Origin of the sequence: Rhodoferax sp., assembly GCF_018780565.1 — a bacterium.
Classification (GTDB): domain Bacteria; phylum Pseudomonadota; class Gammaproteobacteria; order Burkholderiales; family Burkholderiaceae_C; genus Rhodoferax.
Genome location: NZ_JADMJN010000003.1, coordinates 57672 through 173014 on the forward strand (window position 1 = coordinate 57672; position 115343 = coordinate 173014).

Consider the following 115343-nt stretch of genomic DNA (forward strand, 5'->3'; position numbering starts at 1 on the left):
GTGCTCGAACATCAACTGGTCGTTGGTGGAGTCGCCCACGTAAACCCAGCGCGTCAATTCGGTATCCAGATCGCGAGCAAACAGCTCGCGCACGATCCAGCGGGCACCTTCAAATTTGTTGTGGGCGCCGTACCAGCCGTTGATGTGAATGCTGCTGACCGTGGCGCTCATGCCCGCACGCTGCATCAGTGCCACCACCTGGGCAATCCGGGCCGGTGGCAGATGTGTGAATTCGCTGTGGTCGATGGCAATGTCAGTTTCGCGTCCGGATGAGTCTCTTGAGAGCCGGGCGCCCGGCACTTCGCGCAGCACCTGCGTTGCCACCTCCTGCATTCGCGCGAAGTTGGCCGCACGCGTGGCAGTATCCTGTTGATATAGTTTTGATAGCTCCCCAGGCATATTCCACGAAGGCTGAGGACTGTTTTTATTCAAGGAAAAGGCGACTGCACCGTTTTCCGCCACGATCGCATCGACCGGCCAGGGCGCAATGCCACGCGCCGCATCACCGCGTGCAAAGGGCTCGCTCCAGCCAATCGGGCGGCCGGTGATTGGGATCACATGCAGGCCCGAGCTCTTGAGTTGCCCCAGTGCCTGCAACGCATCCGGGGTGATGGCGCCCTCGGTGGTCAGCGTATCGTCGATGTCGGTGAACACGCCCACGATGTTGCGGCGGTCAGCGGCAGGCCACGAGGTCAGGGGCAGCATCTAGCCCGCTGACTGCAGCGCCAAGCCCGCATGCTCGCGCAGCGGATGGAAATGAATTTTGGGAAAGCGCTCCTGCGCCAGTCGCACGTCGTAGGGGCTGGTGCACAGATAGGCCAGTGTGTCGGCCGCATCGCGTGCCATGCGCATGGGGTAGGCGTCGCAGAAGGCTTTTAATTCCTGCGGCGTGTCGGCGGTAATCCAGCGCGCGCCGGTGTACTGGCTGCCCTCCAAACGGATGTCGGCGTCGTATTCGCCTTTGAGGCGGTGCTGCACCACTTCAAACTGCAACTGGCCGACGGCGCCCAGCAGCATGTTGCCGCCCACCTCGGGGCGAAATACCTGGATGGCACCTTCTTCACCCAGTTGCGCCAGGCCTTGCTGCAGTTGCTTGGTACGCAAGGGGTTCTTCAGTACCACCGTCATGAACAGCTCGGGCGCAAAGAAAGGCAGGCCGGTGTACATCAGGTTCACGCTGCCGTCCGTGATGGTGTCGCCCAACTGCACTCCGCCGTGGGTGGTGAAGCCCACGATGTCGCCGGCATAGGCTTCTTCCACCGCTTCGCGGCGTTGGCTCATGAAGGTCACCACGCTGGTGGGACGCAGTTCTTTGCTGGTGCGCATGACTTTGAGCTTCATGCCCGGCGTGTACTTGCCCGAGGCCATGCGCACAAAGGCAATGCGGTCGCGGTGGTTGGCGTCCATATTGGCCTGCACCTTGAACACCACGCCGGAGAAAGCATCGTCTTCCGGCTGGATGACCTTGACCACGGGCTGGCGGTTGACGATGGCCGTGCTGGTGCGGGGCTGAGGGCTGGGGGCCAGATCCACCAGCGCGTCCAGTACCTCCATCACGCCAAAGTTGTTCACGCCCGAACCAAAAAACACCGGTGTCTGCTTGCCGGCCAGAAAAGCGGCATGGTCCCAGGTGGGGGAGGCGCCGGTGGCCAGTTCCATGCTTTCCATGGCCGTGGTCCATTCGTGGCCAAAGCGCTTTTCCAGCGCTTGCGGGTCGCTCAGCGGCATGGACTCGAAATCCTGCGGGCGACGGTCCTTGCCGCCATCAAACACCGTCATCATCTGCGTACGCAGGTTCACGATACCGCCGAAAGTCTTGCCCTGGCCCACGGGCCAGGTCATGGGCACGCAGGGCATGCCCAGCTCACGTTCGATCTCGTCCAGAATGTCCAGCGGCTCGCGCACCTCGCGGTCCATCTTGTTGACAAAGGTGATGATGGGCGTATCGCGTTGGCGGCACACCTCGATCAGACGGCGGGTCTGCGCCTCCACGCCGTTGGCCGCGTCAATCACCATCAGCGCTGAGTCCACGGCAGTCAGGACGCGGTAGGTGTCCTCCGAGAAGTCCTTGTGTCCGGGCGTGTCCAGCAGGTTGATCACATGGTCGCGGTAAACCATCTGCATCACGGAGGACGCCACCGAAATGCCGCGCTGCTTCTCGATCTCCATCCAGTCGCTGGTGGCATGGCGCGTGGCCTTGCGTGCCTTGACCGAGCCGGCAATCTGGATCGCGCCCGAAAACAGCAACAGCTTTTCGGTCAAGGTGGTCTTGCCTGCGTCAGGGTGGGAGATGATGGCAAAGGTGCGACGGCGCCTTGTTTCGGCTTGATAAGACATGAGTTTGAGCTGGATGCGACGGTTTAGCGCGTCTTCGGGGCGACGCTGGCGCGGGCCCATAGACAAGGAAAGTCTGGAAAAGGTAGAATTATCGCCTTCCGAGGAGCGTTGCAGTTCACACAGGGTGAACGAGGCTCGGACCGCGTGGTCAGGACCAGTACCTGCCACCGCATCAACCGCGCTCACCCACTGCTCTGTGAGGTGAGTCTTTCCCCAAAGTTACTCCCGCACAGACAGTGGTTTTCAAAAATACTTTTTGGAGTTACCCATGAGCGTGCTGAAACCCGTCAAAGATCAAGATTACGTCATTGCCGACCTGGCCCTGGCCCCCTGGGGTCGCAAAGAACTCAACATTGCCCAGACTGAAATGCCCGGTTTGATGGCGATTCGTGAAGAATTCGCCAAAGCGCAGCCGCTCAAGGGCGCGCGTATCACCGGCTCCCTGCACATGACCATTCAGACCGGCGTGCTGGTCGAGACCCTGCAGGCCTTGGGTGCGCAGGTGCGCTGGGCTTCGTGCAACATTTTTTCCACCCAGGACCACGCCGCCGCCGCCCTGGTGGCGGCCGGTACGCCTGTGTTTGCCTACAAAGGCGAAAACCTGGTGGACTATTGGGACTACACCCACCGCATCTTCGAATTCGGCCCCAAAGGCTCCAAGACCGAAGGCCCGAACATGATTCTGGACGATGGCGGCGATGCCACTTTGCTGATGCACCTGGGTGCCAAGGCCGAGAAAGACATCAAAGTCCTGTCCAAGCCTGGCAGCGAAGAAGAAATCTGCCTGTTCAACAGCATCAAGGCCAAGCTCAAGGTCGACCCCACCTGGTACAGCCGCCGCCTGAAGAACATCATCGGCGTCACCGAAGAAACCACCACCGGCGTGATGCGTCTGGAAGAAATGTCGGCCAAGGGTACGCTGGCCTTCCGCGCCATCAACGTGAACGACTCGGTGACCAAGAGCAAGTTCGACAACCTGTACGGTTGCCGCGAGTCTTTGGTCGATGCCATCAAGCGCGCTACCGACGTGATGATCGCGGGCAAGGTTGCCGTGGTCGCCGGTTATGGCGACGTGGGCAAGGGTTCCGCGCAGGCCCTGCGCGCCTTGAGCGCCCAGGTCTGGGTCACCGAAATTGATCCTATCAACGCCCTGCAAGCGGCCATGGAAGGCTACAAGGTTGTCACCATGGAATACGCAGCCGACAAGGCCGACATTTTCGTGACCGCCACCGGCAACAAGAACGTCATCAATTACAAGCACATGGAGGCCATGAAAGACCAGGCCATCGTTTGCAACATTGGTCACTTTGACAATGAAATCGACGTCGCCTCGCTGGAAAAACTGAAGTGGGAAGAGATCAAGCCTCAGGTGGATCACGTGATTTTCCCAGCCAAGGGCAAGAAGCCCGCGAAGCGCATCATTCTGCTGGCCAAGGGCCGTTTGGTGAACCTGGGTTGCGGTACTGGCCACCCCAGCTTTGTCATGTCGTCCAGCTTTGCGAACCAGACGATCGCCCAGATCGAGCTGTTCACCAAGCCCAAGGAATACAAAAATGGCAAGGTTTATGTGCTGCCCAAGCACCTGGACGAGAAGGTGGCGCGCTTGCACCTGAACAAGGTGGGCGCCATGTTGTCCGAATTGACCGCGGAGCAAGCTGCCTACCTTGGCGTGAACAAAGCTGGCCCGTACAAAAAGGACACCTACCGCTACTAAGCGGTAACAACCGATGCGTATAGACCAACTGCTGGTAGCCCGCGGCTTGGCGAGCACTCGCTCACAAGCGCAGCGGCTGATTGCCGACGGTGTGCAGTGGCATAAATTCAGCAGCGGCGGCGAGGAATGGAAAACCGTCACCAAAAACGGTGACGAAGTACCCGATGACGCCCCCGTGCGCTTGCTGAACGACGCCGAGGCACGTTACGTGTCCCGGGGTGGCCTGAAACTGGAGGCCGCCTTGAAACACGTCGGCTTGCCGGTGGCGGGCTTGGCCTGTCTGGATGTGGGGCAATCCACGGGTGGTTTCACCGATTGCCTGCTGAAGCACGGTGCCAGGTCCGTGGTTGGCGTGGATGTGGGCAGTGCCCAATTGCACCCCAGTTTGCGCGCTGATCCGCGCGTGCTGTGTGTCGAAAAGGTCAATGCGCGCGCACTGACAGCTTCTGATTTGATAGCGGCTTACGAAGACAGTACCGGGGCTGATGGGCAATTCAGCCTCGAAGAAGGCGAGCCTGACGACGAAGGTGAAGGTGCTCAAACGTCCGAGTTTGCGCCCGAGTTCGACCTCATCGTGGCTGACCTGTCCTTCATCTCGCAAACCCTGGTGCTGCCGGCTCTGGTGCCTTTGCTCAAGATGGGCGGCACCTTGCTCACTCTGGTTAAGCCGCAGTTTGAACTGCAGCCGGGCCAGGTGGGCAAAGGCGGCATCGTCAAAGACGCCGCTTACTTCCCGCTGATCGAGCAACGCCTGCGTGAAGCCTGTACCGACCTCGCACTGACGGTGACCGACTGGTTCGATTCGCCCATCGAAGGCGGCGACGGCAACCGCGAATTTTTCATCTGCGCCCGCAGACTGGACCCAACATGACCGTGACTTCTCACACCCCTGTCAGCATTGAATTCTTTCCGCCCAAGACCCCGGAAGGTGTAGAAAAGCTGCGCGCTGTGCGCCAGCAGTTGTACGCTCTCCAGCCCGAGTTTTGCTCGGTCACCTTTGGTGCCGGTGGTTCCACGCAGGAAGGCACGTTCTCCACCGTGCGTGAAATCCTGGCCGAAGGCGTGCCGGCTGCGTCCCACTTTTCATGCGTGGGGGCCACCAAAGCCACGGTGCGGGAGCAATTGACCGAACTCAAGGCCATGGGTGTGAAACGCCTGGTCGCCTTGCGAGGCGATCTCCCCAGCGGCTACGGCGCTGGCGGCGAGTTCCAATACGCCAGCGATCTGGTAGCCTTTATCCGGACGGAGACCGGAGATGACTTCCAGATCGAAGTGGCCGCTTACCCCGAGATTCATCCGCAAGCCAAATCCCCTGCCGCAGACCTGCAGGCCTTCGCTGCCAAAGTCAGGGCTGGCGCCAATTCCGCCATCACCCAGTACTTTTACAACGCCGACGCCTACTTTCGCTTTGTGGAGGAAGTCGATGCGATGGGGCTGGCTATTCCGGTCGTGCCTGGCATCATGCCCATCACCAGTTCCACCCAGCTCATGCGTTTCAGTGACGCCTGCGGTGCCGAAATTCCCCGCTGGATTCGCCTGCGCCTGCAGAGTTTGGGGGACGACATCGCCTCCATCAAAGCCTTCGGTCTGGATGTGGTCACTGATTTGTGCGAACAGCTTCGCGCCGGTGGCGCTCCCGGTCTGCATTTCTATGCCATGAACCAGAGCGTGGCGACGCTGGCAATCTGCAAACGACTCGGTTTGCCCGGCTCAGCGCGTTAAAACTTGGGGGCGGTTCAACCGCTCTTGCGCTGGGGAATTGAGTGTTGGTAAATACTCTTTCTACGAAGCTCAACGTACCCAGACGTAAAAAAGCCCGCCGAAGCGGGCTTTTTTGAGTGTAAAAAGAACCGACAGTTCTAATTAGACCGATTTGCGGCGACGTGCTGCAGCCAGACCCAAGAGGCCCAAGCCAACCAGGGCGAGGGATTCTGGTTCAGGGATCGAGTTGCCATCAAAGGTAGCCACGCCTGTCGCGTTCAGTGGCGAGCCACCGGGGAAGCGAGTGAACGAGCTGGAGAACAGCAAGTCAGCACCGTCCAACATCGCATTCGTATTGATGTTGCCAGCTGCCAATCCACCTGTCACATCCAGCAATCCACCGCCTTGGAGCAATGCTGGGAAGAAGTTGGTGCCGGTCAGGGTAATCAGGCTGTTACCGATAGAGTGACCCACCAAAGACAACCACAGCACGCCGTCGCCCGTATTGGCGGCTGTCATGTTCAGCCCACCATTTGTCTCAGGTGTAGAGTCAACAAAAATTTGAACCACACCACCGGTGTACTGAATCTGGGTGCCGCCACCAGCAATGCCGGGAACTGCATTGCCGCCAATAGGGGTGTAACCGGAATACTTGATGGTCAACTCGCAACCCGCACAAAAAGATGCCTGGTTAGTGTTGTTCAGAATGGTGATAGCACCATAACCGCTCAACTCGCCAGTTCCTGGGTTGATGTTTTGAACTGTAGTGGCACTGGTACCAGAAAAGTCAAAGGAAGAATCTGGATCCCATGTCACGCCACCAACATTGATCATGCTGGCTTGTGCTGAAGTTGCCAAAGCTGCTGCTACTGCAACACCTGCAAGTACTTTTTTAAACAATTTCATAATAACTCCTTGAGATTAGTGATCTGTAGAGGGAGTATTTCGCCCTGCACGCATCAATATATGCACAGACTGTGCCAGATTTGATGGAAATTCATAAGTGCTTGAATTTACTAGGATTTTTTTGCCGGATCTGCGAAATTGCAAAATATGGGTTACCCCGGTGTAAAGGAGGTCGACAGTTATTTGGGGGGCTAGCGGTACCGCCCCGGTGACAGGATGTCATGCGGGTCCAGGTCCTTGCGCAGTCGGGACTGGAACACTTTGGAGTCAGATTGCAGGTCCATCAGCGTTTGCATGGTGTCTACGCCTACCCGGTAGGGAAACCAGCCATGAGTCCGCCCCGTTTCAAACAATTCCTTGTAGCAGGCGGCCGCTGCGGCAACCGCTTCAGGCCGACTGCGTTCGAATATCAAAGGCACCGTGCTATCAAATAGGCGATCGCTAAGGGATGTGAAGGTGATTAAAGGCTCGATCCCGTGCTTCGGCGCAATTTTCTTGACCATGTTGACATAGGCGCGAACCCCAGCAGGGCGCATGGGCACCAGCGGGGCGTACCACGTCAGTCCACAGCCGTCGCGTGCCGGGTTCTTCGGTTCGTCTGGCTGGGCGGGTGCGAAATCGGGGTTGCGCCAATAGGCCAGTGGCAGCGCGGTTTCATTGGGGCGGCCGGCGACCAGTTGGAGTGACTTGGCCAAGGTGCTGGTCATGCTGGTCAATCGCTTGCCCATTTGCCCAGGAATCCATTTGGCCAGATTCGCCAGAGTCCGGGCTCTTTCAGGGGTCAGGAACATCATTCGGCTGGCCACGCCCGCCAGTGCCGTTTTCATTTCTTCCTGCGCGGCGGCCACCACCCGTCGGGTGCCATACAGGGTGGCAAATCCTGTCCAGGGCATGGCCTGGTATTCGCGCCCCAGTGCGTCAATCGTTGCTTGGGGAATCAGGCCATCGGGCCCCACCCTGTCGACCGGGTAAGGGGCAGACATGCTCAATACCCGATGCTGGTTCATCAGGTTGATGGCGCCTACCGTGCCGGGCAGTTTGATCAGGATGGCCCGGATCGCCTCTACGGCGGGTTCCAGCAAGGCGTCGTCGCGCAGACCGAAAAAACACACCTTGACGCACTCGGGTCGGCGCGACAGGACGATGGACATGCGGGTGACGATGCCGAACCCGCTTTGCGTGAACAGTCCGGTGAAATAGGGACCCACACCATATTTAAACAGCCGTGCCAATTCTTCGCCGCCTGCCTCTCGCAGGGCTGTACGGTACAGCGTGCCATCGGCCAATACCGCTTCAATGTCCGTTACCGCGCCAAAGTGGTCTACATGGGGCGTCACGCCGTAGCCGCGCTCCAGTGCGTTGCTGAGCAGGCTGCAGCTAGGACCCGCACCCGTCACCGGCACAAGATAAGGGTGATTCCCGGCCTCCAGAAAATCTGCGAGCATGCCCTGCGTCACCCCTGGCTCTACCGTGATCACGCCCAGCTCTGCATCAAAATGGATGATTTTTGTCAGACGCCCCAAATCTAGGATGACGCAGCCATTCTGCGCCGGGAGCGAACTGCCGTAACCCCAGTTCTTTCCGGTGCTGATGGGATATACCGGAACATGATGCTCGCTGGCGATGCGCATGACGGCCGGCAAACTGGCGTGATCAGTGATCTGCAGAGCCGCAGGTATGTGGCGCACGCCCCCGCTGGTGTCGCTTCCGTAGGTGGCAGTCACTGCTTCACCAAGCAGAACCTGTCGCTCGCCAAGAAGTGCTTGCCATTGATTGATCGCCAACGATAGGTTCATTGCTTGCTCCTGGGGTGTCTTTTTCAGTTTACATGCCTATTCAATGCCCAGGCCTTGTCGGTTTAATTTACAGCCCGACAACGCTAGCGGCTTAATCAGAGCGGGAAGACACCGAAAAAGTAGGTAAGTCGTTGATTTTTCACGGCTTAGCCGGCTTTGATTTTTCGTCGGCACAGTTTATGCTGAGGGTTTGTACAAAACGCAGGGTCTGGCAGCTGATGTCGTTGTTGAAGCATGGAACACAAGAAAACACAAAACCAACCCCCGGGCGTCAAGCACGATCGGGGCGCAGACCGATTTGACACCGCCTTGGCTGTTGAGATGGGGGGTGTGCAGGGCTTGACTCGCAACATCAGCGCAACCGGAATTTACTTTGAAACTGAAACCACTCAGGAGCCGGGCTCGCGTGTGCAATTTACCGTCGAGGTGAATGTGCGGGGCGAGAAATTGAAGTTGGTTTGCGAGGGTGAGGTCACGAGGGTTGACCGCAAGGATGGCACGCTGGGTATTGCTGCCAAGCTGGTGAGTTCGTTTTTTGCCGATGTCAGCAAAGGTTAAGATCAGCGCGAATTAACTGCTGGTTGAACATCGGGCTATGAAAATACTATTGACGGGAGCGGCTGGCTTCATCGGCATGACCACGACCTTGCGCTTGTTGGCGCGTGGCGACGAAGTGGTCGGCTTGGATAATCTCAATGATTACTATGACGTTACCTTGAAAGAAAGCCGGCTGAATCGCCTGACTTCGCACCCAGGTTTCCGCTTTGTGAAGATGGATGTGGCTGATCGGACGGGTATGGCCCAGCTGTTCGAGGTCGAGAAATTTGATCGCGTCATTCATCTTGCGGCCCAGGCGGGTGTGCGTTATTCCCTGCAAAACCCGCATGCCTATATAGACAGCAATGTGGTTGGTTTCACCAACATTCTCGAAGGCTGTCGCCACAACAAGGTGCAGCATCTGGTGTATGCGTCAAGCTCCAGTGTGTATGGTGGCAACACGAAAATGCCGTTTTCCGAGCATGACAGTGTCGATCACCCCATCAGCCTGTACGCGGCCACCAAAAAGGCCAATGAATTGATGGCGCACACCTACAGTCATTTGTTTGGCCTGCCTACCACGGGGCTGCGTTTTTTCACGGTGTATGGCCCTTGGGGTCGGCCGGACATGGCACTATTTTTGTTTACCAAAGCCATCTTGGATGGTCGCCCCATTGACGTCTTCAACTACGGCAAGATGCAGCGAGACTTCACTTTTGTCGACGACATTGTTGAAGGCGTGATTCGTGTGCTTGACCGTGTCGCGGCTCCCAATCCCGCTTACGACGCTGCGCTTGCCGACCCTGCTACCAGCAATGCCCCTTACCGCGTGTTCAATATTGGCAACAACAACCCCGTGCCCCTGCTGGATTTCATTGCTTGTATCGAGGATGCAGTGGGAAAGAAGGCTGAAAAAAACCTGCTGCCCCTGCAAGACGGTGATGTGCCCGCAACTTACGCGAACACGGACGCCTTGAATGATTGGGTTGGATTTGTACCTGGTACCAGCATTCAAGAGGGTGTTGGCCGCTTTGTGGCCTGGTATCGCGAATACTACAAAGTGTAGTTAGGAGAGCCCCAGCGCTTGACCAGCCCGCCGGCGCCGGCCTCGCACAAGTCCAGAACGCGATCAAATCCTGCCAGGTTGCCGTAGTAGGGGTCTGGCACCTCAGTTTCAGTGATTCCGTCGGCAAAGTCGAGAAAGAGGCGAACCTTGTTGAGGTGCGGCGGGGGGCAGATTCGCCGTAAATCGGTCAGGTTGCTGGAGTCCATCGCCAAAATCAGGTCGAAACGCTCAAAATCCTGTAACACAATTTTGCGTGAACGAATGCGTTTCGCATCGTAGCCCCTGCTCGATAAAGTTGTTTCGGCCCTGGGGTCCGGCCGCTCGCCAGCGTGATGTGCGTGAGTCCCCGCTGAATCGAAATGCAACTGTTTGGCGAGTCCCGCCTCAACGGCCATTTTCTGGGCGACCGCTTGTGCCATCGGAGAGCGGCAGATATTTCCCATGCAGACCATTAACAGCTTCGTCATAGTGTTTGATTTTATGGCGGGCGCAGTTTCAATGCTCTTCTCCCTCGCCGCCCTGCATTAGTGTGAAATAGTTACGTCTTTCAGCCAGGCTGCTTGATAACGTGAGAATTGTTGGTGTTTTCCTAGGCAAATGCGCTATATTCTGCGATTCGAGGATCGACCTTCGCCTCCAACTCGCACAGGGGATACGCTTTGAAAAGTTTACACACCACCATGACAGCCGCGTTCCGTTGGGTTGCGCTGGGTTTGATTGCCGGTTTGCTTACCGCATGCGCCGGATATTCATCGTATCCGGCCGCGCCGCCAGTTGCAGCAACACCCGGCTATAACTACATCGTTGGCGCTGGTGATACGCTCAATATCATCGTCTGGCGCAATCCGGAGTTGTCCATGTCGGTCCCGGTGCGACCCGATGGCAAGGTCTCCACACCATTGGTAGATGAGCTGGTGGCGCAAGGCAAAACCTCTGTCGAAATTGCCCGTGACGTCGAAAAAGCGTTGAGCAAGTTGGTGCGTGACCCTGTCGTGACGATCATCGTTACCAGTTTTGTTGGCCCCTACAGCGAGCAAATTCGCGTGGTGGGGGAGGCCGCAAAGCCTCAGGCGCTTCCCTACAAGCAAAAAATGACCGTGCTGGATGTGATGATCGCCGTGGGTGGTCTGACTGATTTTGCAGATGGCAATGGCGCATCCATTACGCGTGCCTCTGAGGGAGATAAACGTTACTCTGTGAGACTCAAGGATCTGATCAAGCGCGGCGACATTTCTGCGAACGTGGAAATGAAGCCGGGCGATATCCTCATCATCCCGCAAGGCTGGTTCTAAGGCCCTTTCACCCTGCTTGCTGCATCGCCTGATAAGGCGGCTGCAGCGTTTGAACCCTGATCACAAAGACGCGACCTGATGGATGAGCTGATTGGCCAAATAACTACCGTTGTCCGTGGCATGTGGAAGCATCGCTGGGTGGGCCTGATGGTGGCGTGGGTGGTTACCGTCATCGGTGCGGTAGTGGTGCTTGCAGTGCCTGACAAGTACGAGGCCACTGCCCGTATTTTTGTTGACACCCAGTCGATCTTGAAGCCCTTGATGTCTGGCTTGGCCGTGCAGCCCAACGTTGAGCAGCAAGTCGTAATGCTGAGTCGCACCCTTATCAGTCGCCCCAATGTTGAGAAGCTGATCCGTATGGCTGATCTGGATTTGGGCAGCAAATCCAAGGAAGCGCAAGAGGCGCTGATTGAGCGACTTACCAAGACGCTTGAAATCAAGAATGTCGGCCGCGACAATTTGTACGTATTGTCATTTCGTGATCCAAGCCCTGAGAAAGCGAAAAAGGTAATCCAGTCACTGGTCTCCATCTTTGTTGAATCCAGCTTGGGTGACTCGCGCAAGGATTCCGACACAGCCAAAAAATTCATTGATGAACAGATCAAGACCTATGTGGCCAAGCTTGAAGAAGCCGAAACGCGTTTGAAAGAATTCAAGGTTCGCAACATCGAGCTTCAAACAGCCGATGGCAAGGACATGGCCGGGCAGCTTGGCGCCGTGAGTGCGCAGCTCAGTCAGGCCCGGCTGGAGTTGCGCGAAGCGGAGAACGCGCGCGATGCAGCCAAGCGGCAACTGGATGCGGAGAAATCACAAAATGCCAATGTGACGTCACGCAGTCTTTTGCAGGAGTCGGCATTGTCGATTTCCACGCCTGAAATCGATAGCCGGATTGACGCGCAAAAACGCAATCTCGACAGCTTGCTGCAGCGGTTTACCGAGCAGCATCCTGATGTTGCCAGTGCCCGACGTCTGATCAAGGAGTTGGAGGATCTCAAACGCAAAGAAGTGGCCGAGTTGCGCAAGACTGCAATGGCCAATCCGGCCGCTGCGTCATCCAATAGTTTGGCGTATCAGGAGCTCAATCGCATGTTGGCCACTTCGGAAGTGCAGGTGGCATCACTTCGCGCCCGGGTGGGTGAATACGAGGCACGTTTCAATCGAGCGCGTGAGCTAATGAAAGTCGCACCCCAGATCGAAGCCGAATTTGCCCAGTTGAATCGTGACTACGACATCAACAAGAAGAACTACAACGATCTCGTTGCACGTCGAGAGTCGGCATCATTGTCTGGCGATCTGGAAAGCGCTGCGGGCGTCGCAGATTTTCGTTTGATCGACCCACCAAGGGCTTCTGCTAATCCTGTGGCGCCTAACCGCCTGTTGCTCATGCCTTTGGCTTTGATTGTTGCCCTGGGTGCCGGGTTGATGGTCACCTTCATCCTCAGCCAGGTGCGCGCCGTTTTCTACGATGCCCGCGCCATGAGCGAGGGACTTGGCTTGCCTCTGCTTGGTGTAGTCACTTTGGTCATGGGTGATGGTGCAACGCTGCGTAGAAAGACTGAATTGAAAAAGTTCCTGGGTGCTACAGCGGGTTTGCTGCTTGTATTCGTTGCGGGGATGATCGCTTTGTCCCTGCTCTCAGGGCGCGCAGGATGAATCAAATATGAGTAGCCTGATCGAACAAGCCGCCAAACGCCTGGAGCAGCTTCGCCAGGCCGGTGCCGATGTGCCTGTCGCATCACCGGTTGCGCCCCCTCCTATTGCCAAGCAGCTGCCTGTGCCAGATGTACAGATAGCCTCGCCTGCATCCTTGTCCCGTCGGATTGAGATCGATCTGGATGCCCTGTCACAGGCCGGTATTGTCAGTCCCAATGCGCCGCGATCCCAAATTGCAGATCAGTTCAAGGTGATCAAGCGACCATTGATCAAAAATGCCATGGGCAAAGGTGCATCGGTCATTCCGAATGGCAACTTGATCATGGTGACCAGTGCTTTGCCAGGCGAAGGCAAAAGTTTCACTGCCATTAATTTGGCCTTGAGCATCGCCATGGAGTTGGACAATACAGTCATGTTGGTAGACGCCGATGTTGCACGACCATCGGTCATGAATGTACTGGGTCTTGAGACGGGGCCGGGGCTGATGGACCTGGTGGTTGATGAGTCTGTCGAATTGTCAAGCGTGCTGCTAAAGACCAATATTGACAAGTTGACTATTCTGCCAAGCGGTACGCCACATGCGCGGGCCACCGAGCTATTGGCAAGCGATGCCATGATTCGACTGCTGGACGATATGGCCAAGCGCTATCCAGATCGAATTATTGTTTTTGATTCTCCCCCGCTACTTCTTACTACCGAGGCCCGGGTGCTCGCATCCCACATGGGGCAAATTGTGGTGGTCGTGCGAGCGGGCCAAACCTTGCAGTCTGATGTGAAACTTGCGTTGTCCACCATTGAGGCGTGCCCAATCAAGTTGATGCTGCTGAATCAGGTTACCAGTTTGTTCAAAGGCCGTGCCGGATACGGTTATGGATATGGTTATGGGCACGGGTATGAGCAGCAAGAATAGCCTGCTGTTCGCCATGTCGGTCGCTGTGGCGGCTGGCGCGCATGCGCAGGAATCTGGCGCAGGGGCGGGGGTAAAACGTACGGTGACGCTGGTGCCGCGGGTTTCTGTTTCTGAAACCCTGACCGACAACGTGCGATTGAGCAGCACTGGCAAGCAGTCGGAGCAAATCACTGAAATCAGCCCCGGCATTCGGCTCAGCATTGAGAGTGCTCGGCTCAAAACTTTTTTTGACTATTCGCTGAGTGAGGTTGTTTACGCCCAGAACTCGTCACCTGGACGCTCCCAAAATGCGTTGAATACTTTTGGTACTTTTGAGGCTGTCGATAATTGGGCATTCCTTGATTTCAGCGGTTCGATTTCGCAGCAGGCGATCTCGGCATTTGGTACGCAGTCCATCGGCAGCACATCGATTAATTCGAACAAAACCGAGGTCTCCAACTACCGGCTGTCGCCCTATCTGCGAGGCCGTGTTGGCAGTCTGGCTAATTACGAGGCGCGTCTCAGTCGTACTTTGACGCAGAGTGATTCGGCGGCCGGTTCGGGTGTTGCGACGACCGATGGTTCCGTCAAGTTCAGTGGCGGTAGCGGCTTCAGGAGTCTTGGTTGGTCGGCAGACCTGAGTCAGCAGCGTGTGGACTACAGCGCAGGGCGGCCCACGGAGGTGGATCAGGTAAATCTTGGTTTGTCTTACGCTTTGACGTCTCAATTGAATGTCTTCGCAAGTGCTGGACGCGAGTCGAACAACTACACCAGCATTGACAAGAAAGCCTATGACACGAGTAGCGTGGGTTTGACTTGGACACCTTCGGAAATGACCAAGTTGTCTGCGTCCCAGAGTCACCGGTCCTTTGGGGATGGGTTTGCGCTGAGCCTTGAACATCGGACGGCGCGCACTGTTTGGCGATTCTCGGATTCGAAAGATGCTTCTGCAACGCCAAGCCAAGCGGGTATCGCCAGTTTGGGGACTGTCTACGACCTGCTGTACAGCCAGTTTGCATCGCTGCAGCCCAATCCCGTTTTGCGGGCGCAGTTGGTGAATACCTATTTGCAGGCCAACAATATCAGTCCTACTGCGACCGTGGTAACCAGTTCGCTGACTTCGGCTGTGTCTTTGCAACGTCGGCAGGATTTGTCATTTGTATTGCTGGGTGTGCGTGACACGGTCACGTTCATTGCGACGCGTAACGAGAGCACCCGGCTCGACACCGTGTCGGTGGGTATTGATGACTTTTCGAGTTCATCTGTCGTGCGTCAAAATGGTTTCAATGTCAATTACGCGCATCGGCTGACCCCTGACTACTCTTTAGGTGTTCTTTTGTCCCGCCAGAATACCTCCGGGGTTTTGAGCACACAGGACTCCCGCCTTCAGTCTCTCAATGTCAGCGTCTCGGGCAAGGTCGGCAAGCAATCCTCCGCGACCTTGAGCGCGCGACGGGTTGTTTCTTCGGGGATTACTTCGTCCTATGGCGAAACCGCCGTCACCGGCAATTTGAATGTGCAGTTCTGATCCATGTACGAAGCTTTTTACGGCTTAAGCAGCAAGCCTTTCCAGCTCAACCCCGATCCCAGTTTTTATTTCGGTAGCAAGCAGCACCGTCGGGCCAAAGCTTATCTTGAGTACGGCGTGCAAAGGAATGAGGGCTTTATCGTCATCACGGGTGAGGTTGGCGCGGGCAAGACCACTATTGTGCGTGGTTTGCTTGCCAGTCTCGACCCCGATAAGGTCGTTGCCGCCAATCTGGTCACCACGCAACTCGACGCAGAAGACACCTTGCGCATGGTTGGTGCAGCCTTTGGTGTTCGGGTTAAAGATATCTCAAAAGCAGATGTGTTGATGGCCCTGGAGGCCTTTCTGGTCAATCAGACCAGCCAGGGCAAGCGGTGCCTGCTGGTGGTTGACGAAGCCCAAAACCTCACTCCGCGGGCAGTGGAAGAGCTTCGCATGTTGTCGAATTTTCAGTTTGGTCAGCAAGCCCTGTTGCAGACCTTTTTGGTGGGGCAGCCCGAGTTTCGCACCATCCTGCAAAGTCCCTCCATGCAGCAACTCAGGCAGCGAGTCACTGCAACCTGCCACATTGGGCCACTGGATCTGGGCGAAACCCAAGGTTATATTGAGCATCGATTGAAGTGTGCCGGTGCAGCGGGTCGCCCCACCTTTGACGCCGCCGCCTTTGAGGCCATCTTCAAGGCCTCTGGCGGAATTCCGCGCCGGGTCAACCTTATCTGCGATCGTTTGTTGCTGCTGGGTTTTCTGGGAAGCAAAGATGCCTTTGGTCTGGAAGATGTCAATGAAGTCGTGAGTGAAATACACGAAGAATCTGCGGTCCCCGCCAGCAAAGCACAGGCTGATCGGTCTGACTGGGACGACTCCGGAATACAGGACTTGCGAGCCACGACTGCGCTCGACATTGACCTGGCCAAATTGCATATCAAACCCGGTCTTGCTGGCGCCATTTCGAGTCAAATTGACGGCTTGGAGGCTGAGCAATACGATGGGCGCCTGCGGCGTCTTGAACGAAGCGTGTTGCGGCTGGAGCGCATCAATCTGGAGATTCTTGTCATGCTCCAAAAACTGGTTACGGCTGTCTCCAAGCCTGCCCCGGAGAACAATCAATGAGTACGTTGGGTCCGGTGATTTGTGTCGTAGGCGCTCGTCCCAATTTCATGAAAATGGCCCCCATTTTGCGGGCGATGGCGGCACACAGCCCGCCTATTCCCGTGCTGCTGGTACATACGGGCCAGCACTATGACAAGGACATGAGCGATCGCCTGTTTGAGGATCTTCGCTTGCCTCGGCCGGATGTCAACCTCGAAGTCGGCTCCGGCACGCATGCTATTCAAACCGCTGAGGTGATGCGCAGATTTGAGCCCATCGTGGATGCGCACAAACCATCCTGCGTGGCCGTGGTCGGTGATGTCAATTCCACGCTTGCCTGCTCTTTGGTGGCGGTCAAAAAAGGGATTCCGGTTGTGCACATTGAGGCCGGTCTTCGCAGTTACGACCGTGCAATGCCCGAAGAAATCAACCGCATTCTCACGGATCAGATTTCGGATCGGCTTTACACCACCGAGCGCACGGCTGAAGAGAATTTGCGTTTGGAGGGGATCCCGTCCGACCGGGTTTGTTTCGCGGGAAACGTGATGATCGACTCCGTGGTTTTTGGTCGCGCCAATGCCCGTAGCGCCAAAGAGACCTTGGCAGCCTGCAACGCGAATCCTGCAGTGTTGAATCATCCTTTGGGATATGGCGTTGTGACCTTGCACCGGCCTTCCAATGTGGACCATGCTGAAACCCTGCGCGATCTGCTAGGGGGCCTTGGCGACGTTGCTTCCAGTTTGCCTTTGATCTTTGCGCTCCATCCACGAACCCGTGGCAATATCGAGCGTTTTGGTTTGATGGGCATGATCAATCCTGATTGCATGGTTTTTTTGCCACCGCAGGGCTATCTTGAAATGTTGGGGCTCATGGCCGGTGCGACCGTGGTTTTGACCGATTCTGGTGGCCTGCAAGAAGAGACCACTGCGCTAGGGGTCCCGTGTTTGACGCTGAGAGAAAACACAGAGCGGCCCATCACGGTGGAGCAGGGCACCAACATTCTGGTGGGGCGCGATCGCACTGCCATTTTGACCGGGGTGCAAGAAATTCTGGCTGGACGGGGCAAGCGTGGTCGAGTCCCTGAGTATTGGGACGGCCACGCCGCCGAACGTATCGCTTCAGATTTGTACCAATGGCTGATGGGTAAGCAAGCCAGTCAGGCTTTGCCGTTGGAAGTCAAATAGCGCGTGGTATGTTGACCCCTATTACCAATGCGCTGACGATTGATGTTGAAGACTATTTTCAAGTCTCCGCATTTGCGCCCCACATTGCCCGTTCCGAATGGAATAGTCGCGAATGCCGCGTTGAGCGGAACATCAACCGCATTCTGGAAATCCTGGCCAACCATGACACCAAAGCAACCTTCTTTACGCTTGGTTGGATTGCAGAACGCTACCCGCAATTGATTCGCCAAATTGTCCAGCAAGGACATGAGCTGGCCAGCCACGGCTATGGCCATGAGCGTGCCAGCGACCAGACGGAAGATGCGTTCTATTCCGACATTCATCTGGCCAAGGTTCTGCTGGAGGATTTGTCAGACACGGAGGTCAAAGGCTACCGCGCACCCAGTTTTTCCATTGGTTCCGACAACCTTTGGGCGTTTGATTGCCTGGCGAGAGCCGGTTACCGTTACAGCTCAAGCATTTACCCCATTCAGCATGACCACTATGGCATGCCGGATTCCCCTCGGTTTGCCTACGAAGTGCGGCCAACCCTGATGGAAGTGCCGATCACCACACTGCGCATGTTCGGTCGAAATTTTCCTTCCAGTGGTGGGGGCTATTTCAGATTGTTGCCTTATGCACTTTCGCGGTGGATGCTCAATCGGGTGAACGCGCAGGACAGAGAGTCCGGTGTGTTTTATTTCCACCCATGGGAGATCGACACTGAGCAGCCGCGCATCGAAGGCATTGGCGCAAAAACCCGTTTTCGGCATTACGTGAACATCTCCCGCATGGACGGTCGTTTGAACCAACTGCTGAGCGATTTCAACTGGGGCCGTATGGACCAGATTTTTCTGGACCGTTTTACCAAACATGTTGCAGTCGTCTGAGAACTTATCGCTGACTGTCAAACGACTGCAAGTCCAAGACCTCGCAACCGCTACGCGATGGGATGAGTTCGTACTGGCCTGCCCGGAAGCTACTTTTTTTCACCGCGCAGGCTGGCAAAACATTGTTCGCGATGTGTTTCGCCACGACACCTATTTCTTGTATGCCGAATCAAACGGGCAAATTCAGGGTGTGTTGCCGCTGGGTCACGTCAACAGCTGGCTCTTCGGCAATGCGCTGACTGGTTTGCCTTTTGCAGTGTACGGCGGCGTTGCGGCGACAAGTGCTGAGGCTGCCGATGCTCTGGAGCATGAAGCCCAGCAACTTGCTCGCGAGCTCGGCGTGGCACATCTTGAGCTGCGCAATGTCAACCGGCGTCATGCCGACTGGCCGACTCAGGATCTGTACGTAACTTTCCGAAAGGAAATTCTGGCGGACGAAGAGGCCAATATGCTTGCCATTCCGCGCAAGCAGCGCGCCATGGTTCGCAAAGGTATCAAGAATGGGCTGGTCAGCGAAATTGACACCACGGTTGACCGATTCTTCGCCCTGTTTGCCGACAATGTTCACCGTCACGGAACACCGGCCATGCCCAAGAAATATTTCAAAGCATTGCAACGCGAGTTCGGTGCGGACTGTGAAGTGCTCACCGTCACTTCATCCGATGGCCGTCCGCTGAGCAGTGTGCTCAGTTTTTATTTTCGTGACGAAGTCTTGCCCTATTACGCCGGGGATGACGAACGCGCACGCGATCTTGCTGCCAATGACTTCAAATACTGGGAGCTCATGCGCCGTGCATGTGCCCGCGGTCTGAAGGTGTTTGACTATGGTCGCAGCAAGCAGGGCACGGGTCCCTATGCGTTCAAGAAAAACTGGGGCTTTGAGCCCACGCCGCTGCACTATGAGTATTGCCTTTACAAGCGTGACGCCATTCCGCAAAACAACCCGAACAATGCCAAGTACAAACTCATGATCAGCACATGGCGCCGGATGCCCCTTGGCCTGGCTAACTGGCTGGGTCCTTTTGTTGTACGCAACCTCGGCTAAGCGGCTATATGGGCAACCTGCTTTACCTGGTGCATCGCCTGCCCTATCCACCCAACAAGGGCGATAAGGTGCGCTCGTACCATTTGCTGAAACATTTGGTCCAACGGCATCGGGTGTTTCTGGGCACGTTCGTCGATGATCCCGCCGATGAGGCCTTCGTGGATACGGTGCGAGAAATATGCCCTGATGTTCATGTTGCCCGACTTCATCCGCGCATGGCCAAAGTGCGCAGCTTGGTTGGCCTGCTGACCCATGAGGCCCTCGGTCTGCGCTACTACAAGAATGCAGGCTTGCAGGCTTGGGTCAACGAGACGCTGCTCAATCATCAGATCGACGGCGTGGTCATTTTTTCCTCTGTGATGGCGCAGTATCTCGACAAGACACCTGGCAATAACACGCATCCTGTGCTGGTCGACTTTGTGGATGTCGATTCGGCCAAATGGGCGCAATACGCTTCAAATCACAAATGGCCCCTATCATGGCTTTATGGACGTGAGGGTGAGCGATTGTTGGCCTATGAGCGTGCTGTGGCCGCGCGTGCGAAGCACTCGTTTTTCGTCACTGAGAATGAGGCCAACTTGTTCCTTGGCAAGGCGCCTGAATGTGCTGGCAAGGTTGATGCGCTAAGCAACGGTGTTGACTCGGATTATTTTTCTCCAGATCCAACACGGGCATCGCCATTTGCAGGCGATGATGCCGTGCCCGGCCAAATCTCGTTGGTCTTTACGGGGGCAATGGATTACTGGCCCAATATCGATGCTGCCATTTGGTTTGCGAATGACATCCTGCCCGCGTTACGCATTGAATGGCCGCAACTACGGTTTTATATTGTGGGGCGCAGTCCTCCGCCCTCTGTTGCGGCCCTGGCTTGCGATGCTGTGGTCGTCACCGGCACGGTGCCGGATGTCCGTCCCTACTTGCAGCATGCGGCAGTGGTCGTGGCGCCCTTGCGTATCGCACGTGGCATTCAGAACAAAATTCTGGAGGCCATGGCCATGTCGCGGCCCGTGGTGGCGTCAAAGTCATGTGTGGAAGCGATCAATGCCCGCGATGGCGAAGACCTTGTGGCTGCGACCGATGAAAAAGATTTTGTTCGTGAGATTGATGCTTTGCTTAAGTCATCTGCGCGGGCGAGCGCCATTGGGCAAGCTGGCAGGGTGCAAGTCGTCAAGAGCTACAGTTGGGCCGCCCACTTGGCCGGTATTGATCGCTATCTGGCGCCTTAACTGCTCGTACGGGACAACGCATGAATCTTAAAATCAGTCAGCCAATGCCGTCGATCAGCCCCTCCATGGATAAAGTTTGGCGCCAAGCTCTCGCAATCCTGAGCTTGTTGTTGGCCTGGACCTTGTTTCTGTACCGCGATACCGGCCTTGCCATGGCCACTATCTGGGCCAGATCGGAAACCTTCACCCATGGCTTCCTCGTGCCCCCGATTGTGTTGTGGCTTATTTGGCGACAGCGCCAGGCTATTGCGGCACAACGACCGCAGCCGTCTATCGTGGCAATTTTCGCGGTCCTGGTTGGTGCTTTTGTCTGGTTGCTGGGTGATCTGGCGGCAGTCAATGCGGTTACCCAACTCGCATTCACTGCGCTGCTTGTTCTACTGGTGCCCGCAGTGCTGGGATGGTCGGTCACGCGTCTGATCGTCTTTCCCTTGGTCTTCCTGTTTTTTGCTGTGCCAATTGGCGAGTTCCTCATGCCTCAACTCATGGAATGGACTGCAGATTTCACGGTGCTTGCTTTGCGACTCACCGGGATTCCCGTGTATCGCGAGGGCTTGCAGTTTGTCATTCCTTCTGGCAACTGGTCCGTGGTCGAGGCGTGTAGTGGTGTGAGGTACTTGATTGCCTCGCTCACCGTGGGCACCCTTTTTGCCTACCTCAACTACCAGTCAACAACGCGTCGCGTCCTCTTCGTCATTGTTTCGATTCTTGTGCCAGTCCTTGCCAACTGGATGCGCGCCTACATCATTGTGATGTTGGGGCACCTGTCTGGAAACAAATTGGCGGCTGGCGTGGATCATCTGATTTATGGATGGCTCTTTTTTGGCGTTGTCATCATGCTGATGTTCATCATCGGCGCTCGGTGGGCGGAGCCAGACAAAGTGGTGGCCTTAGACGAATCTGCGGCCACTATGCGATTGCCCATGCCCACGATGGCCGGGCTTAGCTGGGTCAGCGCCTGCGTTGCCGGATTGCTGATGCTGCCCCAAGTCACCTTGTGGGCAATTGATGGCGGTGAGGGTAACGGTTCTGCTGTCCTTGTGGCGCCTGCCGTCCTGGGTGAAGGTTGGCAAAAGCAGCCAGTGAATACAGTCACCTTCAAACCAGCGTTTCAAAGCCCCACCGCCGAAATCAACACCAGTTACGCCAGGCAGGATCGCATGGTGGGGATCTACTTGGGCTACTACGGGAGTCAGAGCTACGAGCGCAAGTTGGTCAGCTCCAACAATGTGCTGGTGGTCAGCAATGACGCCCAATGGTCTCAGGTGGCCAGTGCCAAACGCTCAGTGACTTTGGGGGAAAACAAGCCGGTGGATGTACGCACTGCAGAACTTCGTGCGTCCGCTTTGGCTCGGCATGCCAATGCCGAGCGACTCGTTGTATGGCAGATATATTGGATAAACGGCACTTTGACCGCCAATGACTACCTTGCCAAAGTTTATAGTGCGTTCTATCGTTTGACGGGGCGGGGTAATGCGTCTGCGGTCATCATTGTCTACACTTCCAAAGATCAAGTGGGTGGCGCTGACGCGACGCTGGAATCATTTTTAGCAGCCAATTACCAAGCTATCAATCAGCTTTTGCGCAATAGGCAGCAAAGCAAGTGATGGCTTCATATTGGGGTGCATGTATTCTTTTAATTTTTTTGAACGCTGTGGAGATTTCGAAATGACGGTAGTTGCTGTGATTGGTTTGGGTTATGTGGGACTTCCCTTGGTGGTTGAGTTTGGCAAGCATCTGCGTACCATCGGGTTTGACATTGCCGTATCCAAGGTCGAGTCATGTCTCAAGGGGGTTGATCCTTCGCGTGAACTGTCCGATGAAGAGATGAGTGCGTCTCCTCATGCGGTTTACACGGCTGACCCGAGCTTGCTGGCCGAGGCCGACATCATCGTCGTGGCGGTCCCTACGCCGGTCGATAACGCACATATCCCCGATTTTCGTCCGCTGATCGGTTCCAGCACCAGCGTGGGGCGCCACATGAAAAAGGGCGCCATCGTCGTGTATGAGTCAACGGTTTACCCCGGTGCCACTGAGGAGGTATGCATTCCCGTGTTGGAACGCGAGTCGGGCCTCAAGTGGAAACAAGACTTTTTTGTGGGTTACTCACCTGAGCGGATCAATCCCGGTGACAAAGAACATACGCTTACCAAAATTCTGAAAATTGTGTCGGGAGACACGCCAGAGACCCTGGATAAGGTTGCCAAGCTTTACGAAACCATCATTGTGCCGGGCGTGCATCGTGCGTCCAGCATCAAGGCGGCAGAGGCCGCCAAAGTGATTGAGAACACCCAGCGTGACCTGAATATCTCGTTGATGAACGAGCTGGCCATCATTTTTGACAAGCTCGGCATCGACACCACTGAGGTCCTTGAGGCTGCTGGCACCAAGTGGAATTTTCTTAAATTCAAACCGGGTCTGGTGGGCGGCCACTGCATCGGTGTGGACCCTTATTATCTGACGCACAAGGCGGAGATGCTGGGCTACAACCCGCAAGTTATTCTCGCTGGCCGTCGAATCAATGACGGCATGGGCAAATTCATTGCGGAGCAAACCATCAAGCACATGATTGCCGGCGGCAGTTACGTCAAGGGGGCCAAGGTCAACGTGCTGGGACTGACCTTCAAAGAAAACTGCGGCGATTTGCGCAACTCCAAAGTCATCGACATCATCAATGAACTCCGAACCTACGGCGTAGAAGTTTTTGTGACTGATCCACAGGCCGAGTCGGAAGAGGCCATGCATGAATACGGTGTGCCTTTGTTGCCTTGGGCTGACCTGCCCCGTGCAGATGCCATTGTTGCCGCTGTTGCACACAAGGAATTTGCCGCATTGTCGATGGACGATTTCTCCAAGAAGTTGGTCAAGGGTGGCGCGTTTATTGACGTCAAAGCATCTTTCGATCGCGGTGCTATCGAAGGTGCTGGTTATAAACTCTGGCGTCTCTAAGCAGGCGATGCTTTCCGGGTCTTGGCATGCAAGGTGATGACCGTCCGCTCGTGCTTCATGTGATGTATCGTTTCGATACAGGGGGGCTGGAGAACGGCATTGTCAACCTGATCAATCACATGCCGGCGCATGCCTATCGCCACGCTGTATTGGCCCTGACGGAGGTGACTGACTTTCGGCAACGCATCAAACGAGACGATGTTGAATTCATCTCCCTGCATAAGCCCCCTGGTCACGGTGTGTGGCAGTTCCCCAAGCTGTTCAAGGCATTTCGTCGGCTAAGGCCTGCGATTGTCCACAGCCGAAATCTCGCAGCGCTGGAGGTTCAAATACCCGCTTTGGCGGCGCGTGTGCCCGTTCGCATTCATGGTGAGCATGGCCGCGATGTAGGGGATCTGGACGGAAGCAATAAGACCTACCAACGCGTGCGGCGTTTCTATCAGCCCTTTGTGCACCATTACATGGCCTTGTCGCGAGACCTGTCTGACTACCTGGTTGACAAAATCCATGTTCCGGTGGGAAAAATCACCCAAGCCTACAACGGTGTTGATACCGAGCACTTCTCGCCTGCGCCGGCAGGGCCACAAGCCATAGCCGGTTGCCCCTTCAATCCTGAGACACATTGGGTGGTCGGTACCGTGGGGCGCATGCAAGCCGTCAAAGACCAAGTCATGTTGGCTCATGCGTTTGTGCAGGCTCTTGCGCAAGCACCCGAGCTCAAAACCCGTATGCGGCTGGTCGTGGTGGGGGACGGACCGTTGCGCGCGCAAGTCATAGGTGTGCTTGAGGCTGCGGGTGTGGCGGATCTGGCCTGGTTGCCCGGTGAGCGTAGCGATGTCGCGGACATCATGCGCGGCCTGCATGCATTTGTCTTGCCTTCATTGGCAGAGGGAATCTCCAATACCATTCTGGAAGCGATGGCCAGCGGACTGCCGGTGATTGCCACAGCCGTCGGCGGCAATGCTGACCTGGTTATCCACGGACAGACCGGTTATATTGTTCCATCGGCAGATCCGCTGAGCCTGGCGCATCAGTTGCTAGCGCTGGCCGCCAACGCTGATCTGATTCGCAGTATGGGTCAGGCTGGCCGTCAGCGCGTACAGTCGCATTTCAGCATGCAGGCGATGGTTGCTACTTACCAACGTGTGTACGATCAACAATTGCGTCGCGTACGCACCCTTTCATAAGATCAAAAAACATCATGTGCGGCATTACCGGTATTTTTGACACTCGTGGCGGCCGCGACATCAGCCGCGCCGTGCTTCAGCGCATGAACGACTCGCAATTGCACCGCGGACCAGACGAAGGTAGCCTGCATATTGAACCGGGAGTCGGTCTGGGGCATCGTCGTCTGTCGATCATTGATATTGCCACGGGTCAGCAGCCACTGTTCAATGAAGACGGCTCTGTGGTGGTCGTCTTCAATGGCGAGATCTACAACTATCAAGAGCTGATCCCTGAGTTGCAGGCCCTTGGTCATGTGTTTCACACCAAAAGTGACACCGAGGTTATCGTCCACGCCTGGGAGTCCTGGGGCAGTGAGTGCGTCAAGCGCTTTCGTGGCATGTTTGCCTTTGCCTTGTGGGATCGGAACCAGCAAACTTTCTTCATGGCACGCGACCGCATGGGGGTCAAGCCCATGTACTACGCGCTGCTGGATGACGGAACTCTGCTTTTTGGTTCTGAGCTGAAATCCATCCTGGCCCATGGTGGGCTGCGGCGTGATATTGATCCGCTTGCGGTGGAAGAGTACTTTGCCTTGGGCTACGTGGCAGAGCCTCGTTCCATTTTCAAGCAGGCAAAAAAACTGCCCCCAGCGCATACGCTGCTTTTGCGTCGCGGTGAGAGTGTTGGCGAGCCTCGCTGCTATTGGGATGTGCGGTTTACGTTAGACGCCAAAATCAGTGACCTTGAGGCCTGTGAGCAGTTGACGGCTAAACTCAAGGAATCCATTCGTTTGCGAATGATTTCCGAGGTGCCACTTGGCGCATTCTTGTCCGGCGGGGTGGATTCCAGTGCGGTGGTAGCCATGATGGCAGGCGTATCAACTGAGCCCGTCAACACCTGCTCGATAGCGTTTGAAGATCCCGCCTTTAACGAAGCAGCCTTTGCGCAGACCGTAGCTGACCGTTACCATACCAATCACCGCGTCGAGACTGTACAGAGCGATGATTTTGATCTGATTGACACCTTGGCTCGACTCTACGACGAGCCGTATGCCGACAGTTCGGCCATTCCTACCTACAGGGTTTGTCAGTTGGCGCGTAAACATGTGACGGTTGCCTTGTCTGGAGATGGGGGCGATGAGACCTTTGGTGGTTACCGTCGCTATAAGCTGCATTTGATGGAAGAGCATATGCGCTCAGCCTTGCCCTTAGGCCTGCGTCGTCCATTGTTTGGTGCATTGGGTCGTCTCTATCCCAAGGCAGACTGGGCGCCTCGCGTGTTTCGTGCCAAGACGACTTTTGAGGCCTTGGCGCGCAACTCAGTGGAGGCATATTTCCATAGTATGTCTTTGATGCGAGATGCTGATCGCAGCCGTCTTTACAGCAGCGCATTCAAGAAAGAGCTTGGTGGATACAACGCCAGAGAGGTGTTCACACGCCATGCGGCAAAAGCCGATACAGAGGATCCGCTGGCATTGATTCAGTATATTGACACGCACACGTACCTGGTTGGCGATATCAATACCAAAGTTGATCGTGCCAGCATGGCGCATTCGCTGGAAGTGCGCGAGCCGCTGATGGATCATGAGATCGTTGAATGGCTGGCAACCCTGCCATCGTCCCTGAAGATGCGGGGTGGTGAAAGCAAGTTTTTGTTGAAGAAGGCGATGGAGCCGCATCTGCCCCATGAAATCATGTATCGACCCAAGATGGGATTTGCTGTGCCGCTGGCGCGTTGGTTCAAGGGACCATTGCGGCAGCGCGTACGAAGTGCTTTATTGAGTGGGCCACTGGCCGAGTCAGGGTGGTTCGATCAGGCCACGATACGGCAGATGGTTGAACAAAATGAAAGTGGCGTGCGTGACCACAGTACGCCCTTGTGGTCCTTGTTGATGTATGACGCTTTCTTGCGCAATGTGGTGAGTCAAGATGTCACCACACCTTTCAGTGCTTCAATTACATGAAGGTTCTTTATCACCATCGCACAGCCTCGCGAGATGGGCAATCTACGCATATTGATGAGATGATTCGAGGCCTGCGGGCAGAAGGCCATTCGGTGGTTGAAAGTTCGCCTCAGATATCCGGTGACAACGCGTCCGGCGGCAGCCCTGGCTGGGTCGGTCGACTCAAGGCCCTGTTGCCACGGCAAATTTACGAACTGGCGGAGTTGGCGTATTCCTGGGTTGCGTACCGGCGACTCTCCGATGCGATCAAAAAAGATCGACCAGACGGGATTTACGAGCGGTACAACCTTTACCTCCTGGCGGGTATGTGGGCCAAAAAGCGGTTTCGCTTGCCCTTGATTCTGGAGGTTAATGCACCCATGGCGGTTGAGCGTCGACAGTACGGCGGTCTGTCTTGGCCGCAATTGGCTGACTGGGCTGAACTTTACGTGTGGAAGCGGGCGGATGTGATTTTGCCGGTGACACAAGTTTTGGCCGATTACATGGTGGGCAAGGGCATAGATCCTGCCCGTATTCGAGTCATACCGAATGCCATCAACGAAGATCACTACAAGAATTTGCCGACTGTGATCGAAGCCAAAGACAAACTTGGTCTTCGTGGACGGTTGGTGGTGGGGTTTACTGGTTTTGTGCGCGAATGGGATCGGTTGGACCGTATCATGGTTTGGGTTGCACAGCGTGCAGTCCAGCATAATGTGCACTTGTTAGTGATTGGTGACGGGCCTGCACGAGCAGATATTGAAGCCTGCGCAACTCGGCTTGGTGTGGCCGACCGTCTCAGCTTTACCGGGGCTGTGCCTCGCGAGCAGGTGCCCGCTATCTCGATGGCCTTCGACATTGCCTTGCAGACAGCCTTGGTACCCTATGCATCGCCACTGTGTTTATTTGAATACTTGGCTCTCGGCAAAGCCATTGTGGCGCCTGATCAGCCCAACCATCACGAAATTTTGACATCGGGTGTCGACGCTCTGCTTTACGACCCTGATGACTCCTCTGGTATTGAGAAAGCGCTTGATGTCTTGTGCCAGAACGAGGAATTGCGTGAGCGTATTGCAAGGTCTGCATCGGAGTTGATTGTCCGTAAGCAACTGACTTGGCGGCAACACGCTCGCAAAGTGGCGGCGCTCTTTGGCGGTGTCGCCTGATTCTTTGGAGTGAGATCGCTGTGGTCCCCAGGAAAATTCGCTTGCTCACCTTCTCAACGCTTTATCCGAGCAGTGTTCGACCGGGGCACGGTATTTTTGTAGAAACCCGACTGCGAGAACTTCTGGTCAGCGATGAAATTGAGGTGCGGGTCGTGGCGCCTGTCCCCTGGTTTTTTTCTGCTGATCCGCGCTATGGGGAATACGCCCGCATGGCGCGTATTCCCAAGCGCGAAACGCATCGAGGGATAGACATACTGCATCCGCGTTATTTTTTACCGCCCAAGGTCGGAATGAACATCGCGCCCTTCACATTGGCAATGGGGGCCATACCCGCTGTGCAGCGCCTGTTGGCCGAAGGATATGACTTCGACGTGATTGACGCTCACTACTATTATCCGGATGGCGTGGCCGCGGCGTTACTGGCGCGTCACTTTAACAAGCCGTTTGTCGTGACTGCACGAGGTTCCGATATCAATCTCATTGCAACTCATGCGATCCCGCGTAGGCTTATGCGGTGGACTTCAAGCCGCGCCGCGGCTTCCATTGGAGTGTCTCAGGCCCTGGTTCAGGCGATGGAGAAGATCGGAATGCCGACGTCTCGACTCATGATGATGCCAAATGGTGTGGATTTGGAGCAATTTCATATCCAGTCCAGCGATGTTATGCGTACGGAGTTGGGTTGGACTGCGATACCGACTTTACTCAGCGTGGGCAATTTGGTGGAAAACAAAGGGCATCACCTCGCCATTGAGGCGTTGGCCAGCTTGCCGGGGTTTCAGTTGGTCATTGCCGGTGAGGGCCCTGAACGCAGCACCCTGGAGCGTTTGGCTAGCCAGCTGGACGTGACGTCTCGTCTCAGGTTTCTAGGTCGCGTGGATCAAAATCAGCTTGCCAAGTGCTATAGCGCGGCTGACATATTGGTTCTGCCGTCCAGTCGTGAGGGGTGGCCGAATGTGCTGTTGGAGTCCATGGCTTGTGGTACGCCAGTTGTGGCTACCCGTGTCGGTGGGGTGCCAGAAATTGTGACTTCGCCTAACGCCGGGCGTTTGATGCCTGAGCGAACGGTTGCTGATGTTGTGGCGGCAGTGTCTGATTTGTGGGCAAACCTGCCAAGTCGTGAGATGGTGCGTTCACAGGCAAAGGGGTCAAGCTGGAAAAGTACGACCGACTCCCAGCTGGACTTGTTTAGTCGTATCGTGTCAGGAGCCCTGGAGTCGACCCATGCGTGACTTAGTTCTCGGCCCGATCATTTTGGCCATTGCGGCATATGGCTTGCTGCACCCATGGCTTGGAATCATGGGGTGGACATGGCTGAGCATCATGAACCCTCATGCGTACAGCTGGCGTCTAAGCAGCATGCCGGTGGCTGCAACCATAGCCATCGCCGTTTTGCTGGGTGTGCTGTTTACCCGAGATCGACGTCAGTTTTTTGTGACCCGAGAAACGGCAGTCCTTATGATTTTCATGCTTTGGATGTGCATCACGCTGCCGTTTTCCTTTTATTTTGATCAAAGTTTTCCGCTGTGGAATCGCGTGATGAAGATCGATTTGATGGTGCTTGTTGCGATGGTGGTGTTGTATTCAAAAAAACATATCACCATGCTGGCGTGGATATTGGCCGGGTCCCTCGGGTTTTACGGCGTCAAAGGTGGGCTGTTCACGGTTGCCACTGGCGGGAGCTATAAAGTTTGGGGACCGGATGGGAGTTTCATCGAAGGTAATAACGAGGTCGCGTTGGCCTTGGTGATGATCATCCCGCTCATGCGGTTCTTGCAGCTGACAACCGATTTGGTATGGATCAAGCGCGGACTTGTAGTCTCCATGTTGCTTTGTGCAGCTGCTGCACTTGGTAGCTATTCGCGGGGAGCTTTTCTTGCTATTGGTGCCATGGTGGGTGTTATGTGGTGGCGCAGTGACAAGAAAGCTGCGGGTGCATTGATCATGGTCGTAGCCGGCGTGGCCTTGTTGTCCTTTATGCCAGAGCAATGGTGGGCGCGCATGGGAACCATCAATACATACAAGGACGACACCTCAGCAGGCGGCCGCATCAACGCATGGTGGATGGCTTGGAACTTGGCGAAAGCCAATTTCTTTGGTGGCGGATTTATGGTCTCTAAAGGCGAGTTGTTTGCTTTGTATGCCCCCGATCCGCTCGCAGTGCATGCGGCCCACAGTATTTACTTCATGGTGCTGGGTGAGCATGGCTTCATAGGCTTGTTTCTGTTTTTGCTGCTGTGGTTCTTTGTTTGGCGTTCTGCGGGGCGCTTGCGTGTTCAAGGTAAAAAGCTACCGCAAACTCAATGGTTGTCTCATTTGGGTGCCATGTGCCAGGTTAGTCTGGCAGGGTATGCGGTGGGCGGCGCGTTTCTTAGCCTCTCCTATTACGATCTGCCGTACAACATCCTGATTCTTGTGGTGCTCGGTTGCCGCTGGATGGACAACAAGGAGTGGGTTAAGGAAGATGCGGAGCTTGCGTTGAAGGAGGCCGAATTGTCGGCCAAGAGCGTCAAAAAATCTATCTCACCATTGTTATGACACTGCTTAAACCAGCCCTGCAATGGATGTCGCCCAGTGGCCCTCGCGCGAAGCTGTCGGTGCTTATCTTTCATCGGGTGTTGCCTGAGCCCGACAAGCTGTTTCCTGATGAAATGCACGCCCGTCGCTTTGATGCGTTGTGTGGCTGGTTGGCGTCGTGGTTCAATGTGCTACCGCTGGATCAGGCGGTCGCGCATCTTCAGACTGGCACTCTGCCAGCGCGGGCCGCCTGCATCACCTTCGATGATGGCTATGCCGACAACTACCATGTGGCCATGCCCATTTTGAAGCGTCACGGGCTCACAGCGACTTTTTTCATTGCCACGGGGTTTTTGGACGGCGGGCGAATGTGGAACGACACCATTGTGGAGTCTGTTCGTGCCTGTCAGCGGGAGATGCTGGATTTGTCACCTCTTGATTTAGGGCAACACGAACTTGACACAATTGACGCCCGGCGAGCTACGATCGCCTCCCTTATTGATCAAATCAAGTATCGATCTGTTGAGGAGCGGATTAGCGCGACAGAACAAATTGCGCGTCTAGCCGCAGTGCAGTTACCTTGCGATTTGATGATGACCTCAAATGAAGTTAAAGCCATGCGTCAAGCGGGCATGCAGATTGGCGCGCACACGATGTCTCACCCTATTCTCGCTCGGCTCACTGAGGAGCAAGCTCGCATGGAAATTAGGGGAAGCAAGGCTTTTCTTGAGCAGTTATTGGGCGAGCGTATAGGTCTGTTTGCTTACCCCAACGGCAAACCACATGAAGACTACACGCCGCAGACAGTAGATATAGTTCGCAAAATCGGTTTTGATGCAGCAGTTAGCACGCAGTGGGGTGCTTCGGCCATGGACGAGGACTTGTTTCAGATCCGCCGTTTTACGCCGTGGGATACGACCAAGATGCGCTTTGGCGCCCGTTTGGTGGCTAATTTACGCAACTAATTGACCTTGAATTTGACGAAGCCGCGTACCTATCCGGGCATCGTGAACTCTGGCGCCTTGGCCGCCAGCCATTGCTCCAGCATCATCAGGATCCATACCATTTCGCCGTAATAGCCGGGGTGCTCGGGTAGGCGCTGCGTTAGCAGAGTCTGTACAAAATCTGCGCGCACCACCCCGCGACGGGCCAGGCTATTCAGAGATTCGGTGGCCAAAGCCTTCAGGGCTGGATGACCGTTGGCCCAGACGCCAAACGGCAGGCCAAACCCTTGTTTTTTCTTGGTCAAAATCTCATCCGGCAGAAAGCCACGCAGTGCCTCCTTGAAGAACCAGCGCAGCTTGAACCCTTTCAGCTTGTAAGCCGTAGGCAGCTTCAAAGAGAAGGCCAGCAACTGGTCATCCAGCATCGGAAAGCCAACCCCCACACCTGCCAACGCAGTGGTGCCCACCACCTTGGGCAGATCGCAGTCCGCCAGTGTGTAGCGCCAATCAAAGGCCAGCATCCGGTTTACCAGGCTGTCAGCGTGCGCTTCATTCCAAACGCCGCGTTGTTGGTGTGCGGGGTCTTGCTGGTCAACTTGTGCCAGCAATTGGGGTGTCAGCATATCTTCAACACCCAGTCGGAACAGCAGGTTGTAGGTCATCAGGCGGTCTGGCATGGGTACCTTTGCCTGGTTCACATAGCTGGCGGCCTTTTTTACCAATGGAATCTTGTCCATGATCGACAAGCTTGAAACGGGTTCCATCAGCCCGCTGCGCAAGGCGCCTGGAACGCTTTCATACCAGCCAAAGACCTTTTGCTTGGCATAGCGGGTGTTGCCGCCAAACAGTTCATCCCCCCCGTCGCCAGCCAATATTTTGCTGACGCCGTCCTCTCGAGCCATCTTTGCGCAGTAATAGGCGGGCAGAGCAGATGAATTGCCAAAAGGCTGGTCATAAGATGCGGCCACGTCAGCAATGCTTTTGACCAAGTCGTCGGGCGTTACGTAGTACTCGTGATGCTCGGTCTTGAAGTGCCTGGCTGCGAGACGGGCATATTCCATCTCGTCATAGCCTTGTGCATCAAAGCCAATCGAATAGGTTGCTGCCGTCTTGCCACTGGCAAGGCCCAGCATGCCTGCTACGGTGGAGCTATCCGTGCCGCCGCTCAAAAAGCAGGCTGGTTTGCTGCCATCCAGCTGCGTGGCCACTGCATTTTTCAGAAGCTGTCTGAACTCATCCTTCAGTGTCGCAAACGACGGATCGCGCTGCTCTTCAAAAGTGGGTACCCAGTAGGGCTCCACAGTAAGTGTGCCGTTTTCGAACACTGCGCAGTGCCCTGGCGGCAGGCGGTAAATACCCTTGTAGATGGTGCGCGGTGACGGGATGACGTGAAAGTACAGGTAATCGAAAATCGCCTGTGGGTCGATCGCTGTGCCCGTGTCAGCCAATTCATCGGCCCGAGCAGCGAACCGCAACTTGCCCTGATCCACGCGATAGCACAGTGTACGGATGGCAAAACGATCTACAGCCAGAAACGTGCGACCGTTACCGTCGCGCAATCCCACCGCAAAGTCGCCAGATACGCCGCTTGCCGCTCGCATTCCATGGGCAATCCATGCCTCGCGCCAGGCTGCCGGTGCACCTTTTTCAGTCGCCATGCCGGATAGACGAGTATCGGAAAACCGGGGTGATCCCAGTGCCAGCGAAGAATCCTGATCAGACATGTGGATGGTCAATCGAAAGAAGAGTGTGAATTGAACTACTTGAGGCTTTGAAGCGCACCAGGGTGGCGGGCTGGGCTACTCAGTCTCGTAACCTTGCGGGGATGAATGTACTCGCTGTCGGGGGTTAAAACCTGTCCATTGGCAAGGCCTGAATCCTGGATTTTCCCCAGTAGCCTGGAATTGCGTTTGAGCCGGTAATCTTCACGTGCAGCCAGTTCGAACTCATCCCAGTCTGCGTTGAAGTTGTTTCTGTATTCACCGGGTCCTGCAGCGTCAAGCTGCCCCTTGCCCACCAGCAGATTATTCACCGCCTTAACAAGCACGCTGCCAGGTTTGATGCGCAGAAAAACGCCGCCATGAGGTCGGTTGTCCACCAATGTGTTGTTGATCAGGTAGAGCTCATTCTTGGGCCATTTGTAGCCCTCAGCCCCATAAGCCACAAGGTGCGGATTCTCGGTTTGTGAGCTCTGCTGGATGATGTTGCCCACAACGTAGGCGATGCCGCCCGTTGGAAATTCCATCTCGTAGCTTGCACGTCCCCCAGTCTCGTCGGTCAGCCTGTTGTACTGGATAAGGTTTACTGCCGCCCGGCTTTTGAGCAGGTGCCCGACCTTGGCGTGGTGAAAGTAACTGCCCGTTACTGTCAACCGGGCGATTTCGCCTACATACAAGTTGTGGCTTTGGCCGTCTCCATGGCCGTTATAGCCAAATTCGCTATTGATGATTTCCAGTTCTGCCTGTGAGTTGCCGCCAGTCAGGATGCCATTTTGATTGTCGGTAAAGGTGCAGTCACGAACGGTCAGGATGCCTTTTTCAAGCCGGATTCCCGCACCGTTTTTGTCCGCCACCCGTGTGCCGGAAAAGTCAAAGCCCTCTACCGTCATGCGCCCACCCCGGAGGACCCAAATGCCTTTGCCCTCGGCCGCCATGCCGCTGGCTATCAGTCGTACCCGGCCTCCGATGGCGCGCAATGTAATGTTGTCCTTGGTCCAAACTGCAATGTCACCCCGATAGTCGCCTGCATCGACTTCAAAAGTATCCCCGTCCTTCGCCATGGCTGCTGCTACTGCTATTGATTTAATAGCGTGACTGGGGCCCACGCGAATGGCGGTCTGGGCCTGACTCGTTCCAACAAGACTGGTCAATGCAATGGCCATTAAGCAATTGACCAATTGCCGACGATTGCTCAAGGCATGCAATCGCCATGGCTTGAGAAGGGCTCTGGGAAAAAACAGCATGATAGGCCAATGGATGGTCAATATGCGTCGAATTGTATCGGCCGCTCAAGTACGCGGGCTCTGCAATAGAATACTCTAGGCTTACCCCGCCTGCCTGGGCGCCAAACACTTTGGCGTATTTCGTTACACGCATTATTCGTAAGAGCACACAAAAAAATAAAGACAAGAGGCACGCGTGAAACGAGTTCTGATGATCGCCTATCATTTTCCGCCGTTGTCTGGCAGCAGCGGCATACAGCGTACCCTGCGTTTTGTTCAGCATTTGCCATCCCTCGGCTGGCAGCCGTTGGTGTTAAGTGCCAGTCTGTTGGCGTATGAAAAAACCAGTGGTGATTTGCTCGCAGATGTGCCGACCGGTACCGTCGTTCGGCGGGCTTTTGCGTTGGATACTGCGCGCCATCTGCAGATTGGCGGGCGCTATATGGCCTGGATGGCCCGGCCTGACCGCTGGATCAGTTGGAAGTTTGATGCTATTCGCCAGGGTCTCAAGCTGATTGGGGAGTTCAAGCCAGATGCAATCTGGTCCACCTACCCGATAGCCACGGCGCATGTGATTGCTTCTGCATTGCATGGCAAGACGGGTATTCCATGGATTGCGGATTTTCGCGATCCCATGGCGCAAGAAGGTTATCCGACTGATCCGAAAACCTGGAAAATTTTCCAGCAAATTGAAGCTGATGCGACGGAGCGCGCGCGGTACTGTGTATTTACGGCACCCGGTGCAGCACGTGATTATCAGCACCGTTATCCAGATGCAGCCGACCGAATGGTGGTGATGGAAAACGGTTATGACGAGGAAAGTTTCACCTTTGCAGCGCCACCACGAGATGCTGATGGCAATCAAGCCAAAGGCCCGCGCCCGTTGGTTATGCTACATAGTGGCATCGTGTACCCTTCAGAACGAGACCCAACTCAATTTTTTGAGGCGCTGGGGCGATTAAAGAGCGCTGGCATGTTGGCCCCCGATGATTTGCGTATTCGCTTTCGCGCGTCAGTGCATGATGATATTTTGCTGAAATTGGCGCAAGACCACGGAGCGCTTGATTTCATCGAAGTGTGTCCGGCCATTCCTTATCGTGAGGCCCTGGCGGAAATGATGGACGTTGACGCTTTGCTGGTCATGCAGGCGGACAATTGCAATGCTCAGATTCCGGCCAAAATTTATGAGTACCTGCGTGCTGGCAAGCCTATTCTTGGATTGACTGACCCAGACGGGGATACCGCTGGCGCCTTGCACAGGGCTGGATTGCATGACATCGCGCGTCTTGACTCTGCCGATGAGATCGCTCGCTTGTTGCCTGAGTTTGTGGGGAGCTGCCGTCGGGGCAGGGCGGCACTTCCGCATTGGCCGGCTGTTAAGCAGGCGTCAAGACGCGAACGTTCAATGGCCTTGGCGGCATTGCTTGAACAGGCAAGCTTGTCCCGTAGCGTTGCAGCCAACCCGAACTGAACTCAATGTCCACCCGTAACTCACTTTTTTATTCCTTTTTGGATCGTTATGCGAGTCTGGTGATCACGGTAGTCTCCTCCATGGTGATCGCACGCCTGCTGACCCCCGCCGAGATTGGCGTGTTTTCGGTCACCATGGTGTTGTTGATGTTTGTCAACACGGTCCGCGATATGGGTGCCGGTCAGTACCTGGTGCAGGAGCGGGAACTCACTACGGAACGCATCCGGGCCGTGTGGGCTGTTCAGCTGGGTCTGGGGGTAGGGCTTGCCTGTGTGGTATTGCTGGCCAGCTACCCCGTAGCGGTGTTTTACAAAGAGCCGCGCATGCAGGGCATCATGGTAGTGGTTGCCTTGAACTACGCCGTGAATCCCTTTGGGTCACTCACCAATGCCTGGCTGGCGCGGGAGATGCGCTTTCAGAGTCTTGCGCTGATGCGATTTGCATCTGTACTGAGTGGTGCACTGGTAGCCGCGTGGCTGGCCTGGAAGGATTTTGGCCCCATCAGTCTGGCTTTTGGTTCACTGACTTCAACGGTGGTCAATGCGCTGGTAGCCATCTACTTTCGGCCAAAGTTCTTTCCATGGTTGCCGGGGGTGGGTGAAATCAAGCGAGTTTTGACATTTGGTTCCAAGCTCACCGGTAGCACATTTGTATCGGTTATGTCGAATAGCGCCCCGGAATTGTTGCTTGGAAAGCTGCAGAACCTTACCGCGGTTGGCCTGTACTCGCGTTCTACCGGCCTCGTGAACATGTTTTACCGGCTTTTTGTGGATGCCGTTAGCAGTGTGTGCCTGCCCTGGTTTGCCAGGCAGTCTCGTGCAGGGGAAAGTATTGTCGACCCCTTTCTCAAGGCCACAGCTTATGTCACTGCATTTGGATGGTCCTTTTGTCTCGTGGTGATTTGTCTTGCGCACCCAATTGTGCGGACCATGTACGGTCATCAATGGGACCAGTCCGTTGATTTGGCTCGCTTGCTGGCAGTAGCCATTGCGCTCAATGTGCCCGCAGCACTTTGTGGTCCTGCCCTTTTGTCGTCTGGCGCAGTGACCGTTATAGCCCGTGCGACCATTGTGAGTGCGATCCTGAACGTGGGTTTTGTTGCCTTGGGAGCCTCACAAGGCCTTATTGCATTGTGTATTGCCGTGATTGTGTCTGCAACACTGACTGCTTTTATCTGGCTGCGCGCATTGTCCAAGCACATCGACATGCCGATGTCAGGGCTGTTGCGTAACCTGCGCAAAAGTGCTGCGGTTGCCTTGTTGGCAGGAATTGGCCCAGTGCTGGCTCTATGGATTTACGGACCTTACCCGGACGTCTTGGTGATGCCCTTGGTTATAGGGGGGGCAGGTGGATTGACTGGATTTTTGGTTGGTATCATGATTTTTCACCATCCGCTGGAAGAAGAAATCGTGGCCGTCTGGGCAAAGATAAAGCAGTCGACCCTGTAAGCAGGTCAAGAGGTACGCACTTTCAAGTGACGCCTTTGCGCCCGCCCTAAAAATCGTTCATTGGGAGAAACTATTTGGCTATCATGCAAGTCACCCGACTCCGGATTGGCTGATGGGCACCGGCAAAACATTGGTGCCGCGCGTTCGTTGGGTCGTTCCCATCGTTAACCCGCGTCGTGCTAGCCTGCGGTATCGTTGTTTGTACCCGATGCAGGAGCTTCTGCGCCGCGGTCGGGGCGTTGGCATCTGGCAGGACGGTGAAGGAGTCGATGCCGCTTTGACCCTTGTATTTGATGCGTGGACGCTCTTTTCTACAACTAACTCCTCCGCCACTGCCGAGGCCCTTATTGAATTGGCCGAGGTCGCAAGGGCAAAAGGTGCCCGCATTGTCCTGGACAATTGCGACAACCAGTTTGCGAATGTCAGTGAGTCGTCCGAGTGGCGCCATGGCCTTGACCTTCTACGTCGGCTGGGTACTGCCGCGGACGTGATCGTCAGCTGCTCGCAGGCATTGTCTGACGCCATGCAAGCGAACATCGGTAGCCGAGCCCTGCATGTTGTGATCGACGACCCCATTGAGGAAAAGATTGCGTACCCTGGCGATACGTTTCTCAAGTCGCTGCTGAGCCCACGACAAAAGCAGGCCTGGCTTCTTTTGATGCAGCATCGCCTGTCCCTGGCTGGCGATCATCTTGCTGGCCGCACGCCGCTGATCTGGTTTGGCAGTCATGGCAATGGGTTCTCACCTGGCGGCATGAGTGACATCTTGCCTCTGCGTCCGGTACTTGAACGGGTGGCCGAGTCACACCCCTTGTCGCTCACCATCATCAGCAATCAGCGTAAAAAGTTCGATGCCCATTTTCAAGGTTGGCGCATCCCGACGCACTACCTTGAATGGGATCGCGTTACATTTTTGAGGGCGTTGAAGATGCATGCAATCTCCATCATCCCCTCGGTCGACAATGCTTTTACTCGCTGCAAGAGCAGCAATCGCCTGACGTTGTCTATCCATCACGGATTGTCAGTGGTTGCCGATCCCATCCCCAGTTACCAAGCCTACGCCGATGTTGCCCGAATCGGAGACTGGGAAAATAGCCTGCGCTCTTTGCTGGCCGATGCAAATAGTCGAAAGTTGGATCTTGCCCGGTGTCAGCGCATCGTTCGCGAAAGAAACAGTCTTGGCCGTATTGCTGACTGTTGGGATGGTCTGCTTTTCCCAGCCTTGTCGGCGCAAACTGTGGGTGCTGTCCCTTGAACAAACTTACTTCGGTGTATCTGGATCTGGTGCGATTTTCGGCTGCGGTGATCGTGCTGCTTGTTCATGCCCGCTACGAACGCTTCACCAGCGGTTGGCTTTCGCCGCTGAAGAATTATGGCAATGACGCCGTGATAGTGTTTTTCGTGCTGTCCGGATTCGTGATCGCCTACTGTGTCGATCAGAAGGAGAAGAACTTCGCAGACTATGCGGTCAGCCGCCTGTCACGTTTGTATTCCGTGGTGCTCCCGGCACTGCTGCTGACGCTTGTACTCGACATATGGGGTTATGCCGTCGATCCATCGATCTACGTCGCATCATGGTTCGATCAGCCGGTGCTGCGGTTTGCCACCAATCTCGTGTTTGTCAATCAACTGTGGTTCGCGGATATCGGCGCATTTTCGAATGCGCCTTTCTGGTCGTTGGGCTATGAGTTCTGGTATTACGTCATTTTCGGTGTTGTAGCCTTCTCGACGGGACGCAAGAGAGCTTTTCTGCTGGCGATCGTTTGCGCAATCATGGGCCCAAAAATATTGCTTTTGCTGCCCGTATGGTGGATGGGTGCGTGGGCCTATTCCGTAACCAAAGAGCGCACCTTCTCACTGACGGCAAGCTGGGTTCTTTTTGGCGGCAGCATTTTGATGTACGTCGTCTTGAGGGCTGTCGATCTTCCGCTGCGTTTGAGCTGGAGAACTGCCGAGTTCCTGGGGCCTGATTTTTATGAGCATGCGCTTGCGGAATCCCGAAACTTTCTATTCGCATACATAGCTGGCGCGCTGGTAACCATCAACTTTATTGGTTTCAGTTCCCTCAGCAATTACATTGGGTGGAAGAAAATTCCGCTGGAACGCGTGATCCGTTTCCTTGCCAGCTACACATTTACTTTGTACCTTTTGCACCAGCCGCTGCTCAATTTTTTTGCAGCGCTTTTGCATAACAATCCCAACACGCTGCGCGACCAGGTGCTGTTGATGGCGCTCACCCTGGTCGCGGTGCTTGTGATCGGTGAATTCACAGAACACAAAAAAGCGTGGTGGAAGGGTGTGTTCGATAAACTTGTCAAACGCGAAATTTCATTCGTGCCGAATGCCTCAAGATAGCCTTTGTGCGTATGTCCCAACTCGGTTATTTACGCTTTGGCACCTGGCTTGCGAAAGAGAAAGAACGCCAAGTCACCGTCGTCCACCGCGTTGATTTCCCGCGCCCGTTGGCGGAAGAATTCCAATTCACTCTCAGGGAAAGGCTGATCAGCCGTGATCGTATCCTGTCCGTCAGGACGGACAGCCGGAATGCCGCGTTTGTAGAGTTCACTGCCCCAGAAACAGACTGACTCCGAATCGCAGATGCTGCTTTCAAGCACAAGACCACAGTGCACGCCGAGATCTGCCATGCTCTTTTTTGTTGGTATTGCCAGATGCCGGGGTGCATCAAGAGCAAACCAATATTCGCCAAACTCTCTCCAGCCGTACCCATCCGCAACAGGAATGCGAACGATCACTGCGCCGCCCGGGGCGCAAACTTCAGCGGCAGCGGCGAGGTATCGCGCGGGTTCGGCTACATGCTCCAGTGAGTGATGAAACATGATCAGGTCGTAGGTGCCTTTCAGGTCAAATATCTCACCTTTCGTGATCTTGAGGTTGGGTTCGCTAATTGATTCAGCTATGAAAGGATCAACGCCGGACAGATTGGTGAAGCCCTGGTCGCGCAAAGCGCGAAGTAGCGCACCGCCTCCACAGCCGTTGTCCAAAATCGCCGAGGTAGGCGTGACGCCAGCGACTTGAAACCAGCGCCAGGGATAGCGAAAGTAGTCCGTGCCCAAGCGCTGGACCAAGGCGCCAAGCAAGCCCGTTCCATACATGTTGAATGTCGCTCGCTGTGCGCGGAGTTTTCGCCGAATCCACCCAATGTCCTGTGGATGCTGGCCGTCGTTACGTGCAAAAGAATAATAGTGGGATGGGTAGTATTTCGACAGCTGCGTCGGAATACTGTTGATGCAAAGGCTGCCGCAATCGCCACACTCGAAATAAGTGAACTCATCTCCCATGCCGAATTGACGCTCGCTGGCGGTGAAGAAACGACGTTTCCCGACGCTGCGACAAAATCGGCATGGAGTATGTTCCGAGTTGCCGGCATGCACAACGTTGGCAAAATCTTTGGAATCCAGATTCATCGTTTGCGTCATTTGTTTTATTTCTCAGTTAACTGTTCAATTGTTGCGAGCATATGTTCAATGGCGGCAGACCCATCGAACGTGGATTGACACAGTGCTCTAGCATGCTCCAGCCTTTGGTGTCGACGTGAGGGATTGGACAGTAACTCGGCAGCTACCTGAGTCCAGGCTCCACCGGTAGCCAATGCGATAGCATCATGCTCGCGTCCAATATGCGCATAGGGCTCTACATCTTCCGCAAGTGTTGGAATGCCGCATGCGGTGTATTCGACGAATTTGGTGGCTGTTTTCGCCCGGTTGAAATCGTCTTGAACCAAGGGTGCAAGCCCCAGATCCCAGTTCAGCTCGTAAAGCATTGTCAGGAACCCAGCGTAGTTGCGGGAGTACCCGTACTGCCGCACCCTGTCTCCGAACTCATTTTGGAGTGCATCAGGGGCTGGTAAGCCAAGGGTCTCGAATTTCAGGTTAGGGCGTTGCCGCATGAGTTCGGCGATTTGCGGCGTAGCGGTCGCCAGGTCGCGGATGTGCGAGGACGAACCCATATAGCCAAGGGTCTGCGTACCGATTGTGGTCAGCCGCCGCTTGAGCCGGGCAAGCCGCGACCTTACTCCCGGCACGGTCCAGCTGGGGACAGGCGCATAGCAGACCCCCAAAATGGCTTTAACGTGGTGGTGCGGATACCGTGCTTGCAGATCTGCGGCAAGGACGGGAGTTGAGGCGAGAACGCCGTCTGACACCAGAATGCATTGGTGCAACTCGGCCATATACGCTTCAGAATACGTTGCGGCATATTTTGGCCCGATGTCGGCAGGCAGTTGTTGCAGCAGATCGTCCAAATGGAAAAAGGTTGCGATGCCCAGGGATTGGCACAGTGCCATCAAGGCTTGCCCATGAGGCCGCACGAACCGGCTGAAGATGGCTGCCTCAGGCAGCGCTCCATTGGCCTTGCTGCGAAGTACAGCCGTCATTGCCTCCAAGCCAATATTACTGACCTCTTCGCTCGACCAGCTTTCGAGATGAAGGTCCAACTCCAAGGCTGCGGCCTGCTGCGGCAGCATGAAGTTGATGATGAAGGTTGCATTGCGATGTTCAGTAAACACCCACAGCTGCTTAGGTCGATGAATTTTGAGCATGGTCAACGTTGACTTTAACCGGTTTGGACAAGGTTCCGTGATGGGGAGATGGCAGTCGATTGAATCGATTCCCTTGCGTTTTATCAACGCTAGTCACTGCCCTATCCAGATACTGGCGTACTTTCCTGGCTAATCTACGCTTGGTAAAACTGCACAACAATCCATGCCGGAATGCTCAACGGAAGAGGCATCTATGAATGCGACACTTCAAGCCCTTTCTCGAAAATTCCTGCGTGTGCAGCACGGTAGTGGCACGTCAAATGCCTTGCTGCGTAAAGCGATGCCACAAATTTGTTGTGGAAAGGGCTGCTGAGTGGCTGGCGCACACCAGCCTCAGGCGGACTTGCTCGATGGTTCGCACGCCATTCTGGTGGTTGATCTCGATGGCACCCTCACGCCCACGGACACGCTAATTGAGTCCTTGTTGCAAATGGCCAAGCAGCACCCTGGTGAGCTCTGGCGTTTGCCCATATCGCTGCTGGCGGGGCGGGCGGCTTTCAAGCACCGTGTGTCGCAGTCAGGGGTGCTTGACGTCAGCCTTTTGCCATGGAACGTTGAGTTGCTTGACTACCTTCGCCTTGAGCATGCGCGTGGCCGTCGCATCGTGCTGGCGACTGCCGCGCATCAGCGCATCGCCGAAGCTGTTTTTCGGCATTTGGGATTTTTTGATGAGTTGCTGTGTACCGACGCCATAGTCAATTTGAAGGGGCGTAACAAGCTGCAGGCAATTCGCGAGCGTGTGGGGAGCAACTTCATTTATGTCGGCGACAGTGCTGCTGACCTGGAGGTTTGGCGTGGCGCAGTTGGGGCCGTCATCGTAGGCGCTTCAGCGGCAACGACCGCAGCGGCAAGAACGTTAACCACGATTGAGCGTGAATTTTTCAGGCCCATGATCGGGGCGCTGGATTGGTTGCGCCTGCTGCGCTTGCATCAGTGGCTGAAAAACATATTGATCTTCATACCTCTACTCACTGCGTTTTCATTCCTTGATCCTGGCAAGTGGCTTGCGGCAATTTTGGCTTTCCTGGCGTTTTCGATAGCCGCTTCGGCGAGCTACATTCTGAATGACCTTTGGGATTTGCAAAGTGACCGGGCACATCCTCGGAAAAAGCTGCGCCCGCTGGCAAGCGCCCGTATAGCGATACCACAGGCAGTGGCGCTGTCGGTGGCGCTCTTGGGCCTTGCTGTCTGGTTGGCATCCTTGGTTTCCATGGGGTTTCTCGGGGTATTGTTGGTTTATCTGGCTCTGACGACGTCGTACAGCTGGGTGCTCAAGAACTATGTGCTGCTGGATGTGCTGATGCTTGCAACGCTTTACACCCTGCGAATCATCGCGGGCTCCTGGGCTATCCATGTCGAAACGAGTTCGTGGTTGCTGGCGTTTTCGATGTTCATTTTTTTGAGCCTGGCACTGGTCAAACGGTGTGCCGAACTGGTGGTGCACGAAAACATGGGACAAGGTGCAACAAACGGTAGGGATTACCGTGTCGGTGATCTGGTCGTGCTTTGGCCACTTGGCATTGGGGCATTCCTGGCCTCGGTGGTTGTGTTTGGTCTTTTCATCAGTGCGCCGGATACGACGCAGCGGTACGCTGCCCCGCAGTTGCTGTGGCTGGTCGCCGTTGCGCTGATTTACTGGCTGGCACGCCTGTGGATCAAGACCGCCCGTGGAGAAATGCACGATGATCCTTTGGTGTATGCCATCAAGGACTTTGGCAGCCGCGCGACGATCACGGTGATGCTGTCAACCGTATTGCTTGCTCGATTCCTGCCATTGTGAGGTGATCAATGAAAACACTTTTGATTGCGCTGATCAGCATCCTTCTGTCGGTCGGCGCGCAGTTCATGTTAAAGGAGGGCATGTCTGGCGAAGGCAGCCGGCTGGCGATGGCGCAAGCCCCGCGCGCCTATGGTTTGATGGCTCTATTGGGAAATAAATATGTATTGGGCGGGTTTTTTCTTTATGGCTTGGGTGCGTTGGTCTGGCTCAAAGTGCTGACAGAGTGGGATGTCAGCAAGGCCTACCCCCTGGTCGGTGCGGGCTTTATCATGGCCGTTGCCGTTGGACAGATGCGCGGTGAAATCGTGTCGCCCATGCGTTTCGCCGGTGTGCTGTTGATATGCGCTGGCGTGGCAATCGTTAGCCGGACCTAGTGAAGAGAACCATATCTATGAGCCGTCGTGACGGGCAGACGCATTCTGCACGACCGGTCAGGGCCATCGGCGCAGCGGCTCTGCTGGCGTTGATCGTGTTTTTTCTGTATGTTGGGCTGGCGCACATCTGGGACAGTCGCGGCGCGTTCGGACAACACGATGTGTTGTTTGATGCGGACGTCAAGACTCGGCTGGCTTGCTTTGCCGATGGCTGGGACCGGGACGGCCGCAACACCAAGCATCCCAATTTATGCAACCTGGTCAATCCACCCATCCGGGTTTTTGCAGCGCTTTTTTCTGGTGCAGAAGATCAGGCTCAGTTTCGTCGATCACTCGCATTGTGGGTCGCACCTCTGGCGGCTGCGCTGAATGTTGCATTGTGTTTTTTGGCTGCACTGAGAATGGGAACGTCGACAGTCCGGGCCATGGCCCTTGCGCTGATTCTTGCTGGCAGCTTCAGTCTGGTTCTATTTGGCAGTGTGCCGGATCATCTGGCTTTGGGTGGCGTGACGATAGCGCTGGCCGCTGCCGCCTATGTCAATGCCTTGGCCGGCAGGCCGTGCGCTGCGTGGCTTTGGCATCTGTTGGGCTGGTTGGCGGCCAGCATCACCGTAACCAATGCGATGCCAGTTGCGATGTTCTATGGGGCGTCGCTGATTGCTGTGCGCGAGCCATGGTCACGAGCCGTGGGCAAAGCCAGCCTGCTTTTGTTGCTGGCCTTGGCGACCGCTTTCGGTAGTGCGTTGTTGCTCAATGCAGGTTATGGCATTCATGGCATGGATGTGTTCATGCCACGAGCTGGCGTTGGCCCGCTCAAGGAATTTCCCCTCCAGAATTTGATGGATTTTCCGTGGCGTGTCCTGCAATCGTTTGCGCCATCGGAGTACCGCATCATCCCTAATGGAATGTCGTCGAATGAGCCTCACCAGTACATCATTCAATTCTCGATGGAAAACTTCTCCATAGGTCAGGGCGGACAAGCGCTTGCTTGGGTACTACTGTTGCTAATTGCGATGGCAATTTTCCAGACTTGGAGAAATGGGTCTAAGCCTCGGCAATTCATGGTGACGATGTGTCTGGCGGTTGCGTTCCATGGTGTATTGCATGCGCGTTTTGGTTCGGACATTTTTTTGTATTCCGCCCATTGGCTTTTCCCCACGGTGCTGTTGTTGGCGGATGGTTGGGGCGGCGAAGATGTCGAGGCTGATAAACGCTGGCAGCGGCTCTATACCGTGGTGCTGTGGATTTTTGCGCTGTTGCTTGCAATCAACTCTGCACACCTGGTGCGAAGTATGGTGTCGGATCTCGACATCAATCGCCTCATGCTTGCCCCGGCTTGAAAATGCGGGGTTACAGGAATTGCGCCAGTCGCCAGCCCAATGGCATAGTTTCCAGCGCCTTCTTGGCTGCCAGTCGTGCTGGGAGCTTCATGTCAAAAAGATCAAAACGGACATCGCAGCAAAAATTGATGTGCCGCCGTGGCACGTCAGTGGGTGTACGGGGACTCACTGCATGGATTGAATGGGCCGAGTTCAGGAACATGACCAGAGTGTTGGCCGCATAGGTCGCGGTCTTGACCGTTCGCACCTTGGAGTCGTCGATTTCGGCTGGCAGCGTTGATATCTTGACTGCATGTGGGTTGGGATACAGGTCGGTGGCTGCTTCGCATATTTCCAGATCTGCACCGGATGACTCGTCATCTGCACGCCTGAAGTACAGCAGCATGGCAAACAACTCAGAAGGCCGGTCAACATGTGGGCCACGCACGACGCGCGGCTTGCGTGTGTAGTTCAGGTAGAACTGACATTCCATTGAGGCATCGGCACCATCGGCCAGTGGGTCGCCCCGGCCTCCCGGACGCATGCCGACGACGAAGTCCTCCAGGCGGCGACCTGTTCGTTGTTCCAGGTCAGGTCGCAGCTGACGCATTTGCGGGCCCGCCAAGGCAACCAGTTCGTCAAAAAATGCTTTCGACGTGTGGTACTTGAAAAAATCACGCCATAAGGGTGAAACACGCTCGTCCTCCACCACCTTGCACGCCGGATAGTCGAACCAGGTGTCTTTTGCTGTCCTTCCATTGAGGATGATGTCGTCCTTAGGGAACTGACTCGAGAGTTGTTCAAATATCCATGGGTCCAGGGCTTCGGTGATTACCAGGTGTGGATAGGGGTAGGTCACCAGATCCGCTTTGGCGGTCCTGGATAGAACGCTGAGTGGGTTTTTTAGGGTTTGCATATTGATTCTCCGGTTTGATAGTGAGGTGTTGGCGATATCGCAGAGCGTTAAAAACGCAAGATGTGAAACACTTCCACTTGCCCCATGTTGATGGTCCACGGCAATTTCCAATAGGTGGAGGAGTAGAGGCCGGCCCCTGGCGTAGCCAAGCGTGAGATAAAACTTTCTGGACGGATCACGACATCGCGCAGGTGTGTAGGTGACAGGTCAGCGGTTAGCTTTTGCTTGGCCACGGAATCCGGATAGACCAGGTAGTCCCCCGGCTTGACCTGCCGCGACGTTGGGTCGAAGGGCAACATTCCCACTTGCGTGGCGTACCACTGCCACCCCCAATGTCCGGCGAACCAAATGGTTGCATTTGACGGAAGTGATTTCCGAATTTCAGTGGCTTGGGTTCGATAGAGATTGGCGTACCAGCGATCAGCCGCCGCGACTCCGGTCGCGACCAGGCTCGACACGGCGATAACGCCTGCTAACCATGTTTTGGATGCATCCGCTGGCAGCCATCTGGATGTCAAGAGCAATATTGGCGGCAGTGCTAACAAAACGTGGCGTGTTGCCATGAACGGCGCCAGGCCGACAATGAAGCTGAACGCGCCAATTGCCCAAAGAGCCAGGAGTGCAAGGCCAGGATCCATCTTCAAGGTATGGGCCTGCGCGGACAGACGTTCCCGTACAAGCCTGCCTGCCGCCGACACCAGCAGGACCGCGCCGCTGACAATGAAGAACAGCTTTAGCATGCGGTAGATGCTTTCTTCGCTGTCTGCCGTTCCCGACATGGCCGTCGCTGCGTTGACCGTGATCATTGCGCCCACAGCGAGTAAGCCAACGCTAAATCGCCAGAACGTGTTGCTGCGCGAAACATACGGCGCAACGACCAGACCGATTGCACCTGGCACGATGGCGCCCAAGGCCAACAGCCATGCCAACGCCTGATTGAGAAACCACTCCATTTGCCCCGATGCAGTCATGCCGCCTGGTTTGCGTTGCGCGATATGAATGCCCCCATAATCCCAATAGTTAAACGCAGACCAGGCGAGCAATGCGAGCAGCGGCGTCAACAGTACGCTGGCAAAGCGCCATTGCTGCCTGCGCAATACCTCGTAGAACAGCATGAGGTAGAGCACCAAACTGGTGTACTTTGTCAGGATCGCAGCGGAACACCACGCAGCAGCCCTATGCAGACGTCGTGTTGATTGAACGCGACCACAGAGGGCGACGAAGAAACCTAGCCAGAGAGCCAGCAACGGAATATCGACCATCGAGTTCTGATTGGCGGCGAAGGCCGGACTGAAAGCAAGCAATGTCGTCGGGACAAGTGGCCAATGCGGGGTGAATCGCACTGCCAGTTTGTGCATGCCGATCAGTGCGAGCAAACAAAAAATCGACTGCAGTGCATGCATGGATATCTCGGACCAGCCAAAAACCGAACCCCATACCGCCATTGCATAGAAAAACAGGTGGGGCTGGTTGGTGATGTGGATCGACTCCGGTGTGTCGCCCCAAAACAATAGCCCGCTCATGGGTCGGAGTGGGTTTTGGGCGATCCACTGCGCAATCACCATGTGGCCGGCGTCATCGATATGGAAAGCCTTATCGAAATTCCAGAGTGTGCAAAACACCCATAGAGCCGCCAGAACGCAGCGGTCTCGCCGGACCATTTGCCAATTTGCTGCCACGATTTCGCGGCGTACCGTCGTGCTACATGTCAGCTGTGTATCAAGGGGCGGTGCAAATGGCATGCCCTATTCGACAGCAGGGACTTTAAATTTACTTGAGAAAACGCAAGATACGGATAACTGAGGATCTCCTGTGCACCGCGACCGGCGTCAAGTGATCACGCAATATGAAGCGGTGCAAAGGATTTCACGAGATCGTCAAGGGCCTTGAGTTGAGTCAGAAATGGTTCCAGCTGATCCAGGGGCAGGGCACTTGGCCCGTCGCATTTTGCCGAGTCCGGGTCAGGATGCGCTTCCAGAAAAATGCCTGCCAGGCCAACGGCCAAACCGGCGCGAGCCAACTCTGCCACCTGCTGACGTCGCCCGCCCGAAGCTGCGCCGCCCGGATCGCGTTGCTGCAACGCATGCGTTACGTCAAAAATGATGGGGATATCTTTGCAGACTTTTTTCATGACCCCAAAGCCGAGCATATCCACCACAAGATTGTCGTAGCCGAAGCAAGTGCCACGATCACAGAGTATGAGTTGGTCGTTGCCGGCCTCCTCAAATTTTTCGACGATATTGAGCACTTGCGTGGGGCTTAGGAACTGAGGTTTTTTGATGTTGATGACCCGCCCCGTCTTGGCCAGTGCGACAACCAGATCGGTTTGCCGTGCCAGGAAAGCCGGTAACTGCAGTACGTCTGCAACCTCTGATACTGGCTGGGCTTGCCAGGGCTCATGCACATCGGTAATTACCGGCACGCCGAACTCTGCCTTGACGGCCTCAAAAATTCTCAGACCTTCTTCCAGGCCTGGGCCGCGGTAGGAATGAATAGAGGAGCGGTTGGCCTTGTCAAAGCTGGCTTTGAAGACATAAGGAATGCTGAGCTTTTGGGTGACCCGTACGTATTCTGCGCAAGAGCGTAGCGCGAGATCACGCGATTCGAGCACGTTGATGCCGCCGAACAGGACAAATCCACCTGTATTGGAAACACGAATTTTGTTGTTGATGTCAATCATTCAGTCCTCCGGAATTTTAAAAATATTGGCGCCTCCTCTAAGTTGAGGGCGTATGGCAAACGTTGCTGATCGGCTGGTTTAATTGGAACCGTCACAGGCGCAGTATCTGCATATTCAGGTCAGCATGGGCTCAAGTTGTGCGAGGTGTCTTGCCACGGCACCTCGAAGATCATTTAGTGTTTTGGTTGTCGCGATCATGCGCTCTTGATAGCGGTCAGGTTGATCAAGAAGTTGGAGCCAGTGCGCGGATAACCGTCCGGCATCATTAGCTTCCAGCAATGCGGCACTGTTCATCAACGCCCGATAAACAGGGTAGGAGGGATAGGTCGTATTCCACCCCTGCCCGACTGTGACGGGCTTTCCAAATCCAAGTGGTTCCAGCACGTTGTGGTCAACGCCAACATGGGTTACGGTGGCCGCAGCATAGAAATCGCGCAGCTCTCCCATGGTGTCCAGAACCAGGCAAGCAATGGGGCCTGGAATGGGTACATCGGTGAGTGTTGACTTGAAAACCGCTGGCAGCTTTCGTTGTTCCAGGAACTTGCGAAGCATCTGCATCCGTTCAACGACTTCGGGATGGCGGGGTGCGAGGATAAGCAATGCATCAGGATGATGCTCTCGCATGGTGACGAACGCGTCAAGCACCATTTCCTGCTCGGCATAGTTTGTGATGCAGCCGGTGACGATAACCGGGCGTACGGATGCGATGAGCGCACTTAGCATGGCCGGGCTTCGTGCGTTGGCGGGAGACCAGTCGTTTCGATGCATGGCATCAAACTTGATATTGCCTGTGACGTGAACCCGCTTCGGATCAGCTCCAGCCGCAAGCAGTTGTTGAAGTGTTTCCTTGGTTTGGACTCCGATGGCATCAAAGGCGCGGAGAAAGTCGCGTTGGAAGAGCTTGCGTTCAATAACGTCCATGCGACTGGGCGGTTGATAGTGATAGAGCCAACTGTTGACCAGCCAAGTGGTGGCGCCCGCCTGCTTGGCTTCCAGCAGAAATGCAAACGAGAACCGGCAGGGCGCATCGGTTGGCCAGCAGGGAATTTCGGCGACGACAAGTAATTTGGGAGGATAGTGCTTCGCCAGTGTCGCTGCATCAGTGCCGTGACCGCGTGTGACACATACCTCTGCCGCCGGGTAGCGGGCAAGGTAGCTGTCCCGGTAGTGCGGGTGGTCGGTAATCAGTACAAGCTTGAGTTGCGGCAGGCGGGTGATGATCTCGTGCAGAAGTGGATCAATCGCATTCAGTTCTCCGATGGTCGAAACGAAGACCCAGAGGGATTGCAGAGGTTGTTCCGGCGGCTTGAGTTCAAGATGGCCGGCGGTACTATTGCCCCTGAGGTCACTGAGACGCTCCAGGAATCGAAATAATCCCCATTTAATGCGGGTAATGGGGCGAATCTGACTTGCGTTGAAGGGCATAGGAGTTGACCCAGTTCAAAGAACGCCAGCACGAAGCAAGTCATGCATATTGAAGACGCCTACAAGCTGCCCCGCGTTGTTGGCAACCAGCATGCCATTGATTCGCAGGGTCTCCATTTGCTGCACAGCTTCTGCCGCCAGCCTATCGGCATTGATGGTTCGTGGATTGCGTTTCATCAGGTCCGCAATCCGGGCGTCCCGCAAGTCGGCTCCTGCGCCAAGAACGCGGCGCAGATCACCGTCGGTGAAGATGCCCAGTATGTGGTTGTCGGCATCAACAATCGCTGTCATGCCGAGGCCTTTTTCGCTCATTTCGAGCAGGGCATCCGCAAGACTGCTGTCGATGCCCACCTTGGGCAGGTCGTTCCCCGTGTGCATGATGTCGCTGATCAGTACAAGCAGGCGGCGTCCGAGTTTGCCGCCGGGATGGGATCGGGCGAAGTCCTGAGCGCTGAATCCGCGCGCTTTGAGCAAGGCGACGGCAATGGCATCACCCATGGCGAGTGCCGCTGTGGTGCTGGAGGTGGGGGCAAGGCCCAATGGGCAGGCTTCCTTTTCGACTGCAGCATCAAGATGCACATTGGCCAATGTGGCCAAGGTTGACGTGTGGACTCCGGTAATGGCGATAAGACTGGCTCCATGACGCTTGAGTAGCGGCACAATGGCGACCAGCTCGGCGCTCTCTCCGGAGTTTGACAACGCGATCACCACATCATCGGGTGTAATCATGCCAAGATCACCGTGGCTTGCTTCAGCCGGATGGACGAAGAATGCTGGTGTCCCGGTGCTTGCCAAGGTGGCAGCAATTTTCCGACCAACATGACCAGACTTGCCGATGCCGCTGACCACGACTCGACCCCGGCAATCGAGAATCAGGCGCACCGCTTGGACGAAACCTGGTCCCAGCCTGTCGACGAGGCTGAGTACTGCATCGGCTTCAATTCGTAAAACTTCACGCCCGAGTTCGAGCAGTTCATCATCAGTGAAAACTATCGGACTTTTCAAGGAGGCCGATTGTGGGCTGTGGAGCGTTTCGGACATGATTTTTTCAATCCGCAATTTTGGACTGTTTTTCTGACTGTTTGATGCCCGAGCGCAGTTGAATCAGTCGCAAAATGAGGGCATGCCGGTAGACGTTGGCGTGGTACAGCGTGCGCGTTTTTTCTGTCCAGCGGGTGTGCCATTCCATGACCTTGCCATAGAACTCGATGCGTTCGAACTCATGCTCGTCGAAAAGCTGTTGGAATTCTGCTTGACGCATCAAGGTGGACGGCGAGACTGCTTTATAGGATTCGTCGTAAGTTGTTTTCAGAATGACGATGACCTTTTCGTCATGGACGCATAAATCCATGGCAACTACCTTGTCACCAAACCAGTAGCGGTAAATGCGGGCTTGTCCGAGGCGGCAAAAGTTTTCAAGCATTCGCCGATAAAACTTTCCCTGGGCATTGTCGGGATGAATGGCGGTGCCGTCGGCTGTTTTCCAACCCGCACTCTCCAAATTTCCATAATCTGCGATGGCGTCTTGCATATCCTCCGGGTTCTTTAGGCACTCGATTCTGGTTTCGGTTCCTTCTGCCTGCAACTTGTTGCGTTGTTTACGGGTGTTTTGTTTGAGGTTTTTACCCCGTGCTTCCCAGTAAGCCTCAAAACCGTCCTCGACGTCAACCCAGGCAGTCTGGATGTAATCCTGGGTGCGAACTTTAGGCGTGTTGTCTGGTCGAGTTTGTATCTGTGGGTCCAGTTGTGTGACACCTATCCCTAGCGTTAGGCCAGGAAGCAGTGGCATTAGTTCATTGCATGCGGAGGCCAGGTCGACACTGCTATCGGAAATCCATGCGCCTAGTGGAAGTTGCGATGGTTGAAAGGTCTGCCACATACCTTTTCGTGCGCGATGGATGATGGCTGCAGCGCGAAGTTGATCGTTGGCATAGTACAAGCACAATTGTTCTTCACCACTGGCGAAGTTATCAATAAGGGGTTGTAAAAATGCAGTTTCCAGAAACGGGGTACCCGGGCGAGACCTGACAAGCCCATCCCACTGACTTGCGAAATTGGCGAATTGCGCGATGGGGCGTATGGTCCAGGTCATTGCTTGGTTGGTCTCATTGGGCTAGATGGGTTGAGCGAAAATGAAAACCGAGGCCTCGCTCAGAAGACCCACGGATTCAATTGCTCTTGACGGTCACGCAAAGGATTCTACGGCTTTGGGTACATACATTCTTTTTAACGTGGAGATCATCTCTTCCAGTTCGGCAGGTGTCAGGTCTTGGTGGCAGGCCAGTTGCAATATGTGATGTGACCACTGGATTCCAGAATCGTTGGGAAGTTTGGAGACCGTTGGCCACAGCCAGTCCCAGCGCGACACAGGAAACGCCATACGTCGCAATTCGCCATAGCCAGGGTCGGGATGATCGACCCACAGCGGGAAGACGTAAGGTGCACACTTGGCTGGCAGGTCAGGGCGCAATGGATGCATTCCACGCAGACCGGACAAAGCTTGCGCCAAGACCAGATAGTTTGCTCTGCGGCGCAACACGATGCGCTCCCGCGGTGCATGATTGGCAATCCAGCGACTGGGATACGTCAATCCTTGATGCGACTGCGCTACATCTATGGTGAAGCCGGCAGGCGAGCTTGACTCTGTGGGGGGGGGCTGATGGAGGGGTTTTTTCTTGAACAGGCTCAAAACGCCGAACAGGCTGCGCATCAAGGTTCCCAAACCGTTCAACCGGCCATGATTGATGCCTGCATGCAGGATGTCAAAGCCGGCTTTGACCTGGCTCTTGGGTTTGGGCTGATGTAACTCTGGGAAGGGTGCGAGGAGTGTATTGTTTAACAGGCAACCGCCCTCTGGCACAGGTAAAAATTTGGTGAGACTGGCAATTGCCAGATCACCCCAGTACCCTACAGCCCGATCATCACTGGTGCCAAAGAGGGCGTGCGCACAATCCTCGATCAGTCGCACGCCTTGTTGATCACACCATTGGCGGACAGCGGTCAAGGGTTGGGGTAATCCGAAAAAATGGGCCACTAGAATGGCCCGGACACCTTGCGTTTTGTCTTGATTGATCCACTCCAGATTGGGAGCGCCGGTGCTATCCAGAGGATAAAAAACAGGTTGTGCACCACGGGAAACAATGGGTGCAATCATGGTTGGACAGTGGTAGGTGGGTACCAGTACGGTGTCCCCAGGTCCTATTTCAAGCATCTCAAGTGCCAACAGAATTGAGGCACGACCGCTTTGGGTGAACTGCGTTGACGGATGTGTCAGCACACATGGTGTTGCCGAAACACGGGGACCCGAAAACGTTCCCCAATCAAGAACGGGGAGCCGAGGCGTCGGGTGATGCATAGGTGATGTGGAAACTATTCTTGGGGTTTGGGTGCGATGGATGGCTCCTGCCATTGGCCAGCGCCTTGAAGGAGGTCACGCAACTCAACTCTTTCAAAGCCAAGTTCCAAAGCTCGATGGGCGCGGGCAAGGGCTTTGTCATAGATCTTCATATCAAAGTAGGTCAAGCCGATGTTGTAGTGGGTGAAGGCGTTCTCGCCGGCAATGGTGGTTGCCTGCTCCAATTGCGCAACGGCTTCGGGTACGCGTTTGTTTTTGGTCAGGAAGGTCGAATACAGTATGCGTGCGATCGCATCGTCTGGCTTGAATCGAATGGCGCGTTCCAGGTAGCATTCAACAACGTAGCGAAGTCCTGACGGTTGTTGGCTTCCGGTTTTTTCGCCATACCGCATGACCGACAACAACGCGCGGTGGTGGTTGGGAAATGCCCGGAGTGTGTAATCCAGGTCGCTCCCGGGCGGACCAATCTGCCCGCCTGACTGTGCACCAATTAAAGATTCCACGCGGGGCGTGAAGTGGGCTCCCTCAACCAGCCCGCGTTTGTGCCTGTGAGATTCCTGGTCTGATGGCGCTGCTACGTATTTGTCTGCCCGGTAATCAAAAGGACCAAACCCGTTCTCCAATGAGCCGCAGAAATTTGCATTGACTTGAGCAAATGCGGGAGAGACTAAAAAAATTGAAAGAATAAATTGAAGTGCTGGTGCAATGTTCATTTGCATGTCTCCCCTGCGTTATGGCTGGCCAACTGGTTGAGTAAGTTAAGCGTCCATTGCTCGACAATGGAATTAAACCGTATTTCGGAGAATGTATGGTCAGCCTCCGGTTCGAGGTGTTGGGTTAAGTTGATTTTATTCAACGCCCCCGCCCAAGTCGGCGCGGCGTTGACGTGGTCTACAAACTCTTTGGCGGTGAAGTCATTTCCGCTGAGAAGCAGCAGAATCGGGCCGTTGAAAGCCGTCCAAGCCATTGCCATCCGGTCCTGAAATGAAAGTTGCGTAGCCACGGAGGATGCCTTCCCTGACAATGCAACTTGGACATTGCGTGCCAATCCACTCAAAGCGCCCCAAGCCACTTTGCCACTGCAAAGTTTGATCCAGAATTCTTTTTCACGCAGCCGCTGTGTGTAGTAGTGTTTAACTTGGGTTTTGGCCAGGCTTTCTGCAGAGCGGACCCATGGGTTGAGCAGGCACAGGCCACCGATTCGGGGGTCTTGCATGGCATGGCAGTACAACAATGCCGCCGAGGCGCCATCGCAAAGTCCCCACAGAACCACTCTGCGTATGCCGGGCGCTGCGGCTTCCAGCGCGCCAATCGCCATGGCTATATCCGCATTGACGTTTTCAAAGGTGTGAAGACTGCCTGCGCTGTCGCCCATTCCCCTGTAGTCAAACCGAAGTACTGTATGGCCAGCGGTGGCGAGAGCGCGGGACAAAAGCACAAATTGCCGGTGACTACCCACACGGTACTGAGGGCCACCCACAATCACGACAACGCCAATATCGGTAGGCGTTTCCGGGCGCGTCAAAATGCCTTGGAGGGTGTCGCCCTCGCAGGCGAACGACAGTGTCTCTTCTGCGTATCTCATGTGGCGGACGCGGTGAGCGCGTCAACTGTGGCGGCAATCAGTTCGGGGGCATCCTCAATTTCGCTGGTTTGCCAAAAAGCCGGGCCACGCACGATATGGCTGCGAGTCGCAAAGCCGGTTTGTTGCCACTGGGCGACGGTTTTTGTGGAGACCGGACTTAAGCTTGCGCCCTCTCGCGTCGAAAGTTCAAACCATTCCATGCGTTGTACTTTTCCGGCCGTGGTCGGTGCCAGTAGGCTGGCTTGTTCAAGGCCCTCCGCCAGTTCGGGTGACAGTGAATAGCCAGCAATCTCCAGTGCCGACCCACTCGCCAGTTGGTGGCGCATGGACTCCATAACGCCCTTGGATTGCCCGCTTAGCATGTCGCCGGCGACCTTAAGGCGTAAAAATTGTTGCAGCAATGGTTTACCTGCCGATGGTGCTTGCCAGAAGAGGAAGTTGCATGCCTCGTTCAGCCGCGTTGCAGCTTCTGCCGCAAGAAGGCACCCTGCGCGCAGGCCCCAAAGCCAAAGCGGTGCCTGGTGTGGGCTGATGCCTTGTCTGTTGCTGTGTTCACGCAGCCACTGGCTTCCCATCACCACATCGTTGACCCAGCCTTGCCAAGTGGCATCGCCAAAGTCTCCAGAACTGTCGCCGCAACCCAGCAGGTCTATTTGAAGGACTGAGTAGCCTGCTTGGGCCAAAGTGCGTGCTTGAAGTGCAGCCATACGGCGGGCTTTGTTCATTTCCTCAGCCATTGGATGGATGTAGACCACCAAGCCGCGGGTCATGCAGCCTTTTACCGTTGGATGAAGCAGGCAATACCGTTGGCCGTCCTCGGCAGAGCCGAAAGGCAGGAAAAAAGCCTCTGGCTGCATGGGCATTGAAGGCTAGCTCGTCAACTTGCTACTGACAAAATCAGCCAGCGATCCGACGGTGGCAAAGGTTGAACCATCAATATCATCGTCGTCCACTGTCAGACCAAACTGTTCCTCAAGGGTTGTAATCAATGTCACGACCGCCATGGAGTCAAGTTCGGGAATTGCGCCCAACAAGGGTGTGTCGCGTGTGAACTGGGCTGAGCGCCCACTTAAACTAAGTACCTCGTCAAGAATACGACGCACTTCCTGTGTTACATCCAATTCAAACTCCTGTACGGGCGACTTGCCCCACTTTAAGCATTTTAGGGGCCAACGGTGTGACAAGTGTCCTGGGCCACGGTTTCGACGCGTGACTATTCTTGTTGGTTGCATGGCGCTCAATGCTGTGGCGAATTATGGCGCTGACGCCAACTTGAGAATTGTTTGAGCCCAATGTTGCGCGGCCTTATCCAGCCCGGCTTCTGAAAAATGGCAGCCATCGTGGCGCAGGTCTTGACCAATCAGGGTGTCGGTGTCTGGACCCTGCTTGAAGCGAGCGCTATTAGCGACCTTGGCTGAAATTGCGGCACGGATTTGAGCATTTGGGGCTGATCGACAAACCGTGGATTGGGCCACGACAATGGGCGCATGAATGCCGGTGAGTTCAAGGATCGCGGCCAATTGGTCCAATCCTGCTCCGTAGGCGGCTTCAGTCGTCCCTGTCCGTGCTTCGGCCTCTCCTTGTTGCCACAAGATCAATTGTGGCGTGAGCCCCATCGCTGTCATTGTGGTGAGATGGTGTTCCAATCGTTTTCGTAGCGGGCTGTTGTCGCCGGTCCAGTCCTCGATCGATGTCCCATCAACGCTTAGTACCGATAACACCAGATTTTGTTGGGGCTTAAGTATCGACAACTGATGTGGCAATCGTGACCAGATGCTGCCGCCCTGTCCGGTACCTCCAGGCAAAGGGTCAGCGGCCATGAGGCATTTGCCCTCTGCGAACAGGCTAACCGGTGCAGCAACCACCGGCACTTTTTCACCGGAATTGGCGGCATTGGATTGCCCGAGTGCAAGAATGACCTGCGGACGTTGTTTTAATACCTGCGAGCAGGGTATGGCTCGTTCATTGCGAATTTTGACAACCTGGTCAAGTTTGGCGTGAAGTGCCTTATAAGGCTCAGGAATTAACTTGAGAATCAGCCAGTACGCGGGCGCCAGCAACAGCAGGCACAAGAGTATCAGGCTGGCTTTTCGGTTCATTGCTCAGTGGGTCTTGTGCGATTTTTGTAGCGCGTCCGTATCCATAGCATTGCGGGCTTCTCTACCCAGCGCACTAGCGCGTTTGCCAATAGCAGATTGGCCATCAGTGCAATGAAAATCGTCAAATCAATCGGGATGCCAATGGCTTGAAGCTGCAATTGAATAGCCCACCCTATGTTTTCGTGCAACAGGTACAGCGGGTAAGAAATCGCGCCCAGCCAGACAAGCGGCGGGGTTTTGAGCATCGGTACTCGACCGCTGGCGGCCAGAAATACCACAGTGGCAAGCGCCAAAGCCAGAGTGAAAACGAAAAGGGAATCGCAAACCCAAAGTGTCAGAAGTGCCATGACTGCGGTTTGGGCGGGTTGCATCCATCCGCTTGAGTCTTGCCGACTGATTGCCAAGTATATGGAAATGCCAAGCGCAAACCATGGGATGTACCCCAAGATCAACAGTCTGAAAATGATCCAGGGCAGGTTGATGCCGAATTGTCGTTCCAGCAGGTAATAGGTCAGCTTCAACACCAGAAGCCCGAATAAGACATGATGTATCAGATTCAGACGGCGCAACCGATATAGCAAAAACACGCCACAATAAAAAAGCAATTCCACTTCAAGCGTCCAATAGACGCCATCCACATGTGCGACGTGGAAAAAACCATGAATCATCAGCATATTGCCAAAAGCGGTGCCTAAGCCCACCAACTTCCCCGGGAGCCCTAACAGGTGGCATATGGAAAAAGTCAGAAAAATGGCAACCCAATAGGCGGGAAACAGGCGGCTGAACCTTGACACTACAAAATCCATGGGACGAATCGTTTTTTCAAGCGTCATGAAAATGACAAAGCCGCTGATGATGAAAAACAAATTGACGCCGTAATAGCCGAGTGGAAACGACACGGTTGGCATTTCAACAGCTTTGAAAAGCTCTGTGAATCGGGTTGTGTAATGAAAGAGCACCACAGCCATTGCTGCTAAACCACGCAGGGCATCAACTTCAAGCAGGCGGTGAGATGGGGGGCTGGCCATGTTCGGATCATAGAGAATAATCTGCTTGGAGCCACGATCGGAAGGACGGTCGCCTATATCCGGCATTGATCCCTGTGAGATACTTTTCCCTCCACAGCTTTTTCCCATCATGGCAGCGCTATTCGCATTTTTATGACCGAATCCACACTTTTGCATGAATTGATCGCTGTAGCGGCCCATCGCACGCCGCAGGCCATCGCCTTGACCATTGGCCCTGCCCATGTGAGCTATGCGGATTTGAGCGCCAGCGTCACCCAGTTTGCTTCGGGCTTGATGGGCTTGGGCCTGGCGCGCAGTGAGAGGGTGGCCATTTACCTAGAGAAGCGCTTCGAAACGGTCATTGCCAGTTTTGGGGCACCTGCGGCGGGTGCGGTTTTTGTGCCGGTCAACCCACTTCTGAAACCTGAGCAGGTCGCCTTCATTCTGCGCGACTGCAATGTACGCGTTCTGGTGACCTCGCCGGAGCGCCTGGCCTTGATGAAGGATGCGCTGGCGGAGTGCCATGACCTGCGCCATGTCATCGTGACTGACGCGGTGGCGGGTTCGGCCTCGGCTGGGGCGATGGTTTTCGCTCCTTTGGCTTTGGTCAATTGGAGTGACTTGTTGGCGAGCCCCCCGCAGCCCGGTCACCGCGTGATCGATACCGATATGGTCGCCATTCTGTACACCTCTGGCAGCACCGGCAAGCCCAAAGGGGTGGTGCTGTCGCATCGCAACATGGTGGCGGGCGCCAAAAGCGTGGCGTCCTATCTGGAGAACGGCGCGCAAGACACCTTGCTGGCTGCCCTGCCTTTGTCCTTCGATGCGGGCTTCAGTCAGCTCACCACTGCGTTCCATGCTGGTGCGCGGGTGGTGTTGCTGAACTATCTGATGCCACGCGATGTGCTCAAGGCCATGGAGCGCGAAGGTGTGACGGGTTTGACGGCAGTTCCGCCCCTGTACATCCAATTGGCGCAATTGGAGTGGCCAGCAGCGATCAATGACAAGTTGCGCTATTTTGCCAACACGGGCGGGCGTATGCCGCGTGAGACGCTGACCGCTTTGCGTCAGCGCGTGCCCACAGCCAGGCCGTACTTGATGTACGGCCTGACCGAGGCTTTTCGCTCCACCTACTTACCTCCGCAGGAGGTGGATCGACGTCCGGATTCGATTGGCAAGGCGATTCCCAATGCGGAAATCCTGGTGCTGCGCGAAGATGGCTCGCCCTGCAGTCCGGAAGAGCCGGGGGAGCTGGTTCACCGTGGCGCACTGGTTGGCATGGGTTACTGGAATGATGCGGAGAAGACGGCCGAGCGCTACAAACTGTTGGCCGCAGACGCGCCCGGTCGACAGGCTGGTCTGCAATTGCCCGAGTACGCTGTGTTTTCCGGGGATACCGTGCGCATGGACGCCGAGGGTTTCCTGTATTTCATCGGTCGGCGCGATGAAATGATGAAGACATCGGGCTACCGTGTCAGCCCCACGGAGGTGGAAGAAATTTTGTACGCCACCCAGATGGTGGGCGAGTGCGTGGCCTTCGGCGTGGATCATCCCACCCTGGGTCATGCTATACATGTGATAGCTACCAAGGTAGTATCGACGGGGGCTATTGACCAAAATGCTTTGATGGCCGAGTGCAAGGCGCGTATGCCTGCCTACATGGTTCCAACGGGTATTGAGTTTGTTGAAGGGCCGCTGCCACGCAATCCAAACGGCAAGATTGACCGAAAACTGTTGTCAGCCGAGTGGGCACAGCGCCGCGCTGCGTGAATTCGGCACCATGACCTGAAATTTAACCGCGATTCAAACTTATGTCCTTGCCAGAACGTCAGCTCCCCGTGCATGCCCCCATGAACCAGTTTCCCGTCAAAGATGGGGAGCTGGTGGTTGGTGGTGAGCGCTTGTCACACCTGGCAGCCCGTGTTGGGCAAACGCCGTTTTACGCCTATGACCGCGCCTTATTGCGGTCCCGAGTGGATGAGTTGCGCAAGGTTTTACCTGCGACGGTGAAGCTGCACTACGCAATGAAGGCCAACCCCATGCCGGCCGTCGTGGGCTTCATGGCCGGCTTGGTGGATGGGATTGATGTGGCCTCAGCGGGGGAGTTGAAAGTGGCGCTGGATGCCGGTGCCAACCCTAAAGAAGTCAGCTTTGCGGGGCCGGGCAAGCGCGATGCGGAGTTGCGGCAGGCAGTGGCGTCTCGTGTGTTGATCAACCTCGAATCGTTTCGTGAGGTTGTCGCACTGGAGGTGATCTCAAATGAACTGGGTTTGCCAGCCCGGGTGGCGGTGCGCGTCAACCCGGACTTCGAACTCAAAGGCTCGGGCATGAAGATGGGGGGTGGTCCCAAGCAGTTTGGCGTGGATGTGGAGCAGATGCCGGCGCTGTTGGCCAACATTGGCCGTGCGGGACTCGCTTTTGAAGGTTTTCATCTGTTTGCCGGGTCACAGAACCTTCGGCCTGACTCCATTTGTGAAGCTCAGCAAAAGTCCTACGAATTGGCTGTGCGTCTTGCACAGGATGCGCCACAGCCCGTGCGGTTTTTGAATCTGGGTGGTGGCTTTGGCATTCCTTATTTTCCGGGCGAGCAACGGCTTGATTTGACGTCGATTGGCGACAATCTGGCCCAGTTGACGCAGCGCGCCAAGACAGAGTTGCCGCAGGCGGAGTTTGTGATCGAACTGGGCCGATACCTGGTGGGAGAGGCCGGCATCTACGTGACGCGGATTGTGGATCGCAAGGTTTCTCGCGGGCAGGTGTACCTGGTGGCGGATGGTGGCTTGCATCATCATCTGTCTGCCTCGGGTAACTTTGGGCAAGTCGTGCGGAAAAACTATCCTGTCACGATCGGCAACAAGGCCGACTTAACGCAAAAAGAAACATCGTCTGTTGTTGGGCCCTTGTGCACGCCATTGGACTTGTTGGCCGACCGCATGAGTTTGCCGGTGGCAGATGTGGGAGACTTGGCTGTGATTTATCAGTCGGGCGCCTATGGCGCCAGTGCCAGTCCGCAAAGTTTTTTGGGACATCCGGCTTGTATTGAGGTGCTAGTTTGAAAGTTGAAAAATGACCATTCTCGTAACAGGTGGAGCCGGCTTCATCGGCAGTAACTTCGTGCTCGATTGTTTGAGTGAATCCGACGAGACAATCATCAACCTCGACCAGCTCACCTACGCCGGCAACCTGCAGAACCTTGCCTCGCTTGAGGGTGATGTGCGGCATATCTTTGTGCGGGGGGATATTGGCGATTCAGCACTGGTGGCCGGTTTGTTGATGAAATACCAGCCGCGGGCGATTGTCAATTTTGCCGCCGAATCGCATGTGGACCGCTCCATTCACGGACCGGGCGAATTCATCCAGACGAATATCGTCGGGACCTTCAATCTTCTGGAGGCGGTGCGTGCCTATTGGGGTGCATTGGACACCACTGCCAAGACTGGTTTTCGATTTTTGCATGTGTCGACGGACGAGGTTTATGGTTCATTGGGCAAGACGGACCCTGCCTTTACGGAAACCCATCGCTATGAGCCGAATAGCCCCTACTCGGCTTCCAAAGCCGCCAGCGACCATCTGGTGCGGGCCTACCATCACACCTATGGTTTGCCAGTTCTCACCACCAATTGCTCCAACAACTACGGGCCGTATCATTTTCCTGAGAAGCTCATTCCCTTGATGATCGTGAACGCGCAAGCCGGCAAGCCTCTGCCGGTGTACGGCGACGGGCAGCAGATTCGAGACTGGCTCTACGTCAAAGACCATTGCAGCGCCATCCGTCGGGTGCTTGAAGCCGGGCAGCTGGGTGAGGTTTACAACATCGGGGGCTGGAACGAAAAGCCCAATCTGGATATTGTTCATACCGTCTGCGCCTTGCTGGATGAGCTCAAGCCGCGAGCAGACGGTCGGCCGTACAAAGAACAGATTGCCTATGTAACGGACCGTCCCGGTCACGATCGGCGCTATGCGATTGACGCCCATAAGATAGAGCGCCAGCTTGGCTGGAAGCCGATGGAAACTTTTGAGACTGGTATCCGAAAGACCGTACAGTGGTACTTGGATAACCCCCAGTGGGTGGCCAATGTGCAAAGCGGTGGCTACCGTGACTGGGTGGCCAAGCAATATGGAACAGGTCCCAAGGCATGAAGATTTTGTTATTGGGCTGCCAGGGCCAGGTGGGCTGGGAACTGCAGCGCAGCCTGGCTGTGTTGGGCGATCTGGTCGCAGTAGGGCGTGACCCGGCCAACAACCCTGATCGCTTGTGTGGAGATTTCCACAATCTTGCTGGGCTTGCTGAAACGGTGCGCCGTGTGGCGCCCGACGTTATCGTGAATGCTGCTGCCCATACGGCTGTAGACAAGGCTGAGGCTGAGCCTGATGTGGCGCGCACCCTGAACGCCGAGGCTCCGGGTGTGCTGGCTGCCGAGGCGCTCAAACTGGGCGCCTGGTTGGTTCACTACTCGACCGACTATGTATTCGATGGCAGTGGCAGTCAGCCCTGGCGCGAGACGGACCCTACAGGCCCCTTGAGTGTGTATGGACGGACCAAGCTTGAAGGCGAGCAGGCCATCGCCATGAATTCCAAACATTTGATCTTTCGAACCAGTTGGGTGTATGCCGCCCGTGGTGGCAATTTTGCCAAGACCATGCTGCGTCTGGCTGGGGAGCGAGAGATGCTGACCGTGATTGACGACCAGATCGGCGCCCCTACCTCGGCCGAGCTGCTGGCTGATGTGACGGCGCATGCGCTGATGTGCACGATTCGGGAGCCCGCGCTGGCTGGCCTGTACCACTGCGTGGCTGACGGCGAGACCAGTTGGAACGGTTACGCACGCTTTGTGCTGGCCCAGGCGCGGACTCTTGGCTGGGCGCTCAAGGCTGGGCCTGAAGACGTGGCCGCCACGCCTACTGCCAGCTATCCCACGCCTGCGCAGCGCCCATTGAATTCGCGTCTGGACACGCAGCGTTTGCGGGCAGCATTTGGGTTGACGCTACCGCACTGGGAGCGAGGCGTCACGCGTATGCTTCATGAAATTTCAGGGAAACAATGAATATGACAATGAATAAAGCCGCTGGCGTCGACACGGTCCAACGCAAAGGCATCATCCTGGCCGGCGGGTCGGGCACACGTTTGTATCCGGCAACGCAGGTCGTGAGCAAGCAACTGCTGCCCATTTATGACAAGCCGATGATTTATTACCCTCTGAGTGTTTTGCTGCTGGCGGGGATTCGCGAAGTGCTTGTGATCTCTACGCCGCAAGATACGCCACGTTTTGCGCAACTCCTGGGAGACGGAACTCAGTGGGGATTGCGCATCAGCTACGCGGTGCAGCCCTCGCCGGACGGACTGGCGCAGGCCTTCCTGATCGGCGAAGCGTTTCTGGACGGCGCACCGAGTGCCTTGGTACTGGGTGACAACATCTTTTATGGCCACGATTTTGCCGGGCTGCTGCACAGTGCCAATGAGCAAACGCACGGAGCCACGGTATTTGCCTATGCGGTTCAAGATCCGGAGCGTTACGGCGTGGTGGAGTTCGATGAGAAAGGCCGGGCCGTCAGCCTTGAAGAAAAACCGAAATTTCCCAAGTCGCGCTATGCTGTAACCGGGCTGTATTTTTACGACAAGCAGGTGGTTGAACTGGCCAAGAAGGTGAAGCCTTCGGCCCGTGGCGAACTGGAAATTACCGACCTCAATCGCCTTTACCTCGATCAGGGCACCCTGGATGTACAGACCATGGGACGGGGCTATGCGTGGCTGGATACGGGCACACATGAGTCGATGCTGGAGGCCAGCCAGTTCATTTACACCATCGAGAATCGCCAGGGCCTCAAGGTGGCCGCGCCTGAGGAAATTGTATGGCGGCATGGCTGGATCGACGATGTGCAATTGCGCAGTCTGGCGCAGCCGCTGGCCAAATCAGGTTATGGCCAATACCTGTTGAGGCTGTTGGATCAAAAGGTGTATTGATGAAGGCTACTCCTCTGGCTATTGCGGATGTGTTGTTGATTGAGCCCCGGGTGTTTGGCGATGATCGCGGATTCTTTTTCGAGAGCTTTAACCAGCGCGAGTTCTTGAAGGCAACCGGGGTGAGTTTGCCGTTTGTGCAGGATAACCATTCCAAGTCAGCCCGCAACGTATTGCGCGGCTTGCATTACCAGCTCAAACAGGCTCAGGGCAAGTTGGTGCGCGTGGTGGCTGGCGAGGTGTTTGACGTAGCCGTGGACATCCGGCCGGACTCACCAACGTTTGGCAAATGGGTGGGGGAGATTTTGTCTGCGTCCAACAAGCGCCAGCTCTGGGTGCCGCCCGGCCTGGCCCATGGTTTTCTCGTGCTTTCCGAATCTGCCGAATTTCTGTACAAGACCACCGATTACTACGCACCAGAGCATGAACGGTGCATTGCCTGGAATGATCCCACCTTGGCCATTCAATGGCCTGCGCTGGCGACACAGCCCCTGCTTTCTGCCAAGGATTTGGCGGGCGTGGCCTTTTTGCAGGCGCAATGGCCTGACAAACCGCTTGCTTAGTTGCTACACTGTCCGATGCATCCTGGCGTCTGCGTAGGCCTGCGTTCGGGAAGTGTCAGGCTCAATATGAGCTACGAAATGTAGGGCGTGAATGTGATAAAAATTTTCAATCATTATTTTCATAAGCGTACGCTCATGAAGATTTTTTTTGACCTCGGCTTGGTGGTAGCCACCTTGGTGGTAGCTATTCTGTACCAGGTAGCAGACCCGGCTTCGGTATCGTCCCTGGTTATCACAACATCTCTTTTGTTGCCCGCCGGTATCTTGGTTATCAATGCCAGCCTGGGCTTTTACCAGCGGGTTCAGAGCCGCACACTGGGCCAGACCGGTGGTCGTGCTGTTTTGTCACTGTGCCTGTCTTTGCCGCTGGCCTATGGGATCTTCCGTTTTTCTCCGCTTCAATTGCAGGACGGGAAGATTTTTCTGATGACCCTGGTTGCCGGTGTCGCCCTGATGCTAGTTAACCGTGTTTATGTGACCCACGCCACGCCTAAGGCGATGATGCGCCAGCGAGTCCTGATTTTTGGAACCGGTACCCGTGCCAAGCTGGTGGGCAGAACACTGAAAAAGTCCGATCCCAACGTGGATCTGGTTGGCTATTACGCCAGCCCCAATGAGGCGGTAACAGAAGTCTCTGCATGGGGGCTGCTGTCACCCGACAAGTCGTTGACCGATATCGTGATGGATGAGCAGGTGGATGAAATCGTTGTTGCCTTGTCCGAGCGCCGTGGCGGCAGCATGCCCTTGCGCGAGCTGCTGGATTGCAAGTTGCAGGGTGTACGGGTGGTCGATATTGCCACCCACTTTGAAAAAACCCTGGGTCAGATCCGGCTTGATTCCGTATCTGCCGGATGGCTTATTTTTGGTGAAGGATTTGAACAGGGCTTTTTGCGTGCCATGGTCAAGCGCCTTTTCGATATTGTGTGCGCGACACTGTTGATTCTGCTCACTTTCCCCATCATGTTGGTGACCGCCGTATTGATCGTGCTGGAAAGCGGGGCACCCATTCTGTATTTGCAGGAGCGCGTCGGACTCAATGGGCGGCTGTTCAATGTCATCAAGTTTCGCAGCATGCGTACGGATGCTGAAAAAGACGGAAAGCCGCGTTGGGCAACTGCCGCGGATGATCGTGTGACGCGGGTCGGACGGATCATTCGAAAGCTGCGGATCGATGAGTTGCCTCAACTCTTCAGTGTGCTGAGTGGCGACATGAGTCTGGTCGGGCCACGACCCGAACGCCCCTATTTTGTGGACAAGTTGACGCAGGAAATTCCGTATTTCGCTGTGCGTCAAAGTGTCAAGCCAGGGGTAACGGGGTGGGCGCAGGTGCGTTATCAATATGGTGCGTCTGTCGAGGATTCGGCGGAAAAGCTTCAATACGACCTCTATTACGTGAAGAACCACAGCCTGTTCCTGGATCTTGTTGTTCTCTTTGAGACCGTCAGTGTGGTCCTGCTCGGCAAGGGCGCGCAGTAGGGTGCACGGGTTCTGACCCATGGACAGTGGCAATCTGGCGTTGATGGCATGGGGCTATGGCTTGGTGGGTCTGGCCTACACGGCTTTTGCTCTGCGCCTGCTGCAACTTGGCTACGCTGCCGCGCCGCGTGAACTGTCCAAAACGGCAGTGTTGACAGCCGTCACTGGAAGTGCCTTGTGGGGGTGGTTTGGGCTGGCACTTTTGCTGACAGCCAATTCTGTTTTTCTGACGCTTGGTACGTTTTCTGACCTGCTCAGATACGCCTGCTGGTTTGTATTTCTGCTGGTCCTGCTGCGACCGAAGTCAGCCAAGACCTCGTCTGACGGTTTCGCGTGGATGGCTGCTGCCGCCCTTGCGTTGACAGTATTTGGTTTTCTCGCGCTTCTGTTCTCGGTCTTGGAGATCGGGTTTTGGGGGGACACCGCCCGCTTGATCCTGTTCAGCTCGATGGCGTTGCCGGTCTATGCATTGGTTTTGCTTGAGCAGGTTTTTCGCAATGCGACGGAGGACTCGCGCTGGAACATCAAGCCTCTGTGCCTGGGCTTGGCAGGCATGTATTTTTTCGATCTGTATCTGTTTTCGCAGGCGGTCCTGTTCAATCGCCTTGATGGCGATGCGCTCAGCATCCGGGGGGGCGTACATGCCCTGATTGTTCCGTTGTTGCTGCTGTCCAGCACAAGGCGCAGCGACTGGATTTCCAAAATTCGCCTGTCGCCCAAAGCAGCGTTTCATTCGGCCACGCTGCTGATTGCCGGTGTGTACCTGATCTTCATATCCGGCGTGGGTTACTACGTGCGCTACTTTGGCGGTGAATGGGGGCGTGCGCTGCAACTTGGGCTCGTAGTTTTTGCCCTGATCCTGCTCATGGTTCTTGCGCTGTCTGGGTCGGTGCGTGCCAAACTCAGGGTGTTTTTGGGAAAGCATTTTTTCCGCTATCGCTACGATTACCGTGAGGAGTGGCTCCGGTTTACACGCACTCTGTCGTCCAGGAATTCACCACAGGAAATGGGGCAGCAAGTTGTTCGAGCGCTTGCCGAAATGCTGGAAAGCCCGGCGGGCGGCTTGTGGATGAAGTCCATTGGTGAGACGGCATTCAGTCAAACAGCGCGCTGGAATATGGCGCAAACCACCGTGAAAGAAGATGCCAATTCGCCGCTGTGTCAATTCATGCTGACCAGTGGCTGGGTGATCAATCTTGAAGAGTACCGTTCTTATTCCCGACGCTATGGGCAACTCAAGCTGCCGATCTGGCTGCAGGAATTGGCGCAGGCGTGGCTGGTCGTGCCTTTGATGGTCGGTGAGGAATTGATCGGCTTTGTTGTTCTGGCCAGTGCGCGTGCGCGCATGGATGTGAACTGGGAGGTTAATGACTTGCTTAAAACTGCAGGACAGCAGGCCGCCAGTTTTCTGGCCCAGATGCAGGCCACGGAAGCCTTGCTGGAGGTTCGCAAGTTTGATGCATTCAATCGCATGTCTGCGTTCGTGGTGCATGACTTGAAAAACATCGTGACGCAGCTCTCGTTGATGATGAAAAATGCGAAGCGACTGGGGAGTAATCCCGAATTTCAGCAAGACATGTTGATGACGGTGGAGAATTCGCTGGACCGGATGCGGCAACTGATGCTTCAGCTTCGCGAGGGGGCTACGCCTCCAGGGGCGGCCTTTGGCGTGAACCTCGGCGCGATCATTCGCCGTATCGAGGCTGTTGCAACGGGGCGAGGCAGGACGCTGGAGGTTCAATTGCTGCAGGAGGTCGATACGCGCGGCCATGAAGAGCGACTGGAGCGGATCATTGGGCATGTTGTCCAGAACGCCTTCGATGCCACGGACATGGATGGGCGTGTCTGGCTCAGGCTTGATCGTTCAGGTGATCAGGCCCGGATTGTGGTGGGTGATACGGGGCATGGTATGTCGCCGGATTTCATCCGGGACCGCCTGTTCAAGCCGTTTCAGACGACCAAACAGGCGGGGATGGGGATTGGGGCTTATGAAAGTTTTCAGTATGTGCAGGAATTGGGCGGGCGAATTGACGTGGACAGCGAAGTGAACAAGGGAACAACGGTCACAATACGCCTGCCTTTGTTTGAAACCCACAAGACTTCAGATCTGCATTCGCTGGAAGCAAAATGACATCCGAAAAAACGCGCTCCTTGCTCATCGTTGAAGACGATCTGGCTCTGCAAAAGCAGATCAAATGGTCTCTTGACCGGTTTGAGTCGGTCACAGCCAATGACCGCGAAAGTGCCTTGCTGCAGTTGCGTAAAAACATGCCTGCGGTGGTTACGATGGATCTGGGCTTGCCGCCGGCTGCAGATTCAGTGTCTGAAGGATTCCGGCTGCTCGAGCAGATCATGGCGTTTGATCCCGATATCAAGGTGATTGTGCTCACGGGACAAAATGACCAGGTCAATGCCCTGCGCGCTGTGGCCATGGGAGCCTATGACTTTTTTGCCAAACCCTTCGAGCCCGAGTTGCTGAACCTGACCGTTGAGCGAGCTTTTCGTTTGTTCGAGCTGCAGGCCGAAAACAGGCGGCTGCAGGCGCTGCAGCAACCCGATGCTTTGGCGGGCTTGATGACACGCGACCCCGAAATGCTGCGGATCTGTCGGACAATTGAAAAAGTGGCCCCTAGCAACGCTACCGTCATGCTATTAGGTGAAAGCGGTACGGGCAAAGAAGTGCTGGCACGTGGTCTGCACCAGGCATCGCCTCGTCGCGCCGGGAAATTTGTCGCCATCAACTGCGCCGCCATTCCCGAGAATTTGCTGGAGAGCGAGCTTTTTGGTTATGAAAAAGGTGCTTTCACCGGTGCCGCCAAACTGACGCTCGGAAAGATCGAAACAGCCAATGGCGGTACCCTGATGCTTGATGAAATAGGGGATTTGCCCTTTTCCCTTCAAGCCAAGCTGCTGCGGTTCCTGCAGGAAAGAACCATTGAACGCGTGGGTGGGCGTCAGGAGATTCCGGTCGATGTGCGCATCGTTTGTGCGACGCACCAGGATTTGAAGGCGCTTAGCAAAGAAGGCCGGTTTCGTGAGGATTTGTACTACCGACTGGCTGAAATTGTGGTGAATATTCCGCCGTTGCGGGATCGTGTGGGAGACGCAGCACTGCTGGCTCACGCGTTCGTGCGACGTTTTGCGCAAGAGCAAAACCGTTCTGCCATGACGCTGGTAGAAGATGCAGTCAGGGCGATTGAAGTGCATTCATGGCCCGGCAATATTCGTGAATTGGAAAACTGTATCAAGCGTGCCACCATCATGGCGGACGGTAACCAGATTTCTGCTGATGATGTGGGTTTGACAGCCCTGTCATCGGACGAAGTTGATACTTCGCTGGACCTGCGTTTGATCAGGGACGCCGCCGAGAAGCGCGCGATCATTGCGGCCATGGGGCGAGTCAATGGAAATATGGTCAAGGCGGCCGAATTGTTGGGGGTGAGTCGGCCTACGCTTTACGATTTGATGCACCGATTGGGTCTGAAGTAACCGGTTGGCGGCACCTTCAATTTATTCTCAGGGAACGATATGAATTTCAAGAAAACGCATTTGAACGTGGCATTGTCTGCCGCACTGGTCTGTCTGCTGCTTTCCGCCTGTGGCGAAAGGCCTGAGGCGATGCTGACTTCGGCCAAGGACTATCTGGCCAAAAACGACAGCAAGGCTGCTGTCATTCAGATTAAAAATGCATTGCAGAGCAACCCGGATCTGCCGGAGGCCCGCTTCCTGTTGGGTACGGCGCTTCTGGACAGCGGGGATCCGGTCGGGGCAGAGGCTGAGCTGCGCAAGGCACTGGATTTGAAACACCCGCAAGACCTGGTTCTGCCGCTGTTGGCAAAGGCCTTGCTGGCACAGGGGCAGACAAAGAAGTTGACGGATGAGTTGGCCAAGTTCGAATTGACCCAGCCGTCCGCCAAGGCCAGTTTTCTGACCACGCTCGCTGCAGCCTATGGCTTGCAGGGCAAGACGGACTTGTCGCGTGAGTCGCTGAAGGCGGCCTTGGTGGCCGAACCTGGTTATGTGCCAGCCTTGATTGCCCAAGCGCGGCAGAAGGCGGGACAACAAGACGCTGATGGGGCGTTGGCCATGGTTGAGGATGTCATTGCAAAATCTCCCAAGAGCCATGAGGCGTGGAAACTCAAAGGCGATATCTTGCTGATTCTTAAGAATCAGGCGCCAGAGGCCTTGACAGCCTTTCGCAAAACGGTGGAGATCAAGCCTGACTTCCTGTTGGGTCATACAGCGATCGTCACGCTGCTGCTGCAACAGAACAATCTTGCGGACGCGGCAGCGCAACTGGAGCAACTGAAGAAAGTGGCGGCGAATCATCCGCAAGCCCGGTATTTGGAAGCTCAACTGGCGTATCAGAAGAAAGACTTCAAATCGACCAGGGAACTGGTGCAGCAGGTGCTGAAGGTCGTTCCCAACAATGTGCAGGGCTTGCAGTTGGCGGGTGCGGCAGAACTGCAGCTCAATTCGCCGGCGCAGGCGGAAGTGTATTTGAGCAAGGCCTTGCAGTTGGCGCCGGAGCTTCCTTTGGCACGCCGTTTGTTGGTGATGGCTCATTTGCGTTCAGGACAGCCAGCCAAGGCGCTGGCCACCTTGCTGCCCGGTTTGAGCCGCGAAAAATCTGACCCTGAGTTGTTATCCGTAGCGGGCGAGGTGTACCTGCAAAATGGCGACGTCAAGAAAGCCGAAGAATATTTCGCGCGGGCGAGCAAGCAGGCACCCCAGGACGCCAGAAAGCGGACTTCCCTTGCGCTCACACACATGATGAGTGGCCAGGTTGAGTCGGCGTTCAGCGAGTTGCAGGATATTGCGGCATCGGATGCGGGCACCACGGCCGATTTGGCCTTGATCAGCGCACATTTAAGACGCCAGGAGTTTGACAAGGCATTGAGCGCGATTGATGCCCTGGAAAAGAAGCAGGCGGACAAGCCTTTGGCGGCAAATTTGCGGGGTAGAACCCTTTTGGCCAGACAGGATGTCGCCGGTGCGAGAAAGAGTTTTGAGCGGGCCTTGGTGATTGATCCGACCTACTTTCCGGCTGTGGCCAGTTTGGCTGCCTTGGACATTGCGGACAAAAAGCCGGATGAAGCGAAGAAACGATTTGAAGCCGTACTGGCCAAGGATCCCAAAAATGGCCAGGCCTTACTCGGGTTGGCCGACCTCGCCGCGAGATCGGGTGCGGTAACAGACGAAGTCGCCAAGTTGATTGGCAATGCTGTCGCGGCAAACCCCACGGAGATGGCGCCGCGCTTGTTGCTGATTGACTATTATTTGCGCAATAAGGATGTTAAAGCGGCGTCGTCTGCGGCCCAAAACGCCGTGGCAGCTCTTCCCAACAGTCCCGAGGCATTGGATGCATTGGGTCGCACTCAGCAGGCGTCCGGCGAATTCAATCAGGCCGTCGCTACTTACAACAAGCTGGCGGGCATGCAAGCGCTGTCGCCGCAGCCGTATCTGCGCTTGGCCGACGTTCATATGGCTGCCAAAGACAAGGATGCGGCAACTGCAAGTTTGCGCAAGGCGCTGGAGATCCAGCCCGACCTGCTGGAAGCGCAGCGCGCCATGGTATTGCTGCATCTTGACGCCAAGAGGGTTTCCGACGCGGTGACGACGGCGCGGACGGTGCAAAAACAGCGACCCAAGGAAGCCGTAGGCTTTGTCATGGAAGGCGATATCAATGCCACACAGAAGAATTGGGATGGTGCTGCAACGGCTTACCGTGATGGCCTCAAGCAGGTGAATTCACCGGAGTTGGCAATCAAGCTTCATTCAGCCTTGCTCGCATCAGGCAAAACGGCAGATGCGGACAAATTTGCAGCGACCTGGCAAAAGGACAATCCCAAAGACACGGCCATCCTCCTCTATTTAGGCGATGGCGCGATTGTGCGCAAAGACTACAGTGGGGCAGAAAAGTACTACACCGCAGTGACCAAATTGCAGGCCAACAATGCGGTGGCCTACAACAATCTGGCATGGGTGACCGCAAGGCTCAACAAAGAGGGCGCGATCGCTTTGGCCGAGAAAGCCAATGCCTTGGCGCCGAATCAACCGGCTTTCATGGACACCTTGGCTGTCTTGCTGTCAGATAAGGGGGACTACGCGAAAGCGCTGGACCTGCAAAGCAGAGTGGTGAAGTTGCAACCTCAGAACACCTTGTTCAAGTTGAATCTGGCCAAGATCCATATCAAAGGCGGCAAAAAGGACTTGGCCCGAAAGGAGTTGGATGAGTTGGCCAAATTGGGTGACAAGCTTGCGGCCCAAGCCGAAGTCACGGCGCTTTTGAAGAACTTGTAGGGTTGTCGGATTTTTTTACACTTCCTTGCTCGCGGCGTTGATGCACAAGAAAATAGCGAGATAGATCAAAGGTTTACTGGGCTCGGCATGAAATATGCATACACAGAGGCGGGCTCATTCTGAATCCATTCAGAATAAGTTGAAGGTGCCTTTGAGGGCAGAATCCAGGCGGATTCGTGATCTAGTTCACGCAGGTAGTCGCCGGAGGTGGTTAACATTGAACATTGCGAGTACGCGAGGGAATCCATATGAACATTGAAAATACTGAATCGACCGGACGGGCCAAGGCAGAGGCATTGTCATCTGCCGCCATCGCGCGTCGTCGTGTTCTCCTCAAAGGCGTTGGCAAAGGTTCGGCGGTGTTGGCAGCTACGGTGCCGCTTCAAACTTTGGCGGGTCAGAGTTTGCTGACTTTTGATGGCAAGCATCAGTGCAGTGTTTCCGGTATGCATTCGGGTGTGCATTCTGCGACGCCGACGACCACGCCAGTCTGTGGCGGTTACAGCCCAGGATGGTGGGGACAGTCGCAGATCGTGGACGGCAAAATTGTTCCCAAGCGCGCATGGCCGACCCTTCCGAATGGCTGGACCTTCAATACGAAATGCGATGTGGTGTTTACCAAATGCACATTGAGAAATACCGATGGATCCAAGCCGTCTCTCTTTCAAATCATGGAGCCACAAGAGCCGATCAGCAAGTTTTCGAATACCGATGAGTTTCATTGGGTTTGCGCATGGTTGAATGCCTTGTCGCACAGCTTCAACTTCCCCTACTCCGGCCAGCAAGTGCTCGATTTCTATAACTCGCCGAGTATTACGGTGTATCAGGATGCCTTGACCTTCTTCAAGACCTACATGGAAACGCATACTCCGTAAGAAGTGTCGAGCCAGGTGCAAGTTATTGCATTAGGCTTTCGTACTGAAAATCATTGAGCCGTGGCTTGGCAGTTGAACGAATTGGCATCCCTTCACTGGCGATGCTGGAGTGGCGAATGGGCCGTGTTTGATGTTGGGTCAGGCCAGACCCATCAGATGGACACCTTCACAGCCACAACCCTGATGATGCTCGAGGCCGGTCCCCAGGACTTGCCGGCACTGGGTGCCCAAGTGGCCGACGAATTGCAGTTGCCCAACAATGCTGAGCTGTCCTCGGTGTTGATCAATACCCTGGAGCAGCTGGTTTCTGTTGGCTTGATTGAGTCGACCGCCCCATGATCTTGTCCAGCTTGAGCGCCGTCGAAGTACGGCGTCGACTTCGTGGGCCGGGCTTGTTGATTCGCACAGGACCGTTCAATTTCAGAATTCTTTCGGCCATAGAGTCGGTCGCGCAAGGTTTGATCTTGCTCTATGCAGACTATCCCCTTGTAGACGACGGAGAGTTCATTGACTTCACAGTGACCCTGGCACCCAGCGGTGGCTTACGGCGTTTGTGGCGCCCCCAAGTCCGGTTTCTCTACGATGGCGAAAGTCCCTTTGCGGTGTTGCCCATGGATCACGCTTTCCCCCTGCTTGAATGGGCGATGAACTGGTGTATCTCTACGCAGGCCCATCATTACCTGACGCTGCACGCCGCCGTGATGGAACGCGAGGGTTGCGCCGTGATCATGCCGGCGCCACCTGGTTCGGGGAAGAGTACCCTGTGCGCGGGTTTGGTCAATCGTGGTTGGCGTCTTTTGTCAGATGAACTGACCTTGATTTCATTGACGGATGGGCTGATAACGCCTCTGGGGCGCCCGGTTAGTTTGAAGAATCAGTCCCTGGCGGTGATTCGGAATTTTGTCCCGCGCGTTGTGATGAATCAAGTGACGCATGACACCTCCAAGGGATCAGTCAGCCACATGAAAGTGCCCACCGAGCATGTGCAGCGCCTGGCTGAGCGGGCCCGACCTCGTTGGGTGATATTTCCCAAATATGTGTCTGATGCCCCTGCAGAGCTCACGCAGCGTTCCAAAGCCAACAGCATGCTGGAACTGGGGCGTAATTCATTCAATTACACGGTGCTCGGACTGACGGGGTTTGAGGTGTTGTCCAACGTTATATCTGTCAGTGACTGTTTCGATTTCCGCTACAGTCAACTCGAAGATGCGGTAGCAGTATTTGACAATCTCGTGGCGAAGGAGCGGGGATGACGCCGGATCTTCTCTCCAGCGTTTGGGCACAGACCGATCGACAGCTTCAGCTGACGCCCCAGCAGTGGGAAACTCTTCTGGGGCAAGCCCGGCAATCCAGATTGCTGGGGCGCTTGGCCCAGCACTATGCGGCTCAAAATTGGCTCTCAACGGTCCCGGCGCAGCCGCGGCGCTATCTCGAAGGGGCGTTGCGACTGATCGATCGCCAACACCATCAGGTGCAATGGGAAGTGGACTGTATCCGGCGTGCCCTGAAGCATGTTGATTGCCCCGTGGTCATGCTCAAGGGGGCGGCCTATTTCGTGGCGCAGTTGCCGCCCCGGCGTGGCCGTCTGTTTTCAGACATCGACATCATGGTCCCGCGGGCGCTTCTGGCGGAAATTGAAGGCGCCTTGTTTCGTGCCGGCTGGATCAGTGACGAACGCGACCCCTACAACCAGCGCTACTACCGTGAATGGATGCATGAGATTCCGCCGCTGACGCATGTACTGCGGCGCACTGTCATTGACGTTCACCACACGATCACGCCGCCTACTTCGCGCTACAAGGTCGATGGCGCGCTGTTGCTCGACCGCAAGGCGGCAGTTGATGGCATGGCCGACCTGTTTGTTCTGGCGCCGGAGGATATGGTGCTGCACAGTGCCGTGCACCTGTTCCAGGAAGGTGAGTTTGACCATGGGCTGCGTGACCTGCTGGACCTGAAGGATCTGCTGGCGTACTTCGGACGCCAGCCGGCGTTCTGGCCCCGACTATTCGAGCGGGCGGATGAGCTTGATCTGGGAATTCCCCTGTTCCATGCGCTGCTGCATATCAGGCGTTTGTTCGGGACGGGAGCCCCGCCCGAATGGAGCGACCGGATCCAGCGACTTGGCCCCCCAGCTCTCGCACGAGTGGCGATGGCTTGGCTATTGGGTTTGGCGTTGCGGCCGGAGCACCCCAGCTGTGACACGCGCTGGACCGGTCTGGCGCGCTGGCTACTTTACGTGCGTTCACATGTTTTGCGCATGCCCTTGCACCTGGTCGTCCCTCATCTGGTTCGCAAGGCCTGGATGGCAAGGTTCCCTGAAAAAGTCTGAAATCCCTGCTTTGCCTGAATAGGATGCTATTTAATATATAGCATACTGTCCATATTCTACGGAGGCTTGACCGAGAAAAAATCAAAAAAATAGCACTGGATACCAGTGCTATTTTTTTGGGGGGGGCTGTACAGGTCAGACTGATTTTTGACCGCGGCGACGGCTGGCCACCAAGCCTACCAAGCCAAGACCGAGCAACGCCATGGAGCCTGGCTCTGGCACATTTGTCTTCGGTGTGGCATTGCCCGCAACCGACAAAACCTTGAAATAATCATTGCCGTTTTGCAGGCCCGTGACCCCGCCAGAATTGGCTGCGCCCTGATCGGTGCCGGTAGCTGCGCCATAGCCGGAGTTATAGGCACTGATCAGCCACCAGCTGGATGTCTTGTCGGTGGTGTTCACTGTCTTGTTCGTGCCAGTCACCAGATCGGCATAGTTGCCCACCAGCTCCCATCCGCCAGCGGAATTGGCTGCGAGCGACGCAATGGTTGACAGGCTCAGGGAAGGTAGCGCGGCACCGGTAAAACGGAATACGCTGATGTCAGCATCGGCCCCGGTAGAGCCGCCGGAACTGTTTGCTTTGTAACCAATTTTGACGCCGTTGAGGTCAACAGACGAACTGCCGAAGTTGAGCATGAGCAATTCTGTGCGTCCAGAATTATCCAGCGTGTGCTGGGGGTTGCTGGTCGACTCGGCAGAATAGCCAGTGCCGGCAGAATAGGTGACGCCAAAACCATTGGGGTTGTAGTAGCCAACACTGGCCGCTGCGTAGTTTGCCCCGGCGGTGGTCGCAACAGACCATGCGGTCACAGTGACTGCGCTTGCGTTGGCGCTGGATTCTGCACAGGTCAGGGTGGCATTGTTGGTGGAGCCATTGACTGCGCCGCAACCGCCACTGAAATTCCAGGTGGACAAGGCAAAAGCGGATGAACCGAGCGTCGACAAGGCCAGCAACACCAGAGATTGAGCAAGTTGTCGTGAACGAATGGATTTCATGGTCTCTGTCCTCAAAAAAATTGGGGATCAGTCAAGTTTAAAAGCTTACTGATCAAATTCAATAATTAAAACCATGCGAAAATCGTGCCATATTTGAAATCTTCATATGTATCAATTAGTTACGAATGCGCTTGGTAACAGGAATGATGCATTTGTAAAAAAATTCGACACAAATTGCAGGTGTGATGCTATTTCAGCGATTTCAGCAAAGCCTGGGTTTCTGCTGCACTTTCGAAGGTGCCTCCCGTTTTCAAGGCTGTTTCCAGCTCCTCCCTTGCTTCAGTTTTGCGCCCCGTTTGGGCCAAAACCACGGCCAGGTGATAACGAATATCGGGGTTGCCTGGCGCGCGCAAGCGCGCATCGCGCAGCAATTGCAAAGCGCGATCAGTCTGACCTGCTTGAAACAAGGCCCAGCCTAATGTGTCGATGGCGTTTGGATTGCCGGGATTTCTGGTGACGGCCTGTTCCGCGATCTTGACCGCGCCGGGGTCTTTGAGGCGGAGCAGGACATTGGCAAGATTGTTCAGGATCTGTCCGTCGTCAGATGTGAGCTTCAGCAGGTGCTCATAGGCTGTCCGCGCCGCCGGAAAGTTGCCACTGCGGGCATACCCATCTGCCAGTGCCCGCTGGACCGAGCCATCTTTCGGATGCGATTTCATCCATTGTTCTGCAAGTTGCAGGGCGGGTTTGCCACCGTCCTGGCTGGACAGGCTTCGAAACAAGCGTAGCAAGGTCTCTGTCGATGGCTCTGTTGTGTGGGCGCGTCGGTAGGCCTCCAGCGCGACTGCGGTCTGGCCGCGGGATTGGGCCACGTCGCCCAGCAGGCTGTAGCCAATGGCCTGTCTGGGGTTTCTTGCAGCAATATCCTTGGCGCGTTTTTCCGCTTTTGCAGGCTCTCCCTGGCGTAATTCCACTTCAGTCATCAAGGCCATGGCGGGCAAGAAATCGGGCTGGGTGGAAAGGGCCTTTTCCAGACTGTAGGCCGCACCGGCCACGTTGTTGGCCGCAAGTTGCATGACGGCGATTTGCACCTGCAAAGGCGGGTTGTATTCGGCGACGCGGGTGGCGCTGGTCAAGGTGCTTTTTGCGCTGGCGCTGTCGCCATTTGCCAATTGAGCCTTGGCATAAGCCAGCAGAACGGACAGATCATCGGGCAGCTTGCCAGAAACCTTTTTGACCGACTCCAGCGCCAGGCCGGGGCGCCCCCCACGCAAATGGAACTCCGAAAGCGCCAATCCGTAGCGAACCTCCTTGGGGCCCGCGAGATCACTGGCCTTTTCCAGCCAGCGTTGAGTTTCGGCGCCTTGACCCTGGCGATCCGACAGTGTCGCCATCTCAAACATGGCTTCCGTATTTTTCTCGTCGGTTTTGAGGATCGCTGCCAGCCGCTTTGCAGCGGCGTCATAGGCTTTGCTGGCGATTTCGATACGCGCAAGATTGATTTGAGGGGACGCGAAGCTGGCGTCAAGCTTGTTCGCCTGCTCAAAGGCTGTTCTGGCCGCCGTCAGATTGCCAGCCTGAGCGTGCGACATGCCCAACAGATTGAAAAAACTGGCGTTGGAGGCCTGTTGCCGCACAAGCCCTTCGGCTACGGCGACTGCCTTGGCGGCTTGTCCCATTCGCAAGTACAAACCAACCAGGGCGGTGCCTGCCTGGGTTTGGGTCGAGTCTTGTTTGTAGGCCGTTTCCAACTCGGCAACCCCGTTGCCCGCCTGACCGCTGCGGATCAGGCTCAAGCCGAGCACGGTACGAAGTGCCGGTGTATCTTTGGATTTCAGGGCCTGCTGCATCAGGGATGCGGCCTTGGCATGTTGTCCTTTGGACATGAGTGCCGAACCCAGCAAGGTCATCGCCTGTCCATCAGATGGGTTGGCCTTCAGGTAGGCTTCCAGCACGTCAATGGCCCGGTCGGTATTGGACTCACTGAGGTAGATCTGCGCCAGCAGTTTGGATGCCGGGGTGTTGCCTTGTTGTCTTTGGAAAATTTCAAAGAACTGCTTGGCTTTTTCCCGCTCGTTCAGTCCAAAGTGCGCCAGTCCATTGAGCATCAGCAGCTGGGTGCGATAACGGATAAATTCAATGGGCACGGGATCGATCAGTGCCGTCACTTCCTTCAAGGCGGCCATCGCCAATTCCGGCTTGTTGTCGCGTTCCGCCAAAAGTGCCTGGAGATAGGCTGCACGCGGTTCGCCGGGAGCCGTGCGTCTGAGTTCCTCTACGTCTTTGGCGGCATCGGGGTAGCGGTTGAGGTCCAGGTACAGGCCGGCTCGGGCTACGCGCGCTTCGATGTGCCCTGCATCCAGCTTGAGAGCCCGATCGTAGGCGGCCAGGGTGGCAGGAATATCGCCCGACACGTGTGCGATGGAGCCCTTTTGGTACCAGGCCTCGCCGGAGTCAGGCGCCAAAGTCAATGCCCGTTCAACGGCCGCGCTGGCCTCCTTGAATTGACGCGAGCGAATGCGTACTGGAATTTCCGCAAGCCATACGGCGGGAGACTTCGGATCAATCGTACGCGCTTCCTCAACGGCTCGCATGGCTGCCCGCAAGTCACCCAGGTCGGCGCTGGCGCTGGCCCGCAACAGCAGGAGCTGCAGTTGCGCGCTGGAGGGCAAGCCACTCAGGGCAAATTGCTGTTGCTCAAGAAGAAGCTTGTGTTTGCCCTGGGCCAGAAAGGCCTGTCCCAGGGGAATCACCACCTCAGCGCGGTTCACACCCAGGCGCAAGGCTTCGGTGAAGGCCACCTCTGCGGATGCCACCTCGCCGTTCTGGAGCAGGGCTTTGCCGAGCAGCATTTGCACGGGCAACATGTTCTTGTCGATCTGCAACGCATTTTTTAACTGAATGATGGCGCCATTGATGTCTTTCTTCTCATACCGAACCAGGGCATCCTCATAGTATTTGGAGGCCTTGGCGTCTGCCGCCCAGGTTTGCTGATTCGCAAGCGCGCCAAGCGACGTCAGCAGTACAAATGTGAGGGCGCGCAGCTTGTGAGGGTTGGAAAACCAGGAGGGGGTGATTTCAGGCATGTAAGGCTCGGGCAGGGCGGATGTGCCTTCAATGGTAGCGCATGTAGAAAAGTCGGCAACGTCATCGAAAACCTGGAATGATGATGCCTTATTCAAGTCATCGGTGCCAAACGCCGCATAATTGAATGGCGCGCAAAGTACTTACCACGTAGGGAGTTTCAACATGAAGAATGGGCTGGTTTCTTTCGTTCTGGCTGTTGTTGCCATGCTTGTTGCCGGACCGACCAGGGCAGACTTGGCTGGCACGATCGGCAAGGTCAAGGGCGCTGTGGTGATTGTGGGCACCTTCAAGAGCACCAACAGTCCACGCTTTTCGCTCAGAGGTACCGGCTTTGTGGTCAGTCACGGCAATCTGGGCACGGGGAATCTGGTGGTCACCAATGCACATGTCTTGCAGCAGCCCGCCGAGGAGGATGTGGACGCCGCTCTGGTTGTGCAGATTCGAACGGGGCAAAACGAGTTGCAAATGCGGCCCGTGACGGTGCTTGAAGTGGATAAGCTGCATGATCTGGCCTTGCTGCGGTTTGAAGGCCCTGCGGTGACCTCGTTCACGGTGCGAGACTCGGGATCGGTTCAGGAGGGGCAGGCCATCGCTTTCATGGGTTTTCCCATCGGGGGGGCGTTAGGATTTTCTCCGGTGACGCATCGGGGAATGATCTCCTCCATTGCGGCGGCGGCGTTGCCAACGCCGACTGCCCAGCAACTCAACGAAAAGACCATACGCAGCCTTCGTGGGGGCGCCAGCTTCAATGTATTTCAGCTCGATGGAACCGCCTACCCGGGCAATAGCGGGGGTCCATTGTTCGACCCGGAGACGGGTGAGGTCCTGGGCGTTGTCAATATGGTGTTCATCAAGGGAACCCGCGAGTCGGCCCTGACCAACCCGTCCGGGATCAGCTACGCCATACCGTCACGGCATGTTCTGGAGCTATTGAAACGGGGCAAAGGCAACTGAGCGCTCGCTATCAATGCGTCCCATCCAGCAGGAACTGGGTGGCATTATCGAGGTCGTCATGGGTCGTGCCCGCCTTCAGTGCGCCAACCAGTTTGCGCCAGGGTAAATCGGGTTCTGCCAGTTTGAAGCCATAGAAGCCGGAGCTCCCATTGTGTTTGCCGCGCATGACCATGGCTTTCATGACCGATCGTTCCTCGCTCCCCAAGTGAATGTTGACCTCGCCCCAAACGCCGGTCGGCAAAGGGTCTTTGGAGTGGGCCAGAAAACCGTCGTCCGACAACTCCACCACGCGCAGTGACTGAACCGGACTGTTTTCGGTGCCGATGGCGCAGAAGCTGCCCGGGCATTTGAGCGAGTAGCGCTGGTGCTTGCGCTGGCGGTTGCGAAAGCTCGACTCTGAAAAAACCACCGGCAATACCCGCTTGTACCCAGGCAGGTTGTAGATGGAGTGCAGCAGTCCCCGCTCTCTCTCGGACAGCTGATGAAATGTCTGGGTGCGGAGGTTGAAAAAATGATCCAGCAGATCGGCGGTCATGACCGGATCGTTGGTTGTGAAATAGCGCCTGCTGGGCATCACAATGTTGCGCAGCTTGGTTCGCATGAAGTACAGGTAGAGATTTTTTCGCCGGGGTTTTTTGCCGTAGACCTGCTTGAAAATCCCGGGAGACAGATGCAGGTCAACCGATGCACCCACGGCCGGTGCACCGTTGGCGAAGTCGTAGTGCTCCACCGAATTTTCTACCAGCCGCTCAAAGAACAACAGGGATTCGTACATCTCGATCCGGTTGGGGTTGACGGCAATCACCAGATGGCGTGTATCGAAAAAAGTGGTGCAATACTCGTACATGAACTTCATCAGGGGAAACAGGATGGAGCCTCCTGTTTTCCTGAATTTCGGATGGACGGCCAGCGCCGATACTTCGGCGATGTTTCCGCTCTTCTCCCGAACACCATGCAGGTTGAAAATGGACTGCAAGGGAAAGCCAAAAACGCTTTCGCGGATCAGGGAGAGTGTGCCGACCACTTCGCCATCAAATTTGGCGCACAAGGTCGTGGTGGTGGGTAACGCGTGGTAAATGGTGACGCGCATGCCCGATGGGTCTGGCTGCATGAAACCACTGCTGACATAAGCATCATGAAGCAGGGTGAAGCACGCTTCCAGTTCCTCTTTCGTTTCGGCGATCTTGAGGACCAGGCGCGGATCGGGCTTCGGGTCGCAATCCACAAATGACCGGTAAACCGCAAATCTCAAGGAACGAGGGAAAAACGAGAAGACCTTGCGAAGGGATTGGTGCAAGAATCTTCTTGCGCCTGAAGCGCTGAATTTATTCATTCGGTCAGGAAGCGGGTAGCGTATTCAAGGTCGTCATGGGTGGTGCCGGATTGAAGCGCATTGACAAATTTTGTCCAGGACAAATCGGGCTCGGCCAGCTTGAATCCAAAGGACCCCTGGAACCCGTTGGCCTTGTTGCGAACGACCATGACTTTGACAGTTGATCTTTCGGTTTTTCCCAGTTGAATGCTGGCTTCGCCCCAGGTATGGAGTGGCAGGGCGACTCGCGACAAGGCTTGAAAACCATATTCGGACAGTTCAACGATCTTGAGTTTGTAGATCTCGTGCTTGCCGGCGACGTCGACGTGCAGGATGCCGGGGCATTTGACCGAGTAACGCTGGTGTTTGCGAAGAGGATGCTGGCTGACAGACTCTGCAGGAATAGTGGGCAAAACGCTTCGGTACGCTGCCAGGTTGTAGATCGATTGCAGCAGGCTCTTTTTCCGAGTGTCAAGCTTGGCGAAAACCTGGGTTCGTTGATTGAAAAAGTAATCCAGCAGGTCCGCCGTCATGACCGGATCGTTGGTTGTGTAGTAGCGTCGGTTGGGGAGAACAATATTGGGCAGGACCGTTTTGATGAAGTAGTTATGCAGGTTTCGCCGCAGTTTTTTCCCGCCATACACCTGCTCAAAGATATCCGGTGCGCGGTACAAATCAAGCGATGCACCGACAGCGGGAGCGCCGTTGGCGAAATCATAGTTCGCGACCGAGCTTTCGGTCAGTCGCTCAAAGAACAATAAAGATTCGTACATTTCAATCCGGTTCGGATTGACGGCGATGACCAGATGGCGGGTGTCAAAGAAGGTCGTGCAATAGTCATACATGAACTTCATCAGGGGAAAAAGAATGGCTCCACCGGTTTTTCGGAATTTCGGGTGTACAGCCAGTGCCGACACCTCCGCAATATTGCCGCGATGGGAGCGCACTTGATTCAGATCAAAAATAGCTTGCAACGGGAAGCCAAAAACGCTTTCACGAATCAGTGACATGGTGCCCACCACCTCGCCATCGAACTTGGCACAGAGTGTGGTGGTGGTTGGCAGTGCGTGGTAGATGGTTACCCGCATGCCGGACGGATCGGGCTGCATGAAGCCACTGCTCACGTAGGCATCGTGCAACAGTTTGAAGCAGGCTTCCAGTTCTTCCCGGGTCTCGGCGATTTTCAGAACCAGTCGTGGATCCGGATTGGGGTCGCAATCAACGAACGAGCGGTAAATCGCAAAGCGGGCGGCGCGCGGCAGAAATGAAAAGACCTTGCGCAAGCCCTGATGCAAAGCTTTTCTCGCTTCAGAATTTTTCATGTCTGCTCCCTTTCAACAGCGGGATCACCAGGGTCTAACGCCCGTATACATCCTCAAACCGAACGATATCGTCCTCACCCAAATAGGAGCCCGACTGTACCTCAATCATCTCCAGTGCCACACGCCCTGGATTTTCAAGTCGATGGGTTGTTCCCAGGGGGATGAAGGTGGACTCATTCTCCGACAACAGGAAGGTGGTATCGCCTCGCGTTACCTTCGCAGTGCCACTGACCACAATCCAGTGTTCGGCCCGGTGATGGTGCATCTGCAGGGACAGGGTGGCACCGGGTTTGACCACAATGCGCTTGACCTGAAAACGTTCGCCGTTGTCGACGCTGTCGTACCAGCCCCAGGGGCGAAATACCTTGCGGTGCAATTGCCCTTCGGAGCGGCCTGATTTTTTGAGTTGGTCGACGATCTTCTTGACGTCCTGGGTTTTGTCCTTGTGTGCGACCAAAATCGCGTCAGCAGTTTCAACCACCACCAAATCACTGACGCCCACGCAGGCAATCAGGCGATTTTCCGAAAAGGCGAGCGTGTCCCGGCAGTCTTGCAGCAATACATCGCCGTGGAAAACATTGCCGTGGGCATCTTTGGGCAGCACTTGCCAAAGGGCATCCCAGGCCCCGACATCGGACCAGCCTGCGGACAGGGGAATCACCACGCCCGGGGGCAAGGCCTTGGTGGCTGAGTCGGAAACGGCCGCATGGGCCGTCATGCGCTCCATCACTGCATAGTCGATGGAGTCGCTGGGGCACTTGGCAAAGGCGTCCTTGCCAACACGAACAAACTCACCGTCTGCAGAACCTTGGTCCCATGCGGTTTGACAGGCCGCCAGGATATCGGGGCGGCATGCGCCAATGGCAGTCAGCCAGACGGAGGCGTGCATCATGAACAGGCCGCTGTTCCAGAGGTAAGAGCCTTCATCCAGATAGGCCTGTGCCGTGGTCAGGTCGGGTTTTTCCACAAACCGCGCGATCAGTTTCGCTGCATTGGGGCTGTTTGAATCTGTGCTGCCTTTGTAAGCAAGGCCGGACTGTATGTAGCCATAGCCGGTCTCCGGGGCATCAGGGGTGATGCCAAAGGTAACCACAGCGCCCATGGCTGCCAGTGCAGCACCCTGACCCACAACGCGGCGAAACGCCGCAGCGTCGGTGATGACGTGATCGGCGGGCATCACCAGCAGGATCGGATCCGCACCGTTTTTCATAGCGGACAATGCAGCCAGTGTGAGGGCTGGGGCCGTATTTCTTCCGGCTGGTTCGAGCACGATGGTGCCCGGTTTCCCCATCAGGCGCAGTTGTTCTGCGATCACGAAGCGGTATTCCTCGTTACTCACGACCATGGGAGGTGCCAACTCTGCGCCAGCAATGCCCTCTACCCGTCGCACGGTCGCTTGCAGCAAAGAGTCTTCCCCAATCAATGGCAGCAACTGCTTGGGATATTTTTCGCGGGACAGGGGCCAAAGGCGTGTGCCGGAGCCGCCAGACAGGACAACGGGTTGGATCAACATGGTGTGCTCAATTTCTTTCAGGCCCTGGCGTCGCCCCAGCGCAGTTGGGCGGTGTCATCACCGCGGTAAAGGGTGTCGCCGTGGCGGTCAACACAGTATTCGGGCGAGACAATCATCTCGCTGAAACGCATATCGGCGGCGATGCGGGTGTACTCAAACAGAATGCTGCGTACCACTTTGGCGCCGGTGCGGATATGGCTGCCATGCCCGATCCAGGCCGGCCCGGTGATGGTGGCGCCGGGTTCAATGCGCACGCTCGAACCAATGTAGACCGGACCTTCGATCTTGACCTTGTCCCAGGGGATGGAGGTGTTGAGTCCCACCCAAATCCCCGGTTTGACCTGGCGCCCGGGCATGTTCATCTGGTCAACTTCGCCCCGCAGCACACGCTGCAACACCGACCAGTAATCGCTTACCCGGCCGATGTCGATCCAGTTGAAAGGTCGGTTCTGGGCATAAAAGGGCAGGTCGCGTGACACCAGTTGTGGAAACAACTGCGAGCCGATGTCATAGACCTTGCCGGAGGGAACCAGATCCAGTGCAGCTGGCTCAAAAATATAAATGCCGGTGCTGGCCAGTGTTGATTTAGCCTCCGCAGGTGCCGGTTTTTCCTGGAAAGACTGGATGCGGCCATCGGGGGCTGCGACCACGATGCCATAGTTCTGCACATCAGCCAGGGGCACATCCAGTGCCACCACACTGGCAATGGCACCCTTGGCCTTGTGCTCGGCCACAGCGGCGGTGATGTCCAGGTCGATCAGGGCGTCGCCGCACAGCACCAGTGTGGTTTCATCAAAGAAGCCACTGAAATCCTGGATGCGCCGCATGCCCCCAGCCGAGCCCATGGGGCGGGGCAGGATGTCGCCATGATCGCGGATGCCTTCGTAGGAATAGCCAATTTGCACGCCCCAGCGCCGACCGTCACCAAAGTACTCTTCAATCTTGTGATGGTGCCAGGCGACGTTGACCATGATCTCGGTGATGCCGTGGCGTGCGAGGTGCTCGATCAGGTATTCCATCACCGGTTTGCCCAAGATAGGCACCATCGGTTTGGGCAGGTCCCGTGTCAGGGGGCGCACCCGGGTTCCTTGCCCGGCTGCCAGAATCATCCCTTTTGTCATTCCTCGTTTACTCCGTACCCATTGGGATTTGCACTTTGCCAGCGCCAGGCATCGGCGCACATGACGTTGAGATCGCGTTCGGCGCGCCATTGCAACAGATTGGCAGCGCGTGTGGGTTCAGCGTAACACGAGGCAATATCTCCGGCCCGGCGTTGCGCGACTTTGTAGGGGACTGCTTTGCCAGAGGCCTTCTCAAACGCCCGAACCATGTCCAGAACGCTATAGCCAACGCCTGTGCCCAGATTGACTTCGATGCACTGCGGCGCGTCTTGCAGCCGCTTCAGGGCTTTGAGGTGGCCCAATGCCAGGTCAACCACATGGATGTAGTCGCGCACCCCGGTGCCGTCGGGCGTGGGGTAATCGTTGCCCCATATATTGAGGAATTCACGGCGTCCGACCGCCACCTGGGCAACGAAGGGCAGCAGGTTGTTTGGCGTACCCTGAGGATCTTCGCCGATGAGACCGCTGCTGTGCGCACCGACCGGGTTGAAATAACGCAGGATGCCGATGCGCCAGGATGGGTCGCTGCGGTAGAGGTCGCGCAGCATGTCCTCAATCACCAGCTTGGTTTTGCCGTAGGGGTTGGTGGCCGACAGGGGGTGGTCTTCAGTCAGGGGCAGGCGTTGCGGGTCGCCGTAGACCGTGGCGGACGAACTGAAAACCAGGGTTTTGACACCGCACTCGCCCATCGCTTCCAGCAGGCGCAGGGTGCCTGTGACATTGTTGTCGTAGTAGTCAAGGGGCTGCTCGACCGACTCGCCCACCGCTTTGAGGCCGGCGAAGTGAATAACCGCCTTGGCGCCGCTTTGCCGAATGGCGCCGACCAGTGCCGTACGGTCTCGAATGTCGCCGCGGATGATGTGGGGCTTTTTGCCGGTGATCTGCTCCACGCGGGCAAGTGACTCGGGCTGGCTGTTGCTGAAGTTGTCAAATACGGTGACTTCAAGTCCGGCATTGAGCAGTTCAACGCAGGTGTGAGAACCGATATAGCCAGCGCCGCCAGTGACAAGAATCATCGGAATTTATCCAGGTTTCAAAGTAGCGGCAAGTTTATCGCTGCTTTGTGACGATGTCGGGGTGCTGGCGCACCAGACTCAGCCGCCTGACTCCACGGTGGATGTTGCGTGCTGATCCTGGGCAAGCATGCTTGCCAATTGTGGCAAGGCGAGTTGCAGTGCGGCCTTCAGTGTATGAGGGGGATTGATGACGAACATGCCGCTTGCGGGCAGGCCGGGGCGTATCACCTCGCCGGACTCATCGGAAGTCAATTTGCTGGACTTCACGGTCAACGTAGCGTTCAGCCAGCTTTTCCCGGCTTTGTTGGCCAGGGTTTTCAATTTGCGCGGCACATCATGGGCTTCGGGCCGTGGAATGATGGGGTACCACACGACATAGGTGCCGGTGGAAAACCGGACCAGCGAATCAGCAACCATGGCGACAACGCGGGCGTAATCGTTCTTGATCTCGTAACTGGGGTCACTCAGTACCAGTGCCCGGCGCGCGGGTGGCGGCAGGAATTTCTTGAGACCTTCAAAGCCGTCCTCTCGCAGCACGGCGACCTGTCGCCCGGCCTGCAGCTGGGCAATGTTGGCGGACAGTGTTTTGGAATCCGTAGGATGGATTTCAAACAGTTTGAGCTTGTCGCGCTCGCCCAGCAGGCGTTGAATGATGAAAGGCGAGCCTGGATAAACCTTGTGGCTTCCCTTGTTGTTGAAGCTGGCAACCAGGTCCAGATAGTCCTGAATGATGGGCGCCAGGGCAACTGCTGCTGGTTTGCTGGCATCGGGGGCCTTTTTGGCGGGAGCAGCGGGCGGCTTGTCCTTTGAGGCGAGAAGCTGCAATATGCCACCCGCCGCCTCGCCACTGGTTTCGGCATAGTCGCCGTCCAGGCGGTACAGGCCGGCGCCAGCATGGGTGTCAAAAACCGTGAGAGCCGTGTCTTTTTGCAGCAAATGCCGCAAAATCGCAATCAGCACTGTGTGTTTGAGGACGTCGGCATGGTTGCCGGCATGGAAGGCGTGGCGATAACTAAACATGCCTCTATATTAACGAAGCGTATCGCTTTCTTGGCGTATTTTGGACTTGTGAGCCAAATTTCGTATAATGGAGAGCTTCGCAGCGCTTTTGTGGCTCCGCGGCGAAGCCAGATCCCCACCTAAGAGATTCCCATCAGAGGAAAACCGACCGTGGAAAAGAGCCCGACAAACCTTCTTTCAAAGAGAAAACTCATGACCAAGACCTTCAGCGCAAAACCCGCTGACGTGGTGCACGAGTGGTTTGTGATTGACGCGACCGATAAGGTCCTCGGACGAGTAGCCAGCGAAGTTGCTCTCCGTTTGCGCGGCAAACACAAGGCCATTTACACGCCTCACGTCGATACCGGTGACTTCATCGTCATCATCAACGCAGCCCAGCTGCGCGTCACCGGCGCCAAGCCGTTGGACAAAGTGTATTACAGCCACTCCGGTTACCCTGGTGGCATTTCTGCCATTAACTTCCGTGACATGCAGTCGCGTTTCCCTGGCCGCGCTTTGGAAAAAGCCGTCAAGGGCATGCTGCCTAAAGGCCCTCTGGGCTACGCCATGATCAAGAAGCTCAAGGTGTACGGTGGTGCCGAGCACCCCCACACTGCCCAGCAACCCAAAGTGTTGGAAATTTAAGGAGCCTTGAAATGATTGGTGAATGGAACAATGGTACCGGCCGTCGCAAATCAAGCGTCGCCCGCGTATTCCTGAAAAAAGGCTCCGGCCAGATCGTGGTCAACGGCAAAGACATCCAAAAATTCTTTGGCCGTCAAACCTCGATCATGATTTGCAAGCAGCCCCTGTTTTTGACGAACCACGCTGAGACATTTGACATCATGGTCAATGTCGCTGGCGGTGGCGAGTCTGGCCAGGCTGGTGCAGTGCGCCACGGCATTACCCGTGCCCTGATTGACTACGATGCAACGCTCAAGTCCGAGCTGAGCAAAGCAGGCTTCGTGACGCGTGATGCACGTGAAGTCGAGCGTAAGAAGGTCGGCTTCCACGGTGCGCGTCGTCGCAAGCAGTTCAGCAAGCGTTAATTTCGCCACCTGTACTGCCGCAACGAATTGTTGCAAAACAACAGCCGCCGGAATGCAAATTCCGGCGGCTGTTTGCATTTCGACTGATAGACTTGCGACCCCATGCGACTACGTCTGCTTTTTCGCCGTCTCACTGTCAGTGCCCCCCGCATGGCGGTTCGCAGTGCCTTGCCCTGGCCTTTCCGTTGGGCTGTGCTGGCAATTGTCTTTGGGTTTTGTGCGGCGATTGGCTTGTGGGCCTTTGAGTTCGGCAAGGATATTGCCGGCCTGGACAGGGGGTTCAAAGAGGAACTGTTGCATGCGCGGTCAGAACTTCTGGCATTGCGCGGGGAGATTTTGACCCTGAAGGAAGAGCGTGACAAAGCGCAGTCCATTGCCAACACCGCTGGCACTTTGCTGACCTCGGAAAAAGTGGCTCAGGAAAAACTGGCCGCTCAGAACCGGCAGTTGGAGATCGACAACAGAAGCTTGAAGGACGACTTGGGCTTTTTTGAGAAACTGATTCCAGCCGCAGGGGTTGAGGGGCTTGCCATACGCGGCTTGCAGGCCGAAGTCGTGAATGGGCGGGAAGTAAAATGGCAGGTTCTGGTCATTCAGGCCAGTCGGAATGCGTCTGAATTCAGCGGGCGACTTGAGTTGAGCTTTACCGGCCTTCTGAATGGCAAGCCCTGGACTGGGGTCTTGCCGGGGGGCGCCCAGGGGCTCAAGTTAAAACAATATGGTCGAGTTGAAGGTGTGTTTGAGTTGCCACCACAAGTCCTGATCAAGGGGGTTACCGCCAAAGTCCTGGATGGGGCGGTTACCAAAGCTGTGCAATCCATCAAGCTATAGTCCGACGCTTGGTTCAACGTATACAAGGTATCGACGTGTTCAATAAAAAGAAACAACCACCCATTCGAAGCCTGATTGCAGAAGGCAGCCAGATTGATGGAGATTTCAGGTTCGTCGATGGCTTGCGGATTGATGGTGCGGTGACGGGCGTTGTATGTGCGAATCCTGATATGCCGAGCATTCTGGTGATTTCGGAAACGGCCACGGTGACCGGTGAAATCCACGCCGACCACATCATCATCAACGGCACGGTCAAGGGCCCTGTGTATGCCAATGCCATGCTGGAACTGCAACCCAAGGCGCGTATCCAGGGCGATGTGCATTACACGGCGCTGGAAATGCACCAGGGAGCGATCATTGCCGGGCAGTTGCGCCCAATGCTGGGTGACGAGGAAAAGCCCACACTGAAACTGGCGGCAAATAACGGCTAGCTGAATTGTTGAGCGAATTGCTGTACTATTGCCATAGCCAAATTAAACGGAGTAATCCATGAGCGCCGTCGCAGAAAATATTCAGTCAGAAATGCCAAGTCCCATCTTGTTCACGGACAGTGCTGCCGCCAAAGTGGCAGATCTGATCGCTGAAGAGGGCAATCCGGAGTTGAAACTGCGCGTTTTTGTGCAGGGCGGTGGTTGTTCGGGCTTTCAATATGGTTTCACATTTGATGAAATCACCAACGAAGACGATACAACGATGACCAAGAATGGCGTGTCCTTGTTGATTGACGCAATGAGCTATCAGTACCTTGTGGGTGCGGAAATCGACTACAAGGAAGATTTGCAAGGTGCACAGTTTGTGATCAAGAACCCCAACGCAACCACCACGTGCGGTTGCGGTTCAAGTTTTTCCTGAAAAAATCTTCAAGGTGTCGACCTCCTCAGGCGGGGTAGATGGCACCAAGTATGCGGGCGCCTCGGGCGCCCGTTACTTTTTCAAGGCTTGATGTCTCGCGTCGCGTGGTTTGGCGGGCCAGCCATGCAAATGCAGCGGCCTCAACCTGCAAGGGCGGCAAACCATAAGCTTCTGATGAGCAGACTTGCATCGAAGGCAGAAGCGCCTGCAGTCGCTGCATCAAATAGCCATTGAAGGCACCTCCGCCACAAACAATCAGTTCTTTGCTGGCCAGGGCGTAGCGTTGGATGCTTTGGGCGCATGCGCTGGCTGTCAACTCCGTCAGAGTGGCCTGAACGTCGGCCGGCGCAAGGTGAGCAAAAGGTCCAAGCCTGTCTGCAAGCCAGTCCGGATTGAACAAGTCTCGCCCCGTGCTTTTGGGTGCTGGTTGATTGAAGTAGGGTTCGCTGAGAAGCGCCTGCAGCAATCCTTCATGAATCTTTCCGGTGGCAGCCCAGTCACCGTTGGTGTCATAGGACCGCTTGAGATGGCGTTGGCACCAGGCGTCCATCAGGGCATTGCCCGGACCGCAGTCAAAGCCAAGCACGTCGTTCATTGACCCGGATCCCAGCACCGTGAGGTTTGAGATACCGCCGACATTGAGCGTTGCGATGGTTTCTCCGGGCCTGCCAAAGACCGACTGGTGGAACGCTGGCACCAGTGGCGCCCCCTGTCCGCCGGCCGCAACATCGCGGCTGCGAAAATCAGCCACGATGTCAATGGCGGTCAGTTCGGCCAGCAAAGCAGGACTGTTCAGCTGCAGGGTGTAACCGGTGCCGTCGAATGCCTGTGGGCGGTGACGCACCGTCTGTCCATGGGCGCCGATGGCCGTCACGGCGTTGCTACCCAGTTTGGATTGCTCCAGCAGTCTGGCCACGACTTGGGCATATACGCGCACCAGTGCGTTCGACGCTAGAGCGGCGCGATGCAGTTCATTGGTGCCGGGACTGTTGAGGGCCAGCAGTTCCTGGCGCAAATCATCAGAAAATGGCGCACCGGCGTAAGCCATGACCGCCAGAGGTGCTTTGGAAAAATCAACCAGAACGCCATCTACCCCATCCAGCGAGGTGCCAGACATCAGGCCAATGAAGAGCTCGGACACGCCAGACATGTCGTCTCACTGGCCTGTTGGCTTACTGGGCGGTGCTTTGCTGCATGGATGCAGCCGCCGAGAACGCAATCCTGGTGGTCGCGGCGACCCGGTCAAACATCGGCCTGGAGGCCGTGCTCACCGGTACGGCTTCACTTTGCCGCGCAATCGTCAAGGGGTCGTGGTGTTGCCCATTGACACGGAATTCAAAATGCAGATGTGGACCGGTTGCCCAGCCCGTGGAGCCGACTGCCCCGATGTTCTGGCTTTGGCTCACGGTCTGGCCTTTGCGCACATTGATGCGGCTCAAGTGCGCGTACACGGTGGTGTGGTGGTTACGGTGGCTCACAAAAACCACGTTGCCGAATCCATTCTGGACCCCCGCAAATTCGACCACGCCATCACCGATGCTTCGTACCGGGGTACCGGTTGGCGCAGCGTAATCGACGCCCAGATGAGCCCGCCAGGTTTGCAGAATGGGGTGAAAGCGCATCTTGAAGCCGCTGCTGACCCGGGAGAATTCCATGGGCGAAGCCAGGTAGGCCCGACGAAGGCTCTGGCCGTCCAGTGTGTAGTAACCGCCTTTGCTGCGAGCGTCAGTGGCACGCGCGCCCTCGGCTGGCTGGGCGCCGCCCGCGACCGGTTCCTGGAACCACATGGCCTGAAAGGTCTTGCCGCTGTTGACAAATTCTGCGCTCAATACCCGTCCGGCACGAAGCGGTTCACCATCACCTTCCAACGTTTCATAGACGACAGAAAAACGGTCGCCCTTGCGCAGAGCCCGGTGGAAATCGATGTCGCTGGAAAAGATCTCTGCCACCTGAATGGCGATCGCGTCCGGAATCTTGGCGTCGTCAGTGGCTGCGAACAGGGAGGTCTGTATGGTGCCGCCGGCCAACCGGGTGGAGGCTGTCAAGGGTGCAGACTCGACTCGCGACTGAAAGCCCTGCGGGGTTTTCTCAACGACGAGTCGCTTGAAGTTGCCATCGTCTTCGGGGCTCCAACGGGCGCTGAGTTTGAGAAGGCTGTTGTTGTCACTGGTCTCTGCCGTCACGCTGCGCCCGCCTCGACCCAGCAGGACCTGACGGATCGTTGCATCGGAGCGCATGAAGGCTGCTCCCGCAGGATCGTCCACGCCCATGCGCTTGAGCAGGCTGTCTGCCGTGTCGCTGGAGCGGGTGATTTCGGAGCGGTAAAGCGTGAATGCTGGCTTGTCCAGCGCATCGCCTGCGAGGTTCAGCGGCAGTGCCTGCACCGACTCCAGCACTTCGCGTACGGTCAAGTCCGAGGGATCTGGCGCAAACGAGGCCACCGCAAATGACCCACCGCCGCCGCCCAACAGCAAAGCTGCAACGACAGCTGATACACGTTTGGGATGTTTTTTGGTGACCCGGCTTGCAAAGGCTACAAAAGAAGTTCCAGCGGTAACGAGGCCATTGATCAAAAGAAGGATTCCAACTTAGAGTTATGAGGTGCGCAGGGACCGGATACAGGAGTGACTGAGACGAAGCCACTTAAAATCCAGCGAAAAGGCGGAGCCCGAGTATAACTTCGTCGAACTCCGTCGCATCGAGAAAAACCCTTATGAATCAAGCCTTGGCTCCTAAATTTCCTGTAACAGACCGTGTCCGGGAGGCACTGGCGGTATCCCTTCGTGGTTGCGAGGAGCTGATTCCCCAGGAAGACTGGGTCAAGAAGCTGGCCCGTTCGGAGGCGACCGGAGTTCCCCTGCGCATCAAACTGGGGTTGGACCCGACAGCGCCGGACATCCATATTGGCCACACGGTGGTGCTCAACAAGATGCGGCAGTTGCAGGATCTGGGGCACACCGTCATTTTCCTGATTGGTGATTTCACCACTCTGATAGGTGACCCGTCGGGGCGCAACACCACCCGTCCACCGCTGACCCGCGAGCAGATCGAAATCAATGCGCAGACCTATTACCGGCAGGCCTCCATGGTGCTGGACGCCACAAGAACGGAAATTCGCTACAACAGCGAATGGGGTGACACGCTGGGCTCGCGCGGCATGATCGAGCTGGCCGCGCGCTATACCGTGGCGCGCATGATGGAGCGCAACGATTTTCATGACCGCTTCAAGGCCGGCACGCCGATCAGCGTGCATGAGTTCCTGTACCCGCTCATGCAGGGCTATGACAGTGTGGCGCTCAAAAGCGATCTGGAGCTGGGCGGAACGGATCAGAAATTCAACTTGTTAGTGGGTCGTCACTTGCAGGCGGAATACGGACAGGAGCCGCAGTGTATTTTGACCATGCCCTTGCTCGAAGGATTGGACGGCGTTGAAAAAATGTCGAAAAGCAAGAACAACTACATCGGTATCTCGGAAGACGCCAACACCATGTTTGCCAAGGTGCTGAGCATCTCGGACGTCTTGATGTGGCGCTGGTACACGCTGTTGAGCTTCAAGAGCGAAGCCGAGATCGCCGCGCTCAAGGCTGAAGTGGATGCTGGCCGCAATCCCAAAGATGCCAAAGTGGCGCTGGCCAAGGAGATCACTGCAAGGTTTCACTCGGCGGCCGCGGCGGATGCGGCCGAGCAGGACTTTGTCAACCGGAGCAAGGGGGGGGTGCCTGAGGATATCCCTGACGTATCGCTGCCCCTGGCTGACGGCGGTGCCCCGCTGGGTATCGGTGCCCTGTTGAAGATGGCCGGGCTGGCCGCCTCCAGCGGTGAGGGCAATCGCCTGATTGACGGCGGCGGCGTACGGGTGGATTCCGGCGTGGTCAGCGACAAAGGCCTCAAGCTGGGGGCTGGGACCTATGTGGTGCAGGTGGGTAAACGCAAGTTTGCCCGGGTTACGGTGGCCTGAGACCGAGGGATCGTCGATAGCCTTACGGCGCCAGTTCGGCGCCACAGGCTTGGTGCCGCCCCTGGCCCTTGGCTTGGTACAACTGCGCATCGGCCAGACTCAACAAGGTTTCGGCGGAACCTGCGCCATCCACGCTTCGGCCTGCCACGCCCAAGCTGACGGTCACACAAGGCGCTACGCTTGAATCGGTGTGTTCAATCGTTTGTTCAAAGATGTTCTGGTCGATTTGCTGTGCAACCTGCATGGCGCCAGCCAGATCCGTGTCGGGTAACAGGCAGACGAATTCTTCGCCGCCGTAGCGGGCCACTTGGTCGCCCGGACGTTTCAGGCTGGCTTTGATCGTGCTTGCCACGCGGTGCAGGCAATCATCCCCGGCCTGATGGCCGTAGCGATCGTTATAGCGCTTGAAGAAGTCCACATCCAGCAGGATCACACTCAGTGCCTTGTTGTTGCGCACCGCACGTCCCCATTCGGTGCCCAGTTGTTCATCAAAGTAGCGCCGGTTGTGTACTCCGGTCAGGCCGTCGATATAGACCCAGCTGCGCAACAGGTCGGATTGCGCTTTGAGTGTCAAATGGGTTTTGACCCGCGCACGAACGATCTTGGGGCTGATGGGTTTGGAGATGAAGTCCACGGCGCCAGCGTCCAGCCCACGCTCCTCGGATGCTTCATCGTTGTGCGCCGTAACGAAAATCACCGGGATGTCGCAGGTGGCGGGGTCGGCCCGGAGTCGCTGGCAGACCTCATAGCCGTCCATGCCCGGCATCACCACATCCAGCAGCACCAGATCGGGTTGTTTGCTCGCGCACAGGGCCAGTGCCTGCTCACCACTGGTTGCCATGAACACCTGGTGGTCCGCAGCAAAGGCTTGGTAAAGTACCTGAATGTTGATTGGCTGGTCATCCACGATCAACAGTTTGGGCTTGGCCTGGCCCGAAAGTTCGGCCATCAATTCCATGGCAAGCGGCGCCGGTGTGTTCATGCGGTCTGGCTTTCGATCAGCGCGCTGCAAACACGCAGGGCACGCTCGAAGTCTAGCGCACCTATCGCCTCATGGAGAGGTGCCAGCTCGCAACCCAGGGTGGCACCAAACCGCTGCTGCAATTGAGCCATGGACTCCATGGCCACCATGTCTGAATCCTGCAACTGGACGGCCAACGCCCGCAACGAAGCAAGCAGTGCTGCGCTGTCGTGAGTCGGGACAATGGATTCTCCCAAGGCGCAGGCCGACGGCATTGTTGCGGTTTCAATGGCCTGCCAAAGCCCGGTCAAGCCTGGGCGGGCCAATGCCATGGCGGTACACAGTGCCTCGGTGATGCTGGCCAGGTGAGACGGCCCGGGATGGGCAGACAGGTCTTTCTCCCCTTGGGCCGCAACCGCCGCCAGGGCCGTGGCGCCGAGCGTGGCCGCCACCCCTTTGAGCGTGTGTGCCAGGCGCGACGCTGCGTCTGTTTCGACCTGTTTGGCATGCGCCTGAAACCGGGCGGGCATGGCCTCCAGGTCGAGCACAAAGGCACCCAGCATCTGCCGGTAGAGGTCTTGTTTGCCGCCGATGCGACGCAAGGCGGCGGCAATGTCCACGCCGGCTGTGACGGCGGCGTTTGTGACGGCCGCGGGCAATACCCAATCCACGGCGGCGGACACCTCCGGCGCCGCGTCGCGGCCGCTTTGCTGACGCAGCACCCGCACCAAATGGTTTAGGTCAAAGGGCTTGCCCACATGGTCGTTCATTCCGGCTGCCAGACAGGCTTCGCGATCAGATGCCATTGCATTGGCTGTCATCGCCACAATCGGCAGGGTCAGCAAGCCCAATTCCTTGCGGATGGTACGCGCGGCGGTAAGCCCATCCATGACGGGCATCTGCAGGTCCATCAGCACCACATCAAAGGGCGGCTGGGCAGTGGCAACTGCCGCCACGCCTTCCTGCCCATGATTGGCAATTTGCACCACGGCGCCTTCGTTTTCAAGCAGTTCAAGCGCCACTTGCTGGTTGATGATGTTGTCTTCCACCACCAGCAGACGCATTCCGGCCAGCCGCTGGCCACCGATCTGTGCTGTTTCCACAGAGGGGTGTGGCAGATCATGATCTGAGCGCGCGTCCATCACCGCGTCAAACAGCATGGAGGCGGTGACGGGCTTCACCAGAAAGCCGTCCAGCAAGGCTTGGTCGGCTGCGCTGCGTTGCGAGAGTGTTTCCCGGCCATGGGCCGTCACCATGACGAGAACCGGCGCCACATCGGTCAGATTCAGATTTCGAATGCGCTCGCAAGTCTGCCAGCCGTCCATCCCGGGCATTTGCCAGTCGACAAACATGGCCTGGTAACTCGTACCTTCTGCGACCCGGGTCTGAAGCAGTTCCAGCGCGGCTTCGCCACTGTCAGCAAGGTCAACGGCCCAGCCCAGGGACTGGCCCATGCGCTGCAGCACTTCGCGCGCCATCAGGTTGTCATCTACGACAAGCGTGCGCCATGTCTGCTTGGGCCGGGCAGCTGCAGGCGACGGCTGTGAACTTGCCTCCTCGGCGTCGGCGCTTGCCAGCGGCAACGTGATGCTGAAATGGAAGAAGCTGCCCTGGCCCAGCGCGCTCTCCAGTTGCAGTTGGCCGCCCATCAGCGCCACAAAACGCTGACTGATGGCCACGCCCAGGCCGGTGCCGCCGAAGCGCCGCGTGGTGGACGCCTCGGCCTGCGTGAAGCCGCTGAAAATGCGCGCCTGATTTTCCGGTGCGATGCCAATACCGGAATCGCGTACGCCGATTTTCATCGTGACAAGTGAGTCGTCCTGCTGCACCACCGCGATGGACAGGATCACTTCACCTTCGGCTGTGAATTTGATGGCGTTGCTGCTCAGATTGATGAGAACCTGTTGCAGGCGCATCGCGTCGCCCACCAGGTAGCGCGGCAGCGCAGGGTCGATGTCGAACAGCACTTCCACCGGCTTGGCCCCCACGCTGGTCGACAGAATCACCGACAGATCGCGCAAGAGCTGATCGACATGAAACGGGTAGGGGTCCAGCGTCATCTTGCCGGCCTCGATCTTGGAGAAGTCGAGTATTTCGTTGAGCAACCCGAGCAGGGAGCGTGCCGCACTGTCGCTTTTGACGGCATAGTCGGCCTGGCGCGGCGTGAGCTCGGTCTTGCGCAGGAGCGTGAGCATGCCCAGGATGGCATTCATGGGGGTGCGCAACTCGTGGCTCATGTTGGCCAGAAACTGGCTCTTGGCGCGCGAGGCTTCCTGCGCCGCTTCGGTGGCCTGAATCAGTTCGGTAATGTCAATACGGAAACCCACAATGTGGCCATCGGGCAGCTTGCGCTCGACGATGCGCAGGGTGCGTCCGTTGTCATGCCTTTGGATGAGGGTGCTGTTACTCGCGCGGTGAGCGGCTACACGCTCGTCTACCCATTCGTCCACACGCCCTATGGCGTCAAGGTACTGGCCGTTTTCGGCACCGGTGCGTATGAGGGTTTCGAAACTGACGCCCGGTACCATCAAGTGTGCAACGGTCTCGTAGATCTCCCGGTATTTTTCATTGCAGTAGACCAGCCTGTCATCCGGATCAAAAAGAACAAAGGCTTCATCCAGCGCACCAATCGCGCCGCGCAGCAGTTCGGCACTGCGTTTCACCTCCGCATCGGCGAGCTTGCGTTCGGTGATGTCCATGAGGGTGCCCGCCATCCAGCGCGGATGGCCGTCGTCGCTACGGCTGAAGAGTTTGCCCCGGTTCAGCGCCCAGACCCAGCGGCCGTCCTTGTGGCGCAGCCGCAATTCGCAGTCATAGGCGGGTACCAGTCCGTCTACATGCTGATTGAGCAGCTTCACCGATTGGTTCAGGTCGTCTGGATGGATGAAGCTGCTCCAGGCCTTGATGTTGGTGACGCCCACTTCTTCAGAGGTGTAGCCGATGATTTGGGCCCAACGCTCATTGATCTGGACATCGCCGGTTTCGACATTCCACTCCCAGGTTCCGACATTGGTGCCCTCGATGATGTTGCCCAGCCGCTGGCGCTCGCGCGTTAACTCTCGTGTGGCGGTCTTGCTGGCTGTGATGTCGGTGCGGATCGAAATGTATTTGTCCACCTTGCCATCGTCGCCAATGAAGGGTGCGATGAAGGTGTCTACCCAGTACAGGGAGCCATCTTTGGCCCGGTTGCATACTTCGCCACGCCAGGGTTTGCCAGCTTCAATGGTGTGCCACATGGCCACCCAGAAGCTGTCGGTCTGCTTGCCTGAATTGATGATGCGGTGGTTTCGCCCCAGCAGTTCCGCGCGGCTGTAGCCGCTGATGGCGCAGAAGGCATCGTTGACTTCGGTGATGCGCCCCGCGCGGTCGGCCACCGAGACAATGGCGTGCATGTTGAGCGTACTGAGCAGTGCGTCGTTGTCACGCAAGGCGGCTTCCAGCCGCTCCTGGGCCATGCGCCTGTCTGTTACATCGGTGCCGATTTCCATGAAGCCGACGAGCTGTCCCTGAGCGTCACGTTGCGGCTGGATTTCGATGTTGAGCCAGCGTTCCTGACCGTCTTTGGTGAGCAGCAGAAGCTCGAATCGACCCCCTTCGCCAGCGCGGGCCACCTTAGCCATCATGCGCATCACCGCAGCGTCGGACTTCCCGCTACCCAGCAAATCAATCGGCGTCCTGCCCAGAGCTTCCTGGGGGGCATAGCCCGTGACGCGTGTGAAGGCTTCGTTCACCCAGGTGATCTGCGAATTCGTGTCGGCAATCAGAACCACATTGGTGGTGTTTTTCACCACTTGGGCCAGTCGGTCCAGATCGCTGGTCATGCCCCGTGCCATGGTTTCGGCACGACGGCGCCCCGTGGCTTGCTGGTGCATCAGCAAGGCAAGCAGGGCGCTGAGCAGGGTGCCAGCGCCAGATACCAGCCAGGGCAAAGACTGTGTGAGCCTGGATTCGAAGGCCGGGGTACTGCTGATTTGCAGCGTCATGTGCCGTCCGGGAAGCGAGATCTGCCGGGTGATGCGAAAGCGGCGATTCTTTATCGAAACCTCGCTGTTGGGCAAGCCACCGAGATGGTTGTCGGCATCAAAAACAATGGCCTCGTCAGGCGTACCTTGTGGGGCATCGAACAACTCGAAGTCCGCACCGCCCGCCACCACCTCGGGTACTTTGTCCAGCAATTCGGCAATCACGATCGGGGCGTAGAGCAAGCCCACCAGCGCAGCCCGGCGCTCGGCTGGTGTAGAGGGATGAGTGCCGATGGCGTAGACCGGCACAAACAGCAACACGCCAGGTGTGCGGCGGTTGTCCTGCACCAGGGTGATGGCCGCCGTGATGGCCGGCTGGCCGGTGTCCACGGCGAGTTGCGCCGCAGCCCGTCGACGTGGCTCGGAGCCCACATCCAGACCTTGCGCGCCGATGTTGTGCGCCGCAGGCTCGATGAGCTTGATGACGAAGAGGTCATCGTGGGTTTTGTCTTCCAGCTGGCGGATGGCGAACTGGGGAGCATCATCGGCTCGCTCTGAGGCGACGAAGGCTTCCAGGTCCTTGCGCATGACATGTTGGATGAAGCCGAAACCCCGCACACCGGGGAAATCCTGGAGCAGGTCGCGTGCGGCGATCGCATCGCGGAACTCCCTGCGGACCACCCGGTCGTCCACCGAGTACATGCTTCTGATGCCTTTCAGACCGTAAACCGTGACGCCAAAACGGCGGGCTACTTCACGGGAGATACGGGCGGCAATGCTGTCAAATTCGGATTGAGCCAGCGCCTGGTTTTGTCGCTGCACCCAGACACCAATGCCTGCGGACAGGCTCAGGCCAATCAGGAACACCGCTCCTGCCAGGATTTTGTCGGAGCGAGTGAATCGCCCATGCCAGAACATCATGATGAGGTCCGTCTTCTGTTCTTCAGGCGAATACGGTACCATGTTTTGAAATTCTCAACGACGATTTTTTCCTCTCCTTATGCAATATTTTGTCTTTGTGTCCAAGCTGTTCCGGGGGCGTGCGTGATCGCCGTTTTGCAGCGAGTGAGCGAAGCGCGGGTGCGCATTGACGGCAAGGTGGTGGGGGAAATAGGCGCTGGACTGCTGGTGCTCTTGTGTGCCGAGCGGGGCGATGGTGAGGCCGAGAGCGATCGCTTGCTGGCCAAGATATTGAAGCTGCGCATCTTCAGCGATGACGCGGGCAAGATGAACCGAAGTGTTCAAGACCTCGATGGCCAGGGTCACTCAGGTGGCCTGCTGGTGGTGAGCCAGTTCACGCTGGCCGCCGATGCCACGGGTGGTAACCGGCCAAGCTTCACGGCCGCGGCGCCGCCTGACGAGGGACGCAGGCTGTACGACTACTTTGTCGTCAAGGCGCGAGCCGCGCACGGTCTGGTGCAAACCGGGCAGTTTGGCGCTGACATGAAGGTGCAGTTGGTGAACGATGGGCCGGTGACGATTCCCCTGCGCATCGCGCCGGCCAGAGGCTGTTTTTATGCCTCATAAGGGCTTTTGAAGCCCAAGCCGGCCAGTATGTCGATCTCACGCGCCTCCATGGCCTGGGCGTCTTCCTCGCTGGTTTCGTGGTCCCAGCCCTGTGCGTGCAGCGTGCCATGCACCAGCAGATGGGCGTAGTGGGCCTGCAGGGTTTTGCCGTTTTCCCTGGCTTCGCGGGCGACGACAGGAGCACACAGCACCAGATCGGCGGTGATGACCGGTTCCTGCGTGTAGTCGAAAGTGAGCACGTTGGTGGCGTAGTCCTTGTGCCGGTAGTCGCGGTTCAGCGCCTGGCCTTCTTCGGCATCGACGATGCGTACGGTGATCTCGGCGTCGCTCTGCAGCGCATGGCGAATCCAGCGTGCTACCTTGTGGCGGGGCAGGGCGGCTCGGTGGCGGGCGGCGGCATCAAGCTTGCCGAATTGCAGTGACAGGGTGAGTTGTTTCAACATGATTTAGGGGCTTTTCTTCCGGGCTCGGGCACGCACGGCTGTGTCCTGCGGGTCTGAGATCAGCGCGTGCTGGCTGTCGGCGCGTGAGCGGCCCGGGGCATCGTAGGCATCCACGATGCGTGCCACCAGCGGATGGCGCACCACGTCGGCACTGGTCAGGCGGCAGATGGCGATGCCGTCCACGCGTTTGAGCACACGTTCGGCGTCGATCAGGCCGCTGAGCTGGGTCTTGGGCAGGTCGATCTGGCTCACATCCCCCGTGATCACGGCTTTGGAGCCAAAGCCGATGCGGGTGAGGAACATCTTCATTTGCTCGGGCGTGGTGTTTTGTGCCTCGTCCAGAATCACAAACGCGGTGTTCAGGGTACGCCCGCGCATGAAGGCCAAGGGGGCGACTTCGATGGTCTGGCGCTCAAAGGCCTTTTGTACCTGCTCGAAACCCATCAGGTCGTACAGCGCGTCATACAAGGGGCGCAGGTAGGGGTCGATCTTCTGGGCCAGGTCGCCAGGCAAATAGCCCAGGCGCTCACCGGCCTCCACGGCGGGGCGGGTCAGCACAATGCGCTGTACGGCGCTGCGTTGCAGGGCGTCCACCGCCATGGCCACGGCCAGGTAGGTCTTGCCGGTGCCGGCCGGACCAATGCCGAAAGTGATGTCGTGGCTGGCGATGTGGTCCAGGTAGTTGGCCTGGTTCAGGGTGCGGGGCTTGAGGTCGCTGCGCTTGGTTTTCAGGCCCGGGCTGTCGGCGTCGTTCATGTCGGGGTCGCCAGCCAGCATCAGCTGAATCGTGGCGGTATCGATCGGACGCGCGGCCATTTCATACAGGGCCTGCAGCATCTCCATGCCGCGCTTGGCGTTGGCCTTGGTGCCGTCGACCTTGAACTGCTCGTGCCGATGGGCAATCTTGACTTGCAGTGCCACCTCGATGGTGCGCAGATGCTCGTCCATGGGGCCGCACAGATGGGTCAGGCGGGTGTTGTTGGGCGGGGAAAACAGGTGTCGGAGAATCAAGTTGATAATTCCTGAAAAGGGTTACCAATGATAGGCAAGAAATGATCGGCAAACTGACAGGCACGCTGAGCGACAAGAATCCACCCCAGGTGCTGGTGGATTGCAATGGCGTTGGCTACGAAGTGCATGTGCCCATGAGCACGTTTTACAACCTGCCCGAGGTGGGGGCCAGGGTGAGCCTGCTGACGCATTTTGTGGTGCGTGAGGATGCGCAAATTTTGTACGGGTTTGAGAACGCCCATGAGCGCGAAGCCTTCCGTCAGCTCATCAAAATCTCCGGTGTGGGTCCGCGCACGGCGCTGTCGGTGCTCTCCGGCATGAGCGTGACGGAGTTGTCCCAGGCGGTCACGATGCAGGAGTCTGGACGCTTGATCAAGGTGCCCGGCATTGGCAAGAAGACGGCCGAGCGTTTGCTGCTGGAACTCAAGGGCAAGCTTGGGCCGGATATCGGTGTGTCTGCCAGTGTGGCCCACGACGCGCAGGCCGACATTCTGCAGGCCTTGCTGGCCCTGGGTTACAGCGACAAGGAAGCCGCCGTATCACTCAAGGCCCTGCCCGCCGATGTGGGGGTGAGTGACGGCATCAAGATGGCGCTGAAGGCGTTGGCCAGGTAGATTACTGTGCGTCCCGCACCGGCCGGCCGTTGGTTGGCTGCACCGGGCGGGCGTTGTTGGGGAACAGCTGTGAGAACAGCTTGATCTGCTCCCGGCTCACGGTGGTGGGCTGCTTCAGCACCATCCACAACACGCCTTCTGAACAGGGTGGTGTGGTGAGTGAGCCCATGAACTGGTAGTAGCGCTGGTCTTTGGGCAACAACTCATTCATGTCGATCACGCCGGTAGGCATGCGCACCCGGTCCCCGGTGTCCAGCGGCATGTAGGTCCAGACTTTGTTGATCAGGGCGTTGGCCACACCCGGGTCCAGCAGCACTGCCACCACCGCCAGCTGCCCCTCCACATTTTTATGCACCAGGTGCGCCACCATGGCAAAGCCCTGGTAGTTCACGCGCTCTTCCGAGGGGTGGTGGAAGTGGAATTGCACCAGCCTGTAGACCGATCCGCGCACCGTGACAGAGTTCTCTCCGTTCAGGTCAACCTGGATGGTATGGCCATTGTTGACAACGGTGCCATCGCTGGGCTGGTAGTTGAATTGCAGTGCCTCGGCCGGGCCTTGCAAGGTGTTGGTGGCCTCGATGTTGATGGGCGACTGGCGCTTGCCAATGGCGCAGACGTTGAACTCGGGCTTGAGCTTGCCCCAGGCCGGGGGGCCGTTAAGGCCTTCGTAGCTCCAGTGCGCCTCGCCGCCAGCGTGGGTAGCGCCCGCCGTTGCGGGTGTTTCATGCCCCACCTGTGCAGCAGCTTTGGCGCGAGCGTATTGGCGGCTGGCTTTAGGGTTGACTACCGCTACCGCGTGTTTGACGGGTGCCTGGGCCGGGGCTGCTGCCTGCGCCGCCTCGGTCGCCTTGGGCTGCGCCTCGGCTGGCACTGGCGCCTCCTTGGGGGGCATGGTGATGTATTTTTTCTCTTTGCCATTGACCACCAGGGTCAACCGTTTGTTGGCCGCTGGCGCGCCGCTGTCTACGGCATCGCGGACCTGATCGGCCATGCTTCGGGAGGCGGGTGCCGAGGCTGCGGTCGCCGGTTTCTTTGTGACGGCGGCAGGTGCGCTGTGAGCCGCGGGTGCCGGATCGTTAGCCCGGGCCATGCCGGGCAGACCTGCGGCCAGGGAAATGGCCAGGCACGAGGCCAGGGAAACGTGGCTCAGGACGAGCGGGCTGTGCGCAATGGGCTTCGGGTGAGTCGTTTTCATGTCAGGCGGACCCAGTGGGCGTGCACGGTGTTCAGGCCGTCCGGGAAAAGACGGGTTTGTTTCATGTTATCGGCATTTCGGCCCCGGCACTTGAGCCCGGGGTGCTGCTGCAGGCTATAGTCAAGCTCCACTTCGCTTCCCCACCCGCCGTGAGCATTCAGACCGACGATTTTGCAGCCCCGCCCCAACGCATGGTGTCCGCGGCCCCTGTATCCCCCAACGAGGAGGCGATTGAGCGCGCCTTGCGGCCCAAGCTGCTCGACGAGTACGTGGGGCAGGCCAAGGTGCGCGAGCAGCTGGAAATTTTCATAGGGGCGGCCAAAATGCGCGACGAGGCGCTGGACCATGTGCTGCTGTTTGGCCCCCCGGGTTTGGGCAAGACCACGCTGAGCCACATCATTGCGCATGAGTTGGGCGTGAATTTGCGCCAGACCAGCGGCCCGGTGCTTGAAAAACCCAAAGACCTGGCGGCGCTGCTGACCAATCTGGAAAAGAACGATGTTCTCTTCATCGACGAAATCCACCGTTTGAGCCCGGTGGTGGAAGAGATTCTTTACCCCGCGCTGGAGGACTACAAGATCGACATCATGATTGGCGAGGGGCCTGCGGCGCGCTCCATCAAGCTCGATCTGCAGCCCTTTACGCTGGTGGGCGCCACCACCCGGGCCGGCATGCTGACCAACCCGCTGCGCGACCGCTTTGGCATTGTGGCGCGGCTGGAGTTCTACACCCCCGATGAGCTGGCGCGCATCGTGCGGCGCAGCGCGGGCCTGCTCAATGTGCCCACCGATGACAAGGGCGGGTTCGAGATTGCCCGGCGCTCGCGCGGTACGCCGCGCATTGCCAACCGGCTGTTGCGCCGGGTGCGCGACTATGCCGATGTCAAAGGGGTGGGCGAAATCACGCTGGACATTGCCAACCGCGCGCTGGCCATGCTGGATGTGGACCCGCAGGGCTTTGATTTGATGGACCGCAAGCTGCTGGAGGCGGTGATCCACCGCTTTGACGGCGGGCCGGTCGGTCTGGACAACATCGCCGCCAGCATTGGCGAAGAGCGCGAAACGATCGAGGATGTGATTGAGCCCTATCTGATCCAGCAGGGTTTTTTGCAGCGTACACCGCGCGGACGCATCGCCACGCTGGCTGCTTACCGGCATCTGGGCGTGACGCCGCCCTCCAGTGATTCCGAACGGCCTGGGTTCTAGGAGCTCTTGGCCTGACCTTGTTCGCTTGCCGCCCTGAGTTTGGCGTTGTGCACGATCAAAATCTGCGCCGCGTAGTAGCTGCTCAGCACCCACAGGGCCACCATGGGCAGCGGCTGCACGAAACGGTTGATGGCAATCAGCGAGTCGCTGAGCATGAACACGCAGGCGCCGACCGCCACCGCCTTTGACGCCGCATCACGCATCACCAGAGCACGGCCAATCGCCTGCGCGGCCATCAGGGCGATCACGGCCACATAGGCCGCTACGGCTATTTTGAGCACCGGGTCATGCAGCCCGCCCCAGACCCAGGCGTACATGGCGCCACCAAAACCCAACGTGGCCAGCAGGGCCATGCGATTGGGAAACCAAGTCACACCCCGACGAAACAGGGCGATATAGAACAGGTGACCGACCAGAAATGAGGCCAGGCCCGGGATGAAGTAATTGCCAGGCAGCATCAGAAACACATCGCCCGCCAGCGAGGCTGCCAGAGCGGCCATCAATAAGGCATTAAATCGTGTTGCTGCCCCCGATTCATATGACCTGAGTGCTATAAATGTAATAGCAATCAACATCACCAGCGGTTTGAAGATGAAGTGCAGGTCCAGCAGGCCCAGCGTGCTGGTGGCGGTGCTCAGGACGGCGGACTCGATCAGCAGCATTTCCAGCACGCTCATGCGGCCTTGCATGAGCGCGCCAATCGCCCAGTAGCCGGTCACCAGGGCCGCACTCCACACGGCGGTCTGGCGGATCGGCCAACTGCCGGAAAACCACAGAACGGCGGACACGCCCCCCAGCATAAGCACGAACTGCAAGGCCGCAAACCAGCGTACTGTGCGGCTGGCTGGCGGGTCGAAGGTACGGACCTGGGTGATGTCGAAGTCAGGCTTGGGAAACCGCACGGCCACATCGGCGGGCCGCCAGCCGGGCGGCATGAACCAGATGCGCAGCTTGTCTGCCCAGCTTTGCGCATGCCAGGAGTCCTTGAGCAAGGCCCCATAGACTTCAAAATTGGCCCACAGCGGGTCCCAACTGTTGAGCTGGCCGCGGGTGCCGTAGATGCACTTTTCGTCTTCCTCCCGGAAGCTGCCAAACATGCGGTCCCACAGCACCAGGATGCCGCCGTAGTTCTTGTCCAGGTAGCCGTCGTTCACCGCATGGTGTACACGGTGGTTGGAGGGTGAACAGAACACCCGGTCAAACCAGCCCAGCTTGCCCACCTGCTCGGTGTGGACCCAGAACTGGTAAAGCAGGTCGATGAGGGCCACGATGCCAAACACCAGGGGTGGCACGCCCGCGATGGCCATGGGAACATAAAAGACCCAACCCAGCAGGGCACCGCTGCTGGTCTGGCGCAGCGCTGTGGACAGGTTGTACTGCTGGCTCTGGTGATGCACTACATGGGCCGCCCAGTAGACGGCCACGCGGTGGCCAGCCCGGTGTAGCCAGTAGTAGCAGAGGTCATAGAACACCAGGGCCAGCAAGACGCCGTACCAGGTCAGCCAGAACTCCGGGTCTGGAAACAGGGCCACAGAGGCGTAGATGGCGCTGTAGATGCCCACGGTGAACAGCTTGGTGAAGATGCCCCCGAGCTGGCTCAGCACCCCCAGGCTGATGCTGTTGATCGCATCATTCAGGCGGTAGGTGTTGTGACCGGTGCCGCGGCGCTGGCGCGCACAGCCCCAGGCGAACTCCAGCCCGATCAGGAGGAAGAAAACTGGCGTGGCCAGCACAATGATTTGAAACTGATTCATGCGCTGATTTTGCCGTGCGCAGTGCGCTGGCGCCCTCGGCATCAACCCTGATGCCGCGCCGCCTTGAGCCGCCTCAAGTCTGTGCCGTCTTTGGAGGCGCCACTCTGGAAAATAGCCCGAATTTGTGCCACCATGACTTTTGAACACGACAGCTCAGGGGCCTGAAGCGGCCTGGAAACAAACAATGACATCAAAGACGACGGTGGTGCAGCGCAAAAATCTGGCGAAGGCAACGGACTTCGCCACATGGCGCACCCTTGCCGTGGACATGGATGCGCAGGCGGGCATGGACGTCTGGAAGAGCAATCCGAATTCGCCCTTTTACCAGTACAAGCTGATTCAGCAGCGCCTGATCAACCTCAGAAACTGGCGCAAGGCGGGTGACTGGCCGCAACTCATCTTCAGCCTGCGCGAGGGCCTGCACCGCAACCTCGGGAACCTGGCCAACCCGGAGCTTTACAAGCACACGCAGATCGGCACCAAGTTTCTGATTGACGACTACATCAACGAGGTGACGTCCCTGCTCAACCACTTGTGCGACAACGACATCCCCGAGTTGCCCTATGCCCAGAAGATGATGTTCTTCCGCCATACCGGCCAGAGTTTCGGCCGCTCGGCGCTGATGCTCAGCGGCGGCGCGAACATGGGCATGTTCCATATCGGTGTGATCAAGGCGCTGCGGGAGCAGGGGCTTTTGCCGCGGGTGATATCGGGCTCCAGTGCCGGGTCGGTGGTGGCCGCCCTGCTGGGCACGCGCAAGGACAGCGAACTGGACGCGCTGTTTCGCGGCGAGGACATGGACCTGCATCTCTGGCAGCGGCTCACGCCGCGCGAAATGTGGCGCCAGAAATCCATCATGGACATCCATGAGCTGGAACGTTTCCTGCGCAAGAACATCGGCGAATACACTTTTGAGGAAGCGTTCAAGAAGACCAAACGCATGATCAACATCACGGTTTCGCCCGTGGCCAAAAATCAGCAGGCGCGCTTGCTGAATTACCTCACCACACCCCACCTCCTGGTATGGAGTGCCGCGCTCGCATCCTGTTCGGTTCCGGGGCTGTTTCCACCGGTCAAGCTGATGACCAAGGACCGCTTGGGGCACGAGCGGCCCTACATGGCATCGATCCGCTGGGTGGACGGTGCGCTGGAAAGCGATTTGCCGGCGCAGCGGCTGGGCGAGCTGTACAACGTGAACCACCACATCGTCAGCCAGACCAATCCGCATGTGCTGCCCTTTATTGCCGATCAGACGCGCAAGGAAGGCTGGCCGCTGTTTCTGCAGGAGCTGGTCAAGGGCGAGATCAAGTACCGCAGTACCCAGGTGCTGCAACTGGCCTCCTACGGCATCGAGACCGGCATCATCAAGAATTTGCTGGAGGGTGTGATCTCCATCGTGGACCAGCGCTACTACGGCGACGTGACCATTCACCCCAAAGTCAGGCTCAAGGATTACCTGAACGTGCTGGGTGATTTGTCTCCGCAGGAGTTCGCGGCCTGGGTGATGGCGGGTGAGCGCGCGACCTGGCCCAAGATTGCCATGATCCGTGACCAGACGGTGATTGGTCAGACGCTGGAGGATTGCATCTTCCGCCTGAAAAAGCAGCGCAGTCGCCATGCGGCCGGCACGACCGACGCCGAGGGGCGCGACAGGCCGCCGGCCTGATCAGCTGGTGGATTCGTCCAGCACCTCGTCGTCATCGAGGTGCTGCGTGTCGGCCCAGCCGACCAGGGTCAGGCTCTGCGGTGTCCACAGCAGACGATTGATCGCCGCGTTGCCCAGATTCCAGCTGCGTGCTGCCTGCAGGTCCTGCCCTGTGGCGGCGCGGTACAGCACGTCCAGCACCCCGCCGTGAGCCACCAGCACGATCTGCTGGCCGATGTGACGGCTGGCCAGTTCGTTGGTGGTGCCCAGAATGCGTTCACGCAAGGTGAGCAGAGACTCGCCGCCCTCGGGTGTCCAGTGCGGGTCGCGCTGGCGCCAGCGCAGGGCCAGTTCGGGCCAGCTGCGTTCGATCTCCACAAAGGTTTTGCCCTGGAACAGGCCAAACCCGCGTTCACGCAGACCCGTGTGGGGCTGCAGTGGCTGCCCGGTGGCCTGGGCGATGGACTGCGCCGTGTCTCGGGCCCGCGACAAATCACTGGTGTAGATGGCGCTGATGGACTCCGACCCCAGAGCCCGTGCCAGCCGCCGTGCCTGCTGGCGACCCGTCGCGTTCAGACCGATGTCGAGTTGCCCCTGTATGCGGGTGTCCACGTTCCAGGCGGTTTCACCGTGGCGAATGGCAATGATGCGGGTGGAGGCCATGGTTTGCATGGGGGTCAGCGGGGAATTTCGACGTTGATGCGCCGCACGCCCTGGGGCGGGTTGGGGAAGCCCTGCAGGGCGGCGTCGAACATGGCCGGCAGCACGGCCTCGCTGTCTGCCCAGCGCCCATCGTTGGCGGCATGGGTTTCATACACCACCTGGTTGTTGCCCACGCTGCGGACGATCAGACTGACCTGGCGCCAGTAGTAGGGCGATTCCATGCCAAAGCCGGTCATGCCAAACAGGCCGCTGCGGCTTGCGATCATCACATTGCCTGTCTGTACCCCAAAGCCGAAGTTCCAGCCCGCACCGCTGCCCATGGAAGGTCGCTCCCAGGGGGAAAAGGGATCGACTTTGGTGCCGACAGACACCTGCACGCTGTAGCTGGCCGCCGCCTCATGGCGCTTCAGCCCCACCTTGCCCAGGGCTGTTTGCGCCATGGTTTCCAGCCGTGCCTGTTGCTGCGCATCGGTCTGCTGCGAAGGCAGTCGCTCAAACCGGTAGCTGGCGCCCGTCGGGATAAAGGGCGGATTGGCGAAACTGCGCACATCCGATTCCACCAGCCGCATGCCGCCGCACGCAGTCAGCCACAGCGTTGCCATCAAGACCGTTGCCAGTGACAGTACTCTGAACATGGGACCTCCTGTGAAGATGGGTGCCGCCAATCGGCCGTGCAACATCAGCCTGGAAACTTGAGCACTTGCAGGCCGGGCAGCGAGGCAACCGGGAATTCTTCCTCGTCGAACACCTTGTCGCCATCTTCGTCCGGCACGCCGGTCACTTTAATGTCTTTGAAATTGTGGCGTTTGAGATCCATCAAATGCGAAGGCACCACGTTTTGCAGCGAGGTGAACATGGTCTCGGTACGACCGGGGTATTGCTTTTCCCATTCGCGCAGCATGTTGCCAATCTGCTTGCGTTGCAGGTTTTCCTGGCTGCCGCACAGGGTGCAGGGAATGATGGGGAACTCGCGGTGCGCAGCCCAGCGCGTGAGGTCTTTCTCGGCCACGTTGGCCAGCGGACGGATCACAATGTGGCCGCCGTCGTCGCTCACCAGCTTGGGCGGCATGCCTTTGAGCTTGCCAGCGAAGAACATGTTGAGGAAAAAGGTCTGCAAAATGTCGTCGCGGTGGTGGCCCAGCGCAATCTTGGTGATCTTGAGCTCGTCGGCCACCCGGTACAAAATGCCCCGGCGCAGGCGGCTGCACAGGCTGCACATGGTTTTTCCCTCGGGAATCACCTTCTTGACGATGCTGTAGGTGTCCTGCGTTTCAATGTGAAATGGCACGCCCAATTTCTTGAGGTACTCGGGCAGGATGTGGTCCGGGAAGCCGGGTTGCTTCTGGTCCAGGTTGACGGCGATCAGTTCGAAGTTGATCGGAGCCCGGGCCTGCAACTTGAGCAGGATGTCGAGCATGCCGTAGCTGTCCTTGCCGCCGGAGACGCACACCATCACACGGTCGCCTTCCTCAATCATGTTGTAGTCCATGATGGCCTGCCCCACCTGGCGGCACAGGCGTTTTTCAAGCTTGTGGGTTTCGCGTTCGATCTTGGCCCCGGCCTTGGGATCTTTCTCAAGGGGAGCTACTTCGTTTTCAATCCAGACTGCACTCATGGTTTTTCTCCTGTCACCACTGACCTGTTTCGACGCGAATGGCGACTTCACAGTCGTCAAAAATTTCCAGCTTGGCAATTTTCACCCTGACTCCTAGCACGCCCGGCAGTTGCAACAGGCGGTTGGCGAGTTTGCCAATCAGGGTTTCCAGCAGATTCACATGCTCTGCCGTGCACTCGTTGATGATGATCTGGCGCACCTTGCGGTAGTCCAGCACATGGTTGATGTCGTCATCGTGCGGTAGCAGGGGCTGCTTGCCAAGGCTCAGTTCGGCATCCACCTGAATCGGCTGCGGCGCGGTTTTCTCAAGTTCCAGAATGCCCAGATTGGCGTCAAAACGCAAACCGGTGAGCGTGAGGGTTTGACTACCTTGGGTATGGGGCATGGTGGGTGCTGTGAAAAAAAGAGGTCGGTGGGCTGCAGGGCATCACAGCATGGAAAAGTCGCGGTCGAATTTCATCAGGTGCTGGCCACCGTCGACCAGCAGCGTGGTGCCGGTGATGGACTGATTGTCGATGGCGAATTTCACGGTGGCGGCCACATCGGCTGGCGTGGAGGAGCGGCCCAGCGGCGAGAGCCGATGCAACTGCTCGAATTTCTCCTGCGTCAGCATATGGCTGGTCAGTGTCAGGCCGGGGGCCACGCCCACCACGCGCATCTGGGGCGCCATGGCCATGGCCAGCATGGTGGTGGCCGCTTCCAGCGCGGCCTTGGACAGTGTGTAGCTGAAAAAGTCGGGATTCTGGTTCCACAACTTCTGATCCAGCAGGTTCACCACCACGCCTCGCGGCCCGATGGCTGGCTGGCCCGACTGTGTGGCACGCGCCAGCAGATGGGTGTGCAGGGCCTGGGCCAGCAAAATCGCGGCCCCGGTGTTGCTGTGCAGATGCCGGTTCAGGGAGGCAAAGCTGAAGCTGGCGGCGGTGTCGTGCTCAAACGTAGAGGCGCTGTTGACCACCGCATCGACCCGGCCAAAGCGCTGGATGACTTGGGGCAGCAGGGCACGCACTTCGGCTTCGTTGGTCAGATCAGCACAAAAAGCGGCGCTGCCCCCCGCCAATTGAGTGCAATCAGCTACTGTCTTGGTAGCATCCTCAGCCGAGTGGCGGTAGTGCACCGCCACTTGCCAGCCGTCCTTGGCCAAGGCTAGCGCGATCTCGCGGCCGAGCCGTTTGGCGGCGCCGGTAACCAGAACGGTGCGTGCAGAAGAGGGGGAGGACATTCGGGGACAATTCAGGCTGTGATGACGAACTCCCCTATTTTAACGAGCACCCTCTCGACGCATATCGCGCAGGGCATTGCCGCGCGTGGCGGCTGGATCGGCTTTGACGATTTCATGGCCCAGGCGCTTTACACGCCAGGTCTGGGCTACTACGCCAACGACAGCGCCAAATTCGGCACCATGCCTTACGCCATGCAGGCGGGCGAGGCCGTGGCGGGTAGCGATTTTGTGACCGCGCCTGAGCTGACGCCGCTGTTTGGCCAGACGCTGGCAGCGCAGGTGGCGCAGGCCTTGCAGCTGACGCAAACCAGCGAGGTGTGGGAATTTGGTGCGGGCTCCGGTGCGCTGGCCCTGCAATTGCTGGAAGAACTCGAGGCGCTGGGTGTGCCGCTGGCGCGCTACAGCATCGTGGACCTGTCGGGCAGCCTGCGCGCGCGTCAGCAGCAACGGCTGGAAAAATACGCCCACATGGTGCGCTGGGTGAGCGAACTGCCCGACACCCTGCAGGGCGTGGTGGTGGGCAATGAGGTGCTGGATGCCATGCCGGTCAAGCTGCTGACCCGCGTGAGCGGGGTCTGGCATGAACGCGGCGTGGCTGTGGTCCCACCGCCAGTGAACGGGGAAGCGCCCGCGTTGGCGTGGGAAGACCGTCCAAGCGATCTGCGTCCGCCCGTGGAGATTGAAGGCCCGCACGACTACCTGACCGAGATCCATCCGCAAGCCGAGTCTTTTGTGCGCACCCTGGCCGACAAACTGACGGTGGGTGCGGTTTTCCTGATTGACTATGGCTTTCCCGAGCATGAGTACTACCATCCCCAGCGCCATATGGGCACGGTCATGTGCCACCGGGGTCACAAGGCCGATCCCGATCCGCTCACTGAGGTGGGTCTCAAGGACATCACGGCCCACGTCAACTTCACCGGTGTGGCCCTGGCGGCGCAGGACGCCGGCCTGAACGTGCTCGGTTACTGCACGCAGGCGCGGTTTCTGATCAATTGCGGGCTGGTAGCCAGGATGGAGAACGCGCCGCTGGCGGTGCGTGTGCAGGCGCAAAAGTTGATCATGGAGCATGAAATGGGCGAGCTGTTCAAAGTCATCGGCATGTACAAGGGCGAACCATGGCAGGCCATCGGCTTTGCACAGGGCGACCGCACCCATACGCTTTGATCCATGTTCCGCTGGTTCATCGTCATTTTTCTGGCCTTGATGTTGATCAACGCGCTGACACCGTGGTTGCATAAACTCGGCTTTGGCAAGCTTCCCGGTGATTTTTCTTTCCGGCTCTTCGGTCGTGACTGGTTTATTCCACTGAGCAGCACGGTGGTGTTGAGTCTGCTGGCCAGTGCGATTGGCAAGCTGATCTAGCCCGCTGGCAGGTCAGGGCCTGAAGCGGGCAGCTTCAGGCGCCATGTGAAACCTTGAAAGGTATTTTTATGACTGACTCCGTGCACATTGTCTGTCCGCATTGCCACACCACCAACCGGGTGCGCAAGGACGATCTCGCCAGCGCGCCGGATTGCGGCAGCTGCCACAAAGCGCTTTTCGTGGCGCATTCCCTGGCGCTGAACGAGGCCAATTTTGATCGCCACATCGGCCGCAGCCAGATCCCGGTGCTGGTGGACTTCTGGGCGCCATGGTGCGGCCCCTGTCGCCAGATGGCCCCGGCCTTCGAGCAAGCCGCGGCGCAATTGGAGCCGCGCTTTCGCCTGGCCAAGGTCGATACGGAAGCGGTGCAGAGCCTGGGCGCACGCTTCAACATTCGCAGCATCCCCACCCTGGCGCTGTTTTCCAACGGGCGGGAGGTGGCGCGCCAAGCCGGCGCCATGGGCGCGGCGGACATCGTGCGCTGGACGCTGGCGCAAGGCCTGTGATGGCCCACACGCAGCTCAGTGCGCCCGTGGCCTGTGTGGACATTGGCGGCACCAAGGTGGCGGTCAGTGTGGCCGATGCCAACGGTGTGCGCGGCCGGGTGGTTGATGCAACGACGAAGGAGGGCGAGCATGACGCGTTGGCGCAGCAGGTGATCCGCATGGTGAAGCACAGCTGCGAGGCGGCCGGTGTCCGTGTGAATGATGTGTCGGCCGTTGGCGTGGCGTCCTGCGGGCCATTTGTCCTGCGTGAGGGGCTGGTGGAGCTGGCCGCGCCCAACATCTGTGGTGGTCTGGCAGGCAAGGCCCGTGGTTTGCCCAACGACTGGCGCACTGCCCTGCTCGAAGCACCGTTGCGCCAGCAGTTCGCCCATGTGCGGGTCGAGAACGATTGCATTGCCGCGCTGGAGGCGGAGCGGCGCTGGGGTGCACTGCGGGCCAACGGCCAGCCGCTGGGCCACTGCGCCTATGTGACCTGGAGCACCGGCATTGGCGTGGGTTTGTGTGTGGATGGGCATGTGCTGCGCGGCAAGCACGGCAATGCGGGTCACGCCGGGCATATGTTCGTGAGCGACAACGATGATGCCTTGTGTGGCTGCGGTAATGTGGGCGATGTGGAAGGCCTGGTGGCGGGCAATGCCATTGCAAGGCGTTTCTCGCATCTGGGTTACGCTGACTCTGCTTCGTTTTTTATAGCGGCTGGTACAGGTGATCTGAGGGCCTTGGCCATT

General features: G+C 56.9%; 101 protein-coding genes and 1 riboswitch (2 of these 102 cut by a window edge). Of the genes, 58 read left to right on the forward strand and 43 right to left on the reverse strand.

All coding sequences use genetic code 11. The features are described 5' to 3' along the window. Positions 1-705, reverse strand: partial view of an HAD family hydrolase gene (locus IV109_RS04270; protein ID WP_296692695.1) — the 5' portion only. 141 nt of this gene lie to the left of the window's left edge; the window shows 705 of its 846 coding nt (coding positions 1-705); the start codon lies at positions 703-705; the stop codon falls past the left edge of the window. Next, positions 706-2337: a peptide chain release factor 3 gene (locus IV109_RS04275; RefSeq protein ID WP_296692698.1), complete on the reverse strand. Its 1632-nt coding sequence runs from the start codon at positions 2335-2337 to the stop codon at positions 706-708. Between the two features lie 94 nt (positions 2338-2431). Next, positions 2432-2528, forward strand: a riboswitch (S-adenosyl-L-homocysteine riboswitch). 77 nt (positions 2529-2605) lie between these two features. Between IV109_RS04275 and ahcY the strand changes: the two genes are divergently transcribed. Genes ahcY through metF form a run of 3 tightly spaced genes read left to right on the forward strand, consistent with a single transcriptional unit; the run spans position 2606 to position 5773 of the window. Then, positions 2606-4051, forward strand: a complete 1446-nt coding sequence (ahcY, locus tag IV109_RS04280) for an adenosylhomocysteinase (protein ID WP_296692703.1) — start codon at positions 2606-2608, stop codon at positions 4049-4051. 13 nt (positions 4052-4064) lie between these two features. Continuing rightward, a complete protein-coding gene (locus tag IV109_RS04285; RefSeq protein ID WP_296692706.1) occupies positions 4065-4922 on the forward strand; it encodes a TlyA family RNA methyltransferase in 858 nt (285 codons plus the stop codon). Further along, complete coding sequence (gene metF / locus IV109_RS04290) at positions 4919-5773, forward strand: methylenetetrahydrofolate reductase [NAD(P)H] (protein ID WP_296692708.1); 855 nt, start codon at positions 4919-4921, stop codon at positions 5771-5773. Before IV109_RS04285 ends, metF begins: the two co-directional genes overlap by 4 nt. A gap of 141 nt (positions 5774-5914) precedes the next feature. Here the strand turns inward: metF and IV109_RS04295 are convergent, their stop codons facing one another. Both IV109_RS04295 and IV109_RS04300 read right to left on the reverse strand, forming a co-directional pair. Next, positions 5915-6658 carry a PEP-CTERM sorting domain-containing protein gene (locus IV109_RS04295; protein WP_296692711.1) on the reverse strand — a complete coding sequence of 248 codons (744 nt, stop codon included), beginning with the start codon at positions 6656-6658 and terminating at the stop codon, positions 5915-5917. Positions 6659-6849: 191 nt separating this feature from the next. After that, a complete protein-coding gene (locus IV109_RS04300; protein WP_296692714.1) occupies positions 6850-8454 on the reverse strand; it encodes an FAD-binding oxidoreductase in 1605 nt (534 codons plus the stop codon). A 234-nt stretch (positions 8455-8688) separates the two neighbouring features. On the opposite strand from IV109_RS04300, the gene IV109_RS04305 reads away from it, so the two are divergent. Beyond that, positions 8689-9012, forward strand: a complete 324-nt coding sequence (locus IV109_RS04305; RefSeq protein WP_296692717.1) for a PilZ domain-containing protein — start codon at positions 8689-8691, stop codon at positions 9010-9012. Between the two features lie 37 nt (positions 9013-9049). Beyond that, complete coding sequence (locus IV109_RS04310) at positions 9050-10057, forward strand: NAD-dependent epimerase (RefSeq protein ID WP_296692718.1); 1008 nt, start codon at positions 9050-9052, stop codon at positions 10055-10057. Here the strand turns inward: IV109_RS04310 and IV109_RS04315 are convergent. Continuing rightward, positions 10045-10524: a low molecular weight protein-tyrosine-phosphatase gene (locus IV109_RS04315; protein ID WP_296692721.1), complete on the reverse strand. Its 480-nt coding sequence runs from the start codon at positions 10522-10524 to the stop codon at positions 10045-10047. The two genes, IV109_RS04310 and IV109_RS04315, sit on opposite strands and share 13 nt — an antisense overlap. A gap of 213 nt (positions 10525-10737) precedes the next feature. Between IV109_RS04315 and IV109_RS04320 the strand changes: the two genes are divergently transcribed. The 17 genes from IV109_RS04320 (at position 10738) to IV109_RS04400 (ending at position 31535) form a co-directional block, all read left to right on the forward strand. Further along, the gene (locus tag IV109_RS04320; protein ID WP_296692724.1) at positions 10738-11349 is read left to right on the forward strand and encodes an XrtA/PEP-CTERM system exopolysaccharide export protein; all 612 of its coding nucleotides are present in this window, start codon (positions 10738-10740) and stop codon (positions 11347-11349) included. A gap of 78 nt (positions 11350-11427) precedes the next feature. Continuing rightward, positions 11428-13002 (forward strand): XrtA system polysaccharide chain length determinant, encoded by a 1575-nt coding sequence (locus IV109_RS04325; RefSeq protein WP_296692727.1) that lies wholly within the window; start codon positions 11428-11430, stop codon positions 13000-13002. A 7-nt stretch (positions 13003-13009) separates the two neighbouring features. Then, positions 13010-13912, forward strand: coding sequence for an XrtA-associated tyrosine autokinase (locus IV109_RS04330; protein WP_296692730.1), 903 nt, complete (start codon positions 13010-13012; stop codon positions 13910-13912). Then, positions 13896-15419, forward strand: a complete 1524-nt coding sequence (locus IV109_RS04335) for a TIGR03016 family PEP-CTERM system-associated outer membrane protein (protein ID WP_296692732.1) — start codon at positions 13896-13898, stop codon at positions 15417-15419. The genes IV109_RS04330 and IV109_RS04335 overlap by 17 nt, the downstream gene beginning before the upstream one ends. Positions 15420-15422: 3 nt before the next feature. Beyond that, positions 15423-16529: an XrtA/PEP-CTERM system-associated ATPase gene (locus tag IV109_RS04340; RefSeq protein ID WP_296692734.1), complete on the forward strand. Its 1107-nt coding sequence runs from the start codon at positions 15423-15425 to the stop codon at positions 16527-16529. Then, entirely contained in the window at positions 16526-17692 is a 1167-nt protein-coding gene (gene wecB, locus IV109_RS04345; protein WP_296692736.1) for a UDP-N-acetylglucosamine 2-epimerase (non-hydrolyzing), read from the forward strand. Before IV109_RS04340 ends, wecB begins: the two co-directional genes overlap by 4 nt. 8 nt (positions 17693-17700) lie before the next feature. Further along, entirely contained in the window at positions 17701-18561 is an 861-nt protein-coding gene (locus tag IV109_RS04350; RefSeq protein WP_296692738.1) for an XrtA system polysaccharide deacetylase, read from the forward strand. Further along, positions 18545-19606, forward strand: coding sequence for a FemAB family XrtA/PEP-CTERM system-associated protein (locus IV109_RS04355; RefSeq protein WP_296692740.1), 1062 nt, complete (start codon positions 18545-18547; stop codon positions 19604-19606). Before IV109_RS04350 ends, IV109_RS04355 begins: the two co-directional genes overlap by 17 nt. Before the next feature lie 8 nt (positions 19607-19614). After that, on the forward strand, positions 19615-20832 hold the full coding sequence (locus tag IV109_RS04360) for a TIGR03087 family PEP-CTERM/XrtA system glycosyltransferase (protein WP_296692743.1): 1218 nt from the start codon (positions 19615-19617) through the stop codon (positions 20830-20832). 65 nt (positions 20833-20897) lie between these two features. Next, positions 20898-22439, forward strand: coding sequence for an exosortase A (xrtA, locus tag IV109_RS04365; protein ID WP_296692746.1), 1542 nt, complete (start codon positions 20898-20900; stop codon positions 22437-22439). Positions 22440-22500: 61 nt separating this feature from the next. Further along, positions 22501-23781 carry a nucleotide sugar dehydrogenase gene (locus IV109_RS04370; RefSeq protein ID WP_296692749.1) on the forward strand — a complete coding sequence of 427 codons (1281 nt, stop codon included), beginning with the start codon at positions 22501-22503 and terminating at the stop codon, positions 23779-23781. A 26-nt stretch (positions 23782-23807) separates the two neighbouring features. Further along, positions 23808-24968 (forward strand): TIGR03088 family PEP-CTERM/XrtA system glycosyltransferase, encoded by a 1161-nt coding sequence (locus IV109_RS04375; RefSeq protein ID WP_296692751.1) that lies wholly within the window; start codon positions 23808-23810, stop codon positions 24966-24968. A 14-nt stretch (positions 24969-24982) separates the two neighbouring features. Continuing rightward, positions 24983-26911 carry an XrtA/PEP-CTERM system amidotransferase gene (locus tag IV109_RS04380; RefSeq protein WP_296692754.1) on the forward strand — a complete coding sequence of 643 codons (1929 nt, stop codon included), beginning with the start codon at positions 24983-24985 and terminating at the stop codon, positions 26909-26911. Then, the gene (locus IV109_RS04385) at positions 26908-28056 is read left to right on the forward strand and encodes a glycosyltransferase family 4 protein (RefSeq protein ID WP_296692756.1); all 1149 of its coding nucleotides are present in this window, start codon (positions 26908-26910) and stop codon (positions 28054-28056) included. Before IV109_RS04380 ends, IV109_RS04385 begins: the two co-directional genes overlap by 4 nt. Before the next feature lie 41 nt (positions 28057-28097). Beyond that, the gene (locus IV109_RS04390) at positions 28098-29285 is read left to right on the forward strand and encodes a glycosyltransferase family 4 protein (protein WP_366834225.1); all 1188 of its coding nucleotides are present in this window, start codon (positions 28098-28100) and stop codon (positions 29283-29285) included. Further along, complete coding sequence (locus IV109_RS04395; protein ID WP_296692759.1) at positions 29278-30591, forward strand: putative O-glycosylation ligase, exosortase A system-associated; 1314 nt, start codon at positions 29278-29280, stop codon at positions 30589-30591. Before IV109_RS04390 ends, IV109_RS04395 begins: the two co-directional genes overlap by 8 nt. Further along, entirely contained in the window at positions 30588-31535 is a 948-nt protein-coding gene (locus tag IV109_RS04400; RefSeq protein ID WP_296692761.1) for a polysaccharide deacetylase family protein, read from the forward strand. The genes IV109_RS04395 and IV109_RS04400 overlap by 4 nt, the downstream gene beginning before the upstream one ends. A gap of 29 nt (positions 31536-31564) precedes the next feature. Here the strand turns inward: IV109_RS04400 and IV109_RS04405 are convergent, their stop codons facing one another. Further along, the gene (locus IV109_RS04405) at positions 31565-33238 is read right to left on the reverse strand and encodes an asparagine synthase-related protein (RefSeq protein ID WP_296692765.1); all 1674 of its coding nucleotides are present in this window, start codon (positions 33236-33238) and stop codon (positions 31565-31567) included. Positions 33239-33273: 35 nt separating this feature from the next. Next, positions 33274-34395 carry a right-handed parallel beta-helix repeat-containing protein gene (locus IV109_RS04410; RefSeq protein ID WP_296692768.1) on the reverse strand — a complete coding sequence of 374 codons (1122 nt, stop codon included), beginning with the start codon at positions 34393-34395 and terminating at the stop codon, positions 33274-33276. A gap of 256 nt (positions 34396-34651) precedes the next feature. On the opposite strand from IV109_RS04410, the gene IV109_RS04415 reads away from it, so the two are divergent. The 4 genes from IV109_RS04415 (at position 34652) to IV109_RS04430 (ending at position 39729) form a co-directional block, all read left to right on the forward strand. Continuing rightward, positions 34652-35926, forward strand: a complete 1275-nt coding sequence (locus tag IV109_RS04415; protein ID WP_296692771.1) for a glycosyltransferase — start codon at positions 34652-34654, stop codon at positions 35924-35926. Positions 35927-35931: 5 nt separating this feature from the next. Beyond that, complete coding sequence (locus tag IV109_RS04420) at positions 35932-37374, forward strand: lipopolysaccharide biosynthesis protein (RefSeq protein WP_296692773.1); 1443 nt, start codon at positions 35932-35934, stop codon at positions 37372-37374. Between the two features lie 112 nt (positions 37375-37486). Beyond that, positions 37487-38629 (forward strand): hypothetical protein, encoded by a 1143-nt coding sequence (locus tag IV109_RS04425; protein ID WP_296692775.1) that lies wholly within the window; start codon positions 37487-37489, stop codon positions 38627-38629. Further along, positions 38626-39729 carry an acyltransferase gene (locus IV109_RS04430; RefSeq protein WP_296692776.1) on the forward strand — a complete coding sequence of 368 codons (1104 nt, stop codon included), beginning with the start codon at positions 38626-38628 and terminating at the stop codon, positions 39727-39729. The genes IV109_RS04425 and IV109_RS04430 overlap by 4 nt, the downstream gene beginning before the upstream one ends. 29 nt (positions 39730-39758) lie before the next feature. On the opposite strand, the gene IV109_RS04435 is transcribed toward IV109_RS04430, so the two are convergent. Both IV109_RS04435 and IV109_RS04440 read right to left on the reverse strand, forming a co-directional pair. After that, the gene (locus IV109_RS04435) at positions 39759-40811 is read right to left on the reverse strand and encodes a class I SAM-dependent methyltransferase (RefSeq protein WP_296692778.1); all 1053 of its coding nucleotides are present in this window, start codon (positions 40809-40811) and stop codon (positions 39759-39761) included. Positions 40812-40816: 5 nt separating this feature from the next. After that, positions 40817-41932, reverse strand: coding sequence for a glycosyltransferase (locus tag IV109_RS04440; protein ID WP_296694261.1), 1116 nt, complete (start codon positions 41930-41932; stop codon positions 40817-40819). A 313-nt stretch (positions 41933-42245) separates the two neighbouring features. Between IV109_RS04440 and IV109_RS04445 the strand changes: the two genes are divergently transcribed. The 3 genes from IV109_RS04445 to IV109_RS04455 all read left to right on the forward strand — a co-directional run bounded on the left by IV109_RS04445 (position 42246) and on the right by IV109_RS04455 (position 45426). Continuing rightward, positions 42246-43712, forward strand: coding sequence for a UbiA family prenyltransferase (locus tag IV109_RS04445; protein WP_296692781.1), 1467 nt, complete (start codon positions 42246-42248; stop codon positions 43710-43712). A gap of 8 nt (positions 43713-43720) precedes the next feature. After that, positions 43721-44086, forward strand: coding sequence for a hypothetical protein (locus tag IV109_RS04450; protein ID WP_296692784.1), 366 nt, complete (start codon positions 43721-43723; stop codon positions 44084-44086). A 425-nt stretch (positions 44087-44511) separates the two neighbouring features. Continuing rightward, positions 44512-45426, forward strand: coding sequence for a hypothetical protein (locus tag IV109_RS04455; protein ID WP_296692787.1), 915 nt, complete (start codon positions 44512-44514; stop codon positions 45424-45426). A 10-nt stretch (positions 45427-45436) separates the two neighbouring features. Here IV109_RS04455 and IV109_RS04460 read toward each other — a convergent pair whose 3' ends face one another. The 13 genes from IV109_RS04460 to IV109_RS04520 all read right to left on the reverse strand — a co-directional run bounded on the left by IV109_RS04460 (position 45437) and on the right by IV109_RS04520 (position 58673). After that, positions 45437-46321, reverse strand: coding sequence for a hypothetical protein (locus tag IV109_RS04460; protein ID WP_296692789.1), 885 nt, complete (start codon positions 46319-46321; stop codon positions 45437-45439). A 47-nt stretch (positions 46322-46368) separates the two neighbouring features. After that, positions 46369-48063, reverse strand: a complete 1695-nt coding sequence (locus tag IV109_RS04465) for a glycosyltransferase family 39 protein (protein ID WP_296692792.1) — start codon at positions 48061-48063, stop codon at positions 46369-46371. Positions 48064-48158: 95 nt separating this feature from the next. Further along, the gene (kdsA, locus tag IV109_RS04470; RefSeq protein ID WP_296692794.1) at positions 48159-49001 is read right to left on the reverse strand and encodes a 3-deoxy-8-phosphooctulonate synthase; all 843 of its coding nucleotides are present in this window, start codon (positions 48999-49001) and stop codon (positions 48159-48161) included. A gap of 114 nt (positions 49002-49115) precedes the next feature. Further along, positions 49116-50426, reverse strand: a complete 1311-nt coding sequence (locus IV109_RS04475; protein WP_296692796.1) for a glycosyltransferase N-terminal domain-containing protein — start codon at positions 50424-50426, stop codon at positions 49116-49118. A gap of 15 nt (positions 50427-50441) precedes the next feature. Further along, the gene (locus IV109_RS04480; RefSeq protein ID WP_296692800.1) at positions 50442-51467 is read right to left on the reverse strand and encodes a KpsF/GutQ family sugar-phosphate isomerase; all 1026 of its coding nucleotides are present in this window, start codon (positions 51465-51467) and stop codon (positions 50442-50444) included. A gap of 7 nt (positions 51468-51474) precedes the next feature. Further along, positions 51475-52518 carry a GNAT family N-acetyltransferase gene (locus tag IV109_RS04485; RefSeq protein WP_296692802.1) on the reverse strand — a complete coding sequence of 348 codons (1044 nt, stop codon included), beginning with the start codon at positions 52516-52518 and terminating at the stop codon, positions 51475-51477. 93 nt (positions 52519-52611) lie between these two features. Further along, a complete protein-coding gene (locus IV109_RS04490; RefSeq protein WP_366834226.1) occupies positions 52612-53835 on the reverse strand; it encodes a DegT/DnrJ/EryC1/StrS family aminotransferase in 1224 nt (407 codons plus the stop codon). Further along, the gene (locus tag IV109_RS04495) at positions 53796-54494 is read right to left on the reverse strand and encodes an ABC transporter permease (protein ID WP_296692806.1); all 699 of its coding nucleotides are present in this window, start codon (positions 54492-54494) and stop codon (positions 53796-53798) included. Before IV109_RS04495 ends, IV109_RS04490 begins: the two co-directional genes overlap by 40 nt. Continuing rightward, positions 54491-55366 (reverse strand): hydrolase 1, exosortase A system-associated, encoded by an 876-nt coding sequence (locus IV109_RS04500; RefSeq protein WP_296692809.1) that lies wholly within the window; start codon positions 55364-55366, stop codon positions 54491-54493. Before IV109_RS04500 ends, IV109_RS04495 begins: the two co-directional genes overlap by 4 nt. Then, the gene (locus tag IV109_RS04505) at positions 55363-56229 is read right to left on the reverse strand and encodes a hydrolase 2, exosortase A system-associated (RefSeq protein WP_296692811.1); all 867 of its coding nucleotides are present in this window, start codon (positions 56227-56229) and stop codon (positions 55363-55365) included. Before IV109_RS04505 ends, IV109_RS04500 begins: the two co-directional genes overlap by 4 nt. A 6-nt stretch (positions 56230-56235) precedes the next feature. Further along, the gene (locus tag IV109_RS04510; RefSeq protein WP_296692814.1) at positions 56236-56487 is read right to left on the reverse strand and encodes a phosphopantetheine-binding protein; all 252 of its coding nucleotides are present in this window, start codon (positions 56485-56487) and stop codon (positions 56236-56238) included. Between the two features lie 132 nt (positions 56488-56619). Further along, positions 56620-57465: a sialate O-acetylesterase gene (locus IV109_RS04515; protein WP_296692839.1), complete on the reverse strand. Its 846-nt coding sequence runs from the start codon at positions 57463-57465 to the stop codon at positions 56620-56622. Continuing rightward, positions 57462-58673, reverse strand: a complete 1212-nt coding sequence (locus IV109_RS04520; protein ID WP_296692858.1) for an acyltransferase — start codon at positions 58671-58673, stop codon at positions 57462-57464. The genes IV109_RS04515 and IV109_RS04520 overlap by 4 nt, the downstream gene beginning before the upstream one ends. Between IV109_RS04520 and IV109_RS04525 the strand changes: the two genes are divergently transcribed. From IV109_RS04525 to IV109_RS04590, 14 genes are all read left to right on the forward strand, one after another. Continuing rightward, the gene (locus IV109_RS04525) at positions 58626-60242 is read left to right on the forward strand and encodes an acyl-CoA ligase (AMP-forming), exosortase A system-associated (RefSeq protein ID WP_296692861.1); all 1617 of its coding nucleotides are present in this window, start codon (positions 58626-58628) and stop codon (positions 60240-60242) included. The genes IV109_RS04520 and IV109_RS04525 overlap by 48 nt on opposite strands. A gap of 80 nt (positions 60243-60322) precedes the next feature. Continuing rightward, positions 60323-61528, forward strand: a complete 1206-nt coding sequence (locus IV109_RS04530; protein ID WP_296692864.1) for a pyridoxal-dependent decarboxylase, exosortase A system-associated — start codon at positions 60323-60325, stop codon at positions 61526-61528. 10 nt (positions 61529-61538) lie between these two features. Then, complete coding sequence (gene rfbB, locus IV109_RS04535) at positions 61539-62612, forward strand: dTDP-glucose 4,6-dehydratase (RefSeq protein ID WP_296692867.1); 1074 nt, start codon at positions 61539-61541, stop codon at positions 62610-62612. Next, complete coding sequence (rfbD, locus tag IV109_RS04540) at positions 62609-63517, forward strand: dTDP-4-dehydrorhamnose reductase (RefSeq protein ID WP_296692870.1); 909 nt, start codon at positions 62609-62611, stop codon at positions 63515-63517. Before rfbB ends, rfbD begins: the two co-directional genes overlap by 4 nt. 2 nt (positions 63518-63519) lie before the next feature. After that, entirely contained in the window at positions 63520-64434 is a 915-nt protein-coding gene (gene rfbA, locus IV109_RS04545; RefSeq protein WP_296692873.1) for a glucose-1-phosphate thymidylyltransferase RfbA, read from the forward strand. After that, positions 64434-64994, forward strand: a complete 561-nt coding sequence (rfbC, locus tag IV109_RS04550; protein WP_296692876.1) for a dTDP-4-dehydrorhamnose 3,5-epimerase — start codon at positions 64434-64436, stop codon at positions 64992-64994. Before rfbA ends, rfbC begins: the two co-directional genes overlap by 1 nt. A 135-nt stretch (positions 64995-65129) precedes the next feature. After that, a complete protein-coding gene (locus IV109_RS04555; protein WP_366834227.1) occupies positions 65130-66470 on the forward strand; it encodes a TIGR03013 family XrtA/PEP-CTERM system glycosyltransferase in 1341 nt (446 codons plus the stop codon). Between the two features lie 19 nt (positions 66471-66489). Then, positions 66490-68601 carry an XrtA/PEP-CTERM system histidine kinase PrsK gene (gene prsK, locus IV109_RS04560; protein WP_296692879.1) on the forward strand — a complete coding sequence of 704 codons (2112 nt, stop codon included), beginning with the start codon at positions 66490-66492 and terminating at the stop codon, positions 68599-68601. Further along, complete coding sequence (gene prsR, locus IV109_RS04565) at positions 68598-69959, forward strand: PEP-CTERM-box response regulator transcription factor (protein ID WP_296692882.1); 1362 nt, start codon at positions 68598-68600, stop codon at positions 69957-69959. Before prsK ends, prsR begins: the two co-directional genes overlap by 4 nt. Before the next feature lie 39 nt (positions 69960-69998). Then, on the forward strand, positions 69999-72773 hold the full coding sequence (gene prsT / locus IV109_RS04570) for an XrtA/PEP-CTERM system TPR-repeat protein PrsT (RefSeq protein WP_296692884.1): 2775 nt from the start codon (positions 69999-70001) through the stop codon (positions 72771-72773). Between the two features lie 248 nt (positions 72774-73021). Next, positions 73022-73648: a hypothetical protein gene (locus IV109_RS04575; RefSeq protein ID WP_296692886.1), complete on the forward strand. Its 627-nt coding sequence runs from the start codon at positions 73022-73024 to the stop codon at positions 73646-73648. 81 nt (positions 73649-73729) lie between these two features. After that, positions 73730-73987: an HPr-rel-A system PqqD family peptide chaperone gene (locus IV109_RS04580; protein ID WP_296692888.1), complete on the forward strand. Its 258-nt coding sequence runs from the start codon at positions 73730-73732 to the stop codon at positions 73985-73987. Further along, positions 73984-74901, forward strand: a complete 918-nt coding sequence (locus IV109_RS04585; protein WP_296692891.1) for an HprK-related kinase A — start codon at positions 73984-73986, stop codon at positions 74899-74901. The genes IV109_RS04580 and IV109_RS04585 overlap by 4 nt, the downstream gene beginning before the upstream one ends. Further along, entirely contained in the window at positions 74898-75977 is a 1080-nt protein-coding gene (locus IV109_RS04590) for a nucleotidyltransferase family protein (protein WP_296692894.1), read from the forward strand. Before IV109_RS04585 ends, IV109_RS04590 begins: the two co-directional genes overlap by 4 nt. Positions 75978-76112: 135 nt before the next feature. Here IV109_RS04590 and xdp1 read toward each other — a convergent pair whose 3' ends face one another. Continuing rightward, positions 76113-76973 (reverse strand): exosortase-dependent surface protein XDP1, encoded by an 861-nt coding sequence (gene xdp1 / locus IV109_RS04595; protein ID WP_296692898.1) that lies wholly within the window; start codon positions 76971-76973, stop codon positions 76113-76115. A 188-nt stretch (positions 76974-77161) separates the two neighbouring features. After that, positions 77162-79999: an XrtA/PEP-CTERM system TPR-repeat protein PrsT gene (prsT, locus tag IV109_RS04600; protein WP_296692901.1), complete on the reverse strand. Its 2838-nt coding sequence runs from the start codon at positions 79997-79999 to the stop codon at positions 77162-77164. Between the two features lie 163 nt (positions 80000-80162). On the opposite strand from prsT (IV109_RS04600), the gene IV109_RS04605 reads away from it, so the two are divergent. Continuing rightward, positions 80163-80954, forward strand: coding sequence for a serine protease (locus tag IV109_RS04605; RefSeq protein ID WP_296692905.1), 792 nt, complete (start codon positions 80163-80165; stop codon positions 80952-80954). 10 nt (positions 80955-80964) lie between these two features. On the opposite strand, the gene IV109_RS04610 is transcribed toward IV109_RS04605, so the two are convergent. The 6 genes from IV109_RS04610 to rlmJ all read right to left on the reverse strand — a co-directional run bounded on the left by IV109_RS04610 (position 80965) and on the right by rlmJ (position 88258). After that, on the reverse strand, positions 80965-82206 hold the full coding sequence (locus IV109_RS04610; RefSeq protein ID WP_296692907.1) for a GNAT family N-acetyltransferase: 1242 nt from the start codon (positions 82204-82206) through the stop codon (positions 80965-80967). Between the two features lie 77 nt (positions 82207-82283). After that, positions 82284-83588 carry a GNAT family N-acetyltransferase gene (locus tag IV109_RS04615; protein ID WP_296692910.1) on the reverse strand — a complete coding sequence of 435 codons (1305 nt, stop codon included), beginning with the start codon at positions 83586-83588 and terminating at the stop codon, positions 82284-82286. Between the two features lie 34 nt (positions 83589-83622). After that, the gene (locus IV109_RS04620; protein ID WP_296692913.1) at positions 83623-85101 is read right to left on the reverse strand and encodes a mannose-1-phosphate guanylyltransferase/mannose-6-phosphate isomerase; all 1479 of its coding nucleotides are present in this window, start codon (positions 85099-85101) and stop codon (positions 83623-83625) included. A gap of 17 nt (positions 85102-85118) precedes the next feature. Then, positions 85119-86210, reverse strand: a complete 1092-nt coding sequence (locus IV109_RS04625) for an NDP-sugar synthase (protein WP_296694268.1) — start codon at positions 86208-86210, stop codon at positions 85119-85121. 8 nt (positions 86211-86218) lie between these two features. Then, on the reverse strand, positions 86219-87238 hold the full coding sequence (gene galE, locus IV109_RS04630) for a UDP-glucose 4-epimerase GalE (RefSeq protein WP_296692916.1): 1020 nt from the start codon (positions 87236-87238) through the stop codon (positions 86219-86221). Positions 87239-87316: 78 nt separating this feature from the next. Next, positions 87317-88258: a 23S rRNA (adenine(2030)-N(6))-methyltransferase RlmJ gene (gene rlmJ / locus IV109_RS04635; protein ID WP_296692917.1), complete on the reverse strand. Its 942-nt coding sequence runs from the start codon at positions 88256-88258 to the stop codon at positions 87317-87319. Positions 88259-88450: 192 nt separating this feature from the next. Here rlmJ and rplM point away from each other — a divergent pair, with 192 nt between their 5' ends. From rplM to erpA, 5 genes are all read left to right on the forward strand, one after another. After that, entirely contained in the window at positions 88451-88882 is a 432-nt protein-coding gene (gene rplM, locus IV109_RS04640) for a 50S ribosomal protein L13 (protein WP_296692919.1), read from the forward strand. A gap of 11 nt (positions 88883-88893) precedes the next feature. Then, on the forward strand, positions 88894-89286 hold the full coding sequence (gene rpsI, locus IV109_RS04645) for a 30S ribosomal protein S9 (protein WP_296692923.1): 393 nt from the start codon (positions 88894-88896) through the stop codon (positions 89284-89286). A 102-nt stretch (positions 89287-89388) separates the two neighbouring features. Next, on the forward strand, positions 89389-90117 hold the full coding sequence (locus tag IV109_RS04650) for a DUF6776 family protein (RefSeq protein ID WP_296692927.1): 729 nt from the start codon (positions 89389-89391) through the stop codon (positions 90115-90117). A gap of 35 nt (positions 90118-90152) precedes the next feature. After that, entirely contained in the window at positions 90153-90548 is a 396-nt protein-coding gene (locus IV109_RS04655; RefSeq protein WP_296692930.1) for a polymer-forming cytoskeletal protein, read from the forward strand. Positions 90549-90606: 58 nt separating this feature from the next. Next, positions 90607-90969, forward strand: a complete 363-nt coding sequence (gene erpA, locus IV109_RS04660; protein WP_296692933.1) for an iron-sulfur cluster insertion protein ErpA — start codon at positions 90607-90609, stop codon at positions 90967-90969. 25 nt (positions 90970-90994) lie between these two features. Here erpA and IV109_RS04665 read toward each other — a convergent pair whose 3' ends face one another. Both IV109_RS04665 and IV109_RS04670 read right to left on the reverse strand, forming a co-directional pair. Beyond that, positions 90995-92119, reverse strand: a complete 1125-nt coding sequence (locus tag IV109_RS04665; RefSeq protein ID WP_296692937.1) for an anhydro-N-acetylmuramic acid kinase — start codon at positions 92117-92119, stop codon at positions 90995-90997. A 22-nt stretch (positions 92120-92141) separates the two neighbouring features. Continuing rightward, positions 92142-93542, reverse strand: coding sequence for a M23 family metallopeptidase (locus IV109_RS04670; protein ID WP_296692940.1), 1401 nt, complete (start codon positions 93540-93542; stop codon positions 92142-92144). A 140-nt stretch (positions 93543-93682) separates the two neighbouring features. Here IV109_RS04670 and tyrS point away from each other — a divergent pair, with 140 nt between their 5' ends. After that, on the forward strand, positions 93683-94927 hold the full coding sequence (gene tyrS, locus IV109_RS04675; protein ID WP_296692945.1) for a tyrosine--tRNA ligase: 1245 nt from the start codon (positions 93683-93685) through the stop codon (positions 94925-94927). A 22-nt stretch (positions 94928-94949) separates the two neighbouring features. On the opposite strand, the gene IV109_RS04680 is transcribed toward tyrS, so the two are convergent. Further along, complete coding sequence (locus IV109_RS04680; RefSeq protein WP_296692948.1) at positions 94950-95909, reverse strand: diguanylate cyclase; 960 nt, start codon at positions 95907-95909, stop codon at positions 94950-94952. Further along, positions 95906-100771: a PAS domain S-box protein gene (locus IV109_RS04685; RefSeq protein ID WP_296692950.1), complete on the reverse strand. Its 4866-nt coding sequence runs from the start codon at positions 100769-100771 to the stop codon at positions 95906-95908. Before IV109_RS04685 ends, IV109_RS04680 begins: the two co-directional genes overlap by 4 nt. A 123-nt stretch (positions 100772-100894) precedes the next feature. Between IV109_RS04685 and dtd the strand changes: the two genes are divergently transcribed. After that, complete coding sequence (gene dtd / locus IV109_RS04690; protein ID WP_296692953.1) at positions 100895-101377, forward strand: D-aminoacyl-tRNA deacylase; 483 nt, start codon at positions 100895-100897, stop codon at positions 101375-101377. On the opposite strand, the gene ybeY is transcribed toward dtd, so the two are convergent. Then, complete coding sequence (gene ybeY, locus IV109_RS04695) at positions 101365-101823, reverse strand: rRNA maturation RNase YbeY (protein WP_296694272.1); 459 nt, start codon at positions 101821-101823, stop codon at positions 101365-101367. The genes dtd and ybeY overlap by 13 nt on opposite strands. Then, the gene (locus tag IV109_RS04700) at positions 101824-102831 is read right to left on the reverse strand and encodes a PhoH family protein (protein ID WP_296692956.1); all 1008 of its coding nucleotides are present in this window, start codon (positions 102829-102831) and stop codon (positions 101824-101826) included. Between the two features lie 41 nt (positions 102832-102872). On the opposite strand from IV109_RS04700, the gene ruvA reads away from it, so the two are divergent. After that, positions 102873-103445, forward strand: a complete 573-nt coding sequence (gene ruvA, locus IV109_RS04705) for a Holliday junction branch migration protein RuvA (RefSeq protein WP_296692959.1) — start codon at positions 102873-102875, stop codon at positions 103443-103445. Between the two features lies 1 nt (position 103446). Here ruvA and IV109_RS04710 read toward each other — a convergent pair whose 3' ends face one another. Beyond that, a complete protein-coding gene (locus tag IV109_RS04710; protein WP_296692962.1) occupies positions 103447-104640 on the reverse strand; it encodes a carbonic anhydrase in 1194 nt (397 codons plus the stop codon). 149 nt (positions 104641-104789) lie between these two features. On the opposite strand from IV109_RS04710, the gene ruvB reads away from it, so the two are divergent. Then, positions 104790-105845, forward strand: coding sequence for a Holliday junction branch migration DNA helicase RuvB (ruvB, locus tag IV109_RS04715; protein ID WP_296692967.1), 1056 nt, complete (start codon positions 104790-104792; stop codon positions 105843-105845). Here the strand turns inward: ruvB and IV109_RS04720 are convergent. Continuing rightward, positions 105842-107599, reverse strand: a complete 1758-nt coding sequence (locus tag IV109_RS04720; protein WP_296692972.1) for a lysoplasmalogenase family protein — start codon at positions 107597-107599, stop codon at positions 105842-105844. The genes ruvB and IV109_RS04720 overlap by 4 nt on opposite strands. Before the next feature lie 184 nt (positions 107600-107783). Here IV109_RS04720 and IV109_RS04725 point away from each other — a divergent pair, with 184 nt between their 5' ends. Next, a complete protein-coding gene (locus tag IV109_RS04725) occupies positions 107784-109265 on the forward strand; it encodes a DUF3336 domain-containing protein (RefSeq protein WP_296692976.1) in 1482 nt (493 codons plus the stop codon). Here the strand turns inward: IV109_RS04725 and IV109_RS04730 are convergent, their stop codons facing one another. From IV109_RS04730 to IV109_RS04750, 5 genes are read right to left on the reverse strand one after another with little or no spacing between them, the layout of a single operon-like run. Continuing rightward, positions 109266-109907, reverse strand: coding sequence for a histidine phosphatase family protein (locus tag IV109_RS04730; protein WP_296694274.1), 642 nt, complete (start codon positions 109905-109907; stop codon positions 109266-109268). It lies immediately after the preceding gene. A 14-nt stretch (positions 109908-109921) separates the two neighbouring features. Then, positions 109922-110542: a DUF4136 domain-containing protein gene (locus tag IV109_RS04735; RefSeq protein ID WP_296692979.1), complete on the reverse strand. Its 621-nt coding sequence runs from the start codon at positions 110540-110542 to the stop codon at positions 109922-109924. Positions 110543-110586: 44 nt separating this feature from the next. Beyond that, the gene (ttcA, locus tag IV109_RS04740) at positions 110587-111522 is read right to left on the reverse strand and encodes a tRNA 2-thiocytidine(32) synthetase TtcA (protein WP_296692984.1); all 936 of its coding nucleotides are present in this window, start codon (positions 111520-111522) and stop codon (positions 110587-110589) included. Between the two features lie 13 nt (positions 111523-111535). After that, positions 111536-111907 (reverse strand): dihydroneopterin aldolase, encoded by a 372-nt coding sequence (locus IV109_RS04745; protein WP_296692988.1) that lies wholly within the window; start codon positions 111905-111907, stop codon positions 111536-111538. Between the two features lie 42 nt (positions 111908-111949). Next, positions 111950-112744 (reverse strand): SDR family oxidoreductase, encoded by a 795-nt coding sequence (locus IV109_RS04750; protein WP_296692990.1) that lies wholly within the window; start codon positions 112742-112744, stop codon positions 111950-111952. 21 nt (positions 112745-112765) lie between these two features. Between IV109_RS04750 and IV109_RS04755 the strand changes: the two genes are divergently transcribed. The 4 genes from IV109_RS04755 to IV109_RS04770 form a co-directional block, all read left to right on the forward strand. Beyond that, positions 112766-113911, forward strand: a complete 1146-nt coding sequence (locus tag IV109_RS04755) for an SAM-dependent methyltransferase (protein ID WP_296692992.1) — start codon at positions 112766-112768, stop codon at positions 113909-113911. 3 nt (positions 113912-113914) lie between these two features. Further along, complete coding sequence (locus tag IV109_RS04760) at positions 113915-114109, forward strand: DUF2905 domain-containing protein (protein WP_296692995.1); 195 nt, start codon at positions 113915-113917, stop codon at positions 114107-114109. 68 nt (positions 114110-114177) lie between these two features. Further along, positions 114178-114615: a thioredoxin TrxC gene (gene trxC, locus IV109_RS04765; RefSeq protein ID WP_296692999.1), complete on the forward strand. Its 438-nt coding sequence runs from the start codon at positions 114178-114180 to the stop codon at positions 114613-114615. Then, positions 114615-115343: the 5' portion of an ROK family protein gene (locus IV109_RS04770; RefSeq protein ID WP_296693001.1), read on the forward strand. It continues 237 nt past the right edge of the window; the window shows 729 of its 966 coding nt (coding positions 1-729); the start codon lies at positions 114615-114617; the stop codon falls past the right edge of the window. Before trxC ends, IV109_RS04770 begins: the two co-directional genes overlap by 1 nt.

What these genes read in the sequence shown, in the direction of transcription:
- IV109_RS04275 (WP_296692698.1), bottom strand. Translation starts at nt 2,337, where the DNA reads ATGTCTTATCAAGCCGAAACAAGGCGCCGTCGCACCTTTGCCATCATC.
- ahcY (WP_296692703.1), top strand. Translation starts at nt 2,606, where the DNA reads ATGAGCGTGCTGAAACCCGTCAAAGATCAAGATTACGTCATTGCCGAC.
- IV109_RS04285 (WP_296692706.1), top strand. Translation starts at nt 4,065, where the DNA reads ATGCGTATAGACCAACTGCTGGTAGCCCGCGGCTTGGCGAGCACTCGC.
- metF (WP_296692708.1), top strand. Translation starts at nt 4,919, where the DNA reads ATGACCGTGACTTCTCACACCCCTGTCAGCATTGAATTCTTTCCGCCC.
- IV109_RS04295 (WP_296692711.1), bottom strand. Translation starts at nt 6,658, where the DNA reads ATGAAATTGTTTAAAAAAGTACTTGCAGGTGTTGCAGTAGCAGCAGCT.
- IV109_RS04300 (WP_296692714.1), bottom strand. Translation starts at nt 8,454, where the DNA reads ATGAACCTATCGTTGGCGATCAATCAATGGCAAGCACTTCTTGGCGAG.
- IV109_RS04305 (WP_296692717.1), top strand. Translation starts at nt 8,689, where the DNA reads ATGGAACACAAGAAAACACAAAACCAACCCCCGGGCGTCAAGCACGAT.
- IV109_RS04310 (WP_296692718.1), top strand. Translation starts at nt 9,050, where the DNA reads ATGAAAATACTATTGACGGGAGCGGCTGGCTTCATCGGCATGACCACG.
- IV109_RS04315 (WP_296692721.1), bottom strand. Translation starts at nt 10,524, where the DNA reads ATGACGAAGCTGTTAATGGTCTGCATGGGAAATATCTGCCGCTCTCCG.
- IV109_RS04320 (WP_296692724.1), top strand. Translation starts at nt 10,738, where the DNA reads ATGACAGCCGCGTTCCGTTGGGTTGCGCTGGGTTTGATTGCCGGTTTG.
- IV109_RS04325 (WP_296692727.1), top strand. Translation starts at nt 11,428, where the DNA reads ATGGATGAGCTGATTGGCCAAATAACTACCGTTGTCCGTGGCATGTGG.
- IV109_RS04330 (WP_296692730.1), top strand. Translation starts at nt 13,010, where the DNA reads ATGAGTAGCCTGATCGAACAAGCCGCCAAACGCCTGGAGCAGCTTCGC.
- IV109_RS04335 (WP_296692732.1), top strand. Translation starts at nt 13,896, where the DNA reads ATGAGCAGCAAGAATAGCCTGCTGTTCGCCATGTCGGTCGCTGTGGCG.
- IV109_RS04340 (WP_296692734.1), top strand. Translation starts at nt 15,423, where the DNA reads ATGTACGAAGCTTTTTACGGCTTAAGCAGCAAGCCTTTCCAGCTCAAC.
- wecB (WP_296692736.1), top strand. Translation starts at nt 16,526, where the DNA reads ATGAGTACGTTGGGTCCGGTGATTTGTGTCGTAGGCGCTCGTCCCAAT.
- IV109_RS04350 (WP_296692738.1), top strand. Translation starts at nt 17,701, where the DNA reads ATGTTGACCCCTATTACCAATGCGCTGACGATTGATGTTGAAGACTAT.
- IV109_RS04355 (WP_296692740.1), top strand. Translation starts at nt 18,545, where the DNA reads ATGTTGCAGTCGTCTGAGAACTTATCGCTGACTGTCAAACGACTGCAA.
- IV109_RS04360 (WP_296692743.1), top strand. Translation starts at nt 19,615, where the DNA reads ATGGGCAACCTGCTTTACCTGGTGCATCGCCTGCCCTATCCACCCAAC.
- xrtA (WP_296692746.1), top strand. Translation starts at nt 20,898, where the DNA reads ATGGATAAAGTTTGGCGCCAAGCTCTCGCAATCCTGAGCTTGTTGTTG.
- IV109_RS04370 (WP_296692749.1), top strand. Translation starts at nt 22,501, where the DNA reads ATGACGGTAGTTGCTGTGATTGGTTTGGGTTATGTGGGACTTCCCTTG.
- IV109_RS04375 (WP_296692751.1), top strand. Translation starts at nt 23,808, where the DNA reads ATGCAAGGTGATGACCGTCCGCTCGTGCTTCATGTGATGTATCGTTTC.
- IV109_RS04380 (WP_296692754.1), top strand. Translation starts at nt 24,983, where the DNA reads ATGTGCGGCATTACCGGTATTTTTGACACTCGTGGCGGCCGCGACATC.
- IV109_RS04385 (WP_296692756.1), top strand. Translation starts at nt 26,908, where the DNA reads ATGAAGGTTCTTTATCACCATCGCACAGCCTCGCGAGATGGGCAATCT.
- IV109_RS04395 (WP_296692759.1), top strand. Translation starts at nt 29,278, where the DNA reads ATGCGTGACTTAGTTCTCGGCCCGATCATTTTGGCCATTGCGGCATAT.
- IV109_RS04400 (WP_296692761.1), top strand. Translation starts at nt 30,588, where the DNA reads ATGACACTGCTTAAACCAGCCCTGCAATGGATGTCGCCCAGTGGCCCT.
- IV109_RS04405 (WP_296692765.1), bottom strand. Translation starts at nt 33,238, where the DNA reads ATGTCTGATCAGGATTCTTCGCTGGCACTGGGATCACCCCGGTTTTCC.
- IV109_RS04410 (WP_296692768.1), bottom strand. Translation starts at nt 34,395, where the DNA reads ATGGCCATTGCATTGACCAGTCTTGTTGGAACGAGTCAGGCCCAGACC.
- IV109_RS04420 (WP_296692773.1), top strand. Translation starts at nt 35,932, where the DNA reads ATGTCCACCCGTAACTCACTTTTTTATTCCTTTTTGGATCGTTATGCG.
- IV109_RS04425 (WP_296692775.1), top strand. Translation starts at nt 37,487, where the DNA reads ATGGGCACCGGCAAAACATTGGTGCCGCGCGTTCGTTGGGTCGTTCCC.
- IV109_RS04435 (WP_296692778.1), bottom strand. Translation starts at nt 40,811, where the DNA reads ATGACGCAAACGATGAATCTGGATTCCAAAGATTTTGCCAACGTTGTG.
- IV109_RS04440 (WP_296694261.1), bottom strand. Translation starts at nt 41,932, where the DNA reads ATGCTCAAAATTCATCGACCTAAGCAGCTGTGGGTGTTTACTGAACAT.
- IV109_RS04450 (WP_296692784.1), top strand. Translation starts at nt 43,721, where the DNA reads ATGAAAACACTTTTGATTGCGCTGATCAGCATCCTTCTGTCGGTCGGC.
- IV109_RS04455 (WP_296692787.1), top strand. Translation starts at nt 44,512, where the DNA reads ATGGCCCTTGCGCTGATTCTTGCTGGCAGCTTCAGTCTGGTTCTATTT.
- IV109_RS04460 (WP_296692789.1), bottom strand. Translation starts at nt 46,321, where the DNA reads ATGCAAACCCTAAAAAACCCACTCAGCGTTCTATCCAGGACCGCCAAA.
- IV109_RS04465 (WP_296692792.1), bottom strand. Translation starts at nt 48,063, where the DNA reads ATGCCATTTGCACCGCCCCTTGATACACAGCTGACATGTAGCACGACG.
- kdsA (WP_296692794.1), bottom strand. Translation starts at nt 49,001, where the DNA reads ATGATTGACATCAACAACAAAATTCGTGTTTCCAATACAGGTGGATTT.
- IV109_RS04475 (WP_296692796.1), bottom strand. Translation starts at nt 50,426, where the DNA reads ATGCCCTTCAACGCAAGTCAGATTCGCCCCATTACCCGCATTAAATGG.
- IV109_RS04480 (WP_296692800.1), bottom strand. Translation starts at nt 51,467, where the DNA reads ATGTCCGAAACGCTCCACAGCCCACAATCGGCCTCCTTGAAAAGTCCG.
- IV109_RS04485 (WP_296692802.1), bottom strand. Translation starts at nt 52,518, where the DNA reads ATGACCTGGACCATACGCCCCATCGCGCAATTCGCCAATTTCGCAAGT.
- IV109_RS04490 (WP_366834226.1), bottom strand. Translation starts at nt 53,835, where the DNA reads ATGGCAGGAGCCATCCATCGCACCCAAACCCCAAGAATAGTTTCCACA.
- IV109_RS04495 (WP_296692806.1), bottom strand. Translation starts at nt 54,494, where the DNA reads ATGAACATTGCACCAGCACTTCAATTTATTCTTTCAATTTTTTTAGTC.
- IV109_RS04500 (WP_296692809.1), bottom strand. Translation starts at nt 55,366, where the DNA reads ATGAGATACGCAGAAGAGACACTGTCGTTCGCCTGCGAGGGCGACACC.
- IV109_RS04505 (WP_296692811.1), bottom strand. Translation starts at nt 56,229, where the DNA reads ATGCCCATGCAGCCAGAGGCTTTTTTCCTGCCTTTCGGCTCTGCCGAG.
- IV109_RS04515 (WP_296692839.1), bottom strand. Translation starts at nt 57,465, where the DNA reads ATGAACCGAAAAGCCAGCCTGATACTCTTGTGCCTGCTGTTGCTGGCG.
- IV109_RS04525 (WP_296692861.1), top strand. Translation starts at nt 58,626, where the DNA reads ATGACCGAATCCACACTTTTGCATGAATTGATCGCTGTAGCGGCCCAT.
- IV109_RS04520 (WP_296692858.1), bottom strand. Translation starts at nt 58,673, where the DNA reads ATGGGCCGCTACAGCGATCAATTCATGCAAAAGTGTGGATTCGGTCAT.
- IV109_RS04530 (WP_296692864.1), top strand. Translation starts at nt 60,323, where the DNA reads ATGAACCAGTTTCCCGTCAAAGATGGGGAGCTGGTGGTTGGTGGTGAG.
- rfbB (WP_296692867.1), top strand. Translation starts at nt 61,539, where the DNA reads ATGACCATTCTCGTAACAGGTGGAGCCGGCTTCATCGGCAGTAACTTC.
- rfbD (WP_296692870.1), top strand. Translation starts at nt 62,609, where the DNA reads ATGAAGATTTTGTTATTGGGCTGCCAGGGCCAGGTGGGCTGGGAACTG.
- rfbA (WP_296692873.1), top strand. Translation starts at nt 63,520, where the DNA reads ATGACAATGAATAAAGCCGCTGGCGTCGACACGGTCCAACGCAAAGGC.
- rfbC (WP_296692876.1), top strand. Translation starts at nt 64,434, where the DNA reads ATGAAGGCTACTCCTCTGGCTATTGCGGATGTGTTGTTGATTGAGCCC.
- IV109_RS04555 (WP_366834227.1), top strand. Translation starts at nt 65,130, where the DNA reads ATGAAGATTTTTTTTGACCTCGGCTTGGTGGTAGCCACCTTGGTGGTA.
- prsK (WP_296692879.1), top strand. Translation starts at nt 66,490, where the DNA reads ATGGACAGTGGCAATCTGGCGTTGATGGCATGGGGCTATGGCTTGGTG.
- prsR (WP_296692882.1), top strand. Translation starts at nt 68,598, where the DNA reads ATGACATCCGAAAAAACGCGCTCCTTGCTCATCGTTGAAGACGATCTG.
- prsT (WP_296692884.1), top strand. Translation starts at nt 69,999, where the DNA reads ATGAATTTCAAGAAAACGCATTTGAACGTGGCATTGTCTGCCGCACTG.
- IV109_RS04575 (WP_296692886.1), top strand. Translation starts at nt 73,022, where the DNA reads ATGAACATTGAAAATACTGAATCGACCGGACGGGCCAAGGCAGAGGCA.
- IV109_RS04585 (WP_296692891.1), top strand. Translation starts at nt 73,984, where the DNA reads ATGATCTTGTCCAGCTTGAGCGCCGTCGAAGTACGGCGTCGACTTCGT.
- IV109_RS04590 (WP_296692894.1), top strand. Translation starts at nt 74,898, where the DNA reads ATGACGCCGGATCTTCTCTCCAGCGTTTGGGCACAGACCGATCGACAG.
- xdp1 (WP_296692898.1), bottom strand. Translation starts at nt 76,973, where the DNA reads ATGAAATCCATTCGTTCACGACAACTTGCTCAATCTCTGGTGTTGCTG.
- prsT (WP_296692901.1), bottom strand. Translation starts at nt 79,999, where the DNA reads ATGCCTGAAATCACCCCCTCCTGGTTTTCCAACCCTCACAAGCTGCGC.
- IV109_RS04605 (WP_296692905.1), top strand. Translation starts at nt 80,163, where the DNA reads ATGAAGAATGGGCTGGTTTCTTTCGTTCTGGCTGTTGTTGCCATGCTT.
- IV109_RS04615 (WP_296692910.1), bottom strand. Translation starts at nt 83,588, where the DNA reads ATGAAAAATTCTGAAGCGAGAAAAGCTTTGCATCAGGGCTTGCGCAAG.
- IV109_RS04620 (WP_296692913.1), bottom strand. Translation starts at nt 85,101, where the DNA reads ATGTTGATCCAACCCGTTGTCCTGTCTGGCGGCTCCGGCACACGCCTT.
- IV109_RS04625 (WP_296694268.1), bottom strand. Translation starts at nt 86,210, where the DNA reads ATGATTCTGGCAGCCGGGCAAGGAACCCGGGTGCGCCCCCTGACACGG.
- galE (WP_296692916.1), bottom strand. Translation starts at nt 87,238, where the DNA reads ATGATTCTTGTCACTGGCGGCGCTGGCTATATCGGTTCTCACACCTGC.
- rlmJ (WP_296692917.1), bottom strand. Translation starts at nt 88,258, where the DNA reads ATGTTTAGTTATCGCCACGCCTTCCATGCCGGCAACCATGCCGACGTC.
- rplM (WP_296692919.1), top strand. Translation starts at nt 88,451, where the DNA reads ATGACCAAGACCTTCAGCGCAAAACCCGCTGACGTGGTGCACGAGTGG.
- rpsI (WP_296692923.1), top strand. Translation starts at nt 88,894, where the DNA reads ATGATTGGTGAATGGAACAATGGTACCGGCCGTCGCAAATCAAGCGTC.
- IV109_RS04650 (WP_296692927.1), top strand. Translation starts at nt 89,389, where the DNA reads ATGCGACTACGTCTGCTTTTTCGCCGTCTCACTGTCAGTGCCCCCCGC.
- erpA (WP_296692933.1), top strand. Translation starts at nt 90,607, where the DNA reads ATGAGCGCCGTCGCAGAAAATATTCAGTCAGAAATGCCAAGTCCCATC.
- IV109_RS04665 (WP_296692937.1), bottom strand. Translation starts at nt 92,119, where the DNA reads ATGTCTGGCGTGTCCGAGCTCTTCATTGGCCTGATGTCTGGCACCTCG.
- tyrS (WP_296692945.1), top strand. Translation starts at nt 93,683, where the DNA reads ATGAATCAAGCCTTGGCTCCTAAATTTCCTGTAACAGACCGTGTCCGG.
- IV109_RS04680 (WP_296692948.1), bottom strand. Translation starts at nt 95,909, where the DNA reads ATGAACACACCGGCGCCGCTTGCCATGGAATTGATGGCCGAACTTTCG.
- IV109_RS04685 (WP_296692950.1), bottom strand. Translation starts at nt 100,771, where the DNA reads ATGATGTTCTGGCATGGGCGATTCACTCGCTCCGACAAAATCCTGGCA.
- ruvA (WP_296692959.1), top strand. Translation starts at nt 102,873, where the DNA reads ATGATCGGCAAACTGACAGGCACGCTGAGCGACAAGAATCCACCCCAG.
- IV109_RS04710 (WP_296692962.1), bottom strand. Translation starts at nt 104,640, where the DNA reads ATGAAAACGACTCACCCGAAGCCCATTGCGCACAGCCCGCTCGTCCTG.
- IV109_RS04720 (WP_296692972.1), bottom strand. Translation starts at nt 107,599, where the DNA reads ATGAATCAGTTTCAAATCATTGTGCTGGCCACGCCAGTTTTCTTCCTC.
- IV109_RS04725 (WP_296692976.1), top strand. Translation starts at nt 107,784, where the DNA reads ATGACATCAAAGACGACGGTGGTGCAGCGCAAAAATCTGGCGAAGGCA.
- IV109_RS04730 (WP_296694274.1), bottom strand. Translation starts at nt 109,907, where the DNA reads ATGGCCTCCACCCGCATCATTGCCATTCGCCACGGTGAAACCGCCTGG.
- IV109_RS04735 (WP_296692979.1), bottom strand. Translation starts at nt 110,542, where the DNA reads ATGTTCAGAGTACTGTCACTGGCAACGGTCTTGATGGCAACGCTGTGG.
- ttcA (WP_296692984.1), bottom strand. Translation starts at nt 111,522, where the DNA reads ATGAGTGCAGTCTGGATTGAAAACGAAGTAGCTCCCCTTGAGAAAGAT.
- IV109_RS04745 (WP_296692988.1), bottom strand. Translation starts at nt 111,907, where the DNA reads ATGCCCCATACCCAAGGTAGTCAAACCCTCACGCTCACCGGTTTGCGT.
- IV109_RS04750 (WP_296692990.1), bottom strand. Translation starts at nt 112,744, where the DNA reads ATGTCCTCCCCCTCTTCTGCACGCACCGTTCTGGTTACCGGCGCCGCC.
- IV109_RS04755 (WP_296692992.1), top strand. Translation starts at nt 112,766, where the DNA reads ATGACGAACTCCCCTATTTTAACGAGCACCCTCTCGACGCATATCGCG.
- IV109_RS04760 (WP_296692995.1), top strand. Translation starts at nt 113,915, where the DNA reads ATGTTCCGCTGGTTCATCGTCATTTTTCTGGCCTTGATGTTGATCAAC.
- trxC (WP_296692999.1), top strand. Translation starts at nt 114,178, where the DNA reads ATGACTGACTCCGTGCACATTGTCTGTCCGCATTGCCACACCACCAAC.